Origin of the sequence: Comamonas sp. JNW, assembly GCF_003105075.1 — a bacterium.
Taxonomy (GTDB): Bacteria; Pseudomonadota; Gammaproteobacteria; order Burkholderiales; family Burkholderiaceae_C; genus Comamonas; species Comamonas squillarum.
On record NZ_QETI01000008.1, the window covers coordinates 1 to 111,843 of the forward strand.

Consider the following 111,843-nt stretch of genomic DNA (forward strand, 5'->3'; position numbering starts at 1 on the left):
TTGGCCCCGCCTTAGATGGGGCCCAATGCAAAGAACACTGCAACTGCAGTTATGCCCAAAGCGCAATCAAATTTAGCTGATAAGACTCTATGAATTCGCTTCAAAAGCAGCAATGCCCTGATCGACCGATCAGCGCAAAGCCGCCAAGGAGCAAAAAGTTATGCCTGATGACCATAGCAAGTTGGTACCACTCCTTCCCATCCCGAACAGGACAGTGAAACGACTTCGCGCCGATGATAGTGCGGATTCCCGTGTGAAAGTAGGTCATCGTCAGGCTTTTATACTGATCAACCCCTCTGCTCTTCCCGAGTAGAGGGGTTTTTCTTTTGGTCGGCACCTGGCAGTGTAGAGCGGCGCATGCCGCATAATGGTCCATCCAGAACAACAAGGGCGTGCAGGGAGACCATGACACCGACTTATTCCATCGGGCAGCTGGCTGCAGAATTTGATCTGACCACCCGGGCCATCCGCTTTTACGAGGACATGGGCCTGTTGCACCCCGAGCGCACCGGCACCGGCGGCAAGCAGCGCGTCTACTCGGCCAAGGAGCGCACGCGCCTGCGCCTGACCTTGCGCGCCAAGCGCCTGGGGCTGAGCTTGCAGGAGGCCAAGGAGATCATTGATCTGTATGAGTCACCGCGCGATACCGGTGTGCAGCTGAGCCGCTTTATCGAGGTGCTGACGGCGCATCGCCAGCGCCTGCAGACGCAGTTGGCAGATTTGCAGGCCAACTTGGCAGAAATTGATGGGCATATGCAGGAAGCCCATGCTTTGCTCGCAAAGCAGCCGTCAAAAAAATAATATATAGTTGACGTGAACGTAAACGTAATGATGCTGCTCTAGCGCCTTGGCGCGCGCCGGCGGCATCGGGTGCGCCATATAGATAGGAGACAAGACCATGTCCGGATTACCAGGCCTGAATTTCCAGTTGGGTGAGGATATCGACGCCCTGCGCGACGCCGTGCGCGAGTTCGCGCAGGCCGAGATCGCGCCGCGTGCCGCTGAGATCGACCGCAATGACCAGTTTCCCATGGACCTGTGGCGCAAGTTTGGCGACCTGGGCGTGCTGGGCATCACGGTGTCCGAGCAATACGGCGGCGCGGACATGGGCTACCTGGCCCATATGGTGGCGATGGAGGAGATCTCCCGCGCCAGCGCATCAGTGGGCCTGTCCTATGGTGCCCACAGCAACCTCTGCGTGAACCAGATCAACCGCAATGGCAATGAGGCCCAGAAGGCCAAGTACCTGCCCAAGCTGATCAGCGGTGAGCATGTGGGCGCGTTGGCGATGAGCGAGCCCGGTGCCGGCTCCGATGTCATCAGCATGAAGCTCAAGGCCGAGGACAAGGGCGGCTACTACCTGCTCAACGGCAACAAGATGTGGATCACCAATGGCCCGGACGCCGACACCCTGGTGGTGTACGCCAAGACCGAGCCGGAGATGGGCGCGCGGGGCGTGACCGCCTTCTTGATCGAGAAGGGCATGCCGGGTTTCTCCATTGCGCAGAAGCTGGACAAGCTGGGCATGCGCGGCAGCCATACTGGCGAGCTGGTGTTCCAGAACGTCGAAGTGCCGGCCGAGAACGTGCTGGGCCAGCTCAATGGCGGTGCCAAGGTGCTGATGAGTGGCCTAGACTATGAGCGCGCCGTGCTGACCGGCGGCCCCCTAGGCATCATGCAGTCGGTGATGGACAACGTCGTGCCCTACATCCACGACCGCAAGCAGTTTGGCCAGAGCATTGGTGAGTTCCAGCTCATCCAGGGCAAGGTGGCCGATATGTACACCGTGCTGCAAGCAGGCCGCTCTTTTGCCTATACGGTTGCTAAAAACCTCGATCTGCTCGGAACCGACCATGTTCGCCAGGTGCGCAAGGACTGCGCCAGCGTCATCCTGTGGTGCGCCGAGAAGGCCACCTGGATGGCAGGCGAAGGCGTGCAAATCTATGGCGGCAATGGGTATATCAACGAGTATCCCCTCGGCCGCCTGTGGAGAGATGCGAAACTCTATGAAATTGGCGCCGGCACCAGCGAGATTCGCCGCATGTTGATTGGGCGTGAGCTGTTCGCAGAAACCTGCTGACCGGCTGCGCTGCGCCATCCTGATACCCACACAACAAAGGATAGCCTTATGACTACGACCTCCATCAAAGACCTGTTTGACCACAACCGTTTGTGGGCAGAGCAGATGGAGCGTGACCGCCCCGGGTTCTTCACGGGCCTGATGTCGCAGCAGCACCCCAAGTACATGTGGATCGGTTGTTCGGACAGCCGCGTGCCGGCCAACCAGATCACCGGTCTGGAGCCCGGTGAAGTGTTTGTGCACCGCAATGTGGCCAACGTGGTGGTTCCGAGCGATCTGAACTGCCTGTCGACCATCCAGTATTCGGTGGACCAGCTCAAGATCCAGGACCTGATGGTCGTGGGCCACTACGGCTGCGGCGGTGTGCTCGCGGCGCTCGAAGGCCTGCGCCTGGGCCTGGTCGACAACTGGACGCGCCACGTGCGCGATGTGCGCGACAAGCACCTGGCCTTGCTGCAAAGCCTCTCGCCCCAGCACCGCCATGATGCGCTGTGCGAGCTCAATGCCATCGAGCAGGTGGTGAATGTGGCGCAGAGCACCATCTTGCAGGACGCCTGGACGCGTGGCCAGAAGGTGACCTTGCACGGCTGGTGCTATAGCCTCAAGAACGGTCTGATCACCGATCTGGAAATGACCGTGCCAGGCATTGGCGGGCTGGCCGAAGTCCACCAACGCGCCGTGGCCCTGGTGGCCGAACGCAAGCGCGATTAAACCCGCAAGGCAGCCCTGGGTCAGGGCTGCTTTTTTTACAGCGCGAGCGGGCCCCGAGGTGCCAGCCGCACAAGACCCGAATTCAATCAGGAGACACCCGATGCATGATCCCGTCGTTATCGTTGGCGCAGCCCGTACCCCCATGGGTGCTTTCATGGGCGATTTTGCCGAGCTCTCGGCCAATGACCTGGGTGGCGCAGCCATCAAGGCTGCGGTGGAGCGCGCGGGTGTCGCCCCTGAAAAAGTGGAAGAAGTGCTGTTTGGCAACTGCCTGATGGCCGGCCAGGGCCAGGCCCCGGCGCGGCAGGCCTTGTTCAAGGGCGGCTTGCCCAAGAGCACCGGCGCCGTGACCCTGTCGAAGATGTGCGGTGCCGGCATGGAAGCCACCATCCTGGCCCATGACCAGCTGGTGGCTGGCAGCCGCGATGTGATGGTGGCCGGTGGCATGGAAAGCATGACCAACGCCCCCTATCTGCTCAAAAAAGGCCGTGGCGGCTACCGCATGGGCCATGACAAGGTGTTCGACCACATGATGCTCGATGGCCTGGAAGACGCCTATGAACCCGGCCGCTCGATGGGCACCTTCGGCGAGGACTGTGCCACCAAGTACCAGTTCAGCCGCGAGCAGCAGGACCAGTTTGCGATTGCCAGCGTGCAGCGCGCGCAGGCGGCGACCCAGTCCGGTGCCTTCAAGGCCGAGATCACGCCAGTCACCGTGTCCACGCGCAAGGGCGATGTGACCGTGACCGAAGACGAAGGCCCCGGCAAGGCGCGGCTGGACAAGATCGCCGCCCTCAAGCCCGCGTTCAAGAAAGACGGCACCATCACGGCGGCGTCGAGCTCCAGCATCAACGATGGTGCCGCAGCTCTGGTGCTGATGCGCGAGTCCACCGCCAAGGAGCTGGGCTGCAAGCCGCTGGCCAAGATCGTAGCCCATGCCAGCTATGCGCAAGAGCCCGAGTGGTTCACCACCGCACCGATCGGCGCGACCGAGAAGGCACTGAAAAAAGCCGGCTGGAAGGTCGAGGATGTGGACCTGTGGGAAATCAACGAAGCCTTTGCCGTGGTGCCGATGGCACTGATGGCCGACATGAAGGTCTCGCACGACATCGTCAACGTCAACGGCGGCGCCTGCGCGCTCGGCCACCCCATTGGTGCCAGTGGTGCACGCATCATCGTGACCCTGCTGCACGCACTGCAGGCTCGCGGCAAGCGCCGTGGCCTGGCCACCCTGTGCATCGGCGGAGGTGAGGCCACGGCCATGGCGATTGAAATCATGTAGTCTAGTCATCCTGAAAGAGGAGAAACTATGACGAACGAATCGGTGGGCCCCGGCCCGGGGCAGCTGCAAGCGCAGGACATCGAGTCCTTCTGGCAGGAGCTGGTCTACCAAGAGCGCCACCTGGCACTGCTGCCCAACCAAGCCTTTGTGGCGCAGGCCAATGAGATGCTGGCCCGCGTTGCCCCCGATTTGGCCCTGGAGCTGGAGCGCTCTGAAGGCAGCCTGTTTTCGCGTCTGGTGTTCAGCGCCCACGGCAATGTCGACCAGTTCGAGAACCTGATGGCCCTGGTGCGTGCCGCCCCCAGCCTGCCGGGCTACAAGGTGCAGGCGTTCCGCAACCGCAGCCCCATCCAGGATTTCAGCATGGCGATGGAGGGCCTGGAGCTCTCCTGCTCGGATGTGCTGGTGGCCCACTACGATGCCGGCGGCATCGTCGGCCTTGAGCTGGGCTTTGAGAAGATCATTGCGCCCGCGCAGCGCGAGCTGGCCCAGCACATGGCCTTCATCATGCTGGACCACGCGCTGGGTGAATGGGATTTCGCTGTGCGCGTGGGCCCGGTCGAGGTAGTTGATGGCTTTGCGCCGGAAGTCGCCGGCGTCGGCCCGCTGTCCGCCTTTCCGGCGGTGTTCGATGCCTTTTTGCGCGACAGCCTGGGGCGCAGCTACCGCTTTCCCTCGGCAGACGACGACCGCTGGAAAATGCTCGAAGCACGCCGCCGCGATGCGGCAGCTGACGCCGTGCCCGATCTGCTGGGCCTGCGCCTGTCGGCCAATGCCGTGGCTACGCGCGCCGATCTGCCCTACTGCCTGCAATGGACCTTGCCGTTTGAAGACGGCCAGAGCCTGGACCAGGCGCGCGATGCGCAAGAGAGCCTGCAAGCGGCGCTCGAGCGCATGGAGACCGGTATCCTGGCCTACACCCGTATTGAAGGTATGCGCGAGCGCAGCGCCTGCTATTACGTCGATGACGCTGCGGCCGCCCAGCAGTTGCTGCAGCAGCAGGCGGCGGCCTCGCCTGGGCGCGTCGAGGTGTCATTCGATCCGTCCTGGGATGCCTACCTGGCCGTGTATGCGGCAGCCGGCGCCGCGGCGGCCGATGCGGACGGTGACGACCCGGAGGCCGCATGATCGAAACGACGGAGCAACTGCGCGCCCTCTACGCCCAGCCCGCCGAGCGCGCGCTGGCCAAGCAGCTAGGCCACCTCGATGCCCATTGCCAGCGCTTTATTGCGCTGTCGCCGCTGTGCGTGGTGGCCACGGCCGGGCAGGCGGCCGAGATGCTCGATGCCTCGCCCCGGGGCGGGCCGCCGGGCTTTGTCAAATGCCAGGGCGCGCAGCATCTGCTGCTGCCCGATGCCGGTGGCAATAACCGGCTGGATTCTCTCAGCAACCTGCTGACCGATGCGCGCATTGCGCTGCTGTTCCTGCTGCCGGGCGTGGATGAGACCTTGCGCGTCAACGGCACCGCAAAGCTGCGCGATGAGGCCCGCTTTATCGATGTGTTTGACGGCGAGCGCCAACGGCCCAAGCTGGTGATCGAGATCGAGGTGCGCGAAGCCTATCTGCACTGCGCCAAGGCCTTGATGCGCTCGCGCCTGTGGCAGGCCGAGGCACAGATTGCGCGCAGCACCCTGCCCACGCTCAACCAGATGATCCATGACCAGATGGGCTTGACTGCGGCGCCCGAGCCACAGGCGGATATGGTGGCGCGCTACCAGCAGCAGATTCTGCAAGAACAGGGACAGTGACAACAACCGCCAAGGAGGGCGTGGGAATGGCTGTGATTTTGGTGATTGGCGCCTCGCGCGGCATCGGCCTGGAGCTGGTGCGGGAATATGCGCAGGCAGGCTGGACCGTGCTGGCCACGGTGCGGGATACCGAGGCCCAGGCGCGCCTGCAGGCGCTGGGCGCGCAGGCGTTCCTGGTCGATGTGCTCCAGCCCGAGAGTGTGACCGCGCTGGCGACTGCGTTGGCTGGCCAGCAGATCGATGTGGCGATGTATGTGGCAGGGGTGATCCGCCGGCCCAACGCCCGCGAGGTGCCGACGCAGGCCGATTTTGATGCGGTGATGCACACCAATGTGCTGGGTGCGATGCAGTTGTTGCCGCAGATCGGCCCGATTGTCGAGGCCAGCGGCGGCGTGTTTGCCTTTATCTCGTCGTCGATGTCGCAGATCGAAGGTGTGGACGACAGCTACTCCTGGCTGTACCGCGTCAGCAAGACGGCGCTGAATATGGCGGTGGCCTCGGCCCAGCATGACTACCCGGGAGCGCGCCTGATCACCTTGGACCCGGGCTGGGTGCAGACCGACATGGGCGGGCAAGAAGCGCCCCTGACCGTGCAGCAAAGCGTGAGCGACATGCGCAAGACCCTGGCTTCGGTCAGCGATGCGGACAAGGGGCGCCTGCTGCACCACGATGGCCGCCGCGCCAAGCATTGGTAAGCCAGCCTGCCAGACCACGCCAGAACTAGAAAATCCGGAGACAAACCCATGCTTTTGAACGACGACCAGACGATGATCCGCGATGCGGTGCGTGAATTTGCCCAGGCCGAGCTGTGGCCGCACGCTGCGCAGTGGGACCGCGACCATGTGTTCCCCAAGGCGGCCCACCAGGGCTTGGCCCAGCTCGGTGCCTACGGCATCTGCGTGCCCGATGCGCTGGGCGGCGCAGGGCTGGACTACATCAGCCTGGCCCTGGTGCTCGAAGAGATTGCTGCGGGCGACGGCGGCACCAGCACCGCCATCAGCGTGACCAACTGCCCCGTCAATGCCATCCTGATGCGCTACGGCAGTGATGCGCAAAAGAAGCAATGGCTGGCACCGCTGGCGCGCGGCGAGATGCTGGGCGCCTTCTGCCTGACCGAGCCCCATGTGGGCTCGGACGCCAGCGCGCTGCGCACCACGGCCACCAAGCAGGGCGACGCCTATGTGATCAATGGCGTCAAGCAGTTCATCACCAGCGGCAAGAACGGGCAGATGGCCATCGTCATTGCGGTGACCGACAAGGGCGCTGGCAAAAAGGGCATGAGCGCCTTTATCGTGCCCACCGACAACCCCGGCTACCAGGTCGCGCGGCTGGAGGACAAGCTCGGCCAGCACAGCAGCGATACCGCACAGATCAATTTTGAGCAATGCGTGGTGCCGGCCGAGAACCTGATTGGCGCCGAGGGCGAGGGCTACAAGATTGCGCTGGGCGCGCTCGAAGGCGGGCGCATCGGCATTGCCGCCCAAAGCGTGGGTATGGCGCGCAGCGCCTTTGACGTGGCCGTGCAGTACGCCAAGGAGCGCGAGAGCTTTGGCACCGCCATCATCAACCACCAGGCCGTTGGCTTTCGCCTGGCCGAATGCGCCACGCAGATCGAGGCCGCGCGCCAGCTGATCTGGCATGCCGCCAGCCTGCGCGATGCCGGCCAGCCTTGCCTCAAGGAAGCGGCCATGGCCAAGCTGTTTGCCAGCGAAATGGCCGAGCGCGTCTGCAGCGCTGCCATCCAGACCCTGGGCGGCTATGGCGTCGTCAATGATTTTCCGGTCGAGCGCATCTACCGCGATGTGCGGGTCTGCCAGATCTATGAAGGCACCAGCGATGTGCAGAAGATTCTGATCACCCGCGCGCTGGCCTGAAGACTTTCGCGCAGACGTACCAAAAACAAACCCGGCGCTGCCGGGTTTGTTGATTACAGCGGCAGACGCCGGCCGTCGGCAAACACCATCAGCTCGCCGGGCTGGAAAGGCGTCCACTGCTCGTTGGTGGTCAGCGGCGCGGTCACCACCACGGCCACCCGGTCCTGTGGTGTGGTGCAGGTGGCAAAGTCGATGCTCAGGTCCTCGTCGCTCAGCTGGGCCTGGGCAAAGGGATGCGCGCGCTCGGTGTAGCACAGGAAGGTGTTGGCATGGGCCCAGAGCGCCTCGCCGTTGGAGAGCAGAAAGTTGAAGGTGCCCTGGGGCGCGATCTGCGCGGCCAGCTCGCGCAAGGTGTGGGTCAGCTCGGCAATGCTGGGCGTGCCGGCATGGGATTTCCACAGCTCCTGCATCAGCCAGCAAAATACATGCTCACTGTCGGTGTCGCCCACCGGGTGAAAGTGGCTGTGCAGGCGCGGGCGGAAATCCTTGAGGTCGCCATTGTGGGCAAACACCCAGTTCTTGCCCCAGAGCTCGCGCACAAAGGGGTGGCAGTTTTGCAGCATCACCTGGCCCTGGGTGGCCTTGCGGATATGCGCAATCACATTGCGGCTTTGGATGGGGTAGCGCCGCACCAGCTCGGCCACCGGCGACTGGACGGCGGGCTGGTGGTCCATCAGCAGGCGCAGGCCGCCTTCTTCAAAGAAGGCGATGCCCCAGCCATCGCTGTGGTGGTCGGTATTGCCGGCCCGCTGCGAAAAGCCGCTGAAGCTGAAGTTGATGTCGGTGGGGGTGTTGCAGTTCATCCCCAGCAGTTGGCACATGGCAAAAACTCTTTGAAAACCGTTGGATGGCCCAGTGTAGACCATTCGCCAGCCGCTCAGGGCTTGGCGCCCGCACGCGGCTGTAGCTGGCGGGCGGCAATGCCGGCCAGCACACAGACCACGGCCAGCATCAAAAAGGTGTCGCGAAAGCCCGCGACGCGTTCGGCCAGCGCAATGTCGATCGCGGGCGACTGGTTGGCGTAGAAGGCCACGCGCCACTCCAGAAAGATGCCGCAGAGGCTGACGCCAGCGGCGCCGCCGAGCATGCGCAGAAAGCTGAAACTGCTCGAGCCCTGCGAGATCAGGCTCTTGTCCAGCGGCCGCATGCTGCCCAGGGTGAGCGAGGGCAGGATAAAGCCCAGACCGACGCGGCCCAGCACCGTGTAGCCGATCAGCAGCCACAGCGACGAGCCCGGTTGCAGCACACCCGTGAGCACGAAGGACAGCGCCAGCAGCGAGAGGCCGCCGATCACCAGCCAGTGCACGGGGGTGCGGTCGGCCATGCGGCCGGCCAGCGCGATGACGCCGCCCAGCACCAGGCCGGCGGGCAGCATGGTGGTGCCGACCACCGAGGCCGAGTAGGACAGCCCCAGCTGCATGAACACCGGCAGCAGGTAGGTGGAGCCAAACAAGGCCACGCCATAGATAAAGGCCACAATGCAGCCGGCCGCAAAAGGCTTGCAGGCAAACAGGCGCAGGTCCATCAGCGGCTTGCCGCCCTGGGCCAGCAAGCGCCGCTGCCACGCGATGAAGGCGGGCAGGCAGACCAGCGCAATGGCCAGCAGTATGGCGCTTTGCTGCCAGCCCGTGCCATGCAGCGCCACCAGGCCATTGAGCAGGCAGACCGTGCCAGTGGTCGCAATGGCCAGGCCCAGCCAGTCCAGGCTTTTGCCATGGCGGTCGGCTGCGGCGCCACCCGGCGCATTGACGGGCACAAACTTCAGCGCCAGCCAGACCGAGGCCAGGCACAGCGGCACCACCATGAAGAACACCGAGCGCCAGCCCATCCAGTCGACCAGCAGGCCGCCCACGCTGGGGCCGATGGCCGGCGCCAGCACGATGCCCATGCCAAACAGGCCATTGGCGCGGCCTTGCTCATGGGCGGCAAAGGCATGCAGGATGATGATGGCCGGAATCGGCTGGATCACACCGGCCGCCAGGCCTTCGACCACGCGCGCCACCAGCACCAGGTTGTAGTCGCTGCTAAAACCCCCGCCAATGCCCCCCAGCATCAGCAGCAGCACGGCGCCCAGGTAGGTGTTGCGGTAGCCGTAGCGCGACAGCAGCCAGGGCGTGGTCAGCATCGCCACCGTCGTGGCCACCATGAAGGACGAGGTCACCCATTGCGCGCGCGACTGGCCGAGCTGAAAGTGCAGGCTCATCGCCGGGATGGCGACATTGAAGATGGTCGAGGAGATGATCGAGGCCATCGTGCCCACCATGACGCTGAACAGCAGGTACCAGCGGAAGCGCTCCCCATAGAGGCTGCGCAGATCCTGGGAGGTGTGGTGTCTTATCTGCATGGCGTGGGCTGGGCGGAGGGGGCGCGTTTGGCGAGGGGCCTGGTGGGGCGGCTGCGGGCAGGCCCCGGGCGTTTGATGATGATCCTGGGGTTGGCGCTTGTCAGTCACCCCGGTTGGGGCGGGCGCCGGGATCGGGCTGCGCACGCCCACAGGCCGGGCAGATGCAGCGTTGGCCCCGCTCGGCAGGGGCCAGGCGTTCCAAGGCCTGGGGATCGATCTCTGCGCTCATGCACCAGCACTGGGCAGCGGGCAGGCCCTGGGCCACCGCGCAGCCATTGCTCTGGCCGCACAGGGGGCATTGCTGCGCCCAGGTGCTGCTGCCTGTGCGGGTGGCAGGCATCATGGCGTGCCGGTTGGCGCCGGCGTAGGGGCGGGGCGCGCTGGCGGCAGTGCGTCTTCAGGCCGGGCGGTCAGCGTGCCTGCCAGCAGCTCGGGGATGCGGTCCACCCCCATGCGGAAGCCGCAGGCCTGGGCATGGCCGCCGCCGCCCATGCTTTCGGCCAGCGGGATGCAGTTGAAATCCGAGCGCGAGCGCAGGCCGCATTTGGCGCCCTTGGGGCTGGCGCTCCACATCAGCGCAAAGCTGCCGCTTTGCTTGGCGAGGATGTCGCCGACCTGGCTGTGGAACATGCCCGGGGCATTGACCATCAGGCCGGCCACGCCGTTGAACACCAGCGGCTGCGCGCCTTCGGCGATATCGCTGCAGAGCTTGAGGTATTTCTCGTCCATCGCGCCGCCACGGGCCATGAAGGCGCTCAGCTGCTCGGGGCTGAAGGCCGCAATCTCGGCCCAGCGCTCAAAGCTGCGCGGCTCCATGTCCAGCGCGGCCAAAAAGGCACCGCTGTCGGGATACTGCCAGCGCCAGATATCGCGGTCTTCGATGTGCAACACCAGCGCGGGGATCGGGTCCTTGGGGAAGAAGAACTCCCAGGCCAGGCGTGCGCCCGACTTGTTCATGTCGAAATGCACGACGCCGCAGGTGCATTGGTAGCCATTGAGCTTTTCAGCGGCGCTCTTGTGGTGGTCCAGCAGCACCAGCTTGTGGGCCTGGGCCTCAATGGCTGCCAACAGCTCGGGGCCAAAGGCGAAGTCGAGGATGTAGATCGTGCGGCCAGTCAGCGGCCCCAGGTCGTCCACGGTCTGGATTTCGCCGTGGTCCAGGCCGCGAAACTCTGCGTTGCCGGAGAAGAACAGCCAGGCCGCCAGCGCCGCGCCATAGCCATCGGGGCAGTTGCGGCCATGGTAGAGGATCAGCGGCTGGGGATCGTTGATGTCGGCCGTCACCGGCAGAGAGAGGTCAGGCAGAAGTTTCATCCTGCCATTTTCCGCCAAGCGTATTACCTGAGAGCGACCAGGTACTGCGCGGGCATCGGGTGGAGGGCCACCGGATGCCCGCAAAGCGCCTGGTGCTGGCGCAGCGTTCAAGCCAGCGTATAGGCGGTCTTCACCGTGGTGTAGAACTCCTGCGCATAGCGGCCTTGCTCGCGCGGGCCGTAGCTCGATCCCTTGCGGCCACCAAACGGCACATGGTAGTCCACGCCTGCGGTGGGCAGGTTGACCATCACCATGCCGGCCTGGGCATGGCGCTTGAAGTGGCTGGCGTACTTCAGGCTGGTAGTGGCAATACCGGCAGACAGGCCAAAGGCGGTGTCATTGGCGACGGCCAGCGCCTCTTCGTAGTCCCGCACGCGGATCACGCTGGCGACGGGGCCAAACACCTCTTCGCGGTTGATGCGCATCTGGGGTGTGCTGTCCACCAGCAGGGCCGGTTGCATGAAAAAACCTTCCTTGCCACTGCCGGTGTGGCAGGCAATGCGGCTGCCGCCCGTGGCCAGCACGGCGCCTTCAGCCTGGGCGATTTCCACATAGCTCAGGTCCTGCTCCAGCTGGGCCTGGCTCACCACGGGGCCGATATCGGTGCCGGCGGCGCGCGCATCGCCGACCTTGATCTTGGCCATGCGCTCTTGCAGCGCCTGCACGAAGGCCGGGTAGATCTTGTCGGTGACGATCAGGCGGCTCGATGCGGTGCAGCGCTGGCCGGTCGAGTAAAAGCAGCTCTGGGCCGACAGCTCCACCGCCTGGGCCAGGTCGGCATCGTCGAGCACCACCTGCGGGTTCTTGCCACCCATCTCCAGCTGCACCTTCTTGCCCGATTTCACGCAGGCCTCGGCAATGCCCCGGCCCACACCGACCGAGCCGGTAAAGCTGATCGCGGCCACATCGGGGTGCTGCACCAGCGCATCGCCAATGATGCGGCCCCGGCCCATCACCAGGTTGAAGACACCGGCGGGGATGCCGCTGCGGTGGATGATGTCGGCCAGTGCCCAGGCGCTGCCGGGCACCAGATCGGCGGGCTTGATCACCACGCAGTTGCCAAAGGCCAGCGCCGGTGCGATCTTCCAGGCCGGAATGGCGATGGGGAAGTTCCAGGGGGTGATCAGGCCGACGACACCGACGGGCTCGCGCGTGATTTCCACGCCAATGCCGGGGCGCACCGACGGCAGGCTCTCACCGGCCAGGCGCAGGCATTCACCGGCAAAGAACTTGAAGATCTGGCCGGCGCGGGCCACTTCGCCAATCGCCTCGGGCCGGGTCTTGCCTTCTTCGCGGGCCAGCAGGTCGCCCAGCTCTTCCTTGCGCGCCAGGATTTCATTGCCGATCTTGTCCAGCGCATCATGGCGCGCCTGGATGCCCGAGACGCTCCAGGCCGGGAAGGCCGCCGTGGCTGCTGCCACTGCGGCATCCACATCGCTGGCATCGCCCTGCGCATACTGGCCGATCACGTCGGACAGGTCGCTGGGGTTGGTGTTGGGCGAGGTGGTCTTGCCGGGTGTCCAGCTGCCGTTGATCAGGTTGTTGTGTGTCGTCATAAGCTTGCCAGGCGGTTGGGCCTGTTCTCAAAAAAATGGGTGGATGGTTCGGTCGTCGTAAAAACGTTCTCAACCAGCACGGGCCTGTGCCGCAGCTTGGGACCAGGGCACTTCCTGCAGCGGCTGGCCATTGGCGATCAAGCTGCGCAGGTTGGCCAGCACCAGATCGGCCATCGCGCGGCGCGTCTCCTGGGTGCCGCTGGCGATATGCGGTGCCAGCACTACGTTGTCCTGCTGCAGCAGGCCGGGCAGGGGGCGTGGTTCGTCCTCGAACACATCGAGGCCCGCGCCGGCAATGCGCTGGTGTTGCAGCGCGTCCAGCAGGGCCGCTTCATCGACCACGCTGCCGCGCGCCACATTGATCACAAAACCCTGCGGGCCCAGGGCGTCCAGCACCTGGGCATCGACCAGGTGACGGGTGTCGTCGCCACCGGCAGCAGTGATGACCAGAAAATCGCACCACTGGGCCAGTTCCTGCAGCGACTCCATGTAGCGGTGCGGCGAATCGCTGACTGGGCGGCGGTTGTGGTAGGCCACCTCCATGTCAAAACCGCTGGCGCGGCGCGCCACCTGGCGGCCAATGCGGCCCATGCCCAGAATGCCCAGGCGCTTGCCCGAGGCACGGGTGTAGACGCCAAAGCGCTCGGTGGGCCACAGGCCCGCGCGCACAAAGCGGTCAGCCGCTGCCAGGCGGCGGGCACTGTCCAGCAGCAGTGCAAAGGCCATGTCGGCCACGCAGTCGTCCAGCACGCCGGGGGTGTAGCCCACGCGCGCGGACTGGGCGAGGATGGACTGCTGGTCCAGCGCATCAAAGCCCACGCCAAAGCTGCTGATGCCGCGCAGCGCCGGCAAGGCCTGGATCACCGAGGCCGATGCGCCTATGCTGGCCGAGGTGACCAGGTAGGCAAACTCCGAACCGTGGGCAGCCAGGAACTGCTGCGGGTCCGCTTGTGCGCTCAGCACGGTGGTATCGAATTCCTGGGCCAGATCGGCATCAAGCGCGGGCAGCGGCATCTTGCCCATTTGCAGCACGCGCGGGCGTTGGGTGGCAATCATGTGTGGAGAGGGCTTTAAACGGAAGGAGCCCGGCGCCCCAGCGGCTTAGAACCTGTTCAAAGTCACTACGCAGCCGCGTTGGAGTGCAATCGGGATGAGTTCGAAGGGATGGAACGCAGCTTGCACCGGGGTGCAAGCAAGGGCCAGCGCGCAGAAATCGCCCGATTTCACTCCAACCCGTAGGGACAGTGGCTTTGCGGGCGCCCGGCTAGGGCCGCCCGGGCAGGGGCGGTCTGCGTTGTTGCAAATCCTCGCAATAGCGCGGCTATTGCTGCGGTGTTGCGCGGCTGGGCGGCCCCTAGCATCCCATCCCGCAAAGACACTGTCGCGGCGCGAGGAGACTTTGAACAGGTTCTTAGTGCAGCTGTGGAGCCGGGCTGGTTAGGCGAGGTCGATCAGGCTTCGACCTTCTTGATCAATGCTGCCAGCATATCGACTTCCTCGGGCTTGAGGTCAGCCAAAGGCGCGCGCACCGGACCGGCATCGTGGCCCACCAGCTTGGCACCGGCCTTGATGATGGACACGGCGTAGCCAGCGCTGCGGTTGCGGATCTTCAGGTAGGGCATGAAGAAGTCCTTGAGCAGCTGGTGCTGGGTGGCGTGGTCATCGGTGCGCACGGCTTCGTAGAAGCGGATGGCGGTCTTGGGGATGAAGTTGAACACGGCAGAAGAGTACACCGGCGTGCCCAGTGCCTTGTAGGCGGCGGCATAGACTTCGGCGGTTGGCAGGCCACCCAGGTAGGCCAGGCGGTCGCCCATCGTCAGGTACATCGCCGACATGGCTTCGATGTCGCCCACGCCGTCCTTGAAGCCGACCAGGTTGGGGTTGCGCTCGCAGAGCTTGGCAACGGTCTCGGGGGTGAAACGGCTCACGCCACGGTTGTAGATGATGACGCCGAACTTCACGCTCTTGCAGACGGCTTCGACGTGCGCGGCCAGGCCTTCTTGGCTGGCTTCGGTCATGTAGTGGGGCATCAGCAGGATGCCGTGGGCGCCAGCGGCTTCCGCAGCCTGTGCGCACTGGATCGCAAAGCGGGTCGGGCCGCCTGCACCGGCGATGATCGGCACCTTGCCCTTGCAGGTGTCCACGGCGGTCTTGATGATCGCAGGGTACTCTTCGGCGGTCAGCGAGAAGAACTCACCGGTGCCGCCAGCGGCGAACAGCGCGCTGGCGCCAAACGGGGCCAGCCATTCCAGGCGCTCGGCATAGCCCTTGGCATTGAAGTTGCCTTGTGCATCAAAGTCGGTAATGGGGAAGGACAGCAGTCCGGAACTCATCACGTTCTTCACATCCTGGGGGCTCATGGTGCTCATATCAAACTTTCAAAGAAAAGAGAGGGAATCGACAGTGCCAAATCCGGGCGGCTCAATCGAGCTGCAGATTGGCGGTTTGAACGACCGTGCGCCAGCGCTGGCGTTCGGCCTTGAAAAATTGGTCAGTCTCGGCCGGCGTCATCGTGACCACCTCGGCGCCCTGGCCGGTCAGGCGCGAGCGCACCTCGGGCGAGCGGATGGCAGTCAGCAGCGCCTGGTTCACCTTCTGGATCACCGCTTCTGGCGTTTTGGCCGGCAGTACCACGCCTTGCCAGGTGCCCGAGGCAAAGCCGGCTGCGCCTTGCTCGGCCAGGGTCGGCACATCGGCGATCAGCGGCATGCGGGTGTTCTTGGAGATACCCAGCAGCTTTAACTTGCCGCTTTGCACATGGGGGTAGGTGGCCAGCATGCCGTTCATCAGCACCTGGGTCTGGCCAGCCACCGTGTCCTGCACCGATTGCACGCCGCCCTTGTAGGGCACATAGACCCATTTGGCGCCCGTCAGCCGGGCCAGCTCGACACCGGCCAGATGCGGCGCGCTGCCGGTGGCCGTGACGGCAAAGTTCAGGTCCTGCTTCTTGGACAGGGCCACCAGCTCCTGCAGGTTGTTGGCTTGCACCGACGGGTGCACCACCAGCATGTGCGGCGAGTAGGCCAGCATGGCGGCGCCACGCAGGTCCTTGCTGGGGTCAAAGCTCAGCTTGGTGTAGATGGACGGGGAGATCGCGAGCGCTCCGAGGTCGCACAGCAGCCAGGTGTAGCCATCGGGCTGGGCGCGGGCGACAAACTCGGCGCCCAGGTTGCCGTTCGCTCCGGGCTTGTTGTCGATCACTACCGTCTGCTTGAGCTCTTGCGAGATCAGCTGGCCGATCGAGCGCGCAATGATGTCCGAACTGCCGCCGGGCGGGTAGGGAACAATCAGCCGGATCGGCTTGCTGGGCCATGCATCGGCCGCCAACAGCGGAGTCGATAACAAGCTACCGGCGGCCAGGGCCAGCGCTGAATAGATCAGGTGCGAACGGCGATACATAGGTCTTTGTCTCCTTTTTAGATATAAGACATCATACAACTCAAAACGCAGATCGCCAAGCTTTGGTTGACTAGGGGAAACGCTTGTGTGGGTGGGCGGCTGGGCCGGTCATGCCGCCTGGCGCCGCCGTGGGCTGGCGCTGGGGCGGGCCGGGCGCTGCGCCAACGGATAGGTGTGGCGGGCGCAGCGGTGGCGCGACCCGGGGCGTGAAGGCAGCAGCCCCGTGCCGGGCTGCTGCGCGGCTTAGCGCTCGCTGCCTGGTGCGCCGGTTGCTTGCTGTTCCTGGGCCAGGCGCTGGGCCAGGCGCAGGCGTTCGCGCGAGTTGGTCAGGTGGATGCGCATCGCAGCGCGGGCCGAGTCCGCATCCTGGCGCTCGATCGCGGAGAAGATCTCTTCATGCTCGCGGTTGACGCGCTTGAGGTAGTCCGGGTCGCGCGTGGGGATGTGGATCGAGGCAATCCGGTTGCGCGGAATCAGCATCGAGCCAAAGTGCTGCAGGATCTCCTGGAAATAGCGGTTGCCGGTGGCCTTGGCGATGCTCAGGTGAAAGTCCAGGTCATGGCTCACGGTCTCGCGGCCCAGTGCAAAGTTCTGCTCAAAGGCCTGCAGCGCAGTGCGCATCGCGCGCAGATGCGGCTCCTGGCGCCGGGTCGCAGCCAGTCCCGCCGCCTCGGTCTCCAGGCTGATGCGCAGCTCCAGCACCGCGAGCACATCGACCGATTCACTCAGCTCGTGGGCGCTGAGCACCATGCCCGGCGTGCTGCGCGCGGGCAGCACAAAGGTGCCGATGCCGTGCTTGGTCTCCACCAAACCCGAGGCCTGCAATTTGGACAACGCCTCGCGCACCACTGTGCGGCTGACGTCATAGCTGCGCACCAGTTCGGTTTCTGTGGGCAGCTTGTCGCCCTCTTGCAACAGCCCCTGGCGGATCTTGTTTTCAAATTCTTCCGACAACAGATTGGCCAGGCTGCGGCTGCCCTTGGCGGCACGGCTGCCGCGCAGACTGGCGGCGGAGTCTATGGCCATCGATGGGGTTGTAGCGAGTTCCAAGGGGCTTTTAAGCATGGCTGTGATCCGGCTGAAGGTGGGCCAAGCAGCTGCCTTGCGGGGTGTGGCAACCGTGCAAAGTGGCATCCTGGCCTGATGCCATTGACGAGGATGCGGGTAATTCCGAGGGGCTTTTAAGCATAGCTGTGATCATAATTCACACCTGTCGTCAGACAACACATGACTGATGCCTTGTTGTAACCTACTTTCCAATCATGCTCAAGCTTTTCTCCAAAACCACCGTATGTGCCGTCACTCTGCTGGCTGCTTCCCTGGCGCAAGCGCAGACCTCCACGCTGGAGAAGATCAAGCAGAACGGCGCGATCACCATCGGTGCGCGCGACATGTCCGTGCCCTTCAGCTACAAGGTCAATGGCAATGCGGACCCTATCGGCTTGATCAATGACATCTGCCTGAAGGTAGCAGAGGCGGCGCAAAAGGCGGCGGGCTTGCAGAAGATGGAAATCAAGTACCTGATCACCACGCCCACCAGCCGCATCCCGCTGGTGCAGAACGGCACCGTCGATCTGGACTGCACACCGGTGACCAACACCCTTGCACGCCAGGAGCAAGTCTCCTTCTCGCCGAGCTACTTCTCGGCCAATGTGACCCTGGCCGTGCGCAAGGACTCGCCAGTCAAAGGTATTGCCGATCTGCAAAACCGCAATGTGGCCACCGTGACCGGCACCACCTCGATCCAGCTGCTGCGCGCCTACAAAAAGGCCCAGAACGTGAAGTTCAACGAGGTCTATGGCAAGGACCCGTCCGAAGCCTTTGTGATGTTCGAATCGGGCAAGGCCGACGCCTTTGTGCTCGATGACGTGCAACTGGCCAGCTTTATCGCCACCTCGCCCCAGCGCGACCAGTATGTGATCCTCAACGAGCCGCTGCGCACCGAGCCCTATGGCGTGATGCTGCGCAAGGATGACCCGACGTTCAAGAAGCTGGTCGATGACACCGTCTACGCGATGATCAAGTCCGGCGAGATGGAAGCGCTCTACCAAAAGTGGTTCATGACCACGATCCCTCCGCGCAACGTGAACATCAACTTCCCGCTCAGCGATTCGACCAAGGCGCTCTACGCCAACCCCAATGACAAGGGCATCTAAGAGAAACCGAGCGATTGCGAATTTATGTTGAAGCTAAGTCAAAAAGTCGAGGGCCTGCCTTCGTCGCCGAGCATGGCGATTTCCTCGCTGGCCAAGAAGATGAAGTCCGAAGGCATCGATGTCATCGACCTGAGCATTGGCGAGCCCGATTTCAATACGCCCGAGCACATCATTGATGCGGCGATGGCCGCGGCCAAGGCCGGTGCCACCAAGTACACGGTGCCGGCCGGCACCGAGAGCCTGCGCAAGGCGATTGCGCAGAAGTTCAAACAGGACAACGAACTCGACTACACGGTGGCCGAGATCACCACCGGTGTCGGCGCCAAGCAGCTGATCTTCAATGCCTTCATGGCGACCTTGGAGAGCGGCGACGAAGTCGTGGTGCCCACCCCTTGCTGGGTGTCCTATGGCGACATCGTGGCCTTGCATGGCGGCGTGCCGGTCTATGTGCCTTGCGCAGAAGCGGTGGGCTTCAAGCTCACGCCCGACGCGCTGCGCCAGAGCATCACGGCCAAGACCCGCTGGCTGATCATCAACAGTCCCGGCAACCCCACCGGCGCGGTCTACAGCCGCGCCGAGCTGCAGGCGCTGGGCGAGGTGCTCAAGGACTTCCCCGATGTGCTGGTCATGTCCGATGAAATCTACGAGCACATCATCCTGACCGGTGTGCCCTTTGTCTCGTTCGCCCAGGCCTGTCCTTATCTGAAGGACCGCATGCTGATCATCAACGGCGTCTCCAAGTCCTACGCGATGACCGGCTGGCGCATTGGCTATGCGGCAGGCCCCGAGAAGCTGATCGGCGGCATGAACAAGCTCGAATCGCAAAGCTGCACCAGTGCCACATCGGTGGCGCAGGCCGCTGCGCAAGCGGCTTTGCTGGGCGACCAGGACTGCGTGCGCCAGGCGCGCCAGACCTTTGTGGACCGGCTCGAGACCATTCGCCGCGAGCTGGCCATCGTGCCTGAGCTGACCCTGTCGTCGGTGCCCGATGGCGCCTTCTACCTGTTCCTCGGTTGCCAAAGCCTGATCGGCCGCCGCACGGCCGAAGGCCAGGTGCTGGACAGCGATGCTGCCGTCTCGAGCTTTCTGCTCAAGGCGGCCAATGTGGCCACCGTGCCGGGCGCGGCCTTTGGCATGTCGCCTTATATCCGCCTGTCGTTCGCCACCGACCCTGCGCTGGTGGTGAAGGCCCTGAAGAACATGCGTTCTGCCATCGACGGCCTGGCTCAAGGCTGACCACCCCAGGCGCTTTTCATAAGCGCCTTTTTTTATGGAAAGGAGCAGGCCATGCAGGCACAAACAACCCCGCTGCAACGCTTGCTGTTGACTGGTGCTGCCGGCGGCCTGGGCCAGGTGCTGCGCCAGCGCCTGCGCGGCCTGGCCCCTGTGTTGCGCGTGTCCGACATCGCCGGCATGGGCGCGCCGCGGGATGCGCAAGAAGAAGTCGTCCCCTGCGACCTGGCCGACAAGCAGGCCGTCGACGCGATGGTGGCCGGCTGCGACGCCATCGTGCACCTGGGCGGCGTTTCGGTGGAGCGGCCTTTTGAAGAGGTGCTGGAGGCCAATATCAAAGGCATCTTCCACCTCTACGAGGCCGCGCGCCGCCACGGCGTGAAGCGCATTGTGTTTGCCAGCTCCAACCATGTGATCGGCTTTTACCAGCAAAGCGAGAAGATCGACGCCCATGCGCGCCGCCGCCCCGATGGCTACTACGGCCTGTCCAAATCCTTTGGCGAGGACATGGCGAGTTTCTACTTTGACCGCTACGGCATCGAGACGGTGAGCATACGCATTGGTTCGTCCTTTCCCGCGCCCAAGGACCGGCGCATGATGCACAGCTGGCTGAGCTATGACGACCTGGTGCAGCTGGTCGAGAAAAGCCTGTTCACGCCCAACGTCGGCCATACCGTCGTCTACGGCGTATCGGCCAACCGCGACCTGTGGTGGGACAACCATGCCGCTGCCCACCTGGGCTTTGTGCCCAAGGACAGCTCCGAGCCCTGGCGCGCCCAGGTGGAGGGACAACCCGCCCCCGCGGCCAACGACCCGGTCGCTGTCTACCAGGGCGGCGCCTTCACCGCCCAAGGCCCCTTTGGCGATGCGCCGGAGCCGTCTGCATGACAGCCGCCGAGCTGGTGCTCGACGCCCGCAATGCCACCGGCGAAAGCCCTGTGTGGCGTGCGCAGGAGGCTGCGCTGTACTGGGCCGACATACCGCGCGGCCTGCTGCAGCGCTGGCAGCCGGGGCAGGGCGCCGCCACGCAGTGGCAGCTGCCGCAGATGCTGGCCTGCATGGCCGCCTGGCAGGGCGAGCCGCGCAGCTGGATTGCCGGGCTGGAAGATGGCATTTACCAGGTGACGCTGGGCGATGGTGAGGCTCACACCCAACAACTGGCTGCCGTCGTCCATACCATGCCAGGCATGCGCTTTAACGATGGGCGCTGCGACCGCCAGGGCCGTTTTGTGGCAGGCAGCATGCTGATGGACATGGCCGCCGCGCAGCCGGTGGGCAAGCTCTACCGCTTGGGCGCCGAGGACATGGCGGCAGGCCGCGCGCAGGATCTGCAGTTGGGCCCGCTGGTCACGCCCAACGGCCTGGCCTTCAGCCCCGATGGGCGAACCATGTACCTGTCGGATTCGCACCCCAGCAGCCAGCAGATCTGGGCCTTTGACTACGACGCGGACACCGGCACACCCCACAACCGCCGCCTGTTTGTCGATATGACGAGCCTGCCGGGCCGGCCCGATGGCGCGGCCATCGATGCCGAAGGCTGCTACTGGATCTGCGGCAACGACGCGGGCCTGGTGCACCGCTTCCGGCCCGATGGCCGGCTGGACCGCTCGTTGGCGCTGCCGGTCAAGAAGCCGGCGATGTGCGCCTTTGGCGGCCCGGGCCTGGATGTGCTCTATGTCACATCGATACGGCAGGACGGTATCGATCTGTCGGACCAACCGCTGGCCGGTGGCGTGTTTGCGCTGCGCCCAGGCGTTTCAGGAATGGAGGAGACGGAATTTCGGCCCCTGTAAACAGGCGAGGTGTGTGTGACCCAGAGACCCGGAAACCATTCGGGCATGTTCCCCCAACCATAGAGATAACGAGGTAGACAAATGCGACTTTCCACTCTCAGTGCAGCGCTGGCTGCCGGTCTGCTGGCGCTCAGCGCGCAGGCCACCGAATTTCGTTCATCAGATATCCACCCGGACGACTACCCGACCGTGCAGGCGGTGAAGTTCATGGGCGAGCGCCTCAAGGCGCTGTCCGGCGGCAAGCACAGCATCCGCGTCTACCCCAACGGGGCACTGGGGGGCGAGAAGGAAACCATCGAGCAGGCCAAGATCGGCGCGCTGGCGATGGTGCGGGTCAACGTAGGCGCGATGAACAATGTCTGCAACGAGACCGTGGTGCCCACGATGCCCTTCCTGTTCCGCTCAGTGGAGCACATGCACAAGGTGCTCGATGGCCCCGTGGGCGAAGAGATCCTCAAAGCCTGCGAAAAACAGGGCTTCATCGGCCTGGGCTTTTACGACAGTGGTGCGCGCTCCATGTTCACCGCCAAGCGGCCGGTCAAGAGCCTGGCCGACATGAAGGGCATGAAGGTGCGCGTGCAGCAGTCCGACCTGTGGGTGAGCATGCTCGAAGCGATGGGCGCCAATGCGACGCCAATGCCGATGGGCGAGGTCTACACCGGGCTGAAGACCGGCCTCATCGATGCGGCCGAAAACAACTACCCCACGTTTGAGAGCTCGCGCTCGTTCGAAGTCGCCAAGTACTTCAGCAAGACCGAGCACTCGATGGCGCCGGAGATTTTGCTGTTCTCCAAACGCACCTTTGACAAGCTCTCGCCCGAGGAGCAGCGCTGGGTACGCCAGGCCGCCAAGGAGTCGGTGCCCTATATGCGCAAGCAGTGGGCCGAGCGTGAGGCCAAGTCGCTCGAGGTCGTGAAGGCGGGCGGCGCCGAGATCATCGAGGTGGACAAGGCCCCGTTCCAGGCGGCGATGCGGCCGGTGTATGACAAGTTCATCACCGATGCCAAGTTGAAAGACCTGGTCAAGCGCGCGCAGGAAACACCTTGATCCGCCGCTGATCCCACGCCAATGCCAGTGCCCGCCGGGTGCTGGCTCCTTGCAACTCTTTGCCCGGAGGCTGTACGCCCCGGGCCTGCACGGGCACCACGATGTTTACCAAGATTTGCAGCGCCTTGTCGCGCTTGTGCATGTGGCTGGGAATTGCCGGCCTGATGCTGCTGATTGCTGCCGTGAGCTGGCAGGTGTTTGGCCGCTATGTGCTCAACAACACGCCCACCTGGGCCGAGAGCCTGTCGCTGTTGCTGGTGCTCTATGTGACCATGTTCGGCGTCGCCGTGGGCGTGCGCGACAGCGGCCATATCGGGCTGGAGTCGCTCCTGGTGCTGGCGCCGGACTGGCTGCGCACCAAGATGGAGTTTCTGATCCATGCGCTGATCCTGGTGTTTGGCGCGGCCATGGCCTATGGCTGCGCGTCGCTGGCCGAATCGGTCTGGGACTACCGCCTGCCGACCCTGGGCGTGTCCGAAGGCTGGAAATACGTGCCCGCCATCCTTGCCGGCAGCCTGATTGTGCTGTTTTCCATCGAACACCTGATCGCACTCGCGCAAGGCCGCGAAGTGCAGCCCAACTAGGAGCGCGGCGATGACCACAGCCTTGCTGATTCTGAGCCTGAGCTTTGCCGTCCTGCTGCTGCTGGGCGTGCCGGTGGCCTTCTCCATTGGTCTGTCTGCGCTGGCCACGCTGGCCTATGAGGGGCTGCCGCTGGAGGTGGGCTTTCAGCAGATGACTGCCGGCATGGGGGTATTCTCCTTCCTGGCGATTCCGTTCTTCATCTTTGCCGGCGAGCTGATGCTGCACGGCGGCATTGCCGACCGCATCGTGAACTTTGCGCGGGCGCTCATCGGCCATGTGCGCGGCGGCCTGGGCATGTCCAACGTAGTGGCCTGCACCTTGTTTGGCGGCGTCTCGGGCTCGCCGGTGGCTGATGTCTCGGCCATGGGTGCGGTGATGATCCCGATGATGAAGAAAGAGGGCTACCACGCCGATTACGCGGTCAACGTGACCACGCATGCGGCCCTGGTGGGCGCACTGATGCCCACCAGCCACAACATCATCATCTATGCGCTGGCGGCCAGCGGCAAGGTCTCGATTGCGGCGCTGATTCTGGCGGCCATCATCCCGGCGCTGATCCTGACCCTGAGCAACCTGGGCGCGGCCTACTGGGTGGCACGCCGCCGTGGTTACCCGGCCGGCACCTTCCCCGGCTGGCAGGTCGTGGGCCGCAGCTTGGCCGCGGCGCTGCCGGGTCTGTTTGTCGTGGTGCTGATTCTGGGCGGGATTCTGTCGGGCGTGTTCACCGCGACCGAGTCGGCCGTGGTCGCCGTGCTCTATGCGCTGGCGCTGACGGTGTTTGTCTACCGGTCGCTCAGCTGGTCGCACTTTGTCAAGGCCGCCTCCAAGGCCGTGCGCAACACCGGCATCATCTTGCTGCTGATCGGCATCTCCAGCACCTTTGGCTACCTGATCAGCCTCTACGGCGTGGCCGAGCTCACCGGGCAGATGCTGGCCCAGGTCACCACCACGCCCTGGATGGTGTTCCTGCTGATCAACATCATCCTGTTTCTGCTCGGCACCTTCCTCGACATGGCCGCCACCATCTTGCTGTGCACGCCCATCTTCTTGCCGATTGCCCAGCACTACGGCATGAGCTCGGTGCAGTTCGGCATTGTGCTGCTGATCAACTGCGCGCTGGGGCTGAACACCCCGCCGGTAGGCACGACCCAGTTTGTCGGCTGTGCCATTGGTGGTGTGTCGGTGGGTACCGTCATGCGCACCATCTGGCCGTTCTATGGCGCGCTGATCTTTGCGCTGGGCCTGGTGACCTTTGTGCCGGCCTTCACCACCTGGCTGCCGCAGATCTTCATGACCGTGCGCTAAGCATTCACCGCCTCCCAACCCTTCACCCCTTCTGCTTTCTTCTGCGTTTTCACGATGAGTACCTCACACGCCATTCGCCATATCCGCATCACGCCGATTGCCTTCCGCGATCCGCCGCTGCTCAACGCTGCCGGCATCCACGAGCCCTGGGCGCTGCGCTCCATCATCGAGATCGAGACGGCCTCGGGCCTGGTGGGCATCAATGAGAGCTATGGCGACCAGCCGATGCTCGATGCACTGGCCAAGGCGGCACCGGCACTGGTGGGGCTGTCGCCCTGGGCGCTCAACGAGATGGAGCAGCGGGTGGCCGCGCTGGTGGCGCCGCCCGTGCAAACGGCCTCGGAGTTTCTGGGCCAGCAGGTGTCGCTCGCGCCGGGCACCCATGTGTCCAAAACAGTGGCCAAGGTGGTCAGTGCGTTCGAGGTGGCCATGCTTGATCTGCAAGGCCAGATGGCGAATGCGCCCGTCGTGGATCTGCTGGGCGGCGCGGCGCGCCCCAGTGTGCCGTTCTCGGCCTACCTGTTCTACAAGTACGCCGAGCATGCCGGCCAGCCCTATGCCCCGGATGCCTGGGGCGAGGCGCTGACACCGCAGCAGCTGGTGGCACAGGCCCAGCGCATGATGGGCCAGTACGGCTTTCAGAGCATCAAGCTCAAGGCCGGGGCCTTGCCGCCCGATGAGGAGGCTGCCGGCATTCTGGCCCTGGCCGAGGCCTTTCCCGGCCTGCCTTTGCGCATCGATCCCAATGCCAACTGGACGGTGGAGACCAGCCTGCGCATTGTCGAGAAGCTGCGCGGCGTGCTGGAGTACTACGAAGACCCGGCCCCCGGGCTGGACGGCATGGCGGCCGTGGCCCGCGCCTGTGAGGTGCCGCTGGCCACCAATATGGTGGTGACCGATTTTGCCGAGTTCCGGCGCAATGCCGAGATGGGCTGCCCGGTGAAGATTGTGCTGAGCGACCACCACTACTGGGGCGGCCTGCGCGCCACGCAGCGCCTGTCCAGCCTGTGCCGCACCTTTGACCTGGGCCTGTCGATGCACAGCAACTCGCACCTGGGCATCAGCCTGGTGGCAATGACGCATCTGTGTGCCAGCGTGCCGCTGCTCACCTATGCCTGTGACACGCACTACCCCTGGCAGGACGAGGAGGTCATCGAAGGCGGGCGCCTGCAGTTTGAAGCGGGCAGCCTGCGCGTGCCCAGCACGCCGGGTCTGGGCGTGCGCCTGGACCGCAATGCGCTGGCGCGCCTGCATGACAACTACCTGCACTGCGGCATCCGCAACCGCGATGACCTGGGCCAGATGCGCAAGTACGACCCGAGCTTCGACGGCAAGCAGCCGCGTTTCTGAGCCCCACCGAGTTCATTGAACCAGCCTTTTGACGATTACAAACCAAGGAGACATCCATGCAACGCAGAACCCTGATCCAAAGCTCCCTCGCGGCCAGCGCCTTGATGCTGGGCGCCGGCCTGGCCAGCACCTCCGCGCTGGCCCAAAGCAGCTGGCCCACGGGCAAATCCATCACCTACCTGGTGCCGTTTCCCCCCGGCGGCAATACCGACACCCTGGCACGCGTGATCGCCCAGCCGCTGGGCAAGGCGCTGGGCACGCCGATGATCATCGAGAACAAGGGCGGGGCCGGCGGCAGCGTGGGCTCGGCACTGGCCGCGCGCGCCGCGCCCGATGGCTACACCATCCTGGGCGGCACCATCAGCTCGCATGCGATCAATATCAGCCTGTATTCCAAGCTCGACTACGACCCGGTCAAATCCTTCACGCCGGTCGCGATGCTGGGCTCGGGCCCGCTGGTGCTGGTGGTGCCCGCCTCCAGCCCCTACAAGACCCTGGCTGATGTGATGGCTGGCAGCAAGGCCAAGGCCTCCAGCGGCGGGCTGACCTCGGCTTCGCCCGGTAGCGGCACCTCCAACCACATGGCGCTGGAGCTGCTGGCCTACCAGACGGGCGTCAAGTTCACCCATGTGCCCTACAAGGGCAGCGGCCCGGCGGTGCAGGATGTCATCGGCGGCCAGGTGGACATGATGTTTGACACGGCCCTGGTCGTGGGCCCGCACATCCAGGCCGGCAAGCTGCGCCCGATCGCGGTGACCAGCTCCAAGCGTCTGGAATCGCTGCCCGATGTGCCGACCATTGCCGAGGCTGGTGAAAAGGGCTTTGACATGGGCTCCTGGCAAGCGGTGTTTGCACCCGCTGGCACACCCAAGCCCGTGGTGGACCGCCTGCATGCCGAGATCATGAAGATCGTCGCCACGCCGGAAGTGCAGACGCGTTTGAAGGCCTTTGGCATGCAGCCCTCGACGATGACGCCGGCCGAGCTGGCCGAGTTTCAGAAGGCCGAGGTGGCCAAATGGGCGCAGGTGATCCAGGCCGCCGGCATCAAGGCCGATTGAGCGTTTGCGTGCGGCCCTGTCGCGCAAAGCGACAGGTGCCAGGCGGGCCGGCAGCGCGCATGCGCTACGCTGCCGGAGCACCGCCGTAGAGAGTATTTGCCATGACACAAGCCAGAACGACCCCACTTTCGATTTCCATGCATGCGGCGGACAACGTCGCGATCATCGCCAATGACGGCGGGCTGCCGGCCGGCACGGTGCTGCCCTCGGGCCTGCGGCTGGTGGAGCAGGTGCCGCAGGCGCACAAGGTGGCCTTGGTGGACATTGCGCAGGGCGAGGCCGTGCGCCGCTACAACGTGGTCATCGGCTATGCGCGCCAGGCCATTGCCGCGGGCAGCTGGGTGCATGAGCGCCTGCTGCAGATGCCCGAGGCCCGCTCGCTCGAAGGCCTGCCCATTGCCACGGTGCCGGCCCCCGATCTGCCACCGCTGGAGGGCTATACCTTTGAGGGCTACCGCAATGCCGATGGCACGGTGGGCACCCGCAATATCCTGGCCATCACCACCACGGTGCAGTGCGTGGCGGGCGTGCTCGATTTTGCGGTGCGCCGCATCAAGGCCGAGCTGCTGCCGCGCTACCCGCAGGTCGACGATGTCGTCGGGCTCGAGCACAGCTATGGCTGCGGCGTGGCCATTGATGCGGTGGGTGCCGAGATCCCGCAGCGCACCTTGCGCAACATCAGCCACAACCCGAACTTTGGCGGCGAGGTGATGGTCGTGAGCCTGGGCTGCGAAAAGCTGCAGCCCGAGCGCCTGCTGCCGCCGGGCTCCTTCCCGATCGCCGATGAGCGCGCGCCCGCGTTGGATGTGGTCTGCCTGCAGGACGAGGCGCATGTGGGCTTCATGTCGATGGTGCAGTCCATCATGACCCGCGCCGAGGCGCACCTGGCACGGCTGAACCAGCGCCGGCGCGAGACCGTGCCGGCCAGTGCCTTGGTCGTGGGCGTGCAGTGCGGCGGCAGCGATGCCTTTAGCGGCGTCACCGCCAACCCGGCCGTCGGCTTTTGCACCGATTTGCTGGTGCGCGCAGGGGCGACCGTGATGTTCAGCGAAGTGACCGAGGTGCGCGATGGCATTGACCAGCTCACCTCACGCGCCTCAACCCCAGAGGTGGCGCAGGCGATGATCGACGAGATGGCCTGGTACGACGCCTACCTGGACAAGGGCAAGGTGGACCGCAGCGCCAACACCACGCCGGGCAACAAGAAGGGCGGCCTGTCCAACATCGTGGAAAAGGCGATGGGCTCGATCATCAAGAGCGGCACAGCGCCCATCACCGGCGTGCTCTCGCCCGGCCAGAGACTCGCAGATCGCGGCATCGAGCGCGGCCTGGTCTATGCGGCGACGCCCGCGAGCGACTTCATCTGCGGCACCTTGCAGCTGGCCGCCGGCATGAACCTGCATGTGTTCACCACCGGGCGCGGCACACCCTATGGCCTGGCGCAGGTGCCGGTGATCAAGGTGGCCACGCGCAGCGATCTGGCGCGCCGCTGGCATGACCTGATGGATGTGAACGCCGGGCGCATTGCCGATGGCGAGGCGAGCATCGAGGAGATGGGCTGGGAGATGTTCCGCCTGATGCTGGAGGTGGCCAGCGGCCGCAAGAAGACCTGGGCCGAGGAGTGGCAGCTGCACAATGCGCTGGTGCTGTTCAACCCCGCCCCGGTGACCTGAGCACGCAGAGGCTTGGCCTCTACTTCTTCCACTTCTCGCGCAGCGCGGCGCAGTGGTCCTGGGCCGGCAGCGCCGGGGTGCTGTGTACCCAGTCGCGGTCGGCCGCATCGGCCTGGGCCTGGCTGCCCGCCTGGCCAATGGCCACCACCGAGCGGGTGCCCGCAGGCAGCCAGGTCGGAATGCCGATGCTGCGCAGCACATGGCCGCGCCCGGCGATCAGCAGCACCGTCTTGCCGGGCTGCAGCTGGGAGCTAGCGGTCTGGGCCATGCTGTCGTCCTTGGCCAGCTGGATGCGCGCCATCTGGGCCAGCTGGCCCTCGGGCAGCAGGCCGCAGTGGCCGTCGGCAATGGCGTCGAGCTGGCGCTGCCATGCAGCAGCGGGCAGGTGGCTGTCCCAGCGGGTTTGCTGCATCACATCGCGCATCTGCGCTCGCGGCAGGTTGCCGCCCAGCACGGGCACCCCCGCCTGCACCGCCGCCATCACCGCCGGGCCGTAGTGGCGCCAAGGCCAACTCTTGTCATTCCAGGCCAGCGCCTGCTGCACCTGGGCTTCGCTGGCGCTGGGGGCCAGGCCCTGGGTGCTGTGGCCGGCGTCGGCCATCTCCAGCACCACGGCGGCCAATTGCTGTCGCGCGGCCCACTGGGCCACCGTGGTCTGCTGCCACTGCTGGTGCTCGGGCGCATCATGCTGCTCGCCCAGCAGCAGCACATCGGGCGCTTTGGAGCGCGCCAAGGCTGCCAGGTTGAATTCGGCGTTGGCGGAGGCTGCGGCTTGGGGCGGTTGGCTTGTGCAACCGCCCAGCAGCGCCAGACCCAGCAGGCCGGACAGCCAGCCACCATTGCGAATGGATGGTATTTGCATCATTCGCGCATCGTAGTGGCTGGCCTGCGGCCTGTCGACCTGAAGGGTTGCCGTGTCCTCGCTCAGCGGCGCTGGCCGTTGGTCCAGATCGCGCCGGTGGTCAATGCGCCTTCCATCGACACGTTGACCAAGGTGGCGCCCGTCAGGTTGGCGCCGGCCAGGTTGGAGTTGTCCAGGCTGACATTGACCAGCTCGGCGCCCTGGAAGTTGGCGCCCTGCAGGTTGGAGTTGGACAGGTCTACATTCGTGAAGCTGTGGCCGGCAAAGTTGGCCTGGGGCAGGTTGGAACCGGACATATTGGCGTTCACATGGGCCTGGTTGCCGCCGCCGCCGCTGCGCTTTTGGCTGCGCACGGTGGCCGACGTTTTGCCCTGGCCTTCGACGACGACGGCTGCGCCACCGGCCCCACCGTGCACGGTGCTGCTGCGGCCGGGGATATTGGTCTCGGCCACGGCGCCACGGCCCGAGGCCGCATTGACGACGGCACCGTTGACGGTGACCGAGGCGCCTTGGCTGCCGCCGCGCACATCGACGCCGGGGGCCGAGATGACGGCGCCTTGCGCCCAGACGCCGCCAGCGGCCAGGCTCAGGGCCAGCACGGCCAGGGCCTGCTTGATTTTGGGTTGTTGCATGCTTGTCCTTTCTTGCGCTACTCGGTGAGCGGCGCGTTGTGACTCAGGTTGGAGGGCTGCATGCCTGGGGCATGCGCGGCAGAGGGGAGCCCCTCGGTCGGCACCACCTGCTCCTGCGAGAGCGGTGGGGTGTTGGTATCTGCTGCCGCATCGCCATCGGCGGCGGGCGGCTCTGGCCAGGCAAAGGGCTGCTGGCTCAGCTGCGAGAGCGGGTCGGCCACGCGTTGGGGGCGATCGGGCGGCGCGCTGGGGTGTTTTTCTTCGACCTGCAAGGCCACGGCATTGATGCGCGCGGCCAGCTCCTGCATCCAGGCTTCGTCAATGACCGGTTGCTTGTCGTTGCTGCGGCTGAAGATCAGCGCCAGAAACTCGCGCGCCTTGGGCGAGCCGGCATCGGCGGCGCGCCGGTAGTACTGGATGGCGGTGGCGAAATTGCGCTGCACGCCGCGCCCCAGATGGTAGCGGTAGGCCAGCTCAAGCAGCGCATTGGCATTGCCCTCGTCGGCACGCGCGCGCAGGCGGCCCAGCTGCTCGGCGGTGCTGGCGCGCTGGTAGCTGGCGATGCGGCCGAGGTTTTGGGCCGCCGTCTGGCTGCCGCCGGCCTGGGCCTGGGCGTACAGCTCCTTGGCCTCGTTCATGCGCCCTTCGAGCTCGCGCTCGACGGCCAGGTCATTGAGCGCCATCGCATCGCCATCGCGCGCGGCCTGCTCCAGCAGCAAGCGCGACTGCTGCATGGCCTTGGGGCCGGTGACGCGGCGCTCGACCAGGGACAGCAGGTAGGTGGCCTTGGCCAGGCGCGCATCGGCTGCGCGCTGCAACCACTGGCGGCCGGTGGGCACATCCCGCACACCGCCGGTGCCCGTGCCCAGCATGTAGCCCAGCGCCGCCATGGCCCGGGCATCGCCTTGTGCGGCGGCCTGGCCCAACCACTGGCGGGCCTGGGCGCCCGCTTGCGGCAGGCCGGCGTTCTGGTAGTAGTACATGCCCAGCTCGAACTGGGCGCTGACTTCGCCTTCCTGTGCCTGTCGGCGCAGCGCCTGCAGGCTGGCATCGCTGCGCTGGGCCGGCATGCGGATCGATGAGCCCGGCGCGGCGGGCGCTGCAGGGGCCGGGCTGCTGGCGGCCGCGCCGGCATCGCCGCTGCCTGCCGCGGGCAGAACAATGGCGGCCCAGCTGGCGCAGGATTGCAGCAGCAGCCCGCCGGTCAGCGCCAAAAGGCCCGCCCGGCGGCGGTGAGGTGCGAGGCGCCTCATCGCGTTTTGCCGCGGCGTGCGGGGGCGGCGGCAGGGGCAGGCTGGGCAGGGGGGGTGGCCACAGGGCCCTCCACTTCCCAGCGCAGCTGCGACTGGGCGATGACGCCGGTCTGCGCGGCAATCTGCTGCTGCACGGCCTCGATGCTGGTCAGGCCCTCAATCGGTGCCAGCTGGGCCTGGGTGAGGGCCACCGGCACGCGGCCGGTCAGCGGCTTGGTGGTCTGGGCGCAGTACACCTGCTCCACGCCAGGGCGGGCGGTCTCGATCAGGAAGGAATTGGCCTGCGACACATCGGGCACCATCAGGCCGATGCGACCCTGGGCCACCACCGCCTGCTGCTGCGGGTTGGGATAGACCTGGGTGACCACCTGGGCGGCATCCTGGTAGTAGCAGTAGAGAAAGCCGGTGCGGGCCGGCGCCACACGCAGCACCACCGAGGTGCCGATGGGCAGCTGCGAGGCCAGCTCCTTGTGGCCGAGCAGGGACAGCGCCAACGCGTCGGTGGTCGGCTCGTTGTCCGGCAGGCCGTGCGGGCGCGGCTTCAGTTCGTTGCTTTGCGGCGAGTAGCTGGAGGCGATCTTGTCATCGGCCGACATGCCGGCATACAGGCGCAGCAGCCCCATATAGGTCTCAAAGTTGACGACGCCAACCGGGGTCAGGTCCAGCGATGCCTGGTAGAGCGCGAGCGCATTGCGCAGCGCGGTGGAGTCGTTCCCATCGATGGGGCCGCTCCAGGCGCCTTGGGCCTGCAGCACGCGCTGGGCCAAGGTGATGCGGTCGGCCGCGCCTTGCTCGTCAAACCAGGTGCGCATCTGGCGTTTGAATTCGGGGTGGTTTTGCTCGTAGTCGATGCATTCCCAGTACGGCACCTTGGCCCATTTGCCCACCAGCTCGATGGTGGCCAGGTCGACCAGCAGGCGCACGGCCGCGCCCGCGCCCTGGTTCACGTCGGCAGCCACTTCGTACTGCACGCCCAGGCGGTAGATGTGCTTGGGCAGGCCGGTGGCGCGCCCGCCGATCTCGACCGAGCGGCCGCCGGTGGCGACGACCAGCTCGTTGGCTGAATCCAGGCCGGGGTAGAGCGTGCGGGAGTTCATGTCGCCCAGATGCAGATCGAGCCCCACCACCGTACCCAGCAAGTCCCAGCTGTAGCCGGTGTCGGTATTGGCGGTGGAGACGCCCAGGCTGCTGCGCTTGGAGACCACCGTCTTGTCGCCAAAGCTGATGGCGCCCGAGACATAGATCTGTGGCTTGCGCAGCTCGATCTGACCGTTGTTGAGCAGCAGGCTGGTCATCGTCTGCACGGTGTCCTGCTTGAGCGCATCGACTTCATAGTCGACCACGCGGAAGGCCTGGCTGGTGCGTGACATGCGCGAGAGCGCCGTGATTACCATCTCCTTGGTGCCGGTGGAAAACAGCCCCGAGGGATCGGGGATGCTCTTGACCGCGACCAGCGTCGAGGGCACCTGCTCGGCCGCCAGCATGCGGTCCATGCAGGCCAGGCCTTCGCGCATCGCCGATGCGGATTTGGTGGGCGTGACCAGCGGTGACTGCTCGGTGATGCCCTTTTCAATGATGTCCTTGCGGTCGGACAAGGTTGGCTGGATGCTGCAGGCAGACAAGGCCAGCACGCAGGGCGCAAGCGCCAGGCGGCGAATCGATGAAAGATGCATGGTGGTTATTCGTTATGGCGATGGTGGGGCTGCCGCTGGGCTCAGCGTGCTGCCGGGCTCCCTCGTCCCGGGGTGGCTGCACAGAGTTTTCTGGCTCTGGCGCAGAAGCCATCGTGTTTATTTGCAGATATTGATGACTGAGCCACGTACCACGGTGACCTGGTCGGCATTGCCTGCCCCATAGCGGTTACCGATACCGGCCGTGCCTTCGTTGATCTGGGGGGCGGCACCCACATTTGTATTGCAGTTCTTGCCCGAGGGGCCGGTGACCATTTCACGCTCGATGGCGGATCTGGAGTCCTGCTCCGTCAGGTAGTTGCGGGCCATGGCATTGCTCACCTTGTTGCGTGAGGCTGGATCGAGCCCGGTGCGGCCTGCGGGTGGCTTTTGCTGGGCCTGTGCGGCGGCGCACAACAGGGCGAGAACCCATACCCCGGCATAGCTGGCTTTCATGCGCAGTCTCCTTGAGGGACCCTCTGCACAACGATCGCAGGCGAAGGGATGCGGCGGCCGCATCCCTTGGCGCTGACGAATGCTCTGCAGAAGATCTTTTTATAGGGGCCGGCCAGCAAATGGTCTCCAGACGCATTCGGCGGCCAGCGGGATGAAGGGATGGGGATTACTTGCCGTCGTTGGAGGCGAGGTTTTGCTCGGCCTTGGTCATCGCGCCGATCGCCATATTGGCCACGGCACCATTGGTGACCGAGACTTCCTGCTTGTTATTGCCGCCAATATTGACGTTGCCCTTGTTGGAGGCCAGGTTTTGCGTAGCGGTAGCACCTGCGCCGATGGCCATATTGGCGACAGCGCCGTTCTTTACAGTGACCTTCTGGTCGTTGTTGCCTTTGATTTTCACTTCTGCCTGGGCAGACATGGCGATAGCCGAAACCGACACCAGAATTGCGAAAAACTTCTTCATAAAAATCTCCTCGTTACTGAAAGAATATGGTGCACTTCCTGTGTATGCACCTCTGCAGTCAGCTCCCCATGTCGGAGAAACCGAACCGTTCATTGGCGTGCGGCCGCAGGGCGCCCTGCTACCGTCCACCAATGTTCACTACGCTGCGCATGCCGGTGCCGGTGGCCTGGTTGACCACCGGTCCGCCTACGGACACCACCTGGCTGCCGCTGCCGACTCCGCCATTGCGCGACGCAATATTCAATTCGCTATAGGCACCGAAACTGGCCATGTTCGCGACCACGCCATTGACCGAGGTCACCTGGTTGTTGCCGCGAATCTGGCGGATGTTCTTGTTCGATGAGATATTCATCACCGCCTGGGCCGCCGGGCCGGAGATATTGACGATGCCGCCATTGACCACCACCTGCTGGTTGTTTTGGGCGAATACCGAGGCGCTCAGCCCCAGGCCTGCCCACAGCAGCAGATGCCGCTGTTGTGCCAGTACCTGGATGCATGCCTGCTTGGCGCATGTAATGGATTGATGGCCCATAGTCAATAGCTCCTTGCCGATAGACGAAAACTTGCTAAGGCGTGTTTTTAACTGCAGACCGGTGCCGCGAAATGACGAGTTGAAACCGAGTGATTCATGAATATTTCATGACATAAGAAATATCTGGTAGCAATTGACTTTGATTTTTTGAAAGTGCCTATAGAAAATAAATATGCGAGTAACAAGTGAATTACATATGAGCCTATAAACCGAATAGATGCGTAAGCAATTTCTTTACAAAGATCTGCAAATTGGTAAGGCGCTTTACTTTTGAGCTTTGTTTTTACGAATAAGTAAAAAAGCCTGCCCAAATGGGGCAGGCTTTGAACCGGATTAGCGGGGGTGCTATAAAAAAAAGCAGCCCATTGGGCTGCTCCTGGTGTTTACCCTAGGGCAAACCATGCGCTGTGCCGCGCAAGGCGGAGCCTGCGTTCAGGCGCCGGCCTTGACCTTCAGGCGCCAGGCGTGCAGCAATGGCTCGGTGTAACCCGAGGGCTGCTCCTTGCCCTTGAACACCAGGTCCAGTGCGGCCTGGAAGGCGGCACCCTGCGGGTTGGCCACTAGGCTCTTGTAAGCCGCGTCGCCTGCGTTCTGGCCATCGACCACCTTGGCCATGCGGGCGAAGCTGTCGCGCACCATCGCTTCGGTCACGATGCCGTGCTGCAGCCAGTTGGCGATGTGCTGGCTGGAGATGCGCAGGGTGGCGCGGTCTTCCATCAGGCCCACGTTGTGGATGTCGGGCACCTTGGAGCAGCCCACGCCCTGGTCGATCCAGCGCACCACATAGCCCAGGATGCCCTGCACATTGTTGTCCACTTCCTGCTGCTTGTCGGCATCGCTCCAGTTCGGGTTGGCGGCCACGGGTACTTGCAGGATGGCATTGAGCAGGTTGTCGCGCTCGGCATCGGCGCTGGTCTTTTCCAGCTCCTTTTGCACCTCGGCCACATTGACCTGGTGGTAGTGCAGCGCATGCAGGGTGGCGCCGGTGGGCGAGGGCACCCAAGCGGTGTTGGCGCCGGCCTTGGGCTGGGCAATCTTTTGCTCCAGCATGGCCTTCATCAGGTCGGGCATGGCCCACATGCCCTTGCCGATCTGGGCGCGGCCGCGCAGGCCCATGGTCAGGCCCACCAGCACATTGCTCTTTTCATAAGCGGGCAGCCAGGCGCAGGTCTTCATGTCCGCCTTGCGCACCATGGGGCCGGCGTACATGGCGGTGTGCATTTCGTCGCCGGTGCGGTCCAGGAAGCCGGTGTTGATGAAGGCCACGCGTGCAGGCGCTGCGGCAATCGCAGCTTTCAGGTTCACCGTGGTGCGGCGCTCTTCGTCCATGATGCCGAGCTTGACGGTGTTGGCAGGCAGCCCCAGCATCTGCTCGACGCGGCCAAACAGCTCGTTGGCAAAGGCCGCTTCGGCCGGGCCATGCATCTTGGGCTTGACGATGTAGACACTGCCGGTGCGGCTGTTGCGGATGCCCTGGGCGCCCTTGCCCTGCAGGTCGTGCATGGCAATCGCCGTGGTCACCACCGCATCCATGATGCCTTCGGGGATCTCTTTCTGGTCGGCACCCCAGAGGATGGCCGGGTTGGTCATCAGGTGGCCGACATTGCGCAGGAACATCAGCGAGCGGCCATGGAGCTTGAGGCTGTCGCCATTGGCGCCCGTGTACTCGCGGTCGGCGTTCAGGCCCCGGGTCACCGTCTTGCCGCCCTTGTCGAAGGACTCGGTCAAGGTGCCCTTGAGAATGCCCAGCCAGTTGGCGTAGCCGTTGACCTTGTCTTCAGCGTCCACCGCCGCCACCGAGTCTTCCAGATCGAGAATCGTCGACAGCGCCGCTTCCACCACCACGTCAGAGACGCCGGCGGCATCGCTGCTGCCAATGGGGGTGGCCTTGTTGATGATGATGTCGATATGGATGCCATGGTTCTTCAGCAGCACCGATTGGGGTGCGGCGGCATCGCCTTGGAAGCCGACGAACTTGGCAGCTTCGTGCAGGCCGGTCTTGCTGCCGTCCTTGAGCGTGACGGCCAGTTGGCCGCCTTCGACGGCGTAGCCGCTGGCATCGGCGTGCGAGCCTTTTGCCAGCGGCGCGGCCTGGTCCAGGAACTGGCGGGCATAGGCGACGACCTTGGCGCCGCGCACCGGGTTGTAGCCCTTGCCCTTTTCTGCGCCGCCGTCTTCGCCAATGACATCGGTCCCGTAGAGCGCGTCATACAGCGAGCCCCAGCGGGCGTTGGCCGCGTTGAGCGCATAGCGCGCATTGAGAATGGGCACCACCAGCTGCGGGCCGGCTTGCACGGCCAGCTCGGAGTCCACGTTCTCGGTGCTGGCCTTCACGTCTTGCGGCTGCTCGACCAGGTAGCCGATCTGGGTCAGGAACTGGCGGTAGGCCGGCATGTCGGTGATCGGGCCGGGATGGGCCTTGTGCCAGCTGTCCAGCTCGGCTTGCAGGCGGTCGCGCTCGGCCAGCAGGGCCGCGTTCTTGGGCGCCAGGTCAGAGACGATGGCATCAAAACCTTGCCAGAACGCAGCGGGCTCCACGCCGGTGCCTGGCAGCACCTGGGTGTTCACAAAGTCATACAGAACCTGGGCCACTTGCAGGCCGTGGACGGTGGTGCGTTCAGTCATGGTGTCTACCTTTCAATACTTAACAACTGCAGGTGCGCGGGAGCACCCATCAGCACACTTTATTCCATACCCGCCATGGCAATCAATCCATTAAAAACACTTTGATATATGACTTTTATGGATGTAATCAACGACTGTCAGCGCCTCGTTAGGGGGGGGTGTGGATGTGATGGTTTGAATGATCTGATCCGACATATTTATATATCAAGCCTTTGTCAGGATGCTGTCGGCGTAGGCGCTGGCTTGCTGCAGCGCCCCTACCACAGCTGTTGCCCAAAAGTAGCAAGCCGTCAGAAAAAGCGCGCAAAGCTTGATGGAAATCAGAAATGATCAGATACAATCATTTTCATCAGGAGGCGGTAATTTTCCACGCGCCTTCGCTTCTCAGGAGTGTTTCCATGGCGAATTTGACCGACAGCTTGAATGATCTGATGTCTCTGGACGGCGCTTTGTGCGCAGCCGTTGTCGACTACAACAGCGGCATGATGCTGGCCAGCGCCGGCACTGGCGTGGACATGGAACTGGCAGCTGCCGGTAACACCGAAGTGGTGCGCGCCAAGATGAAGACCATCAAGGCCCTGGGCCTGAACGAGAACATCGACGATATCCTCATCACGCTGGGCAAGCAGTACCACATCATCCGTCCTTGCTCGCGTCTGGCCGGCATCTTTGTGTACTACGTGCTCGACAACAAGCGCGCCAACCTGGCACTGGCACGCCGCAAGGTGACCGACGTCGAAAGCGCGATGACCATGTAAGGTCGGGCCGCGCCAGGCCAAGCTGGCGTCTGCGCCAGTTTTGCCTTCGTGCCTGGGGTGGTGCGCTGCCCTGCCACCCGACTGGGCGCCCAGGCGGCCATAGCGTCGCAAATAACATACGCTTTGTTACGATATGCGGGTATGGTCTTCGCCTGCATTTTTTGCAGGCGGACATAAGCCAGACCATGCGCGGTTGCTATCCAAATGTCGAATATCTGCGCCGAATGCACCTGCCTGGGTAACAGCCGCATGCAGAGAATGATTGCTCCGATCAGAAGTGACTTATTAGAATCATCTATACCTTCATAAGGTGGTAGTGCTTGATATAGATCACATGGATTGGAGATCGACATGGCAAATCTGAACGACAGCTTGAGCGACTTGATGACGATGGACGGCGCGCTGTGCGCTGCCGTGGTGGATTACAGCAGCGGCATGATGCTGGGCAGCATCGGCAGCGGTGTGGACATGGAGCTGGCAGCAGCTGGCAACACCGAAGTGGTGCGCGCCAAGATGAAGACGATGAAGGCCCTGGGCCTGAACGACAACATCGACGACATCCTCATCACCTTGGGCAAGCAGTACCACCTTATCCGCCCATCGCAGAAGCTGGCCGGCATCTTCGTCTACTACGTGCTGGACAAGGCCCGCTCCAACCTGGCGCTGGCCCGCCGCAAGGTGGCCGATGTCGAATCGAACATGACCATGTAAACGACGATGGTCGCCACAGCACAACGGGCCCGATGGGCCCGTTTGCTTTTGCAGCGCCCGTGCTGCGCAGCTTAGGCCGAGACCAGCGGCGCGCGGAACTGGTAGCCCACTTTTTGCTGCGATTGCAGCGGCACCGCCAGCGGCGTGGCCTTCTCGATGCGGCGGCGCAGGCGGTAGATGGTGGCGTGCAGGCTGTTGTCGGAGTCGCTGGCGGTCGGGTAGCCCAGCAGTTCACGGATCTGGTCGCGGCCCACGACGGCGCCCTGGGCTTTTAGAAAACACTGCATCAGCATCAGGTCGGTGGGGCTCAGTTCCACGCTCTGGCCATCGGGCGTCAGCAGCAGGCTGCGGTGGCTGTCGAGCTTCCAGGCCGTGGCGACCTGGGCGGTGGTCATGATGCGGCGGTGCACGGCGCGCACGGCCAGCTCCACCTGCTCGAAGGTCACCGGCTTGGTCAGGTACATGTCGGCGCCGGCATGGATGACCTCGGCAAACACCTCGGGGCCCAGCCGTCCCGAGACGATCAGCACGCCCGCCTGGTTGCGCTTGCGCAGAATGCGCAGAAGATCGGTGCCGTTGACGCCGGGCAGCATCAGGTCCAGCACATAGAAGTCAAAACGGTAGGGCTCGATATCGGCTAGCAGGTCGCTGCTGTCGTTGTAAACCTGTACCTGCACGCCCTGGTTGCGCAAGTGTTGGGCCAGAAATTCGCTGTATTCGGGGTCGTCGTCGACCAGGGCGAGCGTGGCGGGGAGCATGGTGGTTCCGTGAAATGGTGCAGTCGGTGAAAAGTCCTGAGAAGCGCGGTGCCAGCTTCTGCAGGGGCAAGCGGCCGGTGGCCATCGCGTGGCTGGCTAATCATCCAGCCCTTGGGGCAACTCGATACGCATGATGGTGCCGTTTGGCTGGCGCGGCAAGGCCTGCACCGTGCCCTGGTGCAACTGCACCACCGAGCGCACGATGAACAGACCCAGCCCGGCACCCGCCCGGTGGCGGTGCTCGGTGCCGCGCGTGCCTTTCTCGAACAGGCGCGGGCGCAGGCTGTCGGGGATGCCCGGGCCTTCGTCGATCACCTCGATGATCAGCGCCAGCGGGTCGTCCGAATCGGCCAGGCGCAGCAGCACGGGGCTGTCGACCGGCGCGTAGTTGAGCGCGTTGTTGAGCAGGTTGCGGATGGTCAGCCGCATCAGCGCCGGGTGCAGCTGCACCGTGCGCGCCTCGGCATCCCAGACCACCTGGATGCGCGGGCGGGCATCGGCAGCGATGTCGTGCAGCACCAGGTTGACCAGGGTGGGCAGATCGGTATCGGACGAGGCGCCAGCGCGCCCGCCCACGGCAAGAATAGTGCCGGCGGCCAGGGTGTTGTCCAGGGTGCCGATGACCTGCTGGAGCACATGCTCGGCGCGCAGCAAGGCCTTGGTGGCCGGCGTGGTCTGGCTCAGCTGCAGCTCGGCAATGGCCGACATGGTGGCCTGCATCGCGGCCGAGGCGTTGTTGAGCGGCTGGCGGATCTCATGCGAGAGCAGCTGCAGCATTTCGCTGTGCTCGGTGAGCATGGCGGTGCGCCAGTCCAGCAAGGTGCGCAGCTTGAGCAGCTCGCTTTTCTCCTCGGTGCGCTCCAGGTCGGTGGACGACAGCGCGGCCAGTTGCGCGCGCAGGTCATCCGCTTGCGCCGCATTGGCGTATTCGGCGCTGCAGTCCTGCATCAGCATCAGCACGCCCTGGGCGGTTTTGCTGCCTGCCGGCCCGGGCCAGAGGTGGGGCGAGAGGCTGATGCGGCGCCAGGCGACCTGGCCATGGGCATCGGTCTTGCACGTGTCGAACTGCTGGCGCAGGCCCTGGGTGGCGGCCTGCAGCGCCGCGTGGTGCTGCTGGGCAAAGTCGGGGGGCAGCGCTTCATCGAGCTGCTGACCGACGATGCCGGTGGTGGGCACACCAAACCATTCGCACCACTGCGGCGTGGCCAGGCGCAGGCGCTGGTCACGGCCCCAGTAGGCCATGGCAACGGGGCTGCTGCCAAACAAGCGCAGCAGTTGCGCGGGGGCGTACCAGAGCGCGTCGGCGCTGGAGGGAGTGCTGGTGGGCGGCGTTGAAGCTGACGGCATAGGAGCGGGGGCGCGGGAAAAGAGCGGCTGTCAATGAGTGTCGCAGCGGGATGTGCGCTTTCATGCGCCCGCCAGGCCGGAGCCCCGATGATAATAGGCTGTGGCCCAGCCAGCGCGTCGCACAAGCGGCGGCCAGCGGGCTTTGCGTATTTTCTGTGTTCTGTCTGGTATGGATCGCCTCAAGCAGCTCGAATCATTTGTCGCCATCGCCTCGCGCGGCAGCCTCACGGCCGCTGCCAAGGCCGAAGGCGTGGCCCCGGCCATCATGGGCCGCCGGCTCGATGCGCTGGAGGAGCGCCTGGGCGTCAAGCTGCTGGTGCGCACCACGCGCAAGCTCACCCTGACGTACGAGGGCGCGGCCTTTTTGGAAGACTGCCAGCGCCTGCTGGCCGAGCTGGCCAGTGTCGAGGCCAGCGTCAGCGCCGGGGGCATCAAGGCCACTGGGCATCTGCGCGTGACCGCACCGGCCGGCTTTGGGCGCCGCCATGTGGCGCCGCTGCTGCCGCTCTACCATGCGCGCCACCCCGACGTGACGATCTCGCTGAACCTGAGCGACCGCCTGGTCGACCTGGCCGGCGAGGGCTATGACTGCGCGATCCGCGTGGGCGACCTGCCCGACTCCTCACTGGTCAGCGTGCGCGTGGCCGACAACCGGCGCCTGTGCGTGGCCACGCCCGAGTACCTGCGCCGCCGCGGCATTCCCCGCCACCCCAGCGAGCTGAGCCAGCATGACTGCCTGACCTTGTCGAGCGAGGCCTCGCAAACGCGGGGCTGGGCGTTTCGCATGCCGGCGGCCACTGGCGCCAGCGAGGTGGTCTACCTCAAGCCTGGCGGCCCGCTCGATTGCTCGGACGGCCAGGTGCTGCACGACTGGTGCCAGCAAGGCTGGGGCATTGCCTGGCGCAGCACCTGGGAGGTCGAGTCCGAGATTGCCGCCGGCCGCCTGGTCGAGGTGCTGGAGGACTTTGCTGCGCCGCCCAACGGCATCTATGTGATGTTCCAGCAGCGCAAGCACCTGCCGCTGCGGGTGCGCTTGTGGATCGATTTCGTCAAGCAGCACTACGAACGTGCCGATTTCTGGAAAAAGATGGAGTAACACGATGACTTTGGAAGCTGTTCTGGCCTGCCTGCACCTGCTGGCCTTGTTGACCATGGTGGTTTTTCTCTCCAGCGAGGCGGCGTTGTGCCGCGCCGAGTGGATGAATGGGGCCGTGGTGCAGCGCTTAGCGCGCCTCGATCTGATCTACGCCTTTGCCGCGCTGGCGGTGCTGGCCACCGGCTTGCTGCGCCTGTTTCTGGGCGCCAAGGGCGTGACCTGGTATGTCAGCCAGCCGCTTTTTCACCTGAAGATGAGCTTGGTCGTCGTCGGCGTGGTGCTGTCGTTCAAGCCGACAGCCGTGTTCCGCCGCTGGTTACGGCAATTGCGCGACAATGGCGCTTTGCCCGGGGACGCCGAGGTGCGCGCCACGCGTAAATGGGTCATGTGGCAAGCCCATCTGATTCCCGTGATCGCCGCCGTCGCCGTGTTTTATGCCCGGGGCTGGTAAACCGGCCTGGCGCTGGTAACCGCTTCGTCTAAGTTTCAAATATGTTGCAAGTCAAAAAAGATTTGCTCGCAGTGCTTGCTGCCGAGCTCGAGAAATTGTCGCCTGGCGCAGGTAGCCGTGCGGCCTTTGAAACGCCCAAGGTGGCCGCACACGGAGACTATGCCGTGACCGCCGCGATGCAGCTGGCCAAGCCGCTCAAGGCCAATCCCCGCGCGCTGGGCGAGCAGCTCAAGGCGGCGCTGGAGGCCGCGCCCGCCTTTGCGCAATGGGTGGATGCGGTCGAGATCGCCGGTCCAGGCTTTTTGAACCTGCGCCTCAAGCCCGCTGCCAAGCAGCAGGTGGTGCAGGAAGTGCTGGCCCAGGGCGAGCGCTTTGGCATGCAGCCGCCGCGCGATGAAAAGATCATCGTCGAGTTTGTCTCGGCCAATCCCACCGGTCCGCTGCACGTGGGCCATGGCCGCCAGGCCGCGCTGGGCGATGCCATCTGCAACCTCTACGGCAGCCAGGGCTGGAGCGTGCACCGCGAGTTCTACTACAACGACGCGGGCGTGCAGATCGACACCTTGACCAAGAGCACCCAGCTGCGTGCCAAGGGCTTCAAGCCCGGTGACGACTGCTGGCCCACCGACAGCGACAACCCGCTGGCCAAGAACTTCTACAACGGCGACTACATCGGCGATATTGCCCAGGCGTTCCTGGCCAAGCAGACCATCGAGGCCGATGACCGCGCGTTCACCGCCAATGGCGATGTCGAGGATTACGACAACATCCGCAACTTTGCGGTGGCCTACCTGCGCAACGAGCAGGACAAGGACCTGCAGGCCTTCAACCTCAAGTTTGACGAGTACTACCTCGAATCGAGCCTGTACCAGAACGGCCATGTGGACGAGACCGTCCAGCGCCTGATCGCCAGCGGCCACACTTATGAGCAAGATGGCGCGCTGTGGCTGCGCACCACCGACTTCGGTGACGACAAGGACCGCGTGATGCGCAAGTCCGACGGCACCTACACCTACTTCCTGCCCGATGTGGCCTACCACACGCAAAAGTTCCTGCGCGGCTACGGCAAGGCCGTCAACATCCAGGGCACGGACCACCACGGCACCATCGCCCGCGTGCGCGCCGGTCTGCAGGCGGTCAATGTCGGCATTCCCCAGGGCTACCCCGACTATGTGCTGCACACCATGGTGCGCGTGGTGCGCGGTGGTGAAGAGGTCAAGATCAGCAAGCGCGCCGGCAGCTATGTCACCTTGCGCGACCTGATCGAGTGGACCAGCAAGGATGCGGTGCGCTTTTTCCTGCTCTCGCGCAAGCCCGATACCGAGTACACCTTTGATGTCGACCTGGCCGTGGCCCAGAACAACGACAACCCGGTGTTCTACGTGCAGTACGCCCATGCGCGCATCTGCTCGGTGCTGCGCGGCTGGCAGGAGCAAGGCGGCGCTGGTCTGCCTGCGCTGAGCGGCATTGACCTGGGCGCGCTGCAAGGGCCGCAGGCCCAGGCGCTGATGCAGATGCTGGCCCAGTATCCCGAGATGCTGAGCAACGCCGCGGCTGGCAATGCGCCGCACGATGTTACGTTCTATCTGCGTGACCTGGCCTCGGCCTACCACAGCTACTATGATGCAGAGCGTATCTTGGTGGATGACGAAGCCACCAAACTGGCCCGTCTGGCACTCGTGGCAGCGGTCGCGCAGGTGCTGCGCAATGGCCTGGCCGTGCTGGGTGTGAGTGCACCAGAGCGCATGTGATTTTGCGAACAAAGGTAATAACTGCAATGCGACGACATCAACGTGGTGGAACCATCCTGGGCCTGATCCTGGGGCTGCTGGTGGGCGTGGGCGCGGCCTTGGCCGTGGCCGTGTACGTCACCAATGTGCCGGTGCCGTTTGTCAACAAAGGTGGCGTGCGCGGCGAGGCCAAGGACAAGGCCGAGGCGCAACGCAACCAGAACTGGGACCCGAACTCGCCGCTCTATGGCAAGAACCCCGCGCGTGCGCCCGCGGCTGTGGCACCGGCCGCTCAGGGCGTGGTGGTGCCTGAGCCGCCGCGCACGGTGGCTGACAACGCCCCCGCGCCAGTGGAAAACAAGCCTGCCAAGCCCGAAGTGGTGCTGCCCGATACCACCAAGCCCGCTGACAAGCCGGCAGACAAGACCCAGGTCGCAAAGCTCGACCCCAAGGCCGGCCAGGGCGCCGATCCGCTGGGCGATCTGGCCAAGTCGCGCAGTGCCGATGGCACCGACGGCTTCCAGTACTTCGTGCAGGCCGGTGCTTTCCGCAGCCAGTCCGATGGCGATGCACAGCGCGCCAAGCTGGCGATGATGGGCTGGGAAGCGCGGGTGAGCGAGCGCGAAGTCAATGGCCGCACCGTATACCGGGTGCGCGTGGGCCCCTTCAACAAGCGCGATGATGCCGATGGCCTCAAAGGCAAGCTCGATGGCGCCGGCGTGGATGCGCAAATCGTCCGCGTGCAGCGTTGAACTTTTGGCGGTGCAGGGCACTCCTAACCGCAACTTGTCACTGGAGTTAACAAAACATGAAACGTCGTGAGTTTTCCACTTTGGCGGCTTCCGCTACTGCCGCCTCGGCGCTGAGCCTGCCTTTTGCCACCGGCGCCAACGCACAGGCCAAGTTCAAGGAAGGCAAGGACTACCTGAAGCTGGCCAAGCCCGTCACCCCCGATGCGCCCGCTGGCAAGGTCGAGGTGATCGAGTTCTTCTGGTACAGCTGCCCCCACTGCAATGCCTTCGAGCCGCAGTTTGAAGCCTGGGCCAAGACTGCCCCCAAGAACCTGCAGATCCGCCGCGTGCCTGTGGCCTTCAACAACACCTTTGTGCCCCAGCAAAAGATCTACTTTGCGCTGGAGTCGATGGGCCTGATCCCTGACGTACATGTCAAGGTTTTCCGTGCGATCCACGTCGAGCGCCAGCGCCTGAACAAGGACGACGAGATCTTCGCCTGGATGGACAAGAACGGCGTGGACCTGGCCAAGTTCAAGGAAGCCTACAACTCCTTCAGCGTCGCAGGCCAGGTGCGCAAGGCCACCCAGCTGCAAGAGTCCTACGGCGTCGAAGGCGTTCCATCGCTGGGCGTGGCGGGCAAGTACTACACCGACGGAACCCGTGCCGGCTCGATGAGCAACGTGCTGCAAGTGGTAGAGTTCCTGGCTGCACAAGGCTGAGCGGATTCCCCAACGCTTGAGACAGAGCCCGCGCACGCGGGCTTTTTTGTGCCAGAAACGGCCTAACGCTCCAGCATGGCTACAATGGGGCAGAGCAAGATTCATGCCTTATGAGACACCGTATTTTTAACTCTTTGTTGGTGGCAGTGGCCCTGGCCGTGCCGCTGCTGTCGCACGCCGAGCGTGCAGACCGCACCAAGCCCATGAACATCGAGGCGGACGATGGCCGCCACGATGAACTCAAGCAGACCAGTGTCTTCACGGGCAATGTGGTGGTGACCAAGGGCACCATCATCATCCGTGGCGCGCAGCTGACCGTGAGCCAGGACCGCGACGGCTTCCAGCACGGCGTGGTGACTGCTGCGCCGGGCAAGCTCGCATTCTTCCGCCAAAAGCGTGACTCGGCCCCAGGCGCGCCTGACGAGTTCGTCGAAGGCGAAGGCGAGGTCATCACCTATAACGGCCGCGATGACACCGTGCACTTTGAGCGCCGCGGCGAGTTGCGCCGTTACCGCGAGACAACGTTGACCGACCAGGTCAGTGGCCCGCTGATCGTCTACAACAATCTGAGCGATACCTTCACGGTCTCCGGCCAAAAGGGCGCCCAGGCGGCGGCCGATCCCAAGCCCGGTGCGCCCAAGAAGGACCGCGTCCGTGTGATCCTGACGCCCAAGGCCGATGGCAAGGCAGACGACAAGGCCAGCGCCCCGGCCAAGCCCGCTGCCGATGACAAGACGCCATTGCGCCCCAGCACCCAACTGAACGACGGAGCCAAGTGACCGTGGCAGAAAACTCGTCGACCATTTCCGTCAACGCCCGGGTCGCCAACAGCGACCACCGCAGCCAGCTGGAGGTCTTGCACCTGGAGAAATCCTATGGCAGCCGCAAGGTGGTCAAGGACGTGTCGCTGTCGGTGCGCAAGGGCGAAGTGGTGGGGTTGCTAGGCCCCAATGGCGCGGGCAAGACCACCTCGTTCTACATGATCGTGGGCCTGGTACGCAGCGATGGCGGGGATATCCGCATCGATGGGCAGTCGGTGGCCAATATGCCGATCCACCAGCGCTCGCAGCTGGGCCTGTCCTACCTGCCGCAGGAAGCCTCGATCTTTCGCAAGCTCAGCGTGCAGGACAATGTGCGCGCCGTGCTGGAGCTGCAAAAAGATGAGCATGGCAAGCCGCTCTCGCGCGCCGAGGTCGAGCGCCAGCTCACCGCGCTGCTGCAGGAGCTGCGGGTCGAGCACCTGCGCGAATCACCGTCAGTCGCGCTGTCCGGCGGCGAGCGCCGCCGGGTCGAGATCGCCCGTGCGCTGGCCACCCAGCCCCGTTTCATCCTGCTCGACGAGCCTTTCGCCGGCATCGACCCCATCGCCGTGATCGAGATCCAGCGCATTGTCGCCTTTCTCAAGGAGCGCGGCATTGGCGTGCTGATCACCGACCACAATGTGCGCGAAACCCTGGGTATCTGTGACCATGCCTGCATCATCAGCGATGGCAAGGTGCTGGCCGCCGGGACGCCGCAAGAGATTGTGGAGAACGCAGAGGTCCGGAGGGTGTATCTGGGTGAACATTTCCGTATGTGACATCGCACGCCTTGGCGGGCGTGCCAGCCAAGATGCCGTCCCGCGCTGCGGGGCCGGCAGGGCTGATCCGTTGCCAGCTGCCCCAGCCCGTGGGGAGGCGCAGCCATGATGCCGTCGCTGTCGCTGCGCGTATCGCAGAACCTGACCCTGACCCCCCAGCTGCAGCAGTCGATTCGCCTGCTGCAGCTGTCCACGCAGGAACTGACGCAGGAAGTCGAGCAGATGCTCGACGAAAACCCGTTTCTGGAGCGCGAGGGCGATGAGGCCCCCGAGGCTGAAGCCGGTAAAGAAGCCGCTGAATCTGCCGAAGCTGCAGACGCTGCAGACGCAGCCGACAAGGGTGCCGATACTGCTGCCAGCACCGACACCAACAACAGTAGCGATTTCGAGCCCGGAACCTCCGACCAGCCGCTGGATTTTGGCGCGGGCAAGGAAACCGGCGTCGATGCCGAGGCCGCTGCCGGCGATTCGGCATCGGACTGGGAAGAGTGGGGTGGCGATCTGCCCGCGCGCTCCAGCGCCAGCGATGACGACGACGAGACGCCGATGTCCGACCGGCGCAGCGAGCACCTGAGCCTGCAGGATGTGCTGCACCGCCAGGCCTTGTCGCTGCGCCTGTGCCAGGAAGACCGGGCCGCGCTCTACTTTCTGATTGAATCACTGAACGACGACGGCTACCTCGAAGAAACGCTGGCCGAGCTCGCGCAAAGCTTTGGCGACGCCAGTGACCCCGAGCGCTACGAAGTGCTGCTGCACCACCTGACTGTGGCGCTGCGCTTGCTGCAAAGCCTGGAGCCGATTGGCGTGGGCGCGCGCAACCTGTCCGAATGCATGCAGCTGCAGATCAAGGCCCAGCAGCGCCTGTTGGATGAAGAGGGCTCGGACACGCCCGAGGCCGATGCGCTGGCGCTGGAGACCGCTTTGCTGGTCTGCCAGGAATCGCTGGAGCTGCTGGCGCGCCGTGATGTGCGCAAGCTGGTGCAACTGACCGGATGCAGTGATGCCGCGGTGCGCAGCGCGCTGGCGCTGATCGCCAAGCTCGAGCCCCGCCCCGGCCGGCCCTATGCCGATGTGGACCGCAACACCATCATCCCCGATGTCATCGTGCGACCCAGCAATGAGCGCGGCCTGCCGGTGCCCGGTTTCAGCGTGCAGCTCAATGCCGAGGTGATGCCGCGCCTGCGCGTGCAGGATGTCTACGCCAATGCCTTGCGCAGCCACAAGGGCAGCGAGGGCCATGGCGCGCTGCAGCAGCGGCTGCAGGAGGCGCGCTGGTTCATCAAGAACATCCAGCAGCGCTTTGACACCATCTTGCGCGTCTCGCAGGCCATCGTCGAGCGCCAGCGCAATTTCTTTGTCCATGGCGAGCTGGCGATGCGCCCCATGGTGCTGCGCGAGATTGCCGATGAGCTGGGCCTGCACGAGTCCACCATCAGCCGCGTGACCACGGCCAAGTACATGGCCACGCCGCAGGGCACGTTTGAGCTCAAGTACTTCTTTGGCTCAGGCCTGGGCACCGAGACCGGCGGCAGTGCGTCGAGCACGGCGGTCAAGGCGCTGATCAAGCAGTTGCTCGACGAGGAAAGCGCGAAGAAGCCGCTGTCGGATGCAAAAATCGCCGATCTGCTGCAGGCCCAGGGCATTGAATGCGCGCGCCGCACGGTGGCCAAGTACCGCGAGGCCATGCGCATCCCGCCGGCCAGCCTGCGCAAGGCGCTGTAAGCGCAAGCAGCCAGGGCCCATAAAAAAAACCGCAGCTGCGTTATGCACTGCGGTTTTGTTTTGAGACGGTGCCGCTTTACTTTGGCCACAGCCACCAGATGAACAAGGCCAGCACGGCCAGCATCAGGCCAAACTTGGTGAGCTTGTAGGCGGTCTTGTTCCAGGCCTTGAAGCGGCGGCGGTACTGGCCCATGTAGAACGAGATCTTGAAGATGCGGCTGATGAAGCCACGCGGATCGCCTTCGTTGTTGGGCGAGCTGGCGGCAGCGACCACATGCGTGCCCAGCCAGCGGTTGAGCCACTGCGCAAAGCCATTGGTCATCGGGCGCTCGACATCGCAGAACAGCACGATGCGGTTGCCTTCGGACCGGTTCTCGGCCCAGTGCATGAAGGTCTCGTCAAAGATCACGCCTTCGCCCTCGCGCCAGCTGTAGGGCGTGCCATCGACCTCGATCATGCAGCGGTCATCATTGGGCGCCAGCACAGCGAGGTGGTAGCGCAGCGAGCCGGCATAGGGGTCGCGGTGCAGGTTGAGCTTGGCGCCGGGCGGCAGCTCGGCAAACATGGCCGCCTTGATGCCGGGGATGGACTGCACCAGCGCCGTGGTCTTGGGGCACAGCTCCATCGCAGACGGGTGGGCCTGGCCGTACCACTTCAGGTAGAAGCGCTTCCAGCCGGTCTTGAAGAAGGAGTTGAAGCCCGCGTCGTCGTTGTTGGCCGCGGCCTTGATCTGCATGGCCTGGTGCAGACCGATGGCCTCTTCGCGGATCTCGCGCCAGTGGGCCTGCAGCGGGGCCAGGTCGGGGAAGGTGCTGGTGGGCAGGTAGGGCGTGCGCGGTACCTTGCTGAACATCAGCATGAACACATTGAATGGCGCCGTGAACGTGGAGTGGTCAAACAGCTGGCGCAGCAGCTTGTGCCGCACCTTGCCACGCAGGTGCATGTAGAGGCCGCAGCCAAAGAAAAGCAGCACCAGGGCCAGAACGATGATTTTTGCCATAGACAGCGATTTTAGCGACTGTGCTGTGGCGGCTGTCTGCGCAAGCGCAAACTGGCGCGCTGCAAGGGCTGCGGGGCGGTGGGATGGCCTGCTGGCAGCAGGCCTATTGCGGTTTGGTCAATGGCAAGCCAGGTGCGCTTACCTGGGCTGGGCGGCAAAGGCGGTCTTGAGGCGCTGCAGCATCTCGCGGTTGAGCTGGCGCTGCTGGCCGCTCCAGTGCGTCATCGTCTTGTTCAGCTCGGCCTGCAGTGCGTTGGCGGTCTGCCAGTCGCCCTGGCCCGCAGCCCAGATCGCGTACTCGGCCATCACATCGAAGCTGCCCGAGTGCTGGCGCGCAAAATCAAAGCTCTTGCGCGCCATCGCCTGGTCGCCCAGCTGGGCGTAGGCCTTGGCCACCAGCAGGCCCACGGCCTCGGCGCGGAAGTGCACATCGGCCTGGGCAATCACGCGCAGCTGCTGCAGCGCCTGCTGCGGATGGCCGGCCTGGTAGGCCGCTTGCGCAGCGCCCCAACGGATATCGAGGTCGTTGGCAAACGGACCCTTCATACTGGCCTCGAAGTGGCCAAAGGCCTGCTCGGCCTGGCCATTGGCCAGCAGGGCCTGGGCCAGGCGGATCTGGTTCTGCGCGGTGGGGCTGTAGTCGTAGGCGGCCTGGGCTTCGCGCACCTCGCGGGTCGGGTCCAGCGCCTTGACGGCGTTGCTCGCCAGGCTGCGGGCATGGCGCTGCAGGCGCGAATTGGGCAGGTAGATGGCAAAGAAATACACCACGCTGCCCAGGAAGGGGAAGGCCAGCAGCACAAACAGCCAGTAGTTGTTCTGGCCGCTACGCACGGCGTGGACCGCAAAAAACAGCGCAATGATGACGTGTACGCCGGCTCCGAGGTAGGGCATCCGCATTCTCTCTGAGTGATGGAGGGGAAGGGCGGCTGCACCGAGGGCTGCGGCCCGCTCTGGGGCCAGACTATAGCAGCCAGCCACCCGTTACCGCTGCGCTATGGAGCCGGGCTGGCGAATGCCACTGGCACAGTCCACATTCCCGTGCGCTTGGCAGACAATGGGGCAAGCGCGTATGCTTGCCCCCCTGCTTATGAACCAACTGCATTTGTTTTTGCCCTGCGCCGCCGGCGTCGAGGGCCTTTTGGCGGACGAAGTCCATGCCATCACCGGCGCCAGCGGCCAGGACCTCCTGGTGGCGCGCGGCGGCGTCATGCTGCGCGGCATGTGGCGCGATGCGCTGCTGCTGAACCTGCACAGCCGCCTGGCCCAGCGCGTGCTGGTCGAGCTCTCGCACAGCATGTACCGCAACGAGAACGACCTCTACCGTGCCGCCAGCGAGGTGGCCTGGGAGATCTGGTTTTCGCCCAAGGAGACCTTCAAGATCGAGGTCACCTCCCAGCACAGCCCGCTGACCAGCCTGAACTTTGCCGCGCTGCGCGTCAAGGATGCGATTGCCGACCGCTTCCGCGAGCGCCGCCACGGCGTGCGCCCCAGCGTGGAGACGCACCACCCCGATGTGCGCGTGCACCTGCACCTGACCACCGATGGCGCCACCATCTATATCGATACTTCGGGCGAGGCGCTGTTCAAGCGCGGCTGGCGCGAGGACAAGGGCGATGCGCCACTCAAGGAAACGCTGGCCGCGGCGATGATTGCCGCGAGCGGCTGGGACCCGCACGGCGACGACCCGCAGCCGCTCTACGACCCCTGCTGTGGCAGCGGCACGGTGCTGATCGAAGCGGCCCAGATCGCGCGCAAGATCCCGGCCGGCATCCTGCGCCGCTTTGCGTTTGAAAAGCTCGTGCCTTTCCAGCGCCATGTCTGGGAGGCGATGCTGGACGAGGCCGAGCGCCAGATCCTGCCCCAGAGCCCGGTGGGCATCTATGGCTCGGACATCTCGTTCCGGATGGTCGATTTTGCCCAGCGCAATGCCGAGCGCGCCGGTGTGGCCGAGACCATCGAGCTGCGCGGCGGCGATGCGCTGCAGCGCATGCCCCCCTGCGAGCAGCCCGGCATGATGCTGCTCAACCCGCCGTATGGCGAGCGTATCGCGGCGGCGGGCGCTGCCGGCCGCAATGCGGCCGAGCGCATGGGCCATGTCGAGCGCGCAGGGCGCGAGACGGCGCAGACCGAAGATGGCGGCGAGTTCTTCACCCAGCTGGCCAGCCACTGGAAAAAGAACTACAGCGGCTGGAGCGCCTGGCTGCTGACCCCCGATCTGAAGCTGCCCGGCAAGATGCGCCTGAAGGAATCGCGCCGCACCCCCATGTGGAATGGCCCGATCGAGTGCCGCTTGTTCCGCTTTGACATGATCAAGGGGGCGCTCAAGCCCCGGGGAGAGCAGCCCGCGCCAGGCGGTCAACCATGAAGGTGGTGCTCAAGTGGCCAACGTGCAATGAAGGTTACACCGGACCGCTTCCCCGGCCGGTGGTGCTGGACACCAATGTGGTGCTCGACATGCTGATCTTCGATGACCCGCATATCCCGCCGATCCGCACGCTGGTGGCCCAGGGCGCGCTGCGCTGGATTGCCGACGAGGCCCAGCGCATCGAGCTCGAACGCGTGCTGCACTACAGCCAGATCGCTCCGCGCGTGAGCTACTACGGCAAGACGCCCGAGGGCGTAATGGCCGCCTTTGATGCCGCAGTGCAGTATGTCGATGCCGCGCCCAAGATTCGCTTTAGCTGCACCGATCCGGACGACCAGCATTTTCTGGACCTGGCCAGCCAGCACCAGGCCTTGCTGGTGAGCAAGGACAAGGCGGTGCTCAAGCAGCGCAAACGAGTGGCCACCTACTACGGCGCCACCGTGGGCAACTTGCTGCAGATGGAGCCTGCCGAGGCCCAAGCGCTGGCCTGAGCGCCCGCGCCAGCACAGGGCGGGCGCGGCTTCAACTGTTGCGCCCCAACCACCCATGGCCTGGCGGGCGATGCGCGGCCTGTGCGGCCGGTCTGGGCGCGCGCCGCTATCATGGGACCCATTGCGCAGGGACGGCCCTGCATGGCGCTGCAGCAGCGGCGCGCACCACCGCCAGGACGGCCTGGCCATTCCAAATTTCCCTTTGTTCAAGGAGTTCGATATGGCCTGGGTGTATTTGCTGGTTGCCGGTGTGCTGGAAGTGGTGTGGGCGTTCACGATGAAGCAGTCCCATGGTTTTACCAATATCAAATACAGCGCGATCACGCTGGTAGCAATGATTGCCAGCTTTGGTCTGCTGTCGGTCGCGATGCGCAGCCTGCCGCTGGGCACGGCCTATACGATCTGGACGGGCATTGGTGCCGTAGGTGCCTTTATCGTGGGCATCACCGTGCTGGGCGAGGCGCTGACACCGATGCGCGTCGTGGCGGCCTTGCTGATTGTCAGCGGTTTGGTACTGATGAAGCTGTCCTCTTCCTAATGGCCTGCGGGTGGCTGCAGCGGGGATGCCTTAGGCCCGTGAACGTGTTTGCAGGCCCTGCGACAATAGCGGGATGACCGATTCCTCTACCGCTGCAGGCACCGTGCCTCGCAAGTCCCCGTCCCGGCTTTCCACGGTTGACAAGACCCGCATCGATGACACCCGCATCAAGGTGGTGCGGCCGCTGATCACGCCCGCCTTGCTCGAGGAGTGGCTGCCGATCACCGACGAGGCCTACCAGCTGGTGGAATCGAGCCGCGCGGCCATCTCCAAGATCCTGCACGGGCAGGACGACCGCCTGGTCGTCGTGGTGGGCCCTTGCTCCATCCACGACCATGACCTGGCAATGGACTATGCCCGCCAGCTCAAGGTGCAGGCCGAGGCTTTGAAGGATGACCTGCTGGTGGTGATGCGCGTGTACTTCGAGAAGCCGCGCACGACGGTGGGCTGGAAGGGCTATATCAACGACCCGCACCTCGATGGCAGCTTTGCCGTCAACGAGGGGCTGGAACTGGCGCGCCGCCTGCTGCTCGATATTCTGGCGCTGGGCCTGCCAGCCGGCACCGAGTTTTTGGACCTGCTCTCGCCGCAGTTCATCAGCGACCTGGTCAGCTGGGGCGCCATTGGTGCGCGCACCACCGAAAGCCAGAGCCACCGCCAGCTGGCCAGCGGCCTGTCCTGCCCGGTGGGCTTCAAGAACGGCACCGATGGCGGCGTCAAGGTGGCGAGCGACGCGATTTTGGCGGCGCAGTCCGAGCATGCCTTCATGGGCATGACCAAGATGGGTCAGAGCGCCATCTTCGAGACCCGGGGCAACCAGGACTGCCACATCATCCTGCGCGGCGGCAAGCAGCCCAACTACAGCGCGGCCGATGTGCAGGCCGCCTGCGAGGTGCTGGCCAAGGGTGGCCTGCGCGAGCAGGTGATGATCGACCTGTCGCATGCCAACAGCAGCAAGCAGCACCGCCGCCAGATCGAGGTGGCCGCCGATGTGGCCCAGCAGGTGGCAGGGGGCGACCGCCGCATCACCGGCGTGATGATCGAGAGCCATATCCACGAAGGCCGGCAGGACATCGTAGAAGGCCAGCCGCTCGCCTATGGTGTCTCGCTCACCGATGCCTGCATCAGCATGGAGCAGACCGTGCCGGTGCTGGCCCAGCTGGCGCAAGCGGTGCAGGCGCGCCGCGCTGCCAACCAAGGCTAAAACCAGGCAGGCGCAGGTTTAACGCTGCGCCGCGCCCAGCATGATCACACCCATGCCGGCCAGGCACAGCAGCACGCCGGCGATATCCCAGCTGCTGGGGCGGATGCCATCGACCAGCCACAGCCAGGCAATTGCCGTCGTCACATAGACCCCGCCATACGCGGCATAGACCCGGCCCGATGCGGTCGGGTGCAGGCTCAGCAGCCAGACAAAGGCCAGCAGCGCCAGCGCCGCGGGCAGCAGCACCCAGACCGGCGCCTTGTCCTTGAGCCAGAGATAGGGCAGGTAGCAGCCCACGATCTCGGCAATTGCCGTCAGCACAAACAAGGCGGTGGTGGTCAGCAGGGACATCAAGGGGCTTTCTCAAACAGAGGCAGGCGGGCGGCCAGTTCAGGGTCGTGCTGCGCCAGTTGCTGCAGCTGGGCAAAGGCCGGCGCTGCAGCGGGCACGATGGTGTTGCCGCAGACCTGGGTATAGCCATCCAAAAACGAGGCGGCCAGCTCGGCGCTGTGCAGCCAGATGTCGGCGCAGGCCAGAAGCGCTGCGCATGCAGCCTCGCTGCGCCCCAGCTGGGCGATGGCCCAGAGGGCGGCCTGGCTTTCGACCTCGTCCAGATCGGCATGGTCTTGCACCAGCAGGTCCAGCGCCCGCTGCTGCTCTGCGGCAGACAGCTGCTGCCCGGCCAGCAGGCGGCCAATTTCGGCAATGGCGGGCACGCGTGAGGGCATGCCGTATTGGTTCAGGCTCATCGGTGGGAGTGTTGCAGATAACCGCCACGTAGGCGGCTGGGGGCAGCAAGCGAGCATGCAAGCTGCCCATAGCGGATCATTCCCGATTAGAATTTCATAAATTGAGACATTAGTCTCGTAATAAGTAACTTATATACTGAAATATGAATTCTGAAGCGGATGGAAAACTGGTCAGCGCCTTGGTGCGCGGCGTCAGTATTTTGCAGTGCTTTAACAACAAGCAGCAAGAACTCAGTGGCAAAGAGCTGATGGACCTGACGGGTTTGCCCAAACCGACCTTGTTCCGCCTGACCGAGACCCTGTGCGAGCTGGGCCTGCTGCGCTATTCGGAGCGCCTGTCCAAATACGTGCTGGGCATAGGAGTGCTGAACCTGGCCTCGCCGCTGCTATCGCGCATGACGGTACGCCAGTTTGCCCGCCCGCAGATGCAGGAGCTGGCCAACTACATGGGCGGCCAGATCCAGCTGGCCGTCGGTGAGGGCCGGCGCCTGGTGCTGGCCGAGCTGGCCAATGGCATGGACAACAAGGTCTTCACGCCCGAGATCGGCGTGGCCGTCTCCTTGGTGCGCACAGCGACGGGCCGCGCCTACCTGCTGGGCCAGAGCGAAGCCGAGCGCCAGGCCTATCTGGACGAATTGGATGGCCGCGCGCCCGAGCGTGCTGCGCTGCTGCGCGAGCGCCTGGACGATGCGCGCCAGGACCTGGCCCTTCACGGCTTTTGCCGCAGCCATGGCGATCTGCACCGCGAGATTCTGTCGATCGCCGTGCCGCTGTCGCAGCCCATCGATGGCGAGCGCTGGGTGTTTGGCGCCTCGGTCCCCACCTACAACCCCAAGAGCCGCGAGCTGGAGACCGACATCGGCCCGCGCCTGGTGACCCTGGTGCGCTCGCTCGAAGGGCTGATTGGTACTTCCAGCCTATCCTGACCTAACCCGGCGGGGCCTGCCCGGCCAGATCTACCTGGCCGGACCTGAAGGCGCAACGCAAACAACAACCACAGGAGACAAGCATGAAAGTATTGGACGGCATCAAGGTGCTGGAGATTGGTGGCCTGGGACCGGGCCCGTTTTGCGCGATGCACCTGGCCGACCTGGGCGCCGATGTGATCTCCATCGTGCGCGAGGAAAAGGGCGCAGCGCCGACGGGCAACCTGCTCAACCGGGGCAAGCGCTCGGTGTTTGCCGACCTGAAAAGCCCCGAGGGCAAGGCCCTGGTGCTGGCCCTGGTGCAAGGGGCCGATGTGCTGATCGAAGGCATGCGCCCCGGCGTGATGGAGCGCCTGGGCCTGGGCCCGGCCGAGTGCCATGCCATCAATCCGGCCCTCGTCTATGGCCGCATGACCGGCTGGGGCCAGAGCGGCCCGCTGGCCCCGCGCGCCGGCCATGACAACAATTACGCAGCGGTCTCAGGTGCGCTCTGGGGCTGCAGCCCGGCCGATGCGCGGCCCGTGTCGTCGTTTGCGATGGTGGGCGATATCGGCGGCGGCGCGCTCTACCTGATGACCGGCCTGCTCGCCGGTGTGATCCAGGCGCGCAGCAGCGGCAAGGGCTGCGTGGTGGATGCTGCCATTGTCGATGGCGCCGCCCATATGCTGAACCTGGCGCTCAGCGCCCGCCAGCGCGGCATCGTGGCTGATGTGCGCGGCCAGAGCATCCATGACAGCGCGCCGTTCTACGAGACCTATGTCTGCGCCGATGGCCAGCACATCACCATTGGCAGCATCGAGCCGCAGTTCTATGCGCTGCTGCTGCAGACCTTGGGCCTGGCCGATGACCCAGACTTTGCCGCGCCCCAGTCGCAATGGGACAAGGCGCTGTGGCCGCGCCGCCGTGCGCGCCTGCAGGCGCTGTTCATCACCGAGCCGCGCGCGCACTGGCAGCAGGTGTTCGAGGGCAGCGATGTCTGCTTTGGCGCTGTATTGAGCCCCTTGGAGGCCGCTGGCCACCCGCATATGCAGGCGCGTGGTGTGTACCACGAGCAAGGTGGTGTTTTGCAGGCAGCGCCCGCACCGCGCTTTGACGGCCAGGCCTATGACACCCCCGAGATGTGTGTCGCTGGCGCGCATACCGAGGCCGTGCTGGCGTTGGTGGCTGCAGGCGATGCCAGCGCCGCCTGGCGCCGCTAAGCTTCCCAAGGTGCGACAATGCGCTGCCCAGACAAGGTCTGGCTGGGCACCGATGAAGGGACCTGCCGATGGGCATCGTGGTTTTTTACCTGCGCAACAAGGCCGAGGATGCCGAGGGCGTGCCGCCCGACTGGCAGCCGCAGTGCCTGGCCTATAGCGACAAGCAGATGAGCGAGGCGCTGGCGCAATGCCAGCGCCTGCGTGCCGACCCGCGCCATGCGCATGTGGTGATGTCGTCCGAGCTGCGCGACATGGTCGGGCAAATAGGGGTGGCCGCCGTTGAAGACGGCCGCACGCCCGATGGCGAGCACTATGACTGGAGCAAGGCCGGGCGGGCAGGGATGAGCCGCCGCAATGCGATGGAGCCGCCCAAAACGCGCGGCAGCGCCAGCAACGAATAAGCGGGCTTTTTCAGCTTCGCGCAGGCCACTGGAAGGGCGCAGGCTGCTTGTTCAAAAAGGCCTGCACGGCCTCGCGGTGCTGGGCCGTACCCATGGCCAGCGCTTGGGCGTTCGCCTCTTGCTCCAGCAGCGCGGGCAAGTCGTTCGCCGCCATCGCGAGCGAGCGTTTGATCAAGCTCAGCGCCACCGGCGATGCGTCCACAAAGCAGTGCGCAATCGCCTGGGCCCGTGCCTGCAGCTGCCCGGGGGCGACCAGCTCGCTGGCAATGCCCAGCTGCAAGGCCTCTTGCGCCGAGACCTCGCGGCCCGAGAGCATCAGCTCCCGCGCGCGCTGCACGCCCACGACGCGCGGCAAGGTGTAGAAGGCCGCGCAGTCGGGCACCACGCCGACGCGGATAAACGACATCGCAAAGCGCGCCCGGTCGGACGCAATGATGAAGTCCGCCGCCAAGGCCAGGCTAAAACCCGCACCATAGGCGGCGCCGTCCACCGCGGCAATCACCGGTTTGTCCAGCAGCATCAGGTCCTTGAGCCAGTGGTGCAGGCTGGACAGCCGCGCGCGCCAGCCGGCATTGTCCAGGCCAGATGCTGCAATATTGCCCAGGTCACCGCCCGAGCAAAAGTGCTCGCCCACGCCGGTCAGCACCAGCGCGCGCAGGCTGGCATCGGTCTGCACCAGGCGCACCACCTCGGCCATCTCCTCGCGCATCTGCGGGTCAAAGGCGTTGCGCTTGGCCGGGTAGTTGAAGCGCAAGGTGGCCACGCCGTCCTGGCGCTCAAAAATGATGCGTTCGTAGTGGCGGCTCATGCGGCGCTCCGGGGCACGTACGAGGCGCGCATGTCACGCCCGCCACGCAGCGCGGCGCCGCCATCGACCGGGATGATGGCGCCGGTCACATAGCTGGCCAGCGCGGACGACAGGAACAGCGCCATGTGGGCGACGTCATCGGTGCTGCCCATGCGCAGCAGCGGCACCGTGGAGACGGCGCGCTCGAGCGCATCGGCGGTGGGCGCCAGGCGCCGCATGCCCTCGGTATCACCGATGGGGCCGGGCGAGATGCTGTTGACGCGGATGCCGTCCTCGCCCCATTCCAGTGCCAGCACCTTGGTCATCATGTCGATGCCGGCCTTGGCCGCGCAGGCATGCACCTGGTACATCGTCGGGTTCACGCCTTGCGGCGCCGAGATGTTGATGACGCTGGCGCCGGGCTTGCGCAGCATCGGGTAGGCCAGGCGCAGCACATGGAAGCTGCCATTGAGGTCGATGTCGACAACGGTCTTGAAGCCGTTGGGCGACAGGTCCTTGGCCGGCGCAATGAAGTTGCCCGCCGCGCCCGAGACCAGCACATCGATGGGGCCAAAGCGGGCATGGGCCTGTTCCAGCGCGGCCTGCACGGCGGCTGGGTCGCGCACATCGGCGCTCAGGCCCAGGGCCTGGGCGCCCAGCGCCTCCAGCTCGGCGGCGGCCTGGGCCACCTTGTCGGCCGAGCGGCTCATGACCACGACATGCGCGCCCGCGCGGGCGAAGGCCTTGGCAATGCCCAGGTTGATGCCACTGCTGCCGCCTGAGACAAACACATGCTGGTGGCGAAAGGAGAAAGAGCTCATGGGTGTTCCGTATGCAAAGAATGGGAGGGGGCGGCGGCTTGCTGCGCCGCCTCCTGCAGTGCGCGCCACTGGATCTTGCCGGTGGCGGATTTGGGCAGCGCGGCGAGAAAGTCCACCGCGCGCGGCACCTTGTAGGCGGCCATCTGTGCGCGGCTCCAGCCGATGATCTCGTCCGCCGAGGCCTGCGCGCCGGGGCGTAGCACCACCAGGGCCTTGACCGATTCGCCGCGTTTGGCATCGGGCACGGCGATCACGCAGGCTTCGAGCACGGCCGGGTGGCTGTAGAGCATGTTCTCGACCTCGGCGGGCCAGACCTTGTAGCCATTGGCATTGATCATGCGTTTCAAGCGGTCGCGCATGAAGTAATAACCGTCCGCGTCCACCGAGGCCAGGTCGCCAGTGCGAAAGTAGCGCCGGCCATGGCGCTCGAAAAAGGCCTCGCGGTTGGCCTCGTCATTGCGCCAGTAGCCCTGCATCACCTGCGCGCCGCTAGAGACCAGCTCGCCCACTTCGCCAGCGGGCAGCTCTTCCAGCGTTTCGGGGTCAACGACCATCGAATGCACGCCCTGGGTGGGCACGCCCAGGCACTGGCGCTTGGTGTGGCCCGGCGGGTTGGCATGCAAGAAAGCGGCGGTCTCGGTCAGGCCATAGCCCTCGCTGTAGTGCAGGCCATAGCGCTCGGCCAGCATCTGCGAGACGGCCTCGGGCATGGCCGCGCCGCCGCCGGCCAGCATGGCCAGGCTCGACAGGTCCAGCCCATGGGCAGCGGCTTGGCTGAACAGGTCGATCACCATGCTGGGCGGCGCGGTCCAGGCGGTGACCTGGTGGCGCTCGATCAGCCGGGCAGCCAGCAGCGCATCCCAGCGCGGCATCATCACCACGGTGCCACCCACGGCAATGGGCATGTTCATGCCGTACTGCGTGCCCAGCATGTGGAACATCGGCGCGACCGACAGAAACACCAGGTCGTCATTGAAGCCGCGCCACAGGCGCGAGCCGGTGAGCGACGCCAGCACCGAATGGTGGCTGTGCATGCAGCCCTTGGGGTGGCCGGTGGTGCCCGAGGTATAGGGGATGGTGGCGAGCATGCCCGCCTGCGCCACACGCGGGCCAGGCGCCAGCTGCAGCGCCAGCGCTGCGGCAAAGCCATGGTAGGGGCCGGCAGGCAGCGGCTGGCGCGGCGCGGTCACCACGTCGGGCAGGGCATCAGGTGGCGGCGTGGTGGGCAGCGCGTCGCTGTAAGCGTGGACGATCACCGCATCGAGCAGGCCCTCGTCCACACAGGGCTGGGCGCTGGCCAACAGCTCCTGGGCGACGATGGCCAGGCGCGCGCCGCTGTTGTCGGCGTAGTAGCGCAGCTCGGTGGCGGTGGTCATCGCGCTCACCGGCACCACCACGCCGCCGGCGCGGAAGATGGCATAGCAGGCGATGACGAACTGCGGGCAGTTCTGGCTTTGCAGCAGCACGCGCTGGCCCGGTGCCAGTTGCAGGCGTTGCTGCAAGAAGCCGGCCAGCGCCTCCACCTGGCCCAGCAGCTGGGCATAGCTGGTGTTGGCGCCCGCGTAGATGATGGCGGCCTTGTCGGGGTAGCGCTGGGCCGAGGCGCTCAGGTTGTCGTCCAGCGTGATGCGGGGCACGCGCAGATCGCGCGAGACGCCTTTGGGCCAGTAGAACGGCAGCGCAGGGCGTGGGGAAGCGGTGGAGGTGGAGGTGGAGGTGGAGGTGTCAGGCATCGTCAGCTCGCCTCAATCCAGCTGCAACTGCTGGCTTTGGATCAGCGCGCCCCAGGTCTGCTGGTCATCGGCCACCAACTTGGCAAAACCGGCTTGCGGCATGCCGCCCGGGCGCCCGCCCAGCTCGCGGTAGCGGCGCATGATGTCGGGGTCATGCAAGACGGCCTGCAGGTTCTCGGCCAGCTTTTTCTGCACCTCGGGCGGGGTCTTGGCGGGCACGAAGAAGCCCATCCAACCGACCTGGTTGAAGTTGCGCATGCCCAGCTCGGTCATCGTCGGCACCTCGGGCAGATCGGGCTCGCGCTGGTCGCCTGTAACAGCCAGCGGGCGCAGCTTGCCGTCGTTGATATGGACCAGGGAGGCGGTCATGTTGTCGAACATGAACTGGGTCTCGCCAGTCACGATCGCCATGGTGCCGGGGGCCGATCCCTTGTAGGGGATATGGACCACATCGGTGCCGGTGCGCTCCTTAAAGAGCTCGCCCATCAGGTGCGTGGTCTGGCCCACACCGGCGGACGAGAACGACAGCTTGCCCGGCTGCGCCTTGGCCGCCGCCACCAGCGCATCCAGGCTCTGGATCGGCGACTTGGCGGGCACGACCAGCACGTTGGCAAACGAGATCATGTCGGTCAGCGGGGCAAAGTCGCCGGGCTTGTAGCTGAGCTTTTTATAGGCCGTGTAGTTGATGGCATTGGAGCCGCTGTTGCCCACCAGCACGGTGTAGCCATCGGGCTGGGCGCGCGCGACCAGGCTGGCGCCCAGGCTGCCCCCGGCGCCCGGCTTGTTGTCGACGATCACCGGCTGGCCCAGGCGCTGGCCCAGCTTTTGCGCCAGCAGGCGCGCCGGGATATCGGTCGATCCGCCTGCGGCGCCGGGCACGATCAAGGTGATGGTGCGCGTGGGCCAGTTGGCCTCGGCATGGGCGCTGAGCGCGCTGGCGAGCAGCGCCAGGGCCGCCAAGGCCCGCAGGGGCTGGCGTGGATGGCTGGTACGTGGCATGGTTTTGTCTCCTGCTGCGCGCTTCTGTGGCGCGTCTAGGGCTGTGCAACTGAGAGTTCCGGGCTGGACGGGGTTCAGGCACCTTTCCAGACCGGTGGGCGTTTTTCCGCAAAGGCGGCTGCGCCTTCGCGCGCGTCCTGCGAGCTGAAGACCGGCGCGGTGATGACGGCCTGGCGGTCGAACATCTCCGCCAGCGGCCATTCACCCGACTGGCTGGCTACCTGCTTGCTCGCGGCGACTGCCAGCGGACCGTTGGCGGCAATGGTCTGGGCCAGTGCCAGCGCGGCATCGAGTGCGCCGCCGGGCGCGGTCAAACGGTTGACCAGGCCCAGCTGGGCAAAGCGCTCGGCGCCAAACATGTCGCCCGTCAGAATGCACTCCATCGCCACGTGGTAGGGCAGGCGTTTGGGCAGGCGCAGCAGGCCACCGGCCGATGCGGCCAGGCCCCGCTTGACTTCGGGCAGGCCAAATTGGGCGTCGCGCGCGGCAACGATCAGGTCGCAGGCGAGCGCCAGCTCAAAGCCGCCGGCCAGCGCATAGCCTTCCACCGCCGCGATCAGCGGCTTGGCCGGCGGCCGCATCGTCAGCCCGCAAAAGCCGCGCCCCGGCAGGCTGGGGCGCTTGCCCTGCAAAAAGCCCTTGAGGTCCATGCCTGCGCAAAAGCTGCCGCCCGCGCCGGTGATGATGCCGACCCTGAGGTCCGGCTGGCTGTCCAGCGCATCGAGCGCGCTGGCCATCGCCTCGGCCATCTCCAGGGTGGCGGCATTGCGCGCCTGGGGGCGGTTGAGCTGCATGATGAGCACCGGGCCGCGGGTTTCGACCAGGAGTTCTGCGGTATCAGAGCCAGACATGGGGACCTTTCAACAGACTGTTGGGTGCAGGGCAGTGCGCCTCAACGCGGTTGCATGCGGATGGCGCCATCCAGGCGGATGGTTTCGCCGTTCAGCATCGGGTTCTCCAGAATGTGCAGCGCCGTCATCGCATACTCGGGCGGGCGGCCCAGGCGGGCCGGGTTGGGGACCGAGGCGGCCAGCGACTGGCGCACGTTCTCGGGCAGCTTGGCGAGAATGGGGGTGTCGAACAGGCCCGGCGCAATGGTGCAGACGCGGATCATCTTGGAGGCCAGATCGCGGGCGGCGACGATGGTCATGCCGATGACGGCGGCCTTGGACGAGGCATAGGGGATCTGGCCAATCTGGCCTTCGTAGCCCGCGACCGAGGCGGTCAGCACGCAGGCGCCGCGCTCGCCTTCGACCGGCTCGTTCTGGGCCATCGCCACGGCCGAGAGGCGCAGGGTGTTGAAGGTGCCGATCTGGTTGATGCGGATGATGTTGGTGTACTTTTCCAGCGAGCCGGGGCTGCCGTCCTTCTCGATCAAACGCACCGGGCCGCCGATGCCGGCGCAATGCACCAGCGCACGGAACTGGCCCCAGGCCTGGGCGGCCGACACCGCCTTTTGCATCTGCTCGGCATCGGCCACATCGGCCTTGATGAATTGGAGCTGGCCGCCGTACTGCTTTTCCATGGCCGCGCCGCGCTCTTCGTTCAGGTCCACCGCCACCACGTTCAGGCCGCGCTCCAAGAGGGCTACGGCACTGGCTTCGCCCAGCCCCGATACGCCGCCGGTCACGAGGGCGGTCATTCCTTTAGTCAATTGCATCTCAACAATCCTTGTCAGTTCAAACGTTCAATCCGATGGAGCCCGGAGGGCTGTGAGGCTTTTAGCGCAGCACCTCAATAATCGTGGCGTTGGCCATGCCTCCGGCCTCGCACATCGACTGCAGGCCATAGCGCTGGCCGCTGTCTTCGAGCGCATGCAGCATCGTGGTCATCAGCCGGATGCCCGATGCGCCCAGCGGGTGGCCCAGCGCAATGGCGCCGCCGCGCGGGTTCAGGCGTTCGCCGTCGGCACCCAGCTCCTTTTGCCAGGCCAGCGGCACCGAGGCAAAGGCTTCGTTGATCTCGTAGTGCGCAATGTCGGCCAGCTGCATGCGCGCCTTGGCCAGCACGCGCTGGGTGGCCGGGATGGGGGCGGTCAGCATGTAGAGCGGGTCGTCGCCCACAACATCAAAGGCCACAAAGCGGGCGCGCGGGCGCAGGCCCAGCTGCAGCGCGCGCTCCTCGCTCATGATCAGCATGGCGCTGGCGCCATCGGTCATCTGCGAGGCATTGCCGGCGGTGGTGCTCCACTGGATCTGCGGGAAACGGGCCGAGAGCTCTTCGTTCTCGAACACGGCCTTGAGGCCGGCGAGCTTCTCGGCCGTGGTGCTGGCGCGGATGGTCTCGTCGGCACTGACGAGGCCGAGCGGGCTGCGGATGGGCACGATCTCGCGTGCAAACGCGCCGCTGCTTTGCGCGGCATGGGCGCGCTGGTGCGAGCGGGCGGCATAGGCATCCAGGTCGCTGCGCGACAGGCCCCATTTGGCGGCCACCAGATCGGCCGACACGCCCTGGCCCACGAGGCCCGGTGCATAGCGCTCGTCAAAACGCGCGCCGGTGGTGTTCTTGCCCATGCGCGAGCTGCCCATCGGCACCCGGCTCATCGATTCAACACCGCAGGCGATAACGATGTCCTGCGTGCCGGACATGATGGCCTGGGCGGCAAAGTGCACCGCCTGCTGGCTGGAGCCGCACTTGCGGTCGATGGTGGTCGAGGGCACATGGGCGGGCAGGCCGGCTGCCAGCCAGGCCAGGCGCCCGGGCGTGCCGGCCTGCTCGCCGGCCTGGCTGACGCAGCCGCAGATCACGTCATCGACGGTCGCGGGGTCCAACTGGTTGCGCGCCACCAGTTGCTCCAGCACCTGGGAGAGCAGATCAACCGGGTGGAGTTCGGCCAGGGCGCCATCGGGCTTGGCCCGGGCCATGGGGCTGCGGATGGCATCGACTATGACGGGTGTTTTCATTATTTAATGAGACTTGTGGATCATTAAATTAATAATAGGTTTCAAAAAACCGAATACCTACTGGTATTTACCCGCAGTAAATTTCCGAATAAACGCCAGATACTGTCCGTGAAATCTCGAAATTCGAGACGACTGATTCAAAATTAGAGTAAAGATGTAACACAGGTGATTGCGTGCAGCGCTCTCCTGTGCACCACGGAGACCGAGGAGATGCACAACTTCTTCAGCTGGGCCCAGGCCCAGCCCGAGCGGGTGGTTTTGACGCAGGCCGACAGCGGCAGGCGCTACACCGCAGGCGAGATAGCGCAGGGGGCCCAGCAGATGGCGCAGTGGCTGGCGCAGCAGGGGCTGCAGGCCGAAGAGACCATCGCGGTGCTGCTGGAGAACCGCTATGAGATCGTGCAGCTGGTGCTGGCCGCCCGGCTGGCCGGCCTGTATGCGGCCGTCATCAGCACGCACCTGACGGCCGCCGAGGTGGCCTATATCGCCCAGGACAGCGGCGCCCGGATGCTGCTGGTCTCCAGCAAGACCTGGCCGACCGCGCAGGAGGCCGTGCAGGGCCTGGCGCTGGCCTGCTATTCGGTCGATGGCGATACGCCCGGCGTGGCGCCCCTGGCCGATGCGCTGGCCGCCGTGCCCCAGGGCGCGCAGATCGACCTGGCCACGCGCCCGCTGGGCCGCGATCTGCTCTATTCCAGCGGCACCACCGGCCGGCCCAAGGGCATCAAAAAGCCGCTGCTGGCAGCGGCCTATCGGCAGCAGCGCGATCCCGAGGTCGCCGCCTGGATGCGCAGCATGCGGTTTGATGAAGACGCCGTCTACCTCTCGCCCGCGCCGCTCTACCATGCAGCGCCCTTGCGCTACAGCCTGCGCACCCTGGATGTCGGCGGCTCGGCCATCATCATGAGCCGCTTCGACCCCGAGCAGGCGCTGGCGCTGATCGAGCGCTACCAGGTCACGCACAGCCAGTGGGTGCCGACGATGCTGGGGCGCCTGCTCAAGCTCCCTGATGAGGTCAAGCGCCGCTACCGGCTGGACAGCCACCGCGTGGCGATCCATGCGGCAGCGCCCTGCCCGGTGGCCGTCAAGCAAGGCATGCTGGACTGGTGGGGCGACATCTTGCTGGAGTACTACGCCGGCTCCGAAGGCTGCGGCACCACCTTGATCGACTCGGCCCAATGGCGTGCACGGCCGGGCTCGGTGGGCCGGGCCATCAGCGGCCAGCTGCATATCATTGGCGACGACGGCCAGGAGCTGGGGGTCGGCGAGGTGGGCCGCGTGTATTTCTCGGGCGGCGGCGCTTTCCAGTACCTCAATGACGAGCGCAAGACGCGCGAGGCCATCGACGCGCGCGGCTGGGCCACCTATGGCGACATCGGCCATGTCGATGCCGAAGGCTTTCTGTTCCTGAGCGACCGGCGCGCCGATCTGATTTTGTCGGGCGGGGTCAACCTCTATCCGCAAGAGATTGAGAACGCGCTGGCCCAGCATGCCGCCGTGGAAGAGGTGGCCGTGGTTGGCGTGCCCGATGAGGACTTTGGCGAGCAGACCCTGGCCGTCGTGGTACTCAAGCCCGGCTTTGCGCCCGACGAGGCCATGGCCCGCGCGATCGTCGACCAGGCCGCTGGCAGCCTGTCCAAGGTCAAGCGGCCCCAGCGCCTGGTGTTTGAGGCCAGCCTGCCCCGGCTGGAGACCGGCAAGCTGCTGCGCCGCGTGCTCAAGGACCGTTTCAAGGAGGCGCCGCAGGCGGGTTTTGGCCTGCGCAGTAGCAGCGGCCCCCAGGGCTGATGCCCCTCATTCATTTCTCTTCCTTTCACCCTTTGACCACCATGCAAGACCTGACCCAACGCAGCGTGTTCCGCGAAGACCATGTGCAATTTCGTGATGCCGTCCGCCATTTCTTTGACAAGGAGATCGTGCCCTTCCATGCGCAGTGGGAGCGCGATGGCATTGTGCCCAAGGAGGTCTGGCGCAAGGCAGGCCGCGAGGGCTTGCTCAACACCATGCTGCCCGAACCCTATGGCAGCGGGGGCGATTTTGGCCATGCGGCGGTGCTGATCGAAGAGATTGCCCGCACGGGTGCCAGCGGCCTGGGCTTTCCGCTGCACTCGGACATCGTGGCGCCCTATATCCATGCCTATGGCAACAGCGCGCAGAAGGACCGCTGGCTGCCCAAGATGGCAGCGGGCGAGATGATCGGCGCGATTGCGATGACCGAGCCCGGCGCGGGCAGCGACCTCAAATCGGTGCGCACCACGGCCAAGCGTGACGGCGATCACTATGTGATCAATGGCGCCAAGACCTTTATCACCAACGGCATCAATGCCGAGATCGTCGTCGTGGTCTGCAAGACGGCGCCCGATCTGGGGGCCAAGGGCGTATCGCTGATCGTGGTGGAAGACGGCACGCCCGGTTTTGCCAAGGGCCGCAAGCTCGAGAAGATCGGTCTCATGGCGCAGGACACCTCGGAGCTGTTCTTTGACAACGTGCGCGTGCCGGTGGACAACCTGCTGGGCGAAGAGAACATGGGCTTCAAGTACCTGATGCACGAGCTCGCGCAGGAGCGCCTGGTGGTGGCGGTGCGCGCTGCGATGTCGATCGAGGCCTTCTTGCAAAAGACCGTGGACTACACCCGCGAGCGCAAGGCCTTTGGCCAGACGGTGTTTGAGTTCCAGAACACCCGCTTCAAGCTGGCCGAGGCCAAGGCCCAGGCGACGATGTTGCGCGTGTTTGTCGATGACTGCATGCGCCTGCACCTGACGCGCGAGCTGACACCGGACCGCGCAGCGATGGTCAAGCTCAATGCGACGGCGCTGCAGAACAAGCTGCTTGACGAATTTTTGCAGCTGCACGGCGGCTACGGCTATATGACCGAGTACCAGGTCGGCCGGGCCTGGACCGATGCCCGCATTGGCCGCATCTACGGCGGCAGCGACGAGATCATGAAGGAAATCATTGCCAGAACGCTTTGACCATGACCAGCGCCCCGAGCACGCCACAGAGCGCGCCAGCGGCATAACCAGCAACAAGGAGACAAACCATGCAAAACCGCCGCTCGGCCCTGGGCCGTGTGCTCACCACTGCCGCCTGCGCTGCCCTGATGCTCGCCACGGGCAGCGCCCTGGCCGCTGACAACTACCCCAGCAAGCCCATCCGCCTGGTGGTGCCCTACCCCGCAGGAGGGGGCACCGACATCATTGCCCGCCTGATGGGCACCCAGCTGTCGCAGCGCTGGGGCCAGCCGGTGATTGTGGACAACAAGCCCGGAGCCAGCGGCATGATGGGCAACGACCTGGTGGCCAAGGCGCCGGGCGATGGCTACACGGTGCTGCTGGGCATCACCGCGCTGGTGCAGATCCCGGCGCTGTACAAGAAGGTGCCCTACCAGTTGAGCGATCTGGCGCCCGTGTCGCAGGCGGTCAAGTCGGCCGACCTGGTGTTTGTGCCGCGCAGCTCGGGCATCACCAGCCTGCAGCAGTTTGTCGCCAAGGCCAAGGCCCAGCCGGGCAAGCTCAACTATGGCTCCTACGGCAATGCCACCTCGTCACACCTGCATGGCGAGCAGCTCAAGCTCAAAGCCGGCATCGACATGGTGCATGTGCCTTACCAGGGCTCGGGCCCGGAGATGGCGGCGATGCTCGGCGGCCAGCTCGAATCGGCTTTTATCGATGCGGCCGCTGCCTACCCGCATATCAAATCGGACAAGGTCAGCATCCTGGCGGTCACGGGCGCGCAGCGCCACCCGGCGTTGCCCGATGTGCCAACGATGGCCGAGGCTGGCTACAGCGGCTTTGAGGCCAATGGCTGGTTTGGCTATTTTGTACCGGCCAGCACCCCGCAGCCGATTGTGGACAAGCTGGGCAACGAGCTGGCTGCCATCGTCAAGATGCCCGAGATCAGCAAGCGCCTGCTGGACATGGGCCTGATTCCTGTGGGCTCGACGCCGGCCGAGTTCAAGCCGCTGCTCGCGCGCGATGCGGCGCACTGGAAATCGATTGTGGATGCGGCCAAGATCTCGATGGATTGAGGTCTAAACACCACCGCACTGCCGGGCTTTGGGAGGGGGCGCGGCGCACAGTTGGAGCCAAGCCATGGCAGACTATCGCCTATGTCCCCTCCCGCCTTGCTTGTTGCCGATGACCACCCCCTGTTTCGCGCTGCCGTGGTGCAGGTGATCCGGGGGCGTTTTGGCGCCTTCGAGGTGCTCGAAGCCTCCAGTGCCAGCTCGCTCAGCGCGGCGTTGGCGGCGCACCCGGGCATCGAGCTGGTGCTGCTCGATCTGACGATGCCGGGCACGCATGGCTTTTCGGCGCTGCTGCATGTGCGCGGCGCCTACCCGCAGCTGCCGGTGGTGGTTATCTCCTCCAACGACCACCCGCGCATCATCCGCCGCGCCCAGCAGTTTGGCGCCTCGGGCTTTATCTCCAAGGCCGCCGCCGCCGACGCGATCGCCGCAGCGATCGAGGCGGTGCTGGAGGGCGACACGGTCTTCCCCTCAATGGCCGCCGAGCTGTCGCAGGAAGACGCCGAGCTGGCCGCCCGCATGGCGCAGCTGACACCGCACCAGTTCAAGACCCTGCTGTACCTCGCCGATGGCCTGCTCAACAAGCAGATTGCGCAGGAGATGGGCGTGACCGAGCACACGGTGAAGGTGCATGTGACTGCGATCCTGAAAAAGCTCGGCTGCCACAGCCGCACCCAGGTTGCCGTGCTGGTGCGAAACCTGGAGGCCGATGGCGGCTTGCCCACAGGCGATTCAGCGCTGGCGTAGCAGCAGCTGGCCGACCAGCGCACGCAGCGCCGCCGGCCGCGCGGGCTGCGTCAGCACCCCCCAACCCAGCGCACTGGCCTGCTGGCTGGCGGCATCCTGCTGGCCCGCATCGGTGCTGAGCCAGACAACGCCCGGCGCCTTGGGCCCGCAGGCCTGCAAAGCACGGACTGCTGCTGGCGTGGCATGCGCCGCATCCACCACCAGCAAAGCCGGCCACCCGTCTTGGCAGCTTTGGGCCTGTGCCAAGGCCGCGTCGGTATCGGCCTGGTGCACCACCTGGCAGCCCCAGCGCTGCAGCAGTGGGGCGGCGCCGGCGATGGCGGCCGGGCCAATGCACCAGGCGCTGGCGCCTTGCAGCGGTGCGGCGTTGGCGACCGCAGGTGCTGCCTCCATGGGCTCGCGCGCGGGCTCCGGGGCCCAGGCGGTTTGGCTCAATGGCACCTCGACCCAGAAGACCGAACCCCGGCCCAGCGCCGAGCGCAGGCCAATCGGGTGCTGCAACAGGCGCCCCAGGCGCTCGACAATGGCCAGGCCCAGGCCGGCGCCGCGCTCATGCTGGCGGCCAGTCTCCAGCCGGCGGAATTCTTCAAAAATCTCGCGGTGCAGGCTCTCGGGGATGCCCGGGCCCTGGTCATGCACCTCGATGCGCAGATGCTGGCCGACGCGGCGGCAGCCCAGCACAATGCGGCCCTGGCGCGTGTAGCGGATGGCGTTGGAGAGAAAGTTCTGCACGATGCGGCGCAGCAGCGCCTCGTCGCTGTGCACCACCGCGCGGCAGGCCATGACCTGCAGCTGCAGGCCATGGCCCTGGGCCAGCACGCCCAGGCTGCTGCCCAGCTGGGCCAGCATGGGCTGCAGCGCAAAGTCGCGGCGGTTCACCTCGAGCTGGCCCGATTCCATGCGTGCAATATCGAGCAGGCTGTTCAGGATGTCGTCCTGCGAGGCCAGCGCACCTTCGACATCGCTGGCCAGCTGCAAGGCCTTGTCGCCCTGCACATGCTGGCGCAGCAGCGAGGCAAACACGCGCGCAGCGTTCAGCGGCTGCAGCAGGTCATGCACGGCGGCGGCGACAAACTTGGATTTGTAGCGGTTGGCCTGCTCGGCCTCGCGCTTGGCCTGGGCCAGGTCTTCGGTGCGGTCGGCAATGCGCTTTTCCAGCGCATCGGCCAGGGAGCGCAGCTCGCGCGCGGCGTTCTTGTAGCTGGTGATGTCGGCATAGCTGGTCACAAAACCGCCATCGGGCAGGGGGTTGCCGCGGATCTCCAGTACCGTGCCGTCGGCCTTTTCGCTCTCGCGCGCATGGGGCTTGCCGCTGCGCAAAAACTGCATGCGCCGCTCGATGGCCTCGTCGATGTCGCCCGAGCCCAGCAGGCCCCGGCGCGCGTTGTAGCGGTACAGCTCCTCGACCGGCATACCCACTTTCAACAGGCCCGCCGGCAGCCGGAACAGCTCCATGTAGCGCGAGTTCCAGGCGACCAGGTTCAGCGCGGCATCGATCACCACCACGCCCTGGGGCAGGTGTTCCAGGCTCTGGCTGTGGCCGGCATCGGCCTGGTGGGCGGCGGCCACGATGCCATCTTGCGCAGTGCGCAGCTCCTGCGCGTGTTGCTTCAAGAGGGCCTCGAGCTCTTCGCGGCTGCGCTGGCGCAAGGCCGACAGGCGCTGGCGCTGGCGCGCATAGAGCAGCAGCAGCGACAGCGCCAGCCAGCTGCCGCCCGCCGCGCCAGCGGCCCACCAGGCCGACGCCACGCTGTTGTCCACATCATGCAGGATATGCAGCTGCCAGCCGGTTTCGGGCAAGGTCACGGTTTGCCAGAGCTTGCGGCCCACGCCCGGGTCCTGCCACTGCACCAGCGCGCCGCCTTCGTCCAGCGGCTGCTCCTGCGCATAGCGCATGGGCTTGAGCGGCTGGCTGCGGTACTGCTGGGTGCGGTCCATCTCCTGCTGCGCACGGGCATCGATGGGCTTGAGCTTGCGGTAGCGCCAGTCCTCGTTGCTGGCCAGAAACACGACGCCATTGGCATCGCTGGCCAGCACGATGTCGGGGTTCTGGATCCATTCGCGCTCGAGCTCCAGCAGCACGATCTTGATCGCGATCAGGCCCAGCACCCGGTGCTGGCCACCGGCATCGCTGCTGATGGCGCGCGAGAGGAAATAACCGGCCTCGCCAGTGGTCATGCCAATGCCGTAGAAGCTGCCCTTGTCCTGGGCCAGCGCCAGTTGCACATAGGGGCGAAAGCTGTAGTCCTCGCCCACATTGCTCGAAGGGCTGCGCCAGTTGCTGGCGGCCAGCGCCACGCCCTGGGCATCGATCAAGGTGAGGGTGGAGGCCAGGCTCGCGCCGTTGGCCTGCTCCAGTTTGCGGTTGAGGCGCAGCACCTGCTCGGGGCTTTGCGGGTGGGTCAGCGCCTCGCGCAGCTCGGCGTCGAGCGCCAGCACATCGGGCAGCACCCGGTAGCGGTCCAGGCGCTGGCTGAGCGCCTGCGCATATAGGACGAGCTGGCGGTGGGCCTGCAGGTTTTCCTCGGCCAGGCTGTGCTGCAGCATCCAGTGCCAGGCGCCTGCAGCGGCAGCCACCGTGCTCATCAGCACCGCGCAGAAGGTCCACAGGGATCGCAGGGAGCGGCGGGGAATCATAGTTAAGGTGTAACGGAGGCCTAGGTATTTTCCCGAAGTATGGGTTTTCCGTAGCTCTGGGAAGGCGGCGCCTAATACTAATGTCTAATGGGCAATCTGTAAGGGCTGGGATACAAACGCGCCTCAGCGCACCGAGTTGGTGCCGAGCATCTTTGGAGCCCCACCATGCAGATTGATACCACCGCCAGCCAGGCGCCCGTCCAGGCGCCGCCTTTTTACCGGACTTTGTACTTCCAGGTGATTATCGGTATCACCATCGGTGTCTTGTTGGGGCATTTCGAGCCCCAATATGGTGCGGCGATGAAGCCCTTTGGTGATGCGTTCATCAAGCTGATCAAGATGATCATCGCGCCGGTGATCTTTCTGACCATCGTGACCGGCATTGCGAACATGACGCACCTGAGTACCGTGGGCCGCGTGTTTGGCAAGGCCATGGTGTACTTCCTGACCTTCTCGACCCTGGCGCTGATCGTGGGCCTGATCGTGGCCAATGTGATGCAGCCGGGCGCCGGCATGCACATCAATGTGGCCGATCTGGACCAGAAGGAAGTGAGCTCCTATGTGGCCAAGTCGCATGACATGACCCTGACCGGTTTTGTCATGGACATCATCCCCAAGACGCTGATCAGCCCCTTTGTCGGCGACAACATTTTGCAAGTGCTGCTGGTGGCAGTGCTGTTTGGCGTGTCGCTGGCCATGGTCGGTGACAGCGGCAAGCCCGTGCTCAACCTGCTCGAATCGCTGACCAAGCCCGTCTTCAAGTTGGTCAACATCGTGATGAAGCTCGCGCCCATCGGTGCCTTTGGCGCGATGGCTTTCACGATCGGCAAGTTCGGTCTGGGCTCGCTCTTGAACCTGGCCGAGCTGGTCGCGACCTTCTACATCACCTCGCTGCTCTTTGTGCTGGTGATTCTGGGTGCCGTGGCCCGTGCCTGCGGTTTCTCGGTGCTCAAGCTGATCCGCTACCTCAAGGATGAGCTGCTGCTGGTGCTGGGTACCTCGTCGTCCGAATCGGCGCTGCCATCGCTGATGCACAAGATGGAAAAGGCCGGTTGCAGCAAGTCCGTGGTGGGGCTGGTGGTGCCTACCGGTTACTCGTTCAACCTCGATGGCACCAATATCTACATGACCTTGGCGGCGCTGTTCATCGCCCAGGCGACCGACACCCACCTGACCCTGGGACACCAGATTGCGCTGCTGCTGGTGGCGATGCTCAGCTCCAAGGGCGCTGCGGGCGTGACCGGCGCGGGCTTTATCACGCTGGCTGCCACCCTGGCCGTGGTGCCGGAAGTGCCAGTGGCCGGCATGGCGCTGATTCTGGGCGTGGACCGTTTCATGTCCGAGTGCCGTTCGCTGACCAACTTCATCGGCAATGCCGTGGCTACCGTGGTGGTCTCGCGCTGGGAAAACGCGCTGGACTATACCAAGCTCAACGCGGTGCTGAACAACGAAACCGTGCTGGAGAGCGCGCCCGTGCAGGTGCCGGTGGTGGATACCGCCAAGGGCTGATAGCGCCTCGCTCCAAAAGGAATGGCCTGCAGATGCAGGCCATTTTTTTGTCTGAGAAATGCCGCGAACCGGTGGTCAGGGCAGTGGGCGCAGCAGCCCGTACATCGCCCGCAGGCGCAAGGTATCGCGCCCCAGCTTGCGCTGGTTGGGCAGCTTGCCGACCCAGCGCATCTGCTGCACGGTGCGCTCCAGCGCGGCGCGCACCGCAGGATCGGTCTGCGCCAGCCAGCCATGCCAATCGGCACGTGCGGCCTCCAGGGTGCCGGCATTGTCCAGGAACAGCGCGGTGGAATGCGCATAGCACAGCGCATCCTTGACGATGCACAGCGCAGGCGGCAAGGTCGCCAGCGGGTCGTCTTCAAAGTCGATATAGCCAATGACGCCATCGGGGCAGCGCACCATGTTGCGGGCAAAGGCCTGGCTCAGGCAGGTGCCGCTGGCATGCACGCGCTGCAGCGCGGCAAAGCCCTGCTGCCACAGCGCCAGGGTGCTGGCGGGGGCTTGGCGGGCTGCCGCCTCGATTTCGTCGCTGAGCGACGGGGTATTGCCGCCGGGCAGGCCCAGGTGGCGCATCAGAAAGCCCTCGGGCGCATCGGCCAGCACCAGCGGCACGCGCAGGCCGCGCGCATGCAGGTCGCGCAGGCGCCGCACCTCGGTCGCAATAGCGGCTTGCCCGCCGGGGTTGACCACGGGCTGTAGCACCGGCACATCCAGCCAGCGCGAGAGCAGGCCCAAGGTCCGGTAGCGCCAGGCGGCTATTGCCGGGCCGGCTTTTTTGAGCCAGACCGATTCGGCCGGCAGCTCATAGCGCACCACATTGAAGGTCTGGCTGGCCAGGTGCTGCTGCAAAAATGCGGCATAGTCCGGGCGCTCGGCAGATGCGGCGCCGGGCGGGGCGCCAGCGGGGGCAGGGGGCTGTAAGGGGGAAGCGGTATCGGTCATGCGCAAGCGGGGCGCACGCCGCAGCGGCCACTCCAGCAACAGTGAAAACCTTGCATTATCGCTGCGCGCTCAAGAAGCCTCGGCGGCCTGGGGCACCATGTCCTGGTGGTCGGCCGGTGCCGAGGGTTTGACATGGGGCTGCGCCAGCGGCTGGAAACTCTCGGCGCTGGCCAGCGGCCAGTAGGTGCGAAAGACATCGTGCTGGTGCGCCAGGTCGTCGAGCAGCGCGCCGGGCCGCACCTGCAGCAGCAGGTTGGACAGCAGGCGCACCTCGGTGTCGCTGATGCGGCGCACGATATGGTGGGCATTGAGCTCGCAAGGGTGCTGGAGGCCGGCGGCCTGCACCAGCTCCTGCAGCGCATGCAGGGTGCTCTTGTGGAACTGGGCCACGCGCGTGGCCTTGTCGGGCACGACCAGGGCCTGCTGGCGCACGCCATCTTGCGTGGTGACGCCGGTGGGGCAGTTGCCGGTGTGGCAGGTCTGGGCCTGGATGCAGCCCAGCGCCATCATGAAGCCCCGGCCGGCATTGCACCAGTCGGCGCCCAGCGCCATCATGCGGGTGATGTCAAAGGCAGTGATGACCTTGCCGGCGGCACCCAGCTTGATGCGGTCGCGCAGGTTCACGCCGATCAGGGTGTTGTGCACCAAGAGCAGGCCTTCTTGCAGCGGCACGCCGACATGGTCGGTGAATTCGACAGGCGCTGCGCCGGTGCCACCTTCAGCACCGTCGACGACGATGAAGTCCGGCGTGATGCCGGTCTTGAGCATGGCCTTGACGATGGCAAACCACTCCCAGGGGTGGCCCAGGCAGAACTTGAAGCCGGTGGGCTTGCCGCCCGAGAGCGTGCGCAGGCGGGCGATGAAGTGCATCATCTCCTCGGGCGTGGAGAAGGCGCTGTGCCGGGCCGGCGAGATGCAGTCGATGCCCACCGGAATGCCGCGCGCCGCGGCAATCTCGGGCGTGACCTTGGCGCCGGGCAGCACACCGCCATGGCCGGGCTTGGCGCCCTGGCTGAGCTTGAGCTCGATCATCTTGACCTGGGGCTGGGTGGCGTTGGCGATATAGCGCTCTTCACTGAAGCTGCCGTCGTCATTGCGGCAGCCAAAGTAACCCGAGGCCACCTCCCAGATCAGGTCGCCGCCGTGCACGCGGTGGTGCTGGCTGATCGAGCCTTCGCCGGTGTCATGGGCAAAGCCGCCAATCTGCGCGCCCTTGTTCAGCGCCAGGATGGCATTGGCCGACAGCGCGCCAAAGCTCATCGCCGAGATGTTGAAAACGCTGGCATGGTAGGGCTGGGTGCAGGGCGCCACCGACTGCGACGGCGCATCGGGCGAGCCGCCGATCCAGACACGGAAATCATGGCCGTCCAGCCGCGTGGGCGCCATCGAGTGGTTGACCCATTCATAGCCGCGTGCGCCCACATCCATCAAGGTGCCAAAAGGGCGGTTGTCCGGATCGCCCTTGGCGCGCTGGTAGACCAGCGAGCGCTGGGCGCGCGAGAAGGGCAGGGCCTCGGTGTCGCTTTCGATGAAGTACTGGCGCATCTCCGGGCGGATGAACTCCAGGAAAAAGCGCATATGACCGATGACCGGGTAGTTGCGCAAAATAGCGTGGCGCGTCTGGCGCCGGTCGCGCAGGCCCAGCAGCGTGAGCGCGGCGCCGGCCAGCACGGCCAGCCACCACCAGGCGCTGGCCTGCAGCACCAGCGCGATGATGCCGGCGACCAGCAGGAGCATGCACAGCACCATCACGGTGTAGCGGACGGGAAAAATCTTGTTGAGCTGGTTCATGGGGGTGTCTGTGCAGGTCAGACGGCCCAAAAGCGCGCGCAAATCCCGGGCTGCAGCACAGGCGCCTGGCTGGCGCTACACTGCAGGCCCTGCCTGGCGCAGCGGCCGTCTGCCATTGCAATGTTGTTACAAAACCAGACCCATCATAGGGGGCGCTGGTGGCATTGCAAGCGTGCAGGGGTTTGTGCTGTGCGGCCCCCTATTGAGAGAGCACCGATGACCCAGCCCCAGATCCCCGATGGATTGAATGACGACCAGCTGACCGAGATCGACCAGATCCTGGAAGACATGCGCACGCGCGCCGAAGAAATTCCGCAGTGGGAATTTGCCGACGGCGCACTCACCGCGCTGGTCTGCACGCGCCGCGCGGTGCCGGTCGAGGAGTTTCTGCCGATGCTGGTGGGCGATGGCGAGCTGCTGGAGCGCGATGCGGACGGCAAGCTGCCGCTGCTGCCGGCCTTCAAGGACCGCGCCCAGCAGGACCGCTTTCTGGAACTGTGGCAGATCCGCTGGAACGAAGTGACGGGCCAGCTTGACGCCGATGTCAAGAGCCTCGAAGACGATGACACCTTCCAGCCCGATGCGATGGACATGCGCGGCGCCATTGCCAGCCTGCCCGAGGAAGAGCGCCAGGAGCTGGACGGCCAGGAGATCCCCTCGTTTGGCCAGGTCTGGGCGCTGGGCTTCATGTTTGTCGTGGAAAACTGGGCCGATGAGTGGATCGCACCGCGCGACAAGGAAGCGGCCCGCTGGCTGAACGACGCGCTCGAATCGGTGGTGGCCCTGACCGAGGATGACACCGGCACTCCCACCGTCTGCATGTACGACGAAAACGGCCCGGCCAGCACCAGCCAGGAGCGCGTGGAGACCTTTGGTGAGGCGATCTGGGCGGTGTATGACCTGCGCCAGATCTGGAAGAGCATGGGCCCGCGCCAGGCCACCATCGTCAAGGGCGAGGTGCCCGGCCGCAATGACCCCTGCTCCTGCGGCAGCGGCAAGAAGTTCAAGAAATGTTGCGGCGCCTGATAGCAGGCGTTCACCATCCGCTCTGAGAACAGCCGCTTTGCGGCTGTTTTGCTGTGCGGGCCCAGATTGGCATGGCCGCGAGCGGGCAGTGGCTCTAGAATGGCTTGGTTTTCATCCTCTTTTGGCCAAGGATCCCCGATGAACCTCATGAACATCATCACCAAGCAACTGATCGAGATCATCGAGTGGACCGATGACTCGCGCGATACCTTGTCGTACCGCTGGCCCGATGAGGACAAGGAAATCAAGAACGGCGCCCAGCTGATCGTGCGCGAATCGCAGCAGGTGCAGTTTGTCTCCGAAGGCCAGTTCGCCGACCTGTTCGGCCCCGGCCGCCACCAGTTGACGACGCAGAATATCCCGATTCTGTCGACCCTGCGCGGCTGGAAGTACGGCTTCAATTCGCCCTTCAAGTGCGATGTCTACTACGTCAATACGCGCCTCTTCACCGGCAACAAATGGGGTACCTCCAACCCGGTGATGATGCGCGACAAGGACTTCGGTGTTGTGCGCCTGCGCGCCTTCGGCACCTATGACTTCCGCATTGTCCAGCCAGCCAAGTTCCTCAAGGAGGTGGCGGGCACGGACCAGAATTTCCGCCTCGACGAGTTTGCCGACACGATGCGCTCGCGCATTGTCAGCATCTTCAGCGAAGCACTGGCCCGCGCCCAGGTGCCTGTGCTTGATGTGGCCCAGCGCTACACCGAGATGGGCGATGCACTGCTGCAGCTGATCAACCCGGCCGTTACCGAAAAATACGGCCTGGAGATCACCAGCTTCCTGCTGGAAAACGTCTCGGTGCCGCCCGAAGTCGAAGAGGCGATCGACAAGCGCTCGTCGATGAGCGCGATCGGCAACTTGAACGACTATGTGAAGTACCAGATGGGCCAGGCGATGGCCAACGGCGGCGAAGGCGCAGCGGCGGCCACCATCCCCGCGACCATGGCGATGGGCTTTGGCATGGCGCAGGAGATGATGAAGGGGATGCAGCAGCCTTCTGGCGCTGCTGCAGCTGACCCCTTCTCGCCCGCTGCCGCACAGGCTGCGCAAGCGGCGCCCGCTGCGGCTGCGGCCGCCGGCGCCGGCCTGCAGGTGCTGACGCCCGAGCAGGCGGCCCAGGCGCTGGGCGTGACGGTGCAGGATGTGCTGACTGAGCTGGAGTCGGGCGCGCTCAAGGGCCGCAAGATTGGCAGCGCCTGGCGCATCTCGCAGGAATCGCTGAACGAATTCCTGCGCGGATAAATCTGCACTCACCGCGCATGTACCGCTGCTTTGCCGGTGCATGTGCGTTGGCGTGCCCCCGTTTTGAGAGCCCGTGGCGCAGACCTGCTGTGCGCCAACGCTGAGTTTGACCGTGAATTCACCCACTCCCGCCACCGACCCCTTTGCGCCGCCACCGACCTCGATGGTGGCCAGGCATGTCTGCCCCGAATGCGGCGGCAATCTGGAATGGAATGCCAAGGCGCAGTCGCTCAAGTGCCCCTACTGCGGCACGGTGGTGCCCTGGACCGACGAGCAGCAGCAACAGCTGGGCGGTGACATCGTCGAGCAGGACCTGGCCGCCGCGCTGGCCAACCCCGCCAGCGGACGCGGCTGGGGCGAGGCGCGGCGCGAGTACCAGTGCCAGAACTGCCGCGCGATTTCGGTCTTTGTCGACGGGCGGGTCGCGTCGCGCTGCGATTTTTGTGGTTCACCGGCCATCCAGGCACATGAAGAGCGCAACGATGCGATCACGCCGCAAAGCCTGCTGCCGTTCAAGGTGAGCGATGGCCAGGTGCGCGACCTGATCCGCAAATGGTATGGCAGCCGCTGGTTTGCACCCAACAAGTTCAAGAACGCGGCGCTGACCGATACGCTCAAAGGTATCTACCTGCCGTACTGGACCTTTGACGCCCATGTGCAGGCCCAGTGGCGGGCGGACGCCGGCTTTTACTACTACACCACCGAGCAGTACCGCGACGCCAATGGCAACATCAGCACGCGCCAGTTACGCCATGTACGCTGGGAGCCGGCCTCGGGCAGCCTGCAGCATTTCTTTGACGATGAACTGGTTGCGGGCACGGTCGGGGTGCACCAGGGGCTGCTGCAGAAGGTCGAGCCTTTCCCGACGCGGACGGACCTCAAGCCCTATTCGCCCGAGTTTGTGCGCGGCTGGACCGTGGAGCGCTACCAGGTCGACCTGAACCGGGCCGCGACGATCAACGAAGGGGATATGGACCAGCAGGTAGAGGCCCTGTGCGCGCGCCAGATACCGGGCGATACCTACCGCAACCTGCAGGTGCAGCGTAAATATCAGGGGCGCAGCTTCAAGCATGTGCTGGTGCCTGTCTGGCTGGTGGGCTACACCTATGGCAGCAAGAGCTACCAGATTCTTGCCAACGGCTACACCGGCCAGTTGGCCGGTGAGCAACCCTATAGCTGGGTAAAAATCCTGTTCACCGCACTGGCGGTTTTGTTGGTGCTGGTGCTGCTGATGGCAGCGGGCAGATAGCCGGGAATACCTGAGGGGCCGATAAGGCCCCCGGGTTCAAGGCTTAACGACGGCGGCGGTTGCCATCCATGTTGTCGCCGACCTGGTTACCAAAATAGGCGCCGGCAGCAGCACCGCCAATGGTACCCAAGGTCGAGCCGAACACGGCATCACCCAACACACCACCGGCAACAGCGCCTACGCCGGTGCCGATCTGGGCATTGGTGGGATTGCTGGAGCAAGCGGTCAGGCCGCTCAGGGCCAGAACGATGGAAGCGGTAGTGATTGCAAGTCGTTTCATCAGGGTTCTCCTCTTGGTCTCATCGGCTGTCAGTCAGAAGAGTGCTGCAAACCGGGTTGCCATGGTTGAAGTGTGGCGCAGCGCACGCGCTTGCCACATCGGCCAAGGCTAAGTTCGGATGTGGGACAGCGCTTACTGCGCAGGCGCGGCCTGCACCAGCTCCAGCAGGCGGCGCAGCGCATGCCGCACGGTGGCCTGGCGCACTGCGTGGCGGTCGCCGTCAAAGCGCTGCACTTCGCTGTGCAGTTGCCCGGCCACCTGCCAGCCAAACCAAACGGTGCCAACGGGCTTGCTCGCGCTGCCGCCATCGGGCCCGGCCACGCCGGTCACCGCCACGCTGACCTGTGCCTGGGACTGCGCGATCGCACCTTCGGCCATCGCGCGGGCGACGGGCTCGCTGACGGCGCCGTGGGCGGCGATCAGCGCAGCGGGCACATCCAGCATCGCGGATTTGGCCCGGTTGGAGTAGGTGACAAAGCCGCAATCGAGCCACTGGCTGGAGCCGGGCCGCTCGGTGCAAGCGCCTGCGATCAGGCCGCCGGTGCAGCTTTCGGCCGTGGCCATCATCCAGCCTCGTTGGCTCAGGTGCTGGGCCAGCTGGGCCACGGTTTCCGGCAGGGGCAGCCCATCTTTGGTCAGCAAGGCGGCGGTGGCGTTCATAGCAGATGTCTCCCGATGGCGATGACAAGCAAGGTGCAGAAAGCGGCGACCAGATCGTCCCAGATGATGCCCCAACCGCCGCCCCAGCCAAAGCCCTTGAAGCAGCGATCCGCCCAGCGCACCGGCTGGGGTTTGACGGCGTCGAAAAAGCGGAACAGCACAAAGGGCGTCAGCTGGCCCCAGAAGCCCGTGGGCATGACCAGCCACAAAATGAGCCAGAAGGCGATGATCTCATCCCAGACAATGGCGCCGGGATCCGCCACCCCCAGGTTGCGCGCGGTGGCCGTGCAGGCCCACCAGCCGAGCACGAGCGATGCGCCAATCACCCAGCCAATCGCCGCAGGCGTCAGCCACAGCTGCAGCACCAGGTAGGCCACCCAAGCCCACAAGGTTCCCACCGTTCCCGGTGCCACCGGGCTCAGGCCCGAGCCAAAGCCCAGCGCCATCCAGTGCAAAGGGTTGCGCAGCATGAAGGTCCAGTTGGCGCGGCGGGGCGCCGATGCGTTGGCTGCAGCGCCGGGCGCAGAAGGTGGAAAGGGCGAGTCGCTCATGTCCGCCATCATAAGCCTGCGGCAACGCGCTGTGCAGCGCGAAACGGCGCCAGCCCACCAAGCCGTCAGGCCTTGAAGTGGTCAAACGAGGCCCAGCGCTGCGCGATGGGCTGGCCCTGCGCATCGCGCACGCGCAGGCCCGGTGTAGCGGTGATGCGGCCAATGCGCTGCACTGGCGTCTGCGCGGCCAGGCTGGCCTGCTGCACGGCATCGCGCCGGTCTGCGGCGGCGGTAAAGCACAGCTCGTAGTCGTCGCCGCCCGCCAGGCAGCATTGCAGTTGCAGATCGATGGGCAGGTTGAGCGCAGCGCCCGGGGCACCTGCGGTCGCTGCCATGCACGCCAGCACCTGGTCCGCCTGCAGCTCGGCACCCACCTCGCTGGCTTGCAGGATATGGCCCAGGTCGCCGGCCAGGCCATCGCTCAGATCGAGCGCACTGCTGGCAATGCCGCGCAGCGCGATGCCCAGGGCGACGCGCGGGCTGGGGCTTTCGAGCCGCTGGCGGGCAGCGGCCAAGGCTACAGGCGGCAACTGCACCTGGCCAAGCAAGGCCTCGAGCGCCAAGCGGGCATCGCCCAGCTGGCCGCTGACGTAGATGTCATCGCCGGGCTGGGCGCCGCTGCGCAGCAGCGCCTGGCCGGCCGGCACCTCGCCCAACACGGTGATGCAGATATTGAGTGGGCCCTGGGTGGTGTCACCGCCCACCAGCTCGCAGCCATGGGCATCGGCCAAGGCGAACATGCCTTCCGAGAAGCCTTGCAGCCAAGGCCCATCGACAGCTGGCAGGGCCAGCGCCAGGGTAAAGGCCAGCGGCTGGGCGCCCGTGGCGGCCAGGTCGCTGAGGTTGACGGCCAGCGCCTTGTGGCCCAGCGTGCGCGGATCCACATCGGCAAAGAAGTGGCGGCCCTGCAGCAGCATATCGCTGGAGATGGCCAGCTGCATGCCGGGCTTGGGCGCGAGCAGGGCGCAGTCGTCTCCGACGCCAAGCACGGCCCGCTGCACCGGCCGATGGAAGTACTGCGCAATCAGTTCGAACTCACCCTGTGCCATATCAGCGGCCTCCCGGGCTAGCGTTGCGGTTCAGGCGCAGCGGTAGCAAAAAGCTCAGTGGCCGCGTCAGCACCCGCTTGATGAGCGCCTTGTAGATGTGCGAGCGCTCGACATTGCTGACGTTTTGCGCGCGCAGGGCCAGGCGGAACGCCAGGTAGAAGCTCACCAGAATGTTGAAGCCGCCCAGCAAGGGCAGGGCCGCCACGCAGAGCCAGAAGCCGTGGAAATGCAGCACCTCAAAACCCATGCTGGTAGCAGCCGCTGCGATCTGGCCAGCAGCCAAGGTGACATGGCGGATGTCAATGGGTAGTCCAAAAAACTGTGCCACTACGGGGATCAAGCCCAGCATGAAACCCAGCGAAATATTCGAGGCAAAGCCGGAGATATGGCGGCGCATGAAGCCCGCCCAGCGCGCAGCGCGCGCCTTGCCCAAAAAGCCGGTGATGCGCGGGTTGTAGCGGATGGCCGAATCCATATGGTGCAGCACAAACCAGTTTTCGGTCCAGCCGGCGATGATGCTCGAGGAGAACAGCAGCACCCCGGTGAACGCGGCATAGAACACCGAGGGGCCCAGCAGGGTCAATGACTTCAGCGTCTGCTCGGCCTCGTGCTGGTCGATAAAGGGCGCGCCAGTGGCTCGCGCCCAGCCCCAGGTGAGCAGCAGCACCATCGGGAAGACAGTGAACACATTGCCCAGCACGGCGGCCACCTGGGAGCGCACCAGGTAGCTGACCTCGTCGACAAAGGAGGCCATGCCCGCCTCGGTATCGCCCGATTCCTTGAGCTTGGCGGCCATCGCCGGGGCCGTCATCGCTGGTTGCTTGGTGGCGACGGTGAAATGCAGCAGCTGGATCAGCACAAAGCTGATCGCGTAGTTGATGCCGGCAATGAAGCCGCCCCAGAACGCGGAGATGGCCACCGCATGCAGTGCGAACTTGATCAAGGTGGTGAAGGCCATCACCAGGCCGCCACCGGCCGCCTTGCGCGCCATCTGCGCGTACTCGCGCTTGTCGCGCGTGATGTAATGCTCACCGGTCTCGGCGCTGCGCTCGGCCACCTTGGAGGCCAGCAGCGACGAGTTGGACGAGATCAGCGCGCGGATGCTCTGGCGCTCCAGGCCCACGGCCACCAGGTGGGCCAGCAGCTTGGCGGTGATGACCTTGGGGTTGGCCGACAGCAGGCAGTCGAGCAGCTCGCGCACGCGCAAGATGCGCATGCGCAGCTGGCGCAGCCGGAAGACGACCCCGACCGAGACGCCATTGTCTTCAAAGTGTTCGTAGATCGAGGCTACGGCGGTGCGGCATTCGTCCAGGCTGCGGCGTACATTCTCTTCGGCCTCCAGCACTTCGGCGGCCTTGGGGCTGGGGTGCAGCATCGCGCGGCGCAGCTCTTCGACGCCGCTGATCAGGCTGTAGAAAGGCTGGGTGTTTTTGGCGCTGCCGCTCATGCGCAGGCGCAGCTCAGGCGCAAAGCCGGCCGCCAGAATCTGGCCGGCGCAATAGGTGATCGCGTTGAGCACCAGATGCTGCCAGGGCGAGAGGCGGTTGCCGTAGTGCTCCAGCCCGGCAATGCTGTCGGCATCGACATCGCTTTGCGCAATCTGCGTGGGGACGACCATCACCTCCAGTGACACAAAGCCGGGCGACAGCAGCTGGGCAATGCGCTCGAGCAAGGGCTTGTCCATGGCCTTGAGCCACTGGGCATCAAAAGGCGTGTGCAAGACCATCGAAAACAGCACGGTGGCGTCGATCGTCTCGGGCGTAGAGGGCAGCAGCTTCCAGCGCAGGCGCTCGGCCATCTCGTTGAAGAAGGCGGTGCGGGGCGCAAAGCCAAAATCGGCCAGCAGCGCGGTGAGGTCCACCGTCTGCAGTTGCACGGCCCACCAGCGCTGCACTTTGTCCCGCAGCGCGGCATCGCTATCGATGGCGTCCAGCAGTTGGCTGACGCGGGCCACGGCCGCATCGACCGAGTTTTGCTGGCCGCGAATCCAGGCGGCGATCTCGATGATCCAGAGGTTGCGCTCGGCCAGCGGTGCATCGGGGTCGAGCGCTGCGAGCAACTGCGCCAGCGGATCAGGTTTCTTCTTGCGGAACATCAATGCAGCACTCGTCCTTGCGCCAGGTCGTCGTCTTGGGCGGGGTACTGGGTGGCGTCGAGCGTGAAGCGCGGAATCGGACAGTCAAAGGTCTGGGCCTCATCGCTGATGCACAGGTAGCTGCCTTCCATACTGCCTTGCGGCGTGGCCAGGCGGCACTGGCTCTGGTACTCAAAGGATTCGCCGGGCGCGAGCAGCGGCTGGTGGCCCACCACGCCCAGGCCTTTGACTTCCTGGACCAGACCGGTGGCGTCCTTGATGATCCAGTGCCGCGCGATCAGCTGCGCGGGAACCTCACCACTGTTGCGAATGATGATGCTATAGACAAAGTGGAATACGCCGGCCTCGGGCAGGGACTGCTCGGGCAGGTACTGTGGTGTCACCGACACCTCAAACTGGAACTTTGGCATGTGAAACTGGATTGAAGTCAGGTAGAAATACTAACTGCGACAATAGAGGGATGAGCTCCACCTACCGAATTGCCCCCTCAATCCTGTCCGCAGACTTTGCCCGCCTGGGCGAGGAAGTGCGCAACGTACTGGCCGCCGGCGCGGACTGGATACATTTTGACGTCATGGACAACCATTATGTGCCCAATCTGACCTTTGGGCCGATGGTTTGCGCAGCCTTGAAGCCCCATGCGATCAAGCCCGACGGTACGCCGGCACCCATCGATGTGCACCTGATGGTGCAGCCGGTGGACGAGCTGGCCGCCGCCTTTGCCCAGGCAGGCGCCGACTATATCAGCTTCCACCCCGATGCTTCGGCCCATGTACACCGCAGCATCCAGGCCATCAAGGCGCAGGGCTGCAAGGCCGGTCTGGTGTTCAATCCGGCGATGCCGCTCGACGTGCTGGACTGGGTGATCGAGGACATCGACCTGGTCTTGCTGATGAGCGTCAACCCCGGTTTTGGCGGCCAAAGCTTCATCGACTCGACCCTGCGCAAGATCGAAGCGACGCGCAAGCGCATTGACGCCAGCGGCAAGGACATCCGCCTGGAAGTCGACGGCGGCATCAAGGAAACCAATATCCGCCGCGTGGCGGATGCGGGGGCGGACACCTTTGTGGCGGGTAGCGCGATTTTTGGCAAGCCTGATTACAAGGGGGTGATTGATCAGATGCGGGGGGCGTTGGGGTGATGGTTTTGCCCTGAAGAGGGATACAAAAAGGCTCCAGCAATGGGTTGCAGGAGCCTTTCTGGTGTTTACGGCACAGTCCGTGCCAAGCGGCTAGTTGACTGCCTTGATTTCGCGCCAGTTGATCAAGCGCACGCCCAGCGCACCCGGTGTATTGAGCTTCAGCTCGGTGGTCTGGCCGGTCGCATCTCCGATCAAGCCGCGCAATACACCATCGACCTTAAACAGTACGTTGTCTGTGGGGGAGCTGTTCAGCGCTACAAATTCGACAATGCCGCCGGAGTTATCGGGGTTCTTCAACACCGAGAAGCCACGTGCATAGTCCACGGCGTAGGCACGGCCCTGTCCCGCCGGGCTGCAGGCATCGCCGCTTGTCAGCGTAGCGGTAAACAGCGCCACACCATCCGCAGCCGTTGGTGTCACGACAATACGCCACGCAATATTGTTGGTCAGACCCAAGTCGTAGTACCAACCGCGAGAATCGGTAGGGAGTGTCACTGCGGTAGTCAGCGATGCCACCTGCGTCAGATCGGCGCGTGTCAAAGCACTGGTGGGCGCAGCCGCAAATGCGGTGTTGTCGCCATCCAGAACCGCATAGAAGCTCTGGCGTTGGCTCAGGGAAATGTCCTGGCCATCCAGCAATTTTCCGGTACCAAACAAGATGGTGCGAGCGCGTGTATTGGGATGAATTTCAGGAATAGGCGCCACCGTAATGGGCTGGGCGCCGGTATCTGGCGATTCTGTTTGGAACAGGACGATAGGAGTGTCATATGCTCCAGTGGTCTTGCTCAGGTCAAAACGCCAGAGCTTGCCATTCAAATCACCCACGTAGACCGCATCTGCTCGGCCATTGGTGTAGTCATTGATAAAGGCAGAGGCTTGAGCCAAGCCAGGTGCGGCCACCCCTGTGCTGATGGTTTCCAGCAATGCGCCAGTGGCAGGGTTGACGAGGAACAGATAGCCCTGGTTGTCATCATTGTTGTAGCCCGAGGTCAGGATGAGTGTCCAGCCGTATTTGGCCGTCTTCACCATGATGGGCGCGCCATAGCTGTAACCCAGATGGGAGAAACCTGGGGTAGTATTGCTGATCTCCCACAGTACTTTGCCGGCAGCGCCCGTCTCGGTGTTCATGTCCGATGGGCTGGTGATGTCGATGGCGTAAAAGCCTTTTCCACCCTTGCCTAGGCCTCCGACCACAATCGTTTTCCAGGTGTTATCGGACAAGGTCGAGCCGTTGGTGCCCTTGAAGTCCAGGTCAAAGACTTGGGGTGTGGCATCGACATAATAACGATGCGCGTAAGCGGGGTTGCCAATAGCAGCCAGGCCATTGCTGTTCGCTTGTGTAGACGTCGTGCCGTCAGGACCGAAGAAAGTCTGTCCGGGAATATAGGCAAACACTTCTTTGCCTGCGTTGGCGCCGGTCGTGCTCCCGTTCAGCGCGTGGAGCATGCCATCATTAGCGCCGAACAGCACCAACGGTGTGCGGGAAGCCTGCGCAGTCTTGTATGCAGCGTAGCCCACGTTATAGGCCTCGGTATACGGCATCTTCGGTGCTGTGGACAGCACGATCTTGGAGTTGACAATATCTCCCAGCGGACTCATCCGCATGCGGTAGGCATTCGTTCCGCCCGAGGTGCCCACTTCGTTGCTCTTGTCGCCACGCAGGTAATTCAGGTAGTTGCCGGAGTCATCGCCCGTTACATAGCTGGTATCCAAGGCTGACTTGAGCGTGCTGGACAAGCTCGCGGTTCTAAAGGGAACGCCGCGCGGGCTGGTGACATGGTTCTTGTCCCAGGTGATCACGACGCGGCCGGTGTTCCAACCCGTTCCGGCGAATTGCGTCTGCAGGCTGGTGTCAGTCGACCAGAGGTCGGTCAAGGATGAACCAGAACTGGTGAAGGCCAAGGTGGCCGCTTTCACGGTGCCCGTCCAGTACTCGCTGCCATAGCTGGCAGAGTATGAGGTGGTGCCTGAGGCCGAAATCACATTAGATGTGGGTGTGACTGCCGTGGTGTAGGCATTCACCGAAGCTGCAATGCTGTTGAATGCATCGGTCAAGCCCTGCACCATTTGGCCTGCATTACCTGCCAGGAAGTAATTTTTTGGCCGCAAACGCGTCCTCTTGTAGGAGCTACTGAAGTTGCCACTTGGATACATGGTAATGGACTCACCAGAGGACCAGCTTGACTCTGTCAAGTTAGGTGTAGCAGTTGTGTCAAATCCCTCCGGCACCTTGAATCCGCCGTATTTAGCGGCCAGCCAATAGGGGTTTCTATCCTGAGCGTACTGGCCCTCCATCACATCCATCCAATAGGTTTCGATGGTTTGCTTGCCGGGCATTGCGGTGTCGGTTCTGATATCGTTAACGTGGTTGCCATAAGCCAGACCCGCGATGAATTCTGAACCTGGGCTGGAGCCCCAAGATCTTTTACGAGTTTCCACATCGCCGCCCTCGGCCTTTTCCACGAGGCCAGTCCAGTCCCAGGATTTGTTGAAGCTATCTGCCGCAACGAGGGCGGGTACAGTGCGTGGTACAGAATTATAAATGCCATTGTTTTGCGGGGTTGCCACATCATAATGGGTGTTGCTGTCGCCAATGCCAAGAATAAAGTTCTTTTGGCAAGAGTAGATAATAGGATCCGTCCAGCTGGTATCTGCAGGGAAATTGTCCTTTTGCGAAAGTGTGGCGCCGCTGGTCCATTCCGGCACATTGCCTTTGTTCTGGTAATAACGTACAGCTGCGTAGTACATTTCACTGACGTTGTCATAGGACATATAGCTCTTGGAGTAATTGCCGAACTGGTTCAGGTAGTTCATGACGCCGCTATTGCTGACGCCACTGGCCGTTGCCAATGCCAAGTCTGGATTGGCAACCATGATGCCGGTAGATCCGTCCCATTCCTTTGTCGTATTATTCTCCGGTGTGGTGGACATGGCCACTGGTTTGGTGGGTCCAATAAACCCCATTTTCGCGCGTAGAACGCCACCCTGCCGATCTCTGCCGCCTTGGTTCAGATAGCCAAAGGCGCTGTAGCGGATTTTGTCCGAGTATTGTTGCATCAGCCCTTCTGGCTTGTAGCTGCTGCCGTATCTGACGCAGTTGCTTTCCAGCCCGCCACTGGCTGTCGTGTTGTCGCAGACCTTGACGCGGATTTTTACGTAATAAGTGGCGCTGCTGCTGGTCGTGCCGTCACCATAATGTTTTAAATTGCTTGGCGAGCTGCTTTGATAATTGGTTCCACTGGCAGTGGAGAAAACCATGTCAATGCCTTTTGCCCAAATGCGGGTGTTGAATCTGGTGCCGCCAACGGGGGTTACTTTGGTGACGTCAGATGCATTTAACTTATTGCCAGTTGCAAGATCCGTTCCGCGGTAAGGGTAATTTCCTGAGGCCGACCCCTGTGCCGAACCCCAAGCCTTCTGCAGAATGGTCAGGGAGGAGGTGTCGGTAGCTCGGTAGCCCCCTGTGAGTGCCCAGCGAAACGGGTCAATCGTCTGCATGCTCACCCAGTTCATGAAGTTGCCACTCCATTTGCTGGAGCAGGTATGGCTATTGGCTTTGCCTGCAGGTTGAAAATAGCTTGAATCGGGGTCGGTTTTAACAAACGTGTAGTCGTAGCACTTCTCCGGGTCGAAGTAACCCAAATAGGTGTTGGCATGCACATAGTCGCCCAAATTGGCAACACTGATCGCTGTGGGGTACTCGACAGACAACGCCAACGCCAGGTTGCCAGGGACATTCATCGTCGAGAAGAGCGGGGCATCCGCCAGTGCAACTGCTTGGCTGCTGGTAGTCGTGCCCGCAGCGATGGCGAGCATGCCCATCAGCCGAATTAATTGAATTTTGGTTTTTGTCATAGATACCTCTCAATTGGGCTTCAGGAAAGTATTCTGGATATAGGTCTCCGAGCCTCTAGGACCTTGTACGCGAATACTGACCCGATAAATAGGCGCAAAGCTGGGAGGGATGGCCATACCCGCCTGGGTACTGCTGCCTCCTAGGATGGGCTTGCTGTCAGGGCTTTTGACGCAATGCTTCACGCCTAAAGTGGCGGCGTCCCCTGCTTGGTCGCACAGGCGTTCAACGACATAGCGTATTTTGGTATTGCTGTCGGTGTCATTGATGTCATTGCTCGCGACGCCCGCACTCTCAAAGGTGGTGTCATTGATCAAGGCCAATGGAATGCCTTGGCCATTCGTGGATAGCGCAAGTGCGCTGTAATTGTTAGCTGTGCTGCTGGCTGCGAGACTGCTATTGGTGGCGAGGGCTCCTCCTGGGCGGAAGAGCTCATACATGCGGACATTGACTTGTTCCGCTCTGGAAACCATGTCTTGTTGAAAAGAGATGTTGCCGGTGGAGAAAAGGTTGAGCCCACTGGAGCGCATGATGGAGGCCGTGGCGACGAGCAGAACAGCCAACGCTATCAGCGTGAAAAATAGCGAGAAGCCACGCTCGGAAGCGGGGCTGCGCATACGCAGACCGGTCGGACGCAGATGCAGGGGAGCAGGATTGATTTTCATGGGCTAATCAGCAAGTTGTTGCGCAGCGGAATGACGCTCTCGGTCACCCGGTATCGCAGCATGCGTTGTGCGTCAGTCAATGTGACTTCTCTTTTCAAAGAGTCCCCCAGACTGGCAAAGGCGTAGAGCTTTTCGGGGCTGATGTTGGATTGCTTGACGCCTCGGGTAAAGGTCACCACTGCAAGCCGGATGGCAAGAATCTCGCGAATTTTTTGCTTGGAAGCCATGACGACAGATGCCTTCCATTCGTCGCTGCCAGGGTCCACCCAGCTGTCGACTTTTCCATCCGAATCTGTATCGACACCATATAGCGCAAAGAGATGGGAGACGTCTTCGCCAATGGGCTGCGGGGCGGTAGCGCGCGTGCGCATCAGGTCGTACTTGTACAGTGACCCATCGGTTCCTGTGCCCAGCAGCATCATGGATGGATAGGCGGCCGTAGTGTTTCCAATTGCAGTGGCATAAGCACCGTTGGAGCTCACAATCTGGGCCAGCGTGCTGGTGGCACCTGCTTGCCCGGCGGTGTAGTAGGCGCCACCCAATGTCACCGTATCAATGACGGGGGGCGGCGTGGTGGAGCCGGCAGATGTCGTGGCACTGATCTGGGAGACATAGCAGTCATGCAAGCCATCGGCTGCCACCAGCAACAGGTCATTGGTTTTGTAACCAATGGCGGTGTCGAAACTCAGGCTGGTGCTGGTCAAATTGGTGACAAAGCGCGGCACGTCGGCCATAGCCCCGTTGCCGCCCATCACGAAAAGCACATCGGAGTCATTTCCTCCAACCCCTTTTTCAATGATCAAGGGTGCAACCACCGGGGCTTTCAGGTTGACGACATTGTTGAAAGGGGCCGCCGGTGTGGATGGCACCAACGCGGTGGATGATTTGGTGACTCGTAGTCCACAGCCGAAAAACCCCAAGCCCCAGGCATTGGAAAATCCCGATCCCGCGCTGCGTATGACCTTGTCCAGCTGGATGATAGCCAAGTTGGAGCCTTGGTCGCGTTCGTTCACGGCAGCGGTGACCTTTTGCTGGCGCAGCGTGACAACGATGATGGATGTCACTGCAAGGCTTAGAAAAAGCCCGACGGTCAGTGCCACCATCAATTCAATCAGCGTCATCCCTCGCTGGGACATGCGTTGTGAGCGGTTCATTTCGGAATCACCACCTTGGTAATGAACTGGTTCATATCTTCTCCATCGGTGGAGTCCGATGTGCTTTTCGCCTTGCGGGTATTGGAGAGCCATTTCACTGAAATCGTGGCATCGGTACCGCTGATGTTTTCGGTAATCTCGCCCTTTCCTCTCGGTAGGGCGCCACTCACTTGTTCTTTCCATGCCTCTACGGCAGAGTTGCCCAGCGATGTACTTTTGATGGCCCACATTTCACTGGTAACACTATTGGCGAGCATGGCAGCCATGCTGCGATCCTGGGCGTCCGTGCTCGCTTGCAGAGCCCGTGTTTGCATACCCATCAGGCCCACCACACCCAATGAGAAAATTACAAGAGATACAAGCACTTCGATCAGTGCGAAGCCTCGTTCGGAGTGCATAGTATTTGGATTCATGGTGCGCTGTCTTTAGGAGCAGGTGAAGGTGCCGCTGCCGTCTTCTTTGCCTAAGCAAGTAGACACACGGCCCATGGGTGACACGATGACTTGCCAGACTTTGTCGCCCTTGGATGCATAGACGCGGACATTGGCACCCGTGCTGGTATTGACGGTGCAGTTGCCCGTGGTAACCCCTGTAGCAGTATTCGCCTTGATGGTTCCATCTGGCAAAAAGCAAATGCTGGCGGAGCTTGCTTTGAGGGCAACATCTGCTGCGTTTTCTGTGAATCCACCGACATTGATGACGGTCGGGGTGGAGGCGTCGGAGCTGCTTGCCAAGGGCAAAGTCACGCTGGCCCAGCTCTTGCCTGCGGTGTTGCCCACGAGAGTGCTGGAGGGATCGACGCTGGATGTCAGCGTAAAAACGACTTCTCGATTGCGCCGCAGCGCTTCCGTTTGTGCGGTTTTAAGAGCAGCGGCCAGCTCCACCGCCTTGCCTTGAGCGCGATTTTCAGCCATGAATTGCTGAAAGGACGGTAGTGCAATCGCAGACATCACGGCGAGGACGGACATCGTCACCAACAACTCGACTAAGGTAAAGCCCTGGTGTGAGCGACGTTGCTGAACAGTTAGCTGGGACATGCCTGCCCCTTGCGGATCATCCAGCCGTTTGCTGCCGAGCAGGTGTTATAGCCTGAGTTGTCGGGGACAGCCGTTGTTTTGCGCTCATTGAGCTGGTTGATGGTGTAGGTGAAGCCGTTCGCTATGTTTTTGCCACTGGCAGCAATGGTGAATTCATTGCTGTCTCTGGTGCCCGTGCAAGTGATATCGAAAGCATCGACGGAGCGCGTGCCAGCACAGGGCGCGGAGTCGCCGTCATAAGTACGGTGGTCCTGGTAGAAGCGTTCCATGTCGGTGCGCATGGTTTCCATGGCTGCCACCGCTTCCGCAATCTTGCTGCGTAATACGTAGTCTCTGTAGCTGGGGTAAGCAATGGCGGCCAGAATTCCGATGATTGCCACCACAATCATCAACTCGATAAGCGTAAAGCCGCGATTTCGTTGGGGCAGGTGCATGAAAGCCTTGTCTGTTACTTATTGCGTGTCGCTGGAATAACCTGTGTTCACGGGTGTTCGGTAAGGGGGCAAACCGAATGCGGATCCGCTGCTTGACTGAGAACCCGGCCGTCCTTGGGTGAGCCCTAGGGGCCTTCCATTGGGTATATAGCTTTGGAAGCCATTCTAGGGAGCGAGGCTCGCTTAAGGGGTGTATTCTGGCGAGCGGATGATTTGGGCAGATAAGTGGTAAGTTTGGAGTCCGCTATGTGCGAGGTTTGGTGGGCCCAACGCAAGCCAGAGGACAAGAGCCTGCTCAACGTTGAATGAATTTGTAATGACTGAAGTGAACAAAATCCTGCAGCGCTGCGAAGCCGTCATCGTCGACCTCGACGGCACCATGGTCGACACCATGGGGGACTTTGTGGAGGCGCTCAACCGCATGCTGGCCGATCTGCAGCTGCCGGCGATTGATGTGCAGACCATTGAGCCCATGGTGGGCAAGGGCTCGGAGCATTTGCTGCGGGCGGTGTTGACCCATGTGCTGGCCCAGGTGCACCCACTGGTCGGCCAGCCGGTGCCGGCCACCGAGATCGACAACCGCTATGCGCAGGCCTGGGAGCGCTACCAGCACCACTACCTGGCCATCAATGGCCGCTTCTCCCGCGTGTATGACGGGGTGGAGAAGGGGCTGGCGCAATGGCGCGCCAAGGGGCTGAAGATGGCCTGCCTGACCAACAAGCCGCTGTCCTTTGCCGAGCCGCTGCTGCGCGCCAAGGGGCTGCGCGACTATTTTGACCATGTGTTTGGCGGCGATTCCTTTGAGCGCAAGAAGCCCGATCCGCTGCCGCTGCTCAAGACCTGCGAGGCGCTGGGCAGCAAGCCGGCACTGACCTTGATGGTGGGTGACAGCAGCAACGACGCCGAGGCGGCGCACAACGCGGGCTGCCCGGTGGTGCTGGTGAGCTACGGCTACAACCATGGCCAGCCGATCCGCCAGGTGGCGGCGACCGGCTATGTCGATGCGCTCAGCGAGCTGCAGGCCTGAGGCGCCGCGCCGCCCAGACCGGTACTGAGAAGAGCAAGACGTGGACGGACTGCATTTGACCGCCGACCTGTACGACTGCCAGTGCCCTGCGGCCTGGCTGGTCGATGCGCAGGCGCTCGCTGCGCTGTGCACCCAGGCAGTGGCCGATGCGGGGTTGACGCGCATGCATGACAGCTGGGTGCCGTTTCCCAGCCACAACGGCCAGCCCGGCGGCGTCACTGGCGTGGTGCTGCTGGCCGAGTCGCATGTGGCGATCCACACCTGGCCGGAGCTGGGCCATGTCACGCTCGATGTCTATGTCTGCAATTTCTCCGGCGATAACTCGGCCAAGGCGCAGCAGGTCGTCGATACCTTGGTGGGCGCGTTGCAGCCCACGCGCTGCCAGCACCAGCGGCTGCAGCGAGGCAGTCTGCAGGCCAGCGGCGGGGCAACTGCGGGCTTGCCGCGCTGAAATCCTCCGTTTTCTGGTTAATCCCCGGTTTTCTGGTTTTTACACCGTCGTTTGCGGATTCGTTTGCTACACTAGGCGCCATGTTCATCCATCATGCAGTCATTACAGGTCGTTCCGACCGGGGAGCTTGGCCCTGGCGTAAGCCTGTATCTATGACTGTTTGACTGCCGCTGGGTAACACGCCCCAGCGTGCGCCCGAGGGCTGGTTGCAAGACCAGTCCACCAAAGATGAACTGCAGCGCACGATACGCACACATCCAGCGTGCGCTGCTCAAGCTGGGGATGGTTCTTCGTGATCACCGAACTCGAATTCAAAAGTCTGGCCAACCAAGGCTACAACCGCATTCCTCTCGTCGCAGAAGCGTTTGCGGATCTGGAAACCCCTCTCTCCCTGTACCTCAAGCTCTGCCACACGCATGACGATGGCAAGCACAGCTTTTTGCTCGAATCCGTCGTTGGCGGCGAGCGTTTTGGCCGTTACAGCTTTATCGGCCTGCCCGCCCGCAGCCTGCTGCGCGCCAGCGGCTTTGGCGCCGATGCCCGCACCGAGATCGTGACCGATGGCCAGGTGGTCGAGACCCATGCGGGCAATCCGCTGGATTTCATTGCCGACTACCAAAAGCGCTTCAAGGTCGCGCTGTCGCCCGGCCTGCCGCGCTTTTGCGGCGGCTTGGCCGGCTATTTCGGCTATGACGCGGTGCGCTACATCGAGAAAAAGCTCGAGAACAGCTGCCCGCCCGACAGCCTGGGCACGCCCGACATCCTGCTGCTGCAGTGCGAAGAAGTCGCCGTCATCGACAACCTCTCGGGCAAGCTCTACCTGATCGTCTACGCCAACCCGGCCGAGGCCGAGGCCTATTCCAAGGCCAAGAAGCGCGTGCGCCAGCTCAAGGAGCAGCTGCGCTACTCGGTCAGCGTGCCGCAGATCAAGGCTGGCGACAGCTACCCGTCCGAGCGCAGCTTTGCGAAAGCCGATTACCTCAAGGCTGTGCTGGAGGCCAAGGAGATGATTGCCGCGGGCGACTTCATGCAGGTGCAGGTGGGCCAGCGCATCCAGAAGCGCTATACCGAAAACCCGCTGTCGCTGTACCGCGCGCTGCGCTCGCTCAACCCCAGCCCCTATATGTACTACTACCACTTTGGCGATTTCCAGGTGGTGGGGGCCAGCCCCGAGATTCTGGTGCGCCAGGAGCAGGTCGAAGAAGGGCAGAAGATCACCATCCGCCCGCTGGCCGGCACCCGGCCGCGCGCGGCCACGCCAGAGAAAGACAAGGCCACCGAGCAGGAGCTGGTGAACGACCCCAAGGAACGCGCCGAGCATGTGATGCTGATCGACCTGGCGCGCAACGATATCGGCCGCATTGCCAAGACCGGCTCGGTCAAGGTGACCGAGGCCTTTGCGGTCGAACGCTACAGCCATGTGATGCACATCGTCAGCAATGTCGAGGGCATTTTGAAAGACGGCATGACCAGCATGGATGTGCTCAAGGCCACCTTCCCAGCTGGCACCCTGTCGGGCGCGCCCAAGGTGCATGCGATGGAGGTGATCGACCAGCTCGAACCGGTCAAGCGCGGCATCTATGGCGGCGCCTGCGGTTACCTGAGCTTTGCTGGCGACATGGACTTGGCCATTGCGATCCGCACCGGGGTCATCAAGGACGGCATGCTCTATGTGCAGGCAGCGGCCGGCGTGGTCGCCGACTCGGTGCCCGAGCTGGAGTGGAAAGAGACTGAACACAAGGCACGCGCACTGTTGCGTGCCGCTGAACTCGTTGAGGAAGGACTGGAATGACCCGCGCTATCGACAAAGTAGAAGACTGCAACACCATGGCCGATGTGCGCCGCAACGTGAATGCGCTCGACGACATCCTGGTGCCTTTGCTGGTGGAGCGCGGCGGCTACATGACCCAGGCCGCCAAGGTCAAGAACAACCCCGAGCTGGTGCGCGATGAAGAGCGCATCGAAACCATCGTTGCCCGCGTGCGTGAACGCGCAGCACTCGAAGGCGGCCAGCCCGATGTGATCGAGGCCATCTACCGCGCGATGATGGAGGCCTACATCGCCTACGAGCACCGCGAACTCGCCCGCCTGCAGGCGGGCGGCAAACCCCGGGAGTGACGATGAAAAAACTGTTGATGGTCGATAACTACGACAGCTTCACCTACAACATCGTGCAGTACTTCGGTGAGTTGGGGGTCGAGGTCGTCGTGGTGCGCAATGACGAGACCTCGCTCGAGGCCATCGCTGCCCACCAGCCCGATTGGCTGGTCATCTCGCCCGGGCCCTGCTCGCCGGCCGAAGCCGGTATCTCCATCGAGGCGATCCAGCACTTTGCCGGCAAGCTGCCGATTTTGGGCGTGTGCCTGGGCCACCAGGCCATTGGCGCGGCCTTTGGTGGCAAGGTGGTGCGGGCCGTGCAGCAAATGCATGGCAAGACCAGCGTGATCACGACCACGCAAGCCGGTGTGTTTGCCGATCTGCCTGCGCAATTCACCGTCAACCGCTACCACTCGCTGGTGATCGAGCGCAGCAGCTGCCCCGATTGCCTGGAGGTGACTGCCACCAGTGAAGACGGCGAAATCCAGGGCGTGCGCCACAAGAGCCTGCCGATCCAGGGCGTGCAGTTCCACCCCGAGAGCATCCTCACTGAGCATGGCCACGCGATGCTGAAGAACTTTCTGGAGCAGCGCTGATGATCGAGCTGCACCAGTTGCTGATGTTCATGGCAGCTGGCTGGCTGCTCAACCTCACCCCAGGGCCGGACGTGTTCTACATGCTCAGCCATGCGGCGCGCCAGGGCTGGCGTGCCGGCCTGGTGGCCAGCGCCGGCATCACCGCCGGCTGCATGGTGCATGTGGCGGCCGCTGCGCTGGGCGTTGGTGCTTTGCTGGCGGCATCAGCCACCGCTTTTGGCGTGCTCAAGTGGCTGGGCGCGGCCTATCTGCTGTGGATGGGCGTGCAGATGCTGCGCAGCAAAAGCAATAGCAAGCTGGTGGCACCTGCCGGTACGGAGCCGGGCTTGTCTGAGCCCGATACCAGCCTGGCGCGCATCTTCTGGGGCGGCTTCTGGACCAATGTGCTCAACCCCAAGGTCGCAATCTTCTTTCTGGCCTTTATTCCACAGTTCATCGCCGTTGACTATGCCCACAAGAGTCTGGCCTTTGCCGCGCTGGGCCTGCTTTTCAACCTCAACGCCATACCTGTCAATGTGCTTTGGGTGGGGATGGGCGCTGGCATGGCGCGGCGCGCGGGCTGGCTGCGCCAGCGGCTGCACTGGCTCGACCGCGTGGCGGGCGCCATGTTCATTGGCTTTGGCCTCAAGCTGGCTCTGAGCGACAAGCCCGGCGCCTGACCTTCCCCCAAATACAGCGAGAACCTCCATGTCGATTACCCCCCAAGAAGCGCTGCAGCGCACCATCGAGCACCGCGAAATCTTCCACGACGAGATGCTGCACCTGATGCGCATCATCATGCAGGGCGAACTCTCCCCGGTGATGACCGCCGCCATCCTGACGGGCCTGCGCGTCAAGAAGGAAACCATTGGCGAGATCAGCGCCGCCGCCCAGGTGATGCGCGAGTTCTCCAACAAGGTGCATGTCGCTGATCGCCAGCACCTGGTCGACATCGTCGGCACCGGTGGCGATGGCGCCAATACCTTCAACATCTCGACCTGCTCGGTGTTTGTGATTGCCGCGGCTGGCGGCAAGGTCAGCAAGCATGGCGGGCGCAGTGTCTCCAGCAAATCGGGCAGTGCCGATGCGATGGAAGCGCTGGGCGTCAATATCCAGCTGAGCCCCGAGCAGATCGCCCAGAGCATTGCCGAGGTGGGCATCGGCTTCATGTTTGCGCCCAACCACCACCCGGCGATGAAGAACGTGGCCCCGGTGCGCAAGGAGCTGGGCGTGCGCACCATCTTCAATATCCTGGGCCCCTTGACCAACCCGGCCGGCGCACCCAATATCCTGATGGGCGTCTTCCATGAGGACCTCGTCGGTATCCAGGTGCGTGCGCTGCAGCGCCTGGGCGCCGAGCATGCGCTGGTGGTCTATGGCCGCGATGGCCTCGACGAAATCAGCCTGGGTGCCAGCACGCTGGTGGGCGAGCTCAAGGACGGCGTGGTGCGCGAGTACCAGATCCATCCGGAAGACTTTGGTATCCAGATGGTGGGTACCCGCGCCTTCCGCGTGGACAATGCCGAGCAGTCCAAGGCCATGCTGATGGGTATTTTGCAAGGCGAGCTGGGCCCCGCCCGCGATATCGTCTGCCTCAATGCCGGCGCGGCGCTCTATGCGGCCAATGTGGCCAGTTCGATCGAAGATGGCCTGCAGCGCGCCCGCGCCGCCATCGACAGCGGTGCGGCCCTGCAAAAACTGCAGGACTTGGTGGCGCTGACGCGCCAACTGGCCGCCTGAGCGGGCCGCCCTACACTAGGAAAACCATGTCCGATATTCTCAAAACCATCTGCGACGCCAAGCTTATCGAAGTGGCCGACGCCAAGAAGCGCATCCCCTTCGAGGCCATGCGCCGCGACGCCGAAAGCCGTGTGCTGACCCGTGACTTTGTCGGCGCGCTGCGCGCCAAGATTGCGCAAGGCCAGGCTGCCGTGATCGCCGAGGTGAAAAAGGCCAGCCCCAGCAAGGGCGTGATCCGTGCCGACTTTGACCCCGCCGACATTGCCCAGAGCTATATGGTGGGCGATGGCAAGACCAGTGCCGCCTGCCTGTCGGTGCTGACGGACCGCCAGTTCTTCCAGGGCGAGCCTGATTTTCTCAAGCAGGCGCGCGCCAGCACCTTGCTGCCGGTGCTGCGCAAGGATTTCATGGTCGATCCCTACCAGATCTATGAATCGCGCGCGATGGGCGCCGACTGCGTGCTGCTGATCGCCGCCTGCCTGGACGACGCCCAGATGGCCGAGATGGAGCAGATCGCGCGCAGCCTGGACATGGCCGTGCTGGTCGAGGTGCATGACGGCGCCGAGCTGGCGCGTGCGCTCAAGCTCAAGACGCCGCTGATCGGTATCAACAACCGCAACCTGCGCACGTTTGAAGTCAGCATCCAGACCACCCTGGATCTGAAAAAGCAGGTGCCTGCCGACCGCCTGCTGGTGACCGAGTCGGGCATTGCCAGCCCGGGCGATGTCAAGACCCTGCGCGATGCCGGCATCCACGCTTTCCTGGTGGGCGAGGCCTTTATGCGCGCCGATGAGCCGGGCGACGCACTGGCCAAGCTGTTCGCCTAAAGCAGCCCACCCACCAGTAGCGGTGCAAGGCCGCTACCGGGCTGCGCGTGTTTTGGCCAGCTGGGCCTCAAACCAGCGCTGGCTGTGCGTTTCAGGCTGGCCGGGGCAACGCACCAGATAGGGCTTGCCCGACATGCTGCTTTGGCTGGCCGCACGCGCAATAAAGTCCTCGGCCGTGGGCGCCAATGCTCTTTTTTGCAGGTAGCTGTACTTGCGCTGCAAATGCGCGCTGGCCTCGCTGGCGCTGTACCACTGGCCATTGCGGGCAAATTCACAGCCCGACTGCTGCAGCGCTTTGAACAGCGATTGAATCTCCCGCTCGGTGGTGGTGGTGGTGGTGTTTGCGCTGCTGCCGGTCTGCGCGCCAGCTGCCAGGCTGAGCAACAAACAGGCAGCGGCCAGGGCCTGGGCCCATGGGTTTTGTCGGTGGGGCATAGCTTGTCGTGTAGTTCGGTGGGTCGGCCAGCGCTGGCGCTGTGCTAGTATCAATTGAGAATAATTCCCATTTCTAAATTTCAGGCTATGGGTTTTGTGCGTAGCTCCCCATTCCCACCCGGCTAGCGGCCCCTGCCCAGCAAGGGGCGCCAGCCTGTTTGCCATTGTTTGTCCATGAGTATCCATGATCGCCATGTCCCCCCAGCGCCCAGCGCCTTTGGTCCTCCACCGTCTCGTCTGCGCGGGCTCGCTGCCCATGCAGCGCTGGGGCTGATCGTGCTGGGCGGATGCACCAGCATGCCGGCGCCAGTTCCGCCTGCGCAGCCCCTGGCTGTCGGGCAAACGGTGCAAGGCCAGCTGGCCCCCGGCGCCCAGCAGCGCTGGCAGCTCGATGCCCGGCAGGTGCCCGCCGGCAGCGTGGTGCGTGCGGAGGTGGACGGCAGCGGTGTGCAGCTGGATCTGCAAGATGCGGCAGGCCGGCATCTGCGGCGCCTGCTGCGCAGCGATGGGGTGGGGGAGGGCGTCTCCTGGCAGGCCCAGGCGGGTGAGCAACTGGTGCTGCACTGGAATGCCCAGCCGGCCATCGCCTACGCCAGCGGCGGCGCAGGGGCAGGCCAGCTGCCGGCGCAGGCCACTGCAGGCCATTACCGCATAGAGATCCAGCGCGCCTGGCCCCCGCGCGCTGACCCGTCGGTGGCCTTGCCCAACAAGCCCTTGCAAAGCCCGCGTCTGCAGGCCTTGGCGGGCGATCTGGAGCGCGGTGGCACGAGCGATGCGTTCTGGCAGGAGATGGCCAAGAGCGGCACGCCTTTGGTGGAGCCCTGGAGCGAGAAGGAGCGGCTCGTCACCTTTTTGTGGCGTGGCGCGCAGCACAGCGTGCGCCTGTTTGGCAGCCCCTCGGGCAACCATGAATCGCTGCAGCGCCTGGGCAACTCGGATGTCTGGTGGAGCAGCTTTGTGATGCCCAGCGACGCCCGGCTGAGCTATGGCATGGCGCCCGATGTGCCCAATATCGAAGGCACGGCGATCGAGCAGCGCCGCAGCATTCTGGCCACCTTGCAGCGTGACCCCTTGAACCCGCGCAGCTGGGCTGCTTCGGATGGCGCAGCTGCTGCGGTGGATCGCTACCAGGGCCGCTCGGTGCTGGAGCTGCCCGATGCCCCAGCGCAGCCCTGGTCGCAGCCGGCAAGCACGCCGTTGCCCGGCGATCTGCAGCGCCACTGGCTGCATTCGGCAGCCTTGGGCAATGGCCGTGATGTCTGGATCTACCGCCCTGCTGGCTGGGCCCAGGCCACCCCGGAGCAGCGCGCCTTGCTGGTACTGTTCGATGCCCATGCCTATCTGCGCCAGGTGCCCACGCCGCAGATCACCGAGCGGATGCAGGCGCAGGGCTTGATCCCACCGACGGCGGTGGTGCTGGTGGCCAATGCCAGCAGTGAGCTGCGCAATACCGAGCTGCCGCCCAATCCGGCATTTGCCGATTTCATGGGCTTGCAGCTGATGCCCTGGCTGGCTGAGCAGGGGCTGGACGTGCCAGCGGTTCGCACGGTGATTGCCGGCTCCAGCTATGGCGGTCTGGCGTCGAGCTATATGGCGCTGCGCCACCCGGAGCGCTTTGGCAATGTGCTGAGCCTGTCGGGCTCCTACTGGTGGGCGCCGCAGGCCGAAGCGCCCAATGCGATGGCGCGCTGGTGGGCGGCAGCGCCCCGCAAGGACGTCCGCTTTTACCTGGATGCGGGCCTCTACGAAAGCGCACGCGGCGGCCAAGCTGGCATTCTGGAGACCAGCCGCGAGCTGGGCGATGTGCTGCGGGCCCAGGGCTACCGCGTGACGCAGCGGGAGCACAGCACCGGCCACGACTACGTGCACTGGCAGGGCTCGATCGCCTGCGGTCTGGTGGCGCTGCTCAACCCAGCAGCACTGCCCGCGCAACAAGCCGTCTGCCAAGGGCGATAGTGCAGAGGCGCCCGCGCAGCGTGCACAATGCGGGCATGCAACTGACATCTGAAGCGCTCCATGACCACCAGGTGGCTGCCGGCTGGCAAGCCACGGTGGACCAATTCTTTGCAAGCCCCAAAGGCCAGCAGCTGTCGCAGTACCTGCAGCAGCGCCTGGACGACGGGGCGGTGGTCTTCCCGCCCGAGCCACTGCGCGCCTTGCGCCTGACCCCGCCCGAGAGCGTGCGCGTGGTGATCCTGGGGCAGGACCCCTACCACGGGCGCGGCCAGGCCGAGGGTCTGGCTTTTTCCGTGGCCCCCGGCGTGCGCCTGCCGCCATCGCTGCAGAACATCTTCAAGGAAATGCAGCGCGACCTGGGCGTGCCGTTCCCGCCTTTCCCCGATCCCGGTGGCAGCCTGGTCAAATGGGCCACCCATGGCGTGCTGCTGCTCAACACCTGTTTGACGGTGGAAGAGGGCCAGGCAGCCAGCCATAGTGGCAAGGGCTGGGAGCTGCTCACCGATGCGCTGATCCGCCAGGTGGCCGAGGGCGACAAGCCGGTGGTCTTCATGCTCTGGGGCAGCCATGCACAAAGCAAGCGCGTGCTGATTCCGCAGGACCGGGGCCATCTGGTGCTGACCAGCAACCACCCCTCGCCCTTGTCAGCGCTGCGCCCGCCGGTGCCGTTTATCGGCAATGGGCACTTCAGCCAGGCGCAGGCGTTTCGCAAGCAGCTGGGTCTGTAAGAACCTGTTTTAGCGCGGGCTCGGCACGGCCTGCAGCTCCTGCACCAGCAGCCCCAAAAAGGCCTGGGCAGCGGCGGGCAGCTGGCGGCCCGCCAAGGTTTGCACCTCGATATCGCGCAGGTCCAGGCCGGCATCGGTCAACGGGCGGGCGACCAGGCTGCCCGCTGCCAGCATATGGCGCACCCCCACTTCGCTGGAGACGGTGACGCCCCCGCCATGCAGCGCGAAATTGAGCAAGGTCTTGGCATGGTTGGTGGTCAGCACCGGGTCCAGCTGCAGGCCCTGGCGGCTGCAGGCCAGGTCGATCATCTGGCGGATCGCCGTCTCGGCCGGCGGCAAGGCGAGCGGATGCCGGGCCAGCTCGGCCAAGGTGAGCGATGCCTGGCGCGCCAGCACATGGCCGGGCGGCAACACGGCCAGCACCGGCGCGCTTTGGCGGTGCACCACGGCAATGTTCTTGAGCGGGGACATGCTGAAGCGCAGACCAATATCGGCCTCGCCGGCGAGCAGCTTGGCCGAGACCTGCAAGGTCGGCACCATGCTCACCTCAAAGCGCAGGCCCGGGTGGCGGCGCGCAAAGGCCACGCAGGCCTGGGGCAGCAGCTCATTGGCAAAGGCGTCCGAGGTGGCGATGCGCACCAGGCCGGCGCGCAAGCTGTCGAGCGCATGGATGGCATCGATGGCCTGCTCGGCATCGAGGCTGATGCGGCGCGCCAGCTCGGCCAGGATCTGACCGGCCGCCGTGGGCTGCATGCCGCGCGCATGGCGCTCGAACAGCGCCGTGCCCAGCTGGGCCTCCAGCCCGCTGATCTGGCGGCTGACGGCCGAGCTGGCCACATGCAGACGCAGCGATGCGGCGCTGACCGAGCCGCACTGCACCACCTCATGGAAGTAGCGAAGGGCAGTGTCCTGCAGATGCGTGGGCGGGCGGTGGGGCATGGTGGTATTGCGCAAAAGAATGGTCTAAGCATAAACCCATTGCCGTATAGGCAAACCTACCTTGCCAAATCGGTGGTGGTGTCTGTTGTCACAGGCTTTTAATATGCAATGCTTCACGCAGGCGCCTTTGCCCCAGCGCGCATGGCACACCCGCCATGGGCGCATAAGAACCGGTTGTTCTGGCCCGCGCCACAAGCGCAGAGTGCTTCGCAGATGTTATGCAACTCGCTCACCACCATGCCAACTACCAATTCTCTTTTCTCTCGCATGCCTGGCCGCCGGCCGATGCTCGCCGGCCTGGTGGCTGGCGCGGCGCTGGCTGTGCTGTCCCCGTTTGCCGCAGCCCAAGGCGGCCCATGGCCTGAGCGCGCGATCCGCGTCATCGTGCCCTTTCCGCCCAGCGGCGCGACCGATCTGGTGGCCCGCGTGGTGGCGCAAAAGGTGTCGCAGGAGCTGGGCCAGTCGCTGGTGATCGACAACCGCCCCGGCGCGGGCGGCACCATCGGCACCGCCGAGGCCGCCAAGGCCAGCGCCGACGGCTACACCCTGCTGTTCACCACCAGCAGCACCCATGCGATCTCGCCGCATCTGATGCCCAAGCTGGCCTACCGCGCGGACAAGGACTTCACCCCGATTGCCCATGTGGCCGATGCCGCCAGCGTGCTGCTGGTGACCAACTCGCTGCCGGTCAAGACCGTGCAGGAGCTGATCAGCTATGCCAAGGCCAACCCCGGCAAGCTGAACTACGCCACCAGCGGCAATGGCACCATCGTGCACCTGAACACCGCTGCCTTTGCAGCCCAGGCGGGCATCACCCTGACCCATGTGCCCTACAAGGGCACGGCCCAGTCGATCAGCGATCTGGCCACCGGCCAGGTGCATCTGCTGTTTGACTCCATCCCCACCGGCATGCCCCATGTGGCCAGCGGCCGCCTGCGTGCGCTGGCGGTGACCAGCGCCGAGCGCACCCAGCTCGCGCCCCAGCTGCCCACGGTGGCCGAATCGGGCCTGCCCGGCTATTCGTCGGTGACCTGGTTTGGCGTCTATGCGCCGGCAGGCCTCAAGCCCGAGCTGACCGCCAAGATCAATGCCGCCTTCAACAAGGCCATGCAAAATCCCGAGGTGGTGGCCAGCCTGGCCAAGCTGGGCGCCGATGTGGCCAAGCCTGGTACGCCTGCGCAGTTTGCGGATCTGGTCAAGGCCGACAGCGCCCGCTGGGCCAAGGTGATCCAGGACAACCACATCACGCTCGAATAAGCCTTGCCACCTCAAGACCGGGGCGGCGGTTGCTGCCCCGGCTGCCATCTCGTTTGCATTCAGAAAGACAAGACATGACCACCGTGAAAGACTGGGCCCAGCCCTATGCCTCGCAGCGCTCGCCCATCCTGGGCCGCAATGTGGTGAGCACCTCGCAACCGCTGGCCGCGCAAGCGGGCCTGCGCATGCTGCAAGCGGGCGGCAATGCGGTGGATGCGGCGCTGGCCGCGGCGATGACCTTGACGGTGGTGGAGCCCACGGGTTGCGGCATTGGCAGCGATGCCTTCGCGATTGTCTGGGACGGCCAGGAGCTGCATGGCCTGAACGCATCGGGCCGCGCGCCAGCGGGCTGGACGCCGGAGTACTTTGACAAGCTCGGCGGTATCCCTGAAAAAGGCTGGAATGCGGTCACCGTGCCCGGTGCGGTCTCGGGCTGGGTGGAGCTGTCCAGACGCTTTGGCAAGCTGCCTTTTGCGCAAGTGGCGCAACCGGCGATCGACTATGCGCGCCATGGCTTTGCGGTGTCGCCGACGATTGCCAAGCTCTGGGCGCTGGGCCTGGCCAAGCTGGGCGACCAGCCCGGTTTCAAGGAATGCTTTGCGCCGGGCGGCCAGGCACCGCAGGCGGGCAACTGGTTCCAGAGCGAGGCGCATGCCCGCACCCTGGAAGAGATTGCCGAGACCCTGGGCGAATCCTTTTACCGGGGTGCGCTGGCGCAAAAGATGGCGGCCCACAGCCAGGCCAACGGCGGCGTGATGACAGCCGAGGACCTGGCCGCCCACCGCTGCGACTGGGTGGGCACGGTGGCCCAGCCCTTTGGCGACTCGGTGGTGCATGAGATCCCGCCCAATGGCCAGGGCATTGCCGCGCTGATTGCGCTGGGCCTGCTCGATGCCATTGGCATTGGCGACCAGCCGCTGGACAGCGCCGAGACCGTGCACCTGCAGATCGAGGCAATGAAGCTGGCGCTGGCCGACCTGGCCCAGTACAACGCCGATATCGACCATATGCGCGTCCACCCCCAGCAAGACCTGCTGAACCCGGCCTACCTGGCCGAACGCGCCCAGCTGATCGACCGCAGCAAGGCCAGCGTTGCCCGCTATGGCGCGCCCAAGCCGGGCGGCACCGTCTACCTGACGGCCTGCGACGAGAGCGGCATGATGGTGTCCTTCATCCAGTCCAACTACATGGGTTTTGGCTCGGGTGTGGTCGTGCCGGGCACCGGCATCAGCCTGCAAAACCGGGGGGCGGGCTTTACCACCGAGGCGGGGCACGCCAACCAGGTGGCGCCGGGCAAGCGCCCCTCGCACACCATCATCCCCGCCTTTGCGATGCATGCCGATGGCTCGCCGCAGATGGCCTTTGGCGTGATGGGCGGCCCGATGCAAAGCCAGGGCCATGTGCAGATGGCCGTGCGCGTGCTGCGCTATGGCCAGAACCCGCAAGCCGCTGCAGACGCACCGCGCTGGCGCGTGACCGGTGGCAACCAGGTCTCCGTCGAGCTGGGCTTTGACCCACAGGTGATTGCCGCGCTGCGTGCGCTGGGCCATGAGGTGACCATCGAAGAAGGCCATGGCGTGTTCGCCTTTGGCGGTGCGCAGCTGATTGTGCGTGAAGGCGGGCACTATGCGGCCGGCTCCGATCCGCGCAAGGACGGCCAGGCGGTCGCCTACTGACGCGCAAGCGGAACCAACACACCCAGGGCGCCACCGAACAGGTTTCGGTGGCGCTTTTTTTCGTCTCTATGTGGCTGCGGGCATTAACGTGATTCGCGCACCGACAGCCAGGCGCTGAGCGCGCCGCCCAGCGCAATCGCGACCATGCCCAGCACCGCCCAGTGGTCGGGGATATGGCCGTACAGCAGCCAACCCGAGAACACGGCAAAGGGGATCTGGCTGTAGAGAAAGGGCGATATCGTGGCCGGCTTGGCATGCTCATAGGCCTTGAGCAGCATCAGGTGGCCAATGGTACTGCCCACACCCATGGCCAGCGCCGCCAGCCACAGGGCGGTGGTGGTCGGCATCTGCCAGAACCAGGGCAGGCTGGCGCTGGTCAGCACCAGCGCCAGCAAGCTGGTGTAGATCTGGGTGGTGACGGGGCGCTCTCTGCCTGCCATCTGGCTGCTGACGATCTGGTAGGCGGTGTTGGCTGCCAGCTGCAGCGCCGGCCAGATAAGTGCGCCGCCGCTGAAATTGGCGCTGCCCGGGCGGATGATGACCACCGTGCCCAGAAAGCCCATGGCCACCAGCACCCAGCGCAGCGGGCTGACGGGCTGCTTGAGCCAGAGCGCTGCTACCAGCGTCATCGCCAGTGGCGTCATCGCGACGACGGCCGTGAACTCAGCCAGCGGCAGGTAGCGCAGACTCATCATTGCGCAGGCATTGCTGCCGCAAAACAGCGCAGCGCGCACCACCTGGAAGCGCGGATGGCTGGTGTGAAACGCTGCACTGCCGTATTGGTAGACGCCCCAGCCGACGGTGAACACCGATTGCAATACATAGCGCAGCCACAGCGCCATCAACAGCGGCAGCAGCGCGCCCGCGTATTTGGAGCCGGTATCGAGCAGGCAGAAACAGGCGCAGGCCAGCACCGTGAGCACAATGCCGGTCAAAGCCGAGCCTTCACCAGGGCGGCGCGGGGGCGGGGTGTGGGTTGTTTCGGGCAGGCGGGCGGCGCTGTCCGCGGCAAGGGCAGGGGGGCTTATCAGGCCTTTGCCGGGTGGGGCAGAGGCAGTGGCAGGGGCTGTCGGGGGAGTCACGCGGGCAGGGGCACCATGCGGCGGCCGGTCTCCTGCGGAGTCGAAGGGCTGGCTTGGTGTGGCTCCATTGTAGAAAGCGGATGTCCGCTGGGGGCCCCGGCGTGGCGCTGTGGCTGCAGTTTTTGCGCCCCACTGTCCGATCAGGGACAGTCCGGCGGCTGCTGGATCGTTCTGCGGGTTTGTACCCGCCTTGAACCGAGGGGAACAAAACAGCGTGTTACCATTCAAATGAGAACGATTCGCAAATGTGTCAGTTGTGTAAAGCCTCCGGGCGCAGCAGCTTGGCAGGCATCAGGCGATATCTCCATTCCATCAACCGCTGGGGCTCAGCGTGCGGGCGCAAGAAAAACAGTAGCGATACGGTCTTGGGTCGGGTGCATGCAGGGGCTGCCGGCTTTCCAACCAAAGGATGTTCCATGTCGCGCTCCGCTCGCTCTACCGTCAACCGCCGCCAGTCGCTGCTGCAACTGGGTGCCTTGGTGACCCTGCCCTGGGCGGCAGGCGCCGCACTGGCGCAGCAGACCCTGACGGTGCAGCAAGCGGGCGGCCCGGTGCAGATCCCGGTCAAGCCCAAGACCATCCTGGTGTTTGACCTGGCCGCGCTCGACTGCCTGCGCGCACTGGGCGCCGAGGTCAAGGGCGTACCCGAAGTCGTGAAGTTCCCGCCGGTGCTGGAGCAATACGCCAGCAAGGACTACACCCGCATCGGCAGCCTGTTCGAGCCCAACTACGAGGTGGTCAAGGGCCTCAAGCCCGATGTGATCGTCGCCGGTGGCCGCTCGGCCGCCAAGGTGGCCGAGCTGGCCAAGATTGCGCCGACCTTGGACCTGACGGTGGACAACACCCAGCCGGTGGCCAGCGCTTTCAAGCATTTGAAGATCCTGGGCGAGATGGTCGGCAACGAAGCCCAGGCCCAGACCTTGATGGCCGCGATGCAGGCCGATATCGACAAGCTCAAGGGCCTGACGGCCAACAAGGGCGCCGGCCTGATGGTGATGACCAATGGCGGCAAGCTCAGCGCCTATGGCCCGGGCTCGCGCTTTGGCATGCTGCACGATGTCTATGGCATTCCCGCCGCCAACAAGGACATCAAGGTGGCTGGCCATGGCCAGGCGATCTCGTTCGAGTTCATCCTCAAGACCAACCCGGACTGGCTGTTTGTGCTGGACCGCGATGCCGCCATTGGTCGCGAAGGCGCATCGGCCGCCAAGCTGCTGGACAACCCCCTGGTCAACGCCACCAAGGCGGCCAAGAAAAAGCAGATCGTCTACCTGAACTCGGCCAACTGGTACCTGCTGGGCAATGCCAGCCCCGGCTCGTTGCATGACGATGTGACGCAGCTGATCAACGCGTTCTCCAAGGCCTGATTGGCGTGCTGAGCCAGCCCCCGTTGCGAGCCACAGCATGACGACCTTGACCGACCAAGCGCCACGCGGCGGGCGCAGCCCTGCGCTGCGTGCGCTGGCCTTTGCACTGCCCGCCGTCGCGGCTCTGGCCTTGCTGGCCTTTGTCAGCCTGCTGGTGGGCGTCAGCGATGTGTCGGTGACGACCTTGCTGCGCCTGTTCTCCCACAACGACGATGACCTGGCCACCCAGGTGCTGGTGGCCAGCCGCGTGCCGCGTACCCTGGCACTGCTGCTGGCCGGCAGCGCGATGGCGGTGGCCGGCCTGCTGATGCAGATGCTGGCGCGCAACCACTATGTCGAGCCTACGACCATGGGCACGGCCGAATCGGCCGGTATGGGCATGCTGATCGGCATCCTGTGGTGGCCCGATATGCCGGTGTTCGGCAAGATGGGTCTGGCGGCGGTGTTTGCACTGGCGGGTACGGCCCTGTTCCTGGCGGTGCTCAGCCGCATACGGCTGCGCTCGGCGCTGATCGTGCCCTTGGTGGGCCTCGTGCTGTCGGGCGTGATCGAATCGGCCACCACTTTTATCGCCTACCGCTTTGACCTGATGCAGGCGGCGCGCTCCTGGATGACGGCCGATTTCTCGGCCATTGTGCAGGGCCGCTACGAGATGCTCTGGCTGTCGCTGGGCATCACGGCGCTGGCGATGCTGGCGGCAGACCGCTTCACGGTGGCCGGCATGGGGCAGGACTTCGCCACCAACCTTGGGCTCAACTACAAGCGCCTGGTGGCGCAGGGCGTGCTGGTGGTGGCGGTTGTCACCGCGTCGGTGATCGTCACTGTCGGCATCATTCCCTTTGTCGGCCTGATCGTGCCCAACCTGGTGCGCCTGGTGGTGGGCGACAACGTGCGCAAATCCGTGCTCTGGGTCGCCTGGGCGGGGGCCTTGATGGCGCTGGCCTGCGACCTGATCGGGCGCGTGGTCATCGCCCCGTACGAGATACCGATCGGCACCGTGATGGGGGTGCTGGGCAGTGCGATGTTCCTGGCGCTGCTGCTGTCGCGCCGCAAGCGCATGGGAGGCTGAGATGAACAGCTTGTCTACCTCGCCTGCCGTGGCGGCGCCTGCATCTGTCTCGTGGCTGGGCACGCCGGCGCGGCGTCTGTGGCTGCTGCTGGCCTTGGCGCTGCTCGCCAGCCTGTACTTTATGACCAGCCAGGTGCAGGCCGAGTGGAGCTTTGTGCTGCCCCTGCGCGGCAAGAAGCTGGCAACCATGTGGACGGTGGCCTTTGCCATCGGCGTCTCCACCGTGCTGTTCCAGACGGTGACCAACAACCGCATCCTGACGCCGGCGGTGATGGGCTTTGACGCGCTGTTCCAGCTGATCCAGTCGGTGCTGGCCTTTACGTTGGGCGCAGCGGCCATGCAGATTCCGGAGCTCTCGCGCTTTGGCATGAATGTGGGGCTGATGGTGCTGCTGTCGACGAGCCTGTTTGTCTGGCTGTTCCGGGGCCAGGCCAGCAACCTGCATTTGCTGCTGCTGGTGGGCATTGTCGCGGGTATATTTTTTCGCAGCCTCAACAACTTTGTCTGGCGCGTGATGGACCCCAATGAGTTCACCGTGCTGCAAGACCGCTTGTTTGCGAACTTCAACACGGTCTCGCTTCCCTTGCTGCTGCTGTCGCTGCCGGCGATTGCACTGGTGGGCATCTGGGTCTGGCGCCAGCGCCACATGCTCGACGTGCTGGCGCTGGGGCGCGAGGTGGCCGTCAACCTGGGCGTGAACTACCAGCGCGCGGTGATGGGCGTCTTGGTGGTGGTGGCCATTTTGGTGTCCATCTCGACCGCGCTGGTCGGGCCGGTGACCTTTTTTGGCCTGCTGGTGAGCAACATGGCCTACCAGCTGATGCACAGCCACCAGCACCGCTACACCTTGGCCGGCTCGGTGCTGCTGGGCGGCTTGTTGCTGGTGGGCGGGCAGATGGTGCTCGAGCGCCTGTTTGGCTTCAACACCTCGCTGTCCATCGTGGTGGAGTTCCTGGGCGGACTGACCTTTATCTATCTTTTAGTGCGCAAGGCCAAGAGCTGAGCGCAGCGACCAGCCATGATTGAAACCGACAAGCTGTGCAAGACCCATGGCACCACGACGGTGCTGCATGACCTGAGCCTGCGCATTCCCCAAGGGCGGCTGACGGCCATCATCGGGCCCAATGGCGCGGGCAAATCGACGGCACTGTCGCTCATCAGCCGGCTGATGCCGATGACCTCGGGCACGGTGCGCATCGAGGGCCAAGACATCACGACCACCGCCAGCGATGCGCTGGCGCGGGTGATGGCGATCTTGCGCCAGGACAACCAAAGCGCTCTGCGCCTGACGGTGCGTGACCTGGTGGCCTTTGGCCGCTTTCCGCATTCCAAGGGCCGGCTGACCGAAGAGGACCGCGTGCATGTGGATGCGGCGCTGAACTACTTGAAGCTCCAGCCGCTGGCAGAGCGCTTTCTCGACGAGCTCTCGGGGGGCCAGCGCCAGCGCGCCTACATCGCCATGGTGCTGTGCCAGAACACGCGCTACATCCTGTTTGACGAGCCGCTCAACAACCTGGACATGGCCCATGCCGTGGGCATGATGAAGCTGCTGCGCCAGGCGGTGCAGGATGCCGGCAAGACCGTGGTGGTCGTGCTGCACGACATCAACTTTGCCGCCAGCTATGCCGACCACATCATCGCGATGAAGGGCGGCGCGCTGTACTGCGAAGGCCCGCCCGAGGTGGTCGTGCGCGACGAAGTGCTCAGCGACCTCTATGAAATCCCCGTGCAGGTGCATGAGGTGGGGGGCCGGCGCTTTTGCGACTATTTCTGAATTGCGCCTTGGTTTGGTAGATTGGCGACGGC

The 111,843-nt window shown here is 64.4% G+C and carries 108 protein-coding genes and 1 rRNA gene; 61 read left to right on the plus strand and 48 right to left on the minus strand.

Annotated features, from left to right (window positions below; genetic code table 11):
• The first annotated feature begins 163 nt into the window (after positions 1-163).
• The 9 genes from rrf to DCO45_RS12860 all read left to right on the plus strand — a co-directional run bounded on the left by rrf (position 164) and on the right by DCO45_RS12860 (position 7,695).
• Positions 164-276, plus strand: a 5S ribosomal RNA gene (gene rrf / locus DCO45_RS12820).
• Positions 277-405: 129 nt separating this feature from the next.
• On the plus strand, positions 406-801 hold the full coding sequence (locus tag DCO45_RS12825; RefSeq protein WP_116926218.1) for a MerR family DNA-binding transcriptional regulator: 396 nt from the start codon (positions 406-408) through the stop codon (positions 799-801).
• 97 nt (positions 802-898) lie between these two features.
• Positions 899-2,080, plus strand: coding sequence for an isovaleryl-CoA dehydrogenase (locus tag DCO45_RS12830; protein ID WP_116926219.1), 1,182 nt, complete (start codon positions 899-901; stop codon positions 2,078-2,080).
• A 48-nt stretch (positions 2,081-2,128) separates the two neighbouring features.
• Positions 2,129-2,791 (plus strand): carbonate dehydratase, encoded by a 663-nt coding sequence (gene can, locus DCO45_RS12835; RefSeq protein ID WP_116926220.1) that lies wholly within the window; start codon positions 2,129-2,131, stop codon positions 2,789-2,791.
• A 100-nt stretch (positions 2,792-2,891) separates the two neighbouring features.
• Positions 2,892-4,073, plus strand: coding sequence for an acetyl-CoA C-acyltransferase (locus DCO45_RS12840; protein WP_116926221.1), 1,182 nt, complete (start codon positions 2,892-2,894; stop codon positions 4,071-4,073).
• 27 nt (positions 4,074-4,100) lie between these two features.
• Positions 4,101-5,201, plus strand: coding sequence for a hypothetical protein (locus tag DCO45_RS12845; protein WP_116926222.1), 1,101 nt, complete (start codon positions 4,101-4,103; stop codon positions 5,199-5,201).
• Positions 5,198-5,821, plus strand: a complete 624-nt coding sequence (locus tag DCO45_RS12850) for an MSMEG_1061 family FMN-dependent PPOX-type flavoprotein (protein WP_021024986.1) — start codon at positions 5,198-5,200, stop codon at positions 5,819-5,821. The genes DCO45_RS12845 and DCO45_RS12850 overlap by 4 nt, the downstream gene beginning before the upstream one ends.
• Positions 5,822-5,847: 26 nt before the next feature.
• Positions 5,848-6,516, plus strand: coding sequence for an SDR family oxidoreductase (locus tag DCO45_RS12855; RefSeq protein ID WP_116926223.1), 669 nt, complete (start codon positions 5,848-5,850; stop codon positions 6,514-6,516).
• 48 nt (positions 6,517-6,564) lie between these two features.
• A complete protein-coding gene (locus DCO45_RS12860; protein WP_116926224.1) occupies positions 6,565-7,695 on the plus strand; it encodes an acyl-CoA dehydrogenase family protein in 1,131 nt (376 codons plus the stop codon).
• Positions 7,696-7,748: 53 nt separating this feature from the next.
• Here the strand turns inward: DCO45_RS12860 and DCO45_RS12865 are convergent, their stop codons facing one another.
• From DCO45_RS12865 to DCO45_RS12905, 9 genes are all read right to left on the minus strand, one after another.
• Positions 7,749-8,516, minus strand: a complete 768-nt coding sequence (locus tag DCO45_RS12865) for a class II glutamine amidotransferase (RefSeq protein WP_116926225.1) — start codon at positions 8,514-8,516, stop codon at positions 7,749-7,751.
• Positions 8,517-8,572: 56 nt separating this feature from the next.
• On the minus strand, positions 8,573-10,039 hold the full coding sequence (locus DCO45_RS12870; protein WP_116926226.1) for a DHA2 family efflux MFS transporter permease subunit: 1,467 nt from the start codon (positions 10,037-10,039) through the stop codon (positions 8,573-8,575).
• A gap of 100 nt (positions 10,040-10,139) precedes the next feature.
• Entirely contained in the window at positions 10,140-10,382 is a 243-nt protein-coding gene (locus DCO45_RS12875; RefSeq protein WP_243419342.1) for a cysteine-rich CWC family protein, read from the minus strand.
• On the minus strand, positions 10,379-11,353 hold the full coding sequence (locus DCO45_RS12880) for a phosphoesterase (RefSeq protein WP_116926227.1): 975 nt from the start codon (positions 11,351-11,353) through the stop codon (positions 10,379-10,381). Before DCO45_RS12880 ends, DCO45_RS12875 begins: the two co-directional genes overlap by 4 nt.
• Before the next feature lie 107 nt (positions 11,354-11,460).
• The gene (locus DCO45_RS12885) at positions 11,461-12,909 is read right to left on the minus strand and encodes an aldehyde dehydrogenase family protein (protein ID WP_116926228.1); all 1,449 of its coding nucleotides are present in this window, start codon (positions 12,907-12,909) and stop codon (positions 11,461-11,463) included.
• Between the two features lie 69 nt (positions 12,910-12,978).
• Positions 12,979-13,962, minus strand: a complete 984-nt coding sequence (locus DCO45_RS12890) for a 2-hydroxyacid dehydrogenase (protein WP_116926386.1) — start codon at positions 13,960-13,962, stop codon at positions 12,979-12,981.
• Between the two features lie 398 nt (positions 13,963-14,360).
• A complete protein-coding gene (kdgD, locus tag DCO45_RS12895; protein ID WP_116926387.1) occupies positions 14,361-15,269 on the minus strand; it encodes a 5-dehydro-4-deoxyglucarate dehydratase in 909 nt (302 codons plus the stop codon).
• A gap of 61 nt (positions 15,270-15,330) precedes the next feature.
• Positions 15,331-16,308: a tripartite tricarboxylate transporter substrate binding protein gene (locus DCO45_RS12900; RefSeq protein ID WP_116926229.1), complete on the minus strand. Its 978-nt coding sequence runs from the start codon at positions 16,306-16,308 to the stop codon at positions 15,331-15,333.
• A 243-nt stretch (positions 16,309-16,551) separates the two neighbouring features.
• Complete coding sequence (locus tag DCO45_RS12905; RefSeq protein ID WP_116926230.1) at positions 16,552-17,334, minus strand: FadR/GntR family transcriptional regulator; 783 nt, start codon at positions 17,332-17,334, stop codon at positions 16,552-16,554.
• A gap of 236 nt (positions 17,335-17,570) precedes the next feature.
• Here DCO45_RS12905 and DCO45_RS12910 point away from each other — a divergent pair, with 236 nt between their 5' ends.
• The 10 genes from DCO45_RS12910 to garD all read left to right on the plus strand — a co-directional run bounded on the left by DCO45_RS12910 (position 17,571) and on the right by garD (position 28,508).
• The gene (locus tag DCO45_RS12910) at positions 17,571-18,464 is read left to right on the plus strand and encodes an amino acid ABC transporter substrate-binding protein (protein ID WP_116926231.1); all 894 of its coding nucleotides are present in this window, start codon (positions 17,571-17,573) and stop codon (positions 18,462-18,464) included.
• 24 nt (positions 18,465-18,488) lie between these two features.
• Entirely contained in the window at positions 18,489-19,700 is a 1,212-nt protein-coding gene (locus DCO45_RS12915; RefSeq protein WP_116926232.1) for a pyridoxal phosphate-dependent aminotransferase, read from the plus strand.
• 51 nt (positions 19,701-19,751) lie between these two features.
• A complete protein-coding gene (locus DCO45_RS12920) occupies positions 19,752-20,585 on the plus strand; it encodes an NAD(P)-dependent oxidoreductase (protein WP_116926233.1) in 834 nt (277 codons plus the stop codon).
• A complete protein-coding gene (locus tag DCO45_RS12925) occupies positions 20,582-21,490 on the plus strand; it encodes an SMP-30/gluconolactonase/LRE family protein (protein WP_116926234.1) in 909 nt (302 codons plus the stop codon). The genes DCO45_RS12920 and DCO45_RS12925 overlap by 4 nt, the downstream gene beginning before the upstream one ends.
• A gap of 81 nt (positions 21,491-21,571) precedes the next feature.
• Positions 21,572-22,537, plus strand: a complete 966-nt coding sequence (locus DCO45_RS12930) for a TRAP transporter substrate-binding protein (protein WP_021025002.1) — start codon at positions 21,572-21,574, stop codon at positions 22,535-22,537.
• A gap of 101 nt (positions 22,538-22,638) precedes the next feature.
• Positions 22,639-23,121 (plus strand): TRAP transporter small permease, encoded by a 483-nt coding sequence (locus DCO45_RS12935; RefSeq protein WP_116926235.1) that lies wholly within the window; start codon positions 22,639-22,641, stop codon positions 23,119-23,121.
• 10 nt (positions 23,122-23,131) lie between these two features.
• The gene (locus tag DCO45_RS12940; protein ID WP_116926236.1) at positions 23,132-24,427 is read left to right on the plus strand and encodes a TRAP transporter large permease; all 1,296 of its coding nucleotides are present in this window, start codon (positions 23,132-23,134) and stop codon (positions 24,425-24,427) included.
• 54 nt (positions 24,428-24,481) lie between these two features.
• Positions 24,482-25,777 carry a glucarate dehydratase family protein gene (locus DCO45_RS12945; RefSeq protein WP_116926237.1) on the plus strand — a complete coding sequence of 432 codons (1,296 nt, stop codon included), beginning with the start codon at positions 24,482-24,484 and terminating at the stop codon, positions 25,775-25,777.
• A 56-nt stretch (positions 25,778-25,833) separates the two neighbouring features.
• Entirely contained in the window at positions 25,834-26,835 is a 1,002-nt protein-coding gene (locus DCO45_RS12950) for a tripartite tricarboxylate transporter substrate binding protein (protein ID WP_116926238.1), read from the plus strand.
• Between the two features lie 101 nt (positions 26,836-26,936).
• A complete protein-coding gene (garD, locus tag DCO45_RS12955; protein WP_116926239.1) occupies positions 26,937-28,508 on the plus strand; it encodes a galactarate dehydratase in 1,572 nt (523 codons plus the stop codon).
• A gap of 19 nt (positions 28,509-28,527) precedes the next feature.
• Here garD and DCO45_RS12960 read toward each other — a convergent pair whose 3' ends face one another.
• The 8 genes from DCO45_RS12960 to DCO45_RS12995 all read right to left on the minus strand — a co-directional run bounded on the left by DCO45_RS12960 (position 28,528) and on the right by DCO45_RS12995 (position 37,004).
• Positions 28,528-29,370: a ChaN family lipoprotein gene (locus DCO45_RS12960; RefSeq protein ID WP_243419343.1), complete on the minus strand. Its 843-nt coding sequence runs from the start codon at positions 29,368-29,370 to the stop codon at positions 28,528-28,530.
• A 62-nt stretch (positions 29,371-29,432) separates the two neighbouring features.
• Positions 29,433-30,002, minus strand: coding sequence for a pentapeptide repeat-containing protein (locus DCO45_RS12965; RefSeq protein ID WP_116926241.1), 570 nt, complete (start codon positions 30,000-30,002; stop codon positions 29,433-29,435).
• Between the two features lie 17 nt (positions 30,003-30,019).
• Positions 30,020-31,255 (minus strand): tetratricopeptide repeat protein, encoded by a 1,236-nt coding sequence (locus DCO45_RS12970; protein WP_116926242.1) that lies wholly within the window; start codon positions 31,253-31,255, stop codon positions 30,020-30,022.
• Positions 31,252-32,928, minus strand: coding sequence for a DUF4384 domain-containing protein (locus DCO45_RS12975; RefSeq protein ID WP_133248157.1), 1,677 nt, complete (start codon positions 32,926-32,928; stop codon positions 31,252-31,254). Before DCO45_RS12975 ends, DCO45_RS12970 begins: the two co-directional genes overlap by 4 nt.
• Positions 32,929-33,045: 117 nt before the next feature.
• Positions 33,046-33,381: a hypothetical protein gene (locus DCO45_RS12980; RefSeq protein ID WP_021025065.1), complete on the minus strand. Its 336-nt coding sequence runs from the start codon at positions 33,379-33,381 to the stop codon at positions 33,046-33,048.
• A 166-nt stretch (positions 33,382-33,547) separates the two neighbouring features.
• Complete coding sequence (locus DCO45_RS12985) at positions 33,548-33,847, minus strand: hypothetical protein (RefSeq protein ID WP_021025064.1); 300 nt, start codon at positions 33,845-33,847, stop codon at positions 33,548-33,550.
• 118 nt (positions 33,848-33,965) lie between these two features.
• Positions 33,966-34,379, minus strand: coding sequence for a hypothetical protein (locus tag DCO45_RS12990; protein ID WP_116926244.1), 414 nt, complete (start codon positions 34,377-34,379; stop codon positions 33,966-33,968).
• 432 nt (positions 34,380-34,811) lie between these two features.
• Entirely contained in the window at positions 34,812-37,004 is a 2,193-nt protein-coding gene (locus tag DCO45_RS12995) for a malate synthase G (RefSeq protein ID WP_116926245.1), read from the minus strand.
• A gap of 398 nt (positions 37,005-37,402) precedes the next feature.
• Between DCO45_RS12995 and DCO45_RS13000 the strand changes: the two genes are divergently transcribed.
• Positions 37,403-37,762, plus strand: a complete 360-nt coding sequence (locus DCO45_RS13000; RefSeq protein ID WP_116926246.1) for a hypothetical protein — start codon at positions 37,403-37,405, stop codon at positions 37,760-37,762.
• A gap of 351 nt (positions 37,763-38,113) precedes the next feature.
• Positions 38,114-38,473: a hypothetical protein gene (locus DCO45_RS13005; protein ID WP_116926388.1), complete on the plus strand. Its 360-nt coding sequence runs from the start codon at positions 38,114-38,116 to the stop codon at positions 38,471-38,473.
• Positions 38,474-38,544: 71 nt separating this feature from the next.
• Here the strand turns inward: DCO45_RS13005 and DCO45_RS13010 are convergent, their stop codons facing one another.
• Together DCO45_RS13010 and DCO45_RS13015 are read right to left on the minus strand one after the other, a co-directional pair.
• Positions 38,545-39,231 (minus strand): response regulator transcription factor, encoded by a 687-nt coding sequence (locus DCO45_RS13010; protein WP_116926247.1) that lies wholly within the window; start codon positions 39,229-39,231, stop codon positions 38,545-38,547.
• Between the two features lie 96 nt (positions 39,232-39,327).
• Positions 39,328-40,578 carry a PAS domain-containing sensor histidine kinase gene (locus tag DCO45_RS13015; RefSeq protein ID WP_116926248.1) on the minus strand — a complete coding sequence of 417 codons (1,251 nt, stop codon included), beginning with the start codon at positions 40,576-40,578 and terminating at the stop codon, positions 39,328-39,330.
• A gap of 169 nt (positions 40,579-40,747) precedes the next feature.
• On the opposite strand from DCO45_RS13015, the gene DCO45_RS13020 reads away from it, so the two are divergent.
• The 8 genes from DCO45_RS13020 to DCO45_RS13055 all read left to right on the plus strand — a co-directional run bounded on the left by DCO45_RS13020 (position 40,748) and on the right by DCO45_RS13055 (position 48,609).
• Positions 40,748-41,674: a LysR family transcriptional regulator gene (locus DCO45_RS13020; RefSeq protein WP_021025057.1), complete on the plus strand. Its 927-nt coding sequence runs from the start codon at positions 40,748-40,750 to the stop codon at positions 41,672-41,674.
• Between the two features lie 4 nt (positions 41,675-41,678).
• Entirely contained in the window at positions 41,679-42,125 is a 447-nt protein-coding gene (locus DCO45_RS13025; protein ID WP_116926249.1) for a DUF2214 family protein, read from the plus strand.
• A 41-nt stretch (positions 42,126-42,166) separates the two neighbouring features.
• Positions 42,167-43,876 (plus strand): arginine--tRNA ligase, encoded by a 1,710-nt coding sequence (gene argS, locus DCO45_RS13030; RefSeq protein WP_116926250.1) that lies wholly within the window; start codon positions 42,167-42,169, stop codon positions 43,874-43,876.
• Positions 43,877-43,902: 26 nt separating this feature from the next.
• On the plus strand, positions 43,903-44,607 hold the full coding sequence (locus DCO45_RS13035; protein ID WP_116926251.1) for an SPOR domain-containing protein: 705 nt from the start codon (positions 43,903-43,905) through the stop codon (positions 44,605-44,607).
• Positions 44,608-44,663: 56 nt separating this feature from the next.
• The gene (locus DCO45_RS13040; protein WP_021025053.1) at positions 44,664-45,308 is read left to right on the plus strand and encodes a thiol:disulfide interchange protein DsbA/DsbL; all 645 of its coding nucleotides are present in this window, start codon (positions 44,664-44,666) and stop codon (positions 45,306-45,308) included.
• A 110-nt stretch (positions 45,309-45,418) separates the two neighbouring features.
• Positions 45,419-46,087 carry a lipopolysaccharide transport periplasmic protein LptA gene (gene lptA, locus DCO45_RS13045; RefSeq protein WP_116926252.1) on the plus strand — a complete coding sequence of 223 codons (669 nt, stop codon included), beginning with the start codon at positions 45,419-45,421 and terminating at the stop codon, positions 46,085-46,087.
• A 23-nt stretch (positions 46,088-46,110) separates the two neighbouring features.
• Positions 46,111-46,887, plus strand: coding sequence for an LPS export ABC transporter ATP-binding protein (lptB, locus tag DCO45_RS13050; protein WP_116926389.1), 777 nt, complete (start codon positions 46,111-46,113; stop codon positions 46,885-46,887).
• A gap of 105 nt (positions 46,888-46,992) precedes the next feature.
• On the plus strand, positions 46,993-48,609 hold the full coding sequence (locus tag DCO45_RS13055; RefSeq protein WP_116926253.1) for an RNA polymerase factor sigma-54: 1,617 nt from the start codon (positions 46,993-46,995) through the stop codon (positions 48,607-48,609).
• Between the two features lie 76 nt (positions 48,610-48,685).
• Here DCO45_RS13055 and DCO45_RS13060 read toward each other — a convergent pair whose 3' ends face one another.
• Positions 48,686-49,609, minus strand: a complete 924-nt coding sequence (locus DCO45_RS13060; RefSeq protein WP_116926254.1) for an aspartyl/asparaginyl beta-hydroxylase domain-containing protein — start codon at positions 49,607-49,609, stop codon at positions 48,686-48,688.
• A 138-nt stretch (positions 49,610-49,747) separates the two neighbouring features.
• Positions 49,748-50,500, minus strand: a complete 753-nt coding sequence (locus tag DCO45_RS13065; RefSeq protein WP_116926255.1) for a hypothetical protein — start codon at positions 50,498-50,500, stop codon at positions 49,748-49,750.
• 196 nt (positions 50,501-50,696) lie between these two features.
• On the opposite strand from DCO45_RS13065, the gene DCO45_RS13070 reads away from it, so the two are divergent.
• The 4 genes from DCO45_RS13070 to DCO45_RS13085 all read left to right on the plus strand — a co-directional run bounded on the left by DCO45_RS13070 (position 50,697) and on the right by DCO45_RS13085 (position 54,207).
• Entirely contained in the window at positions 50,697-51,974 is a 1,278-nt protein-coding gene (locus DCO45_RS13070) for a THUMP domain-containing protein (RefSeq protein WP_116926256.1), read from the plus strand.
• A complete protein-coding gene (locus tag DCO45_RS13075) occupies positions 51,971-52,465 on the plus strand; it encodes a putative toxin-antitoxin system toxin component, PIN family (RefSeq protein ID WP_116926257.1) in 495 nt (164 codons plus the stop codon). Before DCO45_RS13070 ends, DCO45_RS13075 begins: the two co-directional genes overlap by 4 nt.
• Before the next feature lie 220 nt (positions 52,466-52,685).
• The gene (locus DCO45_RS13080; protein ID WP_027010449.1) at positions 52,686-53,003 is read left to right on the plus strand and encodes a multidrug efflux SMR transporter; all 318 of its coding nucleotides are present in this window, start codon (positions 52,686-52,688) and stop codon (positions 53,001-53,003) included.
• A 73-nt stretch (positions 53,004-53,076) separates the two neighbouring features.
• On the plus strand, positions 53,077-54,207 hold the full coding sequence (locus DCO45_RS13085; protein WP_116926258.1) for a 3-deoxy-7-phosphoheptulonate synthase: 1,131 nt from the start codon (positions 53,077-53,079) through the stop codon (positions 54,205-54,207).
• Between the two features lie 18 nt (positions 54,208-54,225).
• Here DCO45_RS13085 and DCO45_RS13090 read toward each other — a convergent pair whose 3' ends face one another.
• Together DCO45_RS13090 and DCO45_RS13095 are read right to left on the minus strand one after the other, a co-directional pair.
• Entirely contained in the window at positions 54,226-54,558 is a 333-nt protein-coding gene (locus tag DCO45_RS13090) for a YnfA family protein (RefSeq protein WP_116926259.1), read from the minus strand.
• A complete protein-coding gene (locus DCO45_RS13095) occupies positions 54,558-54,956 on the minus strand; it encodes a hypothetical protein (protein ID WP_116926260.1) in 399 nt (132 codons plus the stop codon). Before DCO45_RS13095 ends, DCO45_RS13090 begins: the two co-directional genes overlap by 1 nt.
• 143 nt (positions 54,957-55,099) lie before the next feature.
• Here DCO45_RS13095 and DCO45_RS13100 point away from each other — a divergent pair, with 143 nt between their 5' ends.
• The 3 genes from DCO45_RS13100 to DCO45_RS13110 all read left to right on the plus strand — a co-directional run bounded on the left by DCO45_RS13100 (position 55,100) and on the right by DCO45_RS13110 (position 57,482).
• A complete protein-coding gene (locus DCO45_RS13100; RefSeq protein ID WP_116926261.1) occupies positions 55,100-55,882 on the plus strand; it encodes a helix-turn-helix domain-containing protein in 783 nt (260 codons plus the stop codon).
• Between the two features lie 83 nt (positions 55,883-55,965).
• Positions 55,966-57,081: a CaiB/BaiF CoA-transferase family protein gene (locus tag DCO45_RS13105; protein WP_116926262.1), complete on the plus strand. Its 1,116-nt coding sequence runs from the start codon at positions 55,966-55,968 to the stop codon at positions 57,079-57,081.
• 68 nt (positions 57,082-57,149) lie between these two features.
• The gene (locus DCO45_RS13110; RefSeq protein WP_116926263.1) at positions 57,150-57,482 is read left to right on the plus strand and encodes a hypothetical protein; all 333 of its coding nucleotides are present in this window, start codon (positions 57,150-57,152) and stop codon (positions 57,480-57,482) included.
• A 10-nt stretch (positions 57,483-57,492) separates the two neighbouring features.
• Here DCO45_RS13110 and DCO45_RS13115 read toward each other — a convergent pair whose 3' ends face one another.
• The 7 genes from DCO45_RS13115 to DCO45_RS13145 all read right to left on the minus strand — a co-directional run bounded on the left by DCO45_RS13115 (position 57,493) and on the right by DCO45_RS13145 (position 64,725).
• Positions 57,493-58,290, minus strand: coding sequence for an enoyl-CoA hydratase/isomerase family protein (locus DCO45_RS13115; RefSeq protein WP_116926264.1), 798 nt, complete (start codon positions 58,288-58,290; stop codon positions 57,493-57,495).
• Positions 58,287-59,090 carry an SDR family oxidoreductase gene (locus tag DCO45_RS13120; RefSeq protein ID WP_116926265.1) on the minus strand — a complete coding sequence of 268 codons (804 nt, stop codon included), beginning with the start codon at positions 59,088-59,090 and terminating at the stop codon, positions 58,287-58,289. The genes DCO45_RS13115 and DCO45_RS13120 overlap by 4 nt, the downstream gene beginning before the upstream one ends.
• The gene (locus DCO45_RS13125; RefSeq protein ID WP_116926266.1) at positions 59,087-60,823 is read right to left on the minus strand and encodes a long-chain-fatty-acid--CoA ligase; all 1,737 of its coding nucleotides are present in this window, start codon (positions 60,821-60,823) and stop codon (positions 59,087-59,089) included. Before DCO45_RS13125 ends, DCO45_RS13120 begins: the two co-directional genes overlap by 4 nt.
• Positions 60,824-60,835: 12 nt before the next feature.
• A complete protein-coding gene (locus tag DCO45_RS13130; protein ID WP_116926267.1) occupies positions 60,836-61,822 on the minus strand; it encodes a tripartite tricarboxylate transporter substrate binding protein in 987 nt (328 codons plus the stop codon).
• Positions 61,823-61,896: 74 nt separating this feature from the next.
• Positions 61,897-62,673, minus strand: a complete 777-nt coding sequence (locus DCO45_RS13135; protein WP_116926268.1) for a crotonase/enoyl-CoA hydratase family protein — start codon at positions 62,671-62,673, stop codon at positions 61,897-61,899.
• 41 nt (positions 62,674-62,714) lie between these two features.
• Positions 62,715-63,482: an SDR family NAD(P)-dependent oxidoreductase gene (locus DCO45_RS13140; protein WP_116926269.1), complete on the minus strand. Its 768-nt coding sequence runs from the start codon at positions 63,480-63,482 to the stop codon at positions 62,715-62,717.
• Positions 63,483-63,543: 61 nt separating this feature from the next.
• On the minus strand, positions 63,544-64,725 hold the full coding sequence (locus tag DCO45_RS13145) for a thiolase family protein (protein ID WP_116926270.1): 1,182 nt from the start codon (positions 64,723-64,725) through the stop codon (positions 63,544-63,546).
• Positions 64,726-64,935: 210 nt separating this feature from the next.
• On the opposite strand from DCO45_RS13145, the gene DCO45_RS13150 reads away from it, so the two are divergent.
• The 4 genes from DCO45_RS13150 (at position 64,936) to DCO45_RS13165 (ending at position 69,496) form a co-directional block, all read left to right on the plus strand.
• Positions 64,936-66,513 carry an AMP-binding protein gene (locus tag DCO45_RS13150; RefSeq protein ID WP_116926271.1) on the plus strand — a complete coding sequence of 526 codons (1,578 nt, stop codon included), beginning with the start codon at positions 64,936-64,938 and terminating at the stop codon, positions 66,511-66,513.
• 41 nt (positions 66,514-66,554) lie between these two features.
• The gene (locus tag DCO45_RS13155) at positions 66,555-67,697 is read left to right on the plus strand and encodes an acyl-CoA dehydrogenase family protein (protein ID WP_116926390.1); all 1,143 of its coding nucleotides are present in this window, start codon (positions 66,555-66,557) and stop codon (positions 67,695-67,697) included.
• A 128-nt stretch (positions 67,698-67,825) separates the two neighbouring features.
• On the plus strand, positions 67,826-68,752 hold the full coding sequence (locus DCO45_RS13160) for a tripartite tricarboxylate transporter substrate binding protein (protein ID WP_243419353.1): 927 nt from the start codon (positions 67,826-67,828) through the stop codon (positions 68,750-68,752).
• Between the two features lie 81 nt (positions 68,753-68,833).
• Positions 68,834-69,496 carry a response regulator transcription factor gene (locus tag DCO45_RS13165; protein WP_116926273.1) on the plus strand — a complete coding sequence of 221 codons (663 nt, stop codon included), beginning with the start codon at positions 68,834-68,836 and terminating at the stop codon, positions 69,494-69,496.
• Here DCO45_RS13165 and DCO45_RS13170 read toward each other — a convergent pair.
• Positions 69,482-72,043 carry a PAS-domain containing protein gene (locus DCO45_RS13170; protein ID WP_243419354.1) on the minus strand — a complete coding sequence of 854 codons (2,562 nt, stop codon included), beginning with the start codon at positions 72,041-72,043 and terminating at the stop codon, positions 69,482-69,484. The two genes, DCO45_RS13165 and DCO45_RS13170, sit on opposite strands and share 15 nt — an antisense overlap.
• Positions 72,044-72,298: 255 nt before the next feature.
• On the opposite strand from DCO45_RS13170, the gene DCO45_RS13175 reads away from it, so the two are divergent.
• Entirely contained in the window at positions 72,299-73,642 is a 1,344-nt protein-coding gene (locus tag DCO45_RS13175) for a dicarboxylate/amino acid:cation symporter (RefSeq protein ID WP_165841196.1), read from the plus strand.
• A 75-nt stretch (positions 73,643-73,717) separates the two neighbouring features.
• Here the strand turns inward: DCO45_RS13175 and DCO45_RS13180 are convergent, their stop codons facing one another.
• Both DCO45_RS13180 and DCO45_RS13185 read right to left on the minus strand, forming a co-directional pair.
• Positions 73,718-74,584, minus strand: a complete 867-nt coding sequence (locus DCO45_RS13180) for a hypothetical protein (protein ID WP_116926391.1) — start codon at positions 74,582-74,584, stop codon at positions 73,718-73,720.
• Positions 74,585-74,653: 69 nt separating this feature from the next.
• Positions 74,654-76,375: an FMN-binding glutamate synthase family protein gene (locus tag DCO45_RS13185; RefSeq protein WP_182343792.1), complete on the minus strand. Its 1,722-nt coding sequence runs from the start codon at positions 76,373-76,375 to the stop codon at positions 74,654-74,656.
• Between the two features lie 216 nt (positions 76,376-76,591).
• Here DCO45_RS13185 and DCO45_RS13190 point away from each other — a divergent pair, with 216 nt between their 5' ends.
• From DCO45_RS13190 to DCO45_RS13200, 3 genes are all read left to right on the plus strand, one after another.
• Positions 76,592-77,401, plus strand: coding sequence for a UPF0149 family protein (locus DCO45_RS13190; protein ID WP_116926275.1), 810 nt, complete (start codon positions 76,592-76,594; stop codon positions 77,399-77,401).
• A 138-nt stretch (positions 77,402-77,539) separates the two neighbouring features.
• Entirely contained in the window at positions 77,540-78,643 is a 1,104-nt protein-coding gene (locus DCO45_RS13195) for an SPFH and helix-turn-helix domain-containing protein (protein WP_116926276.1), read from the plus strand.
• A gap of 163 nt (positions 78,644-78,806) precedes the next feature.
• Positions 78,807-79,892: a TFIIB-type zinc ribbon-containing protein gene (locus DCO45_RS13200; RefSeq protein WP_116926277.1), complete on the plus strand. Its 1,086-nt coding sequence runs from the start codon at positions 78,807-78,809 to the stop codon at positions 79,890-79,892.
• A 43-nt stretch (positions 79,893-79,935) separates the two neighbouring features.
• Here the strand turns inward: DCO45_RS13200 and DCO45_RS13205 are convergent, their stop codons facing one another.
• The 6 genes from DCO45_RS13205 to apaG form a co-directional block, all read right to left on the minus strand.
• Complete coding sequence (locus DCO45_RS13205; protein WP_027010612.1) at positions 79,936-80,172, minus strand: glycine zipper domain-containing protein; 237 nt, start codon at positions 80,170-80,172, stop codon at positions 79,936-79,938.
• 132 nt (positions 80,173-80,304) lie between these two features.
• Positions 80,305-80,832: a CinA family protein gene (locus tag DCO45_RS13210; protein WP_116926278.1), complete on the minus strand. Its 528-nt coding sequence runs from the start codon at positions 80,830-80,832 to the stop codon at positions 80,305-80,307.
• On the minus strand, positions 80,829-81,302 hold the full coding sequence (locus DCO45_RS13215) for a phosphatidylglycerophosphatase A (protein ID WP_243419355.1): 474 nt from the start codon (positions 81,300-81,302) through the stop codon (positions 80,829-80,831). The genes DCO45_RS13210 and DCO45_RS13215 overlap by 4 nt, the downstream gene beginning before the upstream one ends.
• A gap of 146 nt (positions 81,303-81,448) precedes the next feature.
• Positions 81,449-82,432, minus strand: coding sequence for a thiamine-phosphate kinase (gene thiL / locus DCO45_RS13220; RefSeq protein WP_116926279.1), 984 nt, complete (start codon positions 82,430-82,432; stop codon positions 81,449-81,451).
• 1 nt (position 82,433) lies between these two features.
• Entirely contained in the window at positions 82,434-84,527 is a 2,094-nt protein-coding gene (locus tag DCO45_RS13225; protein WP_116926280.1) for a site-specific recombinase, read from the minus strand.
• Entirely contained in the window at positions 84,527-84,937 is a 411-nt protein-coding gene (apaG, locus tag DCO45_RS13230; protein WP_021025695.1) for a Co2+/Mg2+ efflux protein ApaG, read from the minus strand. Before apaG ends, DCO45_RS13225 begins: the two co-directional genes overlap by 1 nt.
• A gap of 50 nt (positions 84,938-84,987) precedes the next feature.
• On the opposite strand from apaG, the gene rpe reads away from it, so the two are divergent.
• On the plus strand, positions 84,988-85,668 hold the full coding sequence (rpe, locus tag DCO45_RS13235; protein WP_116926281.1) for a ribulose-phosphate 3-epimerase: 681 nt from the start codon (positions 84,988-84,990) through the stop codon (positions 85,666-85,668).
• 90 nt (positions 85,669-85,758) lie between these two features.
• Here the strand turns inward: rpe and DCO45_RS13240 are convergent, their stop codons facing one another.
• Genes DCO45_RS13240 through DCO45_RS13265 form a run of 6 tightly spaced genes read right to left on the minus strand, consistent with a single transcriptional unit; the run spans position 85,759 to position 92,811 of the window.
• Positions 85,759-89,523, minus strand: a complete 3,765-nt coding sequence (locus DCO45_RS13240; protein WP_116926282.1) for a PilC/PilY family type IV pilus protein — start codon at positions 89,521-89,523, stop codon at positions 85,759-85,761.
• A gap of 9 nt (positions 89,524-89,532) precedes the next feature.
• A complete protein-coding gene (locus DCO45_RS13245; RefSeq protein WP_133248158.1) occupies positions 89,533-90,186 on the minus strand; it encodes a hypothetical protein in 654 nt (217 codons plus the stop codon).
• On the minus strand, positions 90,183-91,340 hold the full coding sequence (locus tag DCO45_RS23245) for a PilW family protein (RefSeq protein ID WP_165841203.1): 1,158 nt from the start codon (positions 91,338-91,340) through the stop codon (positions 90,183-90,185). The genes DCO45_RS13245 and DCO45_RS23245 overlap by 4 nt, the downstream gene beginning before the upstream one ends.
• A complete protein-coding gene (locus DCO45_RS13255; RefSeq protein WP_116926284.1) occupies positions 91,337-91,753 on the minus strand; it encodes a prepilin-type N-terminal cleavage/methylation domain-containing protein in 417 nt (138 codons plus the stop codon). The genes DCO45_RS23245 and DCO45_RS13255 overlap by 4 nt, the downstream gene beginning before the upstream one ends.
• A gap of 12 nt (positions 91,754-91,765) precedes the next feature.
• Complete coding sequence (locus DCO45_RS13260) at positions 91,766-92,377, minus strand: GspH/FimT family pseudopilin (protein ID WP_116926285.1); 612 nt, start codon at positions 92,375-92,377, stop codon at positions 91,766-91,768.
• Positions 92,365-92,811 (minus strand): prepilin-type N-terminal cleavage/methylation domain-containing protein, encoded by a 447-nt coding sequence (locus DCO45_RS13265; protein WP_116926286.1) that lies wholly within the window; start codon positions 92,809-92,811, stop codon positions 92,365-92,367. Before DCO45_RS13265 ends, DCO45_RS13260 begins: the two co-directional genes overlap by 13 nt.
• 316 nt (positions 92,812-93,127) lie before the next feature.
• Here DCO45_RS13265 and gph point away from each other — a divergent pair, with 316 nt between their 5' ends.
• From gph to trpC, 8 genes are all read left to right on the plus strand, one after another.
• Entirely contained in the window at positions 93,128-93,838 is a 711-nt protein-coding gene (gph, locus tag DCO45_RS13270; RefSeq protein ID WP_116926287.1) for a phosphoglycolate phosphatase, read from the plus strand.
• Between the two features lie 40 nt (positions 93,839-93,878).
• A complete protein-coding gene (gene speD / locus DCO45_RS13275) occupies positions 93,879-94,289 on the plus strand; it encodes an adenosylmethionine decarboxylase (protein WP_116926288.1) in 411 nt (136 codons plus the stop codon).
• A gap of 292 nt (positions 94,290-94,581) precedes the next feature.
• Positions 94,582-96,081, plus strand: a complete 1,500-nt coding sequence (trpE, locus tag DCO45_RS13280; RefSeq protein WP_116926289.1) for an anthranilate synthase component I — start codon at positions 94,582-94,584, stop codon at positions 96,079-96,081.
• Complete coding sequence (locus tag DCO45_RS13285) at positions 96,078-96,407, plus strand: chorismate mutase (RefSeq protein ID WP_116926290.1); 330 nt, start codon at positions 96,078-96,080, stop codon at positions 96,405-96,407. The genes trpE and DCO45_RS13285 overlap by 4 nt, the downstream gene beginning before the upstream one ends.
• A gap of 2 nt (positions 96,408-96,409) precedes the next feature.
• Positions 96,410-96,982 carry an aminodeoxychorismate/anthranilate synthase component II gene (locus DCO45_RS13290; protein ID WP_116926291.1) on the plus strand — a complete coding sequence of 191 codons (573 nt, stop codon included), beginning with the start codon at positions 96,410-96,412 and terminating at the stop codon, positions 96,980-96,982.
• Positions 96,982-97,641 carry a LysE family translocator gene (locus tag DCO45_RS13295; protein ID WP_116926292.1) on the plus strand — a complete coding sequence of 220 codons (660 nt, stop codon included), beginning with the start codon at positions 96,982-96,984 and terminating at the stop codon, positions 97,639-97,641. The genes DCO45_RS13290 and DCO45_RS13295 overlap by 1 nt, the downstream gene beginning before the upstream one ends.
• Before the next feature lie 28 nt (positions 97,642-97,669).
• Positions 97,670-98,701: an anthranilate phosphoribosyltransferase gene (gene trpD, locus DCO45_RS13300; RefSeq protein WP_116926293.1), complete on the plus strand. Its 1,032-nt coding sequence runs from the start codon at positions 97,670-97,672 to the stop codon at positions 98,699-98,701.
• Between the two features lie 26 nt (positions 98,702-98,727).
• On the plus strand, positions 98,728-99,528 hold the full coding sequence (gene trpC / locus DCO45_RS13305; protein WP_116926294.1) for an indole-3-glycerol phosphate synthase TrpC: 801 nt from the start codon (positions 98,728-98,730) through the stop codon (positions 99,526-99,528).
• 33 nt (positions 99,529-99,561) lie between these two features.
• Here trpC and DCO45_RS13310 read toward each other — a convergent pair whose 3' ends face one another.
• Positions 99,562-99,963: a DUF5329 domain-containing protein gene (locus tag DCO45_RS13310; protein ID WP_116926295.1), complete on the minus strand. Its 402-nt coding sequence runs from the start codon at positions 99,961-99,963 to the stop codon at positions 99,562-99,564.
• 174 nt (positions 99,964-100,137) lie between these two features.
• Between DCO45_RS13310 and DCO45_RS13315 the strand changes: the two genes are divergently transcribed.
• The gene (locus DCO45_RS13315; protein WP_116926296.1) at positions 100,138-101,919 is read left to right on the plus strand and encodes an enterochelin esterase domain-containing protein; all 1,782 of its coding nucleotides are present in this window, start codon (positions 100,138-100,140) and stop codon (positions 101,917-101,919) included.
• A gap of 35 nt (positions 101,920-101,954) precedes the next feature.
• A complete protein-coding gene (locus tag DCO45_RS13320; RefSeq protein ID WP_116926394.1) occupies positions 101,955-102,647 on the plus strand; it encodes a uracil-DNA glycosylase in 693 nt (230 codons plus the stop codon).
• Positions 102,648-102,656: 9 nt separating this feature from the next.
• Here DCO45_RS13320 and DCO45_RS13325 read toward each other — a convergent pair whose 3' ends face one another.
• Positions 102,657-103,586 (minus strand): LysR family transcriptional regulator, encoded by a 930-nt coding sequence (locus DCO45_RS13325; protein WP_116926395.1) that lies wholly within the window; start codon positions 103,584-103,586, stop codon positions 102,657-102,659.
• A gap of 237 nt (positions 103,587-103,823) precedes the next feature.
• On the opposite strand from DCO45_RS13325, the gene DCO45_RS13330 reads away from it, so the two are divergent.
• Both DCO45_RS13330 and DCO45_RS13335 read left to right on the plus strand, forming a co-directional pair.
• On the plus strand, positions 103,824-104,843 hold the full coding sequence (locus DCO45_RS13330) for a tripartite tricarboxylate transporter substrate binding protein (RefSeq protein WP_232539461.1): 1,020 nt from the start codon (positions 103,824-103,826) through the stop codon (positions 104,841-104,843).
• Positions 104,844-104,917: 74 nt separating this feature from the next.
• A complete protein-coding gene (locus tag DCO45_RS13335; RefSeq protein ID WP_116926298.1) occupies positions 104,918-106,519 on the plus strand; it encodes a gamma-glutamyltransferase family protein in 1,602 nt (533 codons plus the stop codon).
• Between the two features lie 83 nt (positions 106,520-106,602).
• Here DCO45_RS13335 and DCO45_RS13340 read toward each other — a convergent pair whose 3' ends face one another.
• Positions 106,603-107,454, minus strand: coding sequence for a DMT family transporter (locus DCO45_RS13340; RefSeq protein ID WP_243419345.1), 852 nt, complete (start codon positions 107,452-107,454; stop codon positions 106,603-106,605).
• 563 nt (positions 107,455-108,017) lie between these two features.
• On the opposite strand from DCO45_RS13340, the gene DCO45_RS13345 reads away from it, so the two are divergent.
• The 4 genes from DCO45_RS13345 to DCO45_RS13360 are packed head-to-tail and all read left to right on the plus strand — an operon-like array spanning position 108,018 to position 111,811.
• Complete coding sequence (locus DCO45_RS13345) at positions 108,018-108,968, plus strand: siderophore ABC transporter substrate-binding protein (protein WP_116926299.1); 951 nt, start codon at positions 108,018-108,020, stop codon at positions 108,966-108,968.
• A 37-nt stretch (positions 108,969-109,005) separates the two neighbouring features.
• A complete protein-coding gene (locus DCO45_RS13350) occupies positions 109,006-110,037 on the plus strand; it encodes an iron chelate uptake ABC transporter family permease subunit (RefSeq protein ID WP_116926300.1) in 1,032 nt (343 codons plus the stop codon).
• Position 110,038: 1 nt separating this feature from the next.
• Entirely contained in the window at positions 110,039-111,040 is a 1,002-nt protein-coding gene (locus DCO45_RS13355) for an iron chelate uptake ABC transporter family permease subunit (protein WP_116926301.1), read from the plus strand.
• Between the two features lie 15 nt (positions 111,041-111,055).
• Complete coding sequence (locus DCO45_RS13360) at positions 111,056-111,811, plus strand: ATP-binding cassette domain-containing protein (protein WP_116926302.1); 756 nt, start codon at positions 111,056-111,058, stop codon at positions 111,809-111,811.
• Positions 111,812-111,843 lie beyond the last annotated feature (32 nt).

Coding starts and splice junctions, on each gene's coding strand:
- DCO45_RS12825 (WP_116926218.1), top strand. CDS start 406: ATGACACCGACTTATTCCATCGGGCAGCTGGCTGCAGAATTTGATCTG.
- DCO45_RS12830 (WP_116926219.1), top strand. CDS start 899: ATGTCCGGATTACCAGGCCTGAATTTCCAGTTGGGTGAGGATATCGAC.
- can (WP_116926220.1), top strand. CDS start 2,129: ATGACTACGACCTCCATCAAAGACCTGTTTGACCACAACCGTTTGTGG.
- DCO45_RS12840 (WP_116926221.1), top strand. CDS start 2,892: ATGCATGATCCCGTCGTTATCGTTGGCGCAGCCCGTACCCCCATGGGT.
- DCO45_RS12845 (WP_116926222.1), top strand. CDS start 4,101: ATGACGAACGAATCGGTGGGCCCCGGCCCGGGGCAGCTGCAAGCGCAG.
- DCO45_RS12850 (WP_021024986.1), top strand. CDS start 5,198: ATGATCGAAACGACGGAGCAACTGCGCGCCCTCTACGCCCAGCCCGCC.
- DCO45_RS12855 (WP_116926223.1), top strand. CDS start 5,848: ATGGCTGTGATTTTGGTGATTGGCGCCTCGCGCGGCATCGGCCTGGAG.
- DCO45_RS12860 (WP_116926224.1), top strand. CDS start 6,565: ATGCTTTTGAACGACGACCAGACGATGATCCGCGATGCGGTGCGTGAA.
- DCO45_RS12865 (WP_116926225.1), bottom strand. CDS start 8,516: ATGTGCCAACTGCTGGGGATGAACTGCAACACCCCCACCGACATCAAC.
- DCO45_RS12870 (WP_116926226.1), bottom strand. CDS start 10,039: ATGCAGATAAGACACCACACCTCCCAGGATCTGCGCAGCCTCTATGGG.
- DCO45_RS12875 (WP_243419342.1), bottom strand. CDS start 10,382: ATGATGCCTGCCACCCGCACAGGCAGCAGCACCTGGGCGCAGCAATGC.
- DCO45_RS12880 (WP_116926227.1), bottom strand. CDS start 11,353: ATGAAACTTCTGCCTGACCTCTCTCTGCCGGTGACGGCCGACATCAAC.
- DCO45_RS12885 (WP_116926228.1), bottom strand. CDS start 12,909: ATGACGACACACAACAACCTGATCAACGGCAGCTGGACACCCGGCAAG.
- kdgD (WP_116926387.1), bottom strand. CDS start 15,269: ATGAGCCCCCAGGATGTGAAGAACGTGATGAGTTCCGGACTGCTGTCC.
- DCO45_RS12900 (WP_116926229.1), bottom strand. CDS start 16,308: ATGTATCGCCGTTCGCACCTGATCTATTCAGCGCTGGCCCTGGCCGCC.
- DCO45_RS12905 (WP_116926230.1), bottom strand. CDS start 17,334: ATGGCCATAGACTCCGCCGCCAGTCTGCGCGGCAGCCGTGCCGCCAAG.
- DCO45_RS12910 (WP_116926231.1), top strand. CDS start 17,571: ATGCTCAAGCTTTTCTCCAAAACCACCGTATGTGCCGTCACTCTGCTG.
- DCO45_RS12915 (WP_116926232.1), top strand. CDS start 18,489: ATGTTGAAGCTAAGTCAAAAAGTCGAGGGCCTGCCTTCGTCGCCGAGC.
- DCO45_RS12920 (WP_116926233.1), top strand. CDS start 19,752: ATGCAGGCACAAACAACCCCGCTGCAACGCTTGCTGTTGACTGGTGCT.
- DCO45_RS12925 (WP_116926234.1), top strand. CDS start 20,582: ATGACAGCCGCCGAGCTGGTGCTCGACGCCCGCAATGCCACCGGCGAA.
- DCO45_RS12930 (WP_021025002.1), top strand. CDS start 21,572: ATGCGACTTTCCACTCTCAGTGCAGCGCTGGCTGCCGGTCTGCTGGCG.
- DCO45_RS12935 (WP_116926235.1), top strand. CDS start 22,639: ATGTTTACCAAGATTTGCAGCGCCTTGTCGCGCTTGTGCATGTGGCTG.
- DCO45_RS12940 (WP_116926236.1), top strand. CDS start 23,132: ATGACCACAGCCTTGCTGATTCTGAGCCTGAGCTTTGCCGTCCTGCTG.
- DCO45_RS12945 (WP_116926237.1), top strand. CDS start 24,482: ATGAGTACCTCACACGCCATTCGCCATATCCGCATCACGCCGATTGCC.
- DCO45_RS12950 (WP_116926238.1), top strand. CDS start 25,834: ATGCAACGCAGAACCCTGATCCAAAGCTCCCTCGCGGCCAGCGCCTTG.
- garD (WP_116926239.1), top strand. CDS start 26,937: ATGACACAAGCCAGAACGACCCCACTTTCGATTTCCATGCATGCGGCG.
- DCO45_RS12960 (WP_243419343.1), bottom strand. CDS start 29,370: ATGCAAATACCATCCATTCGCAATGGTGGCTGGCTGTCCGGCCTGCTG.
- DCO45_RS12965 (WP_116926241.1), bottom strand. CDS start 30,002: ATGCAACAACCCAAAATCAAGCAGGCCCTGGCCGTGCTGGCCCTGAGC.
- DCO45_RS12970 (WP_116926242.1), bottom strand. CDS start 31,255: ATGAGGCGCCTCGCACCTCACCGCCGCCGGGCGGGCCTTTTGGCGCTG.
- DCO45_RS12975 (WP_133248157.1), bottom strand. CDS start 32,928: ATGCATCTTTCATCGATTCGCCGCCTGGCGCTTGCGCCCTGCGTGCTG.
- DCO45_RS12980 (WP_021025065.1), bottom strand. CDS start 33,381: ATGAAAGCCAGCTATGCCGGGGTATGGGTTCTCGCCCTGTTGTGCGCC.
- DCO45_RS12985 (WP_021025064.1), bottom strand. CDS start 33,847: ATGAAGAAGTTTTTCGCAATTCTGGTGTCGGTTTCGGCTATCGCCATG.
- DCO45_RS12990 (WP_116926244.1), bottom strand. CDS start 34,379: ATGGGCCATCAATCCATTACATGCGCCAAGCAGGCATGCATCCAGGTA.
- DCO45_RS12995 (WP_116926245.1), bottom strand. CDS start 37,004: ATGACTGAACGCACCACCGTCCACGGCCTGCAAGTGGCCCAGGTTCTG.
- DCO45_RS13000 (WP_116926246.1), top strand. CDS start 37,403: ATGGCGAATTTGACCGACAGCTTGAATGATCTGATGTCTCTGGACGGC.
- DCO45_RS13005 (WP_116926388.1), top strand. CDS start 38,114: ATGGCAAATCTGAACGACAGCTTGAGCGACTTGATGACGATGGACGGC.
- DCO45_RS13010 (WP_116926247.1), bottom strand. CDS start 39,231: ATGCTCCCCGCCACGCTCGCCCTGGTCGACGACGACCCCGAATACAGC.
- DCO45_RS13015 (WP_116926248.1), bottom strand. CDS start 40,578: ATGCCGTCAGCTTCAACGCCGCCCACCAGCACTCCCTCCAGCGCCGAC.
- DCO45_RS13020 (WP_021025057.1), top strand. CDS start 40,748: ATGGATCGCCTCAAGCAGCTCGAATCATTTGTCGCCATCGCCTCGCGC.
- DCO45_RS13025 (WP_116926249.1), top strand. CDS start 41,679: ATGACTTTGGAAGCTGTTCTGGCCTGCCTGCACCTGCTGGCCTTGTTG.
- argS (WP_116926250.1), top strand. CDS start 42,167: ATGTTGCAAGTCAAAAAAGATTTGCTCGCAGTGCTTGCTGCCGAGCTC.
- DCO45_RS13035 (WP_116926251.1), top strand. CDS start 43,903: ATGCGACGACATCAACGTGGTGGAACCATCCTGGGCCTGATCCTGGGG.
- DCO45_RS13040 (WP_021025053.1), top strand. CDS start 44,664: ATGAAACGTCGTGAGTTTTCCACTTTGGCGGCTTCCGCTACTGCCGCC.
- lptA (WP_116926252.1), top strand. CDS start 45,419: ATGAGACACCGTATTTTTAACTCTTTGTTGGTGGCAGTGGCCCTGGCC.
- DCO45_RS13055 (WP_116926253.1), top strand. CDS start 46,993: ATGATGCCGTCGCTGTCGCTGCGCGTATCGCAGAACCTGACCCTGACC.
- DCO45_RS13060 (WP_116926254.1), bottom strand. CDS start 49,609: ATGGCAAAAATCATCGTTCTGGCCCTGGTGCTGCTTTTCTTTGGCTGC.
- DCO45_RS13065 (WP_116926255.1), bottom strand. CDS start 50,500: ATGCCCTACCTCGGAGCCGGCGTACACGTCATCATTGCGCTGTTTTTT.
- DCO45_RS13070 (WP_116926256.1), top strand. CDS start 50,697: ATGAACCAACTGCATTTGTTTTTGCCCTGCGCCGCCGGCGTCGAGGGC.
- DCO45_RS13075 (WP_116926257.1), top strand. CDS start 51,971: ATGAAGGTGGTGCTCAAGTGGCCAACGTGCAATGAAGGTTACACCGGA.
- DCO45_RS13080 (WP_027010449.1), top strand. CDS start 52,686: ATGGCCTGGGTGTATTTGCTGGTTGCCGGTGTGCTGGAAGTGGTGTGG.
- DCO45_RS13085 (WP_116926258.1), top strand. CDS start 53,077: ATGACCGATTCCTCTACCGCTGCAGGCACCGTGCCTCGCAAGTCCCCG.
- DCO45_RS13090 (WP_116926259.1), bottom strand. CDS start 54,558: ATGTCCCTGCTGACCACCACCGCCTTGTTTGTGCTGACGGCAATTGCC.
- DCO45_RS13095 (WP_116926260.1), bottom strand. CDS start 54,956: ATGAGCCTGAACCAATACGGCATGCCCTCACGCGTGCCCGCCATTGCC.
- DCO45_RS13100 (WP_116926261.1), top strand. CDS start 55,100: ATGAATTCTGAAGCGGATGGAAAACTGGTCAGCGCCTTGGTGCGCGGC.
- DCO45_RS13105 (WP_116926262.1), top strand. CDS start 55,966: ATGAAAGTATTGGACGGCATCAAGGTGCTGGAGATTGGTGGCCTGGGA.
- DCO45_RS13110 (WP_116926263.1), top strand. CDS start 57,150: ATGGGCATCGTGGTTTTTTACCTGCGCAACAAGGCCGAGGATGCCGAG.
- DCO45_RS13115 (WP_116926264.1), bottom strand. CDS start 58,290: ATGAGCCGCCACTACGAACGCATCATTTTTGAGCGCCAGGACGGCGTG.
- DCO45_RS13120 (WP_116926265.1), bottom strand. CDS start 59,090: ATGAGCTCTTTCTCCTTTCGCCACCAGCATGTGTTTGTCTCAGGCGGC.
- DCO45_RS13125 (WP_116926266.1), bottom strand. CDS start 60,823: ATGCCTGACACCTCCACCTCCACCTCCACCTCCACCGCTTCCCCACGC.
- DCO45_RS13130 (WP_116926267.1), bottom strand. CDS start 61,822: ATGCCACGTACCAGCCATCCACGCCAGCCCCTGCGGGCCTTGGCGGCC.
- DCO45_RS13135 (WP_116926268.1), bottom strand. CDS start 62,673: ATGTCTGGCTCTGATACCGCAGAACTCCTGGTCGAAACCCGCGGCCCG.
- DCO45_RS13140 (WP_116926269.1), bottom strand. CDS start 63,482: ATGCAATTGACTAAAGGAATGACCGCCCTCGTGACCGGCGGCGTATCG.
- DCO45_RS13145 (WP_116926270.1), bottom strand. CDS start 64,725: ATGAAAACACCCGTCATAGTCGATGCCATCCGCAGCCCCATGGCCCGG.
- DCO45_RS13150 (WP_116926271.1), top strand. CDS start 64,936: ATGCACAACTTCTTCAGCTGGGCCCAGGCCCAGCCCGAGCGGGTGGTT.
- DCO45_RS13155 (WP_116926390.1), top strand. CDS start 66,555: ATGCAAGACCTGACCCAACGCAGCGTGTTCCGCGAAGACCATGTGCAA.
- DCO45_RS13160 (WP_243419353.1), top strand. CDS start 67,826: ATGCTCGCCACGGGCAGCGCCCTGGCCGCTGACAACTACCCCAGCAAG.
- DCO45_RS13165 (WP_116926273.1), top strand. CDS start 68,834: ATGTCCCCTCCCGCCTTGCTTGTTGCCGATGACCACCCCCTGTTTCGC.
- DCO45_RS13170 (WP_243419354.1), bottom strand. CDS start 72,043: ATGCTGCAGCACAGCCTGGCCGAGGAAAACCTGCAGGCCCACCGCCAG.
- DCO45_RS13175 (WP_165841196.1), top strand. CDS start 72,299: ATGCAGATTGATACCACCGCCAGCCAGGCGCCCGTCCAGGCGCCGCCT.
- DCO45_RS13180 (WP_116926391.1), bottom strand. CDS start 74,584: ATGACCGATACCGCTTCCCCCTTACAGCCCCCTGCCCCCGCTGGCGCC.
- DCO45_RS13185 (WP_182343792.1), bottom strand. CDS start 76,375: ATGAACCAGCTCAACAAGATTTTTCCCGTCCGCTACACCGTGATGGTG.
- DCO45_RS13190 (WP_116926275.1), top strand. CDS start 76,592: ATGACCCAGCCCCAGATCCCCGATGGATTGAATGACGACCAGCTGACC.
- DCO45_RS13195 (WP_116926276.1), top strand. CDS start 77,540: ATGAACCTCATGAACATCATCACCAAGCAACTGATCGAGATCATCGAG.
- DCO45_RS13200 (WP_116926277.1), top strand. CDS start 78,807: ATGGTGGCCAGGCATGTCTGCCCCGAATGCGGCGGCAATCTGGAATGG.
- DCO45_RS13205 (WP_027010612.1), bottom strand. CDS start 80,172: ATGAAACGACTTGCAATCACTACCGCTTCCATCGTTCTGGCCCTGAGC.
- DCO45_RS13210 (WP_116926278.1), bottom strand. CDS start 80,832: ATGAACGCCACCGCCGCCTTGCTGACCAAAGATGGGCTGCCCCTGCCG.
- DCO45_RS13215 (WP_243419355.1), bottom strand. CDS start 81,302: ATGCTGCGCAACCCTTTGCACTGGATGGCGCTGGGCTTTGGCTCGGGC.
- thiL (WP_116926279.1), bottom strand. CDS start 82,432: ATGGCACAGGGTGAGTTCGAACTGATTGCGCAGTACTTCCATCGGCCG.
- DCO45_RS13225 (WP_116926280.1), bottom strand. CDS start 84,527: ATGTTCCGCAAGAAGAAACCTGATCCGCTGGCGCAGTTGCTCGCAGCG.
- apaG (WP_021025695.1), bottom strand. CDS start 84,937: ATGCCAAAGTTCCAGTTTGAGGTGTCGGTGACACCACAGTACCTGCCC.
- rpe (WP_116926281.1), top strand. CDS start 84,988: ATGAGCTCCACCTACCGAATTGCCCCCTCAATCCTGTCCGCAGACTTT.
- DCO45_RS13240 (WP_116926282.1), bottom strand. CDS start 89,523: ATGACAAAAACCAAAATTCAATTAATTCGGCTGATGGGCATGCTCGCC.
- DCO45_RS13245 (WP_133248158.1), bottom strand. CDS start 90,186: ATGAAAATCAATCCTGCTCCCCTGCATCTGCGTCCGACCGGTCTGCGT.
- DCO45_RS23245 (WP_165841203.1), bottom strand. CDS start 91,340: ATGAACCGCTCACAACGCATGTCCCAGCGAGGGATGACGCTGATTGAA.
- DCO45_RS13255 (WP_116926284.1), bottom strand. CDS start 91,753: ATGAATCCAAATACTATGCACTCCGAACGAGGCTTCGCACTGATCGAA.
- DCO45_RS13260 (WP_116926285.1), bottom strand. CDS start 92,377: ATGTCCCAGCTAACTGTTCAGCAACGTCGCTCACACCAGGGCTTTACC.
- DCO45_RS13265 (WP_116926286.1), bottom strand. CDS start 92,811: ATGCACCTGCCCCAACGAAATCGCGGCTTTACGCTTATCGAGTTGATG.
- gph (WP_116926287.1), top strand. CDS start 93,128: ATGACTGAAGTGAACAAAATCCTGCAGCGCTGCGAAGCCGTCATCGTC.
- DCO45_RS13285 (WP_116926290.1), top strand. CDS start 96,078: ATGACCCGCGCTATCGACAAAGTAGAAGACTGCAACACCATGGCCGAT.
- DCO45_RS13290 (WP_116926291.1), top strand. CDS start 96,410: ATGAAAAAACTGTTGATGGTCGATAACTACGACAGCTTCACCTACAAC.
- DCO45_RS13295 (WP_116926292.1), top strand. CDS start 96,982: ATGATCGAGCTGCACCAGTTGCTGATGTTCATGGCAGCTGGCTGGCTG.
- trpD (WP_116926293.1), top strand. CDS start 97,670: ATGTCGATTACCCCCCAAGAAGCGCTGCAGCGCACCATCGAGCACCGC.
- trpC (WP_116926294.1), top strand. CDS start 98,728: ATGTCCGATATTCTCAAAACCATCTGCGACGCCAAGCTTATCGAAGTG.
- DCO45_RS13310 (WP_116926295.1), bottom strand. CDS start 99,963: ATGCCCCACCGACAAAACCCATGGGCCCAGGCCCTGGCCGCTGCCTGT.
- DCO45_RS13315 (WP_116926296.1), top strand. CDS start 100,138: ATGAGTATCCATGATCGCCATGTCCCCCCAGCGCCCAGCGCCTTTGGT.
- DCO45_RS13320 (WP_116926394.1), top strand. CDS start 101,955: ATGCAACTGACATCTGAAGCGCTCCATGACCACCAGGTGGCTGCCGGC.
- DCO45_RS13325 (WP_116926395.1), bottom strand. CDS start 103,586: ATGCCCCACCGCCCGCCCACGCATCTGCAGGACACTGCCCTTCGCTAC.
- DCO45_RS13330 (WP_232539461.1), top strand. CDS start 103,824: ATGCCAACTACCAATTCTCTTTTCTCTCGCATGCCTGGCCGCCGGCCG.
- DCO45_RS13335 (WP_116926298.1), top strand. CDS start 104,918: ATGACCACCGTGAAAGACTGGGCCCAGCCCTATGCCTCGCAGCGCTCG.
- DCO45_RS13345 (WP_116926299.1), top strand. CDS start 108,018: ATGTCGCGCTCCGCTCGCTCTACCGTCAACCGCCGCCAGTCGCTGCTG.
- DCO45_RS13350 (WP_116926300.1), top strand. CDS start 109,006: ATGACGACCTTGACCGACCAAGCGCCACGCGGCGGGCGCAGCCCTGCG.
- DCO45_RS13355 (WP_116926301.1), top strand. CDS start 110,039: ATGAACAGCTTGTCTACCTCGCCTGCCGTGGCGGCGCCTGCATCTGTC.
- DCO45_RS13360 (WP_116926302.1), top strand. CDS start 111,056: ATGATTGAAACCGACAAGCTGTGCAAGACCCATGGCACCACGACGGTG.